Annotated in this window: 70 protein-coding genes and 2 pseudogenes (1 of these 72 running past the window's edge); 48 read left to right on the top strand and 24 right to left on the bottom strand. The window is 44.4% G+C overall.

The window, feature by feature from the left end; all coding sequences use genetic code 11:
- Window positions 1-938: the start of a DUF1592 domain-containing protein gene (locus tag B4E62_RS05535; protein ID WP_331351411.1), read on the bottom strand. The gene continues 2,305 nt to the left of window position 1, outside the view; the window shows 938 of its 3,243 coding nt (coding positions 1-938); it begins with the start codon at window positions 936-938; its stop codon lies off the left edge, out of view.
- A gap of 815 nt (window positions 939-1,753) precedes the next feature.
- Here B4E62_RS05535 and B4E62_RS05530 point away from each other — a divergent pair.
- From B4E62_RS05530 to B4E62_RS05485, 10 genes are all read left to right on the top strand, one after another.
- Window positions 1,754-2,281: an RNA polymerase sigma factor gene (locus B4E62_RS05530; RefSeq protein ID WP_331351410.1), complete on the top strand. Its 528-nt coding sequence runs from the start codon at window positions 1,754-1,756 to the stop codon at window positions 2,279-2,281.
- Between the two features lie 13 nt (window positions 2,282-2,294).
- The gene (locus B4E62_RS05525; protein ID WP_331351409.1) at window positions 2,295-3,395 is read left to right on the top strand and encodes a FecR family protein; all 1,101 of its coding nucleotides are present in this window, start codon (window positions 2,295-2,297) and stop codon (window positions 3,393-3,395) included.
- Between the two features lie 240 nt (window positions 3,396-3,635).
- Window positions 3,636-4,247, top strand: coding sequence for a DUF2214 domain-containing protein (locus B4E62_RS05520; protein WP_331351408.1), 612 nt, complete (start codon window positions 3,636-3,638; stop codon window positions 4,245-4,247).
- A 123-nt stretch (window positions 4,248-4,370) separates the two neighbouring features.
- Entirely contained in the window at window positions 4,371-5,516 is a 1,146-nt protein-coding gene (locus tag B4E62_RS05515) for a cellulose binding domain-containing protein (protein WP_331351407.1), read from the top strand.
- A 469-nt stretch (window positions 5,517-5,985) separates the two neighbouring features.
- The gene (locus B4E62_RS05510; RefSeq protein WP_331351406.1) at window positions 5,986-8,427 is read left to right on the top strand and encodes a family 49 glycosyl hydrolase; all 2,442 of its coding nucleotides are present in this window, start codon (window positions 5,986-5,988) and stop codon (window positions 8,425-8,427) included.
- Between the two features lie 212 nt (window positions 8,428-8,639).
- Window positions 8,640-11,732 carry a family 49 glycosyl hydrolase gene (locus B4E62_RS05505; RefSeq protein WP_331351405.1) on the top strand — a complete coding sequence of 1,031 codons (3,093 nt, stop codon included), beginning with the start codon at window positions 8,640-8,642 and terminating at the stop codon, window positions 11,730-11,732.
- Window positions 11,733-11,795: 63 nt separating this feature from the next.
- On the top strand, window positions 11,796-13,535 hold the full coding sequence (locus B4E62_RS05500; protein WP_331351404.1) for an alpha-glucosidase: 1,740 nt from the start codon (window positions 11,796-11,798) through the stop codon (window positions 13,533-13,535).
- A gap of 48 nt (window positions 13,536-13,583) precedes the next feature.
- The gene (locus tag B4E62_RS05495) at window positions 13,584-16,958 is read left to right on the top strand and encodes an amylo-alpha-1,6-glucosidase (RefSeq protein WP_331351403.1); all 3,375 of its coding nucleotides are present in this window, start codon (window positions 13,584-13,586) and stop codon (window positions 16,956-16,958) included.
- A 48-nt stretch (window positions 16,959-17,006) separates the two neighbouring features.
- Window positions 17,007-19,973, top strand: a complete 2,967-nt coding sequence (locus B4E62_RS05490) for a TonB-dependent receptor (protein WP_331351402.1) — start codon at window positions 17,007-17,009, stop codon at window positions 19,971-19,973.
- A gap of 20 nt (window positions 19,974-19,993) precedes the next feature.
- A complete protein-coding gene (locus B4E62_RS05485; protein WP_331351401.1) occupies window positions 19,994-20,863 on the top strand; it encodes a hypothetical protein in 870 nt (289 codons plus the stop codon).
- Between the two features lie 33 nt (window positions 20,864-20,896).
- Here B4E62_RS05485 and B4E62_RS05480 read toward each other — a convergent pair whose 3' ends face one another.
- The gene (locus tag B4E62_RS05480; RefSeq protein ID WP_331351400.1) at window positions 20,897-22,297 is read right to left on the bottom strand and encodes a hypothetical protein; all 1,401 of its coding nucleotides are present in this window, start codon (window positions 22,295-22,297) and stop codon (window positions 20,897-20,899) included.
- 278 nt (window positions 22,298-22,575) lie between these two features.
- On the opposite strand from B4E62_RS05480, the gene B4E62_RS05475 reads away from it, so the two are divergent.
- From B4E62_RS05475 to B4E62_RS05445, 7 genes are all read left to right on the top strand, one after another.
- Window positions 22,576-32,205, top strand: coding sequence for a putative Ig domain-containing protein (locus B4E62_RS05475; protein ID WP_331351399.1), 9,630 nt, complete (start codon window positions 22,576-22,578; stop codon window positions 32,203-32,205).
- Window positions 32,206-32,357: 152 nt separating this feature from the next.
- A complete protein-coding gene (locus B4E62_RS05470) occupies window positions 32,358-33,215 on the top strand; it encodes a hypothetical protein (protein ID WP_331351398.1) in 858 nt (285 codons plus the stop codon).
- A 147-nt stretch (window positions 33,216-33,362) separates the two neighbouring features.
- Window positions 33,363-34,037, top strand: a complete 675-nt coding sequence (locus B4E62_RS05465; RefSeq protein WP_331351397.1) for a hypothetical protein — start codon at window positions 33,363-33,365, stop codon at window positions 34,035-34,037.
- Between the two features lie 112 nt (window positions 34,038-34,149).
- Entirely contained in the window at window positions 34,150-34,818 is a 669-nt protein-coding gene (locus B4E62_RS05460; RefSeq protein ID WP_331351396.1) for a hypothetical protein, read from the top strand.
- A 256-nt stretch (window positions 34,819-35,074) separates the two neighbouring features.
- Complete coding sequence (locus B4E62_RS05455; protein WP_331351395.1) at window positions 35,075-37,882, top strand: TonB-dependent receptor; 2,808 nt, start codon at window positions 35,075-35,077, stop codon at window positions 37,880-37,882.
- A 52-nt stretch (window positions 37,883-37,934) separates the two neighbouring features.
- The gene (locus B4E62_RS05450; protein ID WP_331351394.1) at window positions 37,935-39,128 is read left to right on the top strand and encodes a SusF/SusE family outer membrane protein; all 1,194 of its coding nucleotides are present in this window, start codon (window positions 37,935-37,937) and stop codon (window positions 39,126-39,128) included.
- Window positions 39,129-39,220: 92 nt separating this feature from the next.
- The gene (locus tag B4E62_RS05445) at window positions 39,221-40,093 is read left to right on the top strand and encodes a diguanylate cyclase (RefSeq protein ID WP_331351393.1); all 873 of its coding nucleotides are present in this window, start codon (window positions 39,221-39,223) and stop codon (window positions 40,091-40,093) included.
- 113 nt (window positions 40,094-40,206) lie between these two features.
- On the opposite strand, the gene B4E62_RS05440 is transcribed toward B4E62_RS05445, so the two are convergent.
- Window positions 40,207-40,875, bottom strand: a complete 669-nt coding sequence (locus B4E62_RS05440; RefSeq protein ID WP_331351392.1) for a hypothetical protein — start codon at window positions 40,873-40,875, stop codon at window positions 40,207-40,209.
- 124 nt (window positions 40,876-40,999) lie between these two features.
- Window positions 41,000-41,665: a hypothetical protein gene (locus B4E62_RS05435; protein ID WP_331351391.1), complete on the bottom strand. Its 666-nt coding sequence runs from the start codon at window positions 41,663-41,665 to the stop codon at window positions 41,000-41,002.
- A gap of 663 nt (window positions 41,666-42,328) precedes the next feature.
- Here B4E62_RS05435 and B4E62_RS05430 point away from each other — a divergent pair.
- The 3 genes from B4E62_RS05430 (at window position 42,329) to B4E62_RS05420 (ending at window position 48,217) form a co-directional block, all read left to right on the top strand.
- Window positions 42,329-45,127, top strand: a complete 2,799-nt coding sequence (locus B4E62_RS05430; RefSeq protein ID WP_331351390.1) for a TonB-dependent receptor — start codon at window positions 42,329-42,331, stop codon at window positions 45,125-45,127.
- Window positions 45,128-45,197: 70 nt separating this feature from the next.
- Complete coding sequence (locus B4E62_RS05425) at window positions 45,198-46,694, top strand: tryptophan halogenase family protein (RefSeq protein WP_331351389.1); 1,497 nt, start codon at window positions 45,198-45,200, stop codon at window positions 46,692-46,694.
- Window positions 46,691-48,217 carry a tryptophan halogenase family protein gene (locus B4E62_RS05420; protein ID WP_331351388.1) on the top strand — a complete coding sequence of 509 codons (1,527 nt, stop codon included), beginning with the start codon at window positions 46,691-46,693 and terminating at the stop codon, window positions 48,215-48,217. The genes B4E62_RS05425 and B4E62_RS05420 overlap by 4 nt, the downstream gene beginning before the upstream one ends.
- A gap of 93 nt (window positions 48,218-48,310) precedes the next feature.
- Here the strand turns inward: B4E62_RS05420 and B4E62_RS05415 are convergent, their stop codons facing one another.
- The 7 genes and pseudogenes from B4E62_RS05415 to B4E62_RS05390 all read right to left on the bottom strand — a co-directional run bounded on the left by B4E62_RS05415 (window position 48,311) and on the right by B4E62_RS05390 (window position 57,065).
- Window positions 48,311-49,639 carry a lytic polysaccharide monooxygenase gene (locus B4E62_RS05415; RefSeq protein ID WP_331351387.1) on the bottom strand — a complete coding sequence of 443 codons (1,329 nt, stop codon included), beginning with the start codon at window positions 49,637-49,639 and terminating at the stop codon, window positions 48,311-48,313.
- A 1,137-nt stretch (window positions 49,640-50,776) separates the two neighbouring features.
- Entirely contained in the window at window positions 50,777-51,115 is a 339-nt protein-coding gene (locus tag B4E62_RS05410; RefSeq protein WP_331351386.1) for a hypothetical protein, read from the bottom strand.
- Between the two features lie 501 nt (window positions 51,116-51,616).
- On the bottom strand, window positions 51,617-53,017 hold the full coding sequence (locus tag B4E62_RS05405; protein WP_331351385.1) for a helix-turn-helix domain-containing protein: 1,401 nt from the start codon (window positions 53,015-53,017) through the stop codon (window positions 51,617-51,619).
- 177 nt (window positions 53,018-53,194) lie between these two features.
- Window positions 53,195-53,578 (bottom strand): annotated as a pseudogene (locus tag B4E62_RS21385) (TniQ family protein); the annotation flags it as partial.
- Window positions 53,575-54,531 (bottom strand): TniB family NTP-binding protein, encoded by a 957-nt coding sequence (locus B4E62_RS05400; RefSeq protein WP_331351384.1) that lies wholly within the window; start codon window positions 54,529-54,531, stop codon window positions 53,575-53,577. The gene B4E62_RS05400 and the pseudogene B4E62_RS21385, both read right to left, overlap by 4 nt.
- Before the next feature lies 1 nt (window position 54,532).
- Window positions 54,533-56,389 carry a Mu transposase C-terminal domain-containing protein gene (locus B4E62_RS05395; protein WP_331351383.1) on the bottom strand — a complete coding sequence of 619 codons (1,857 nt, stop codon included), beginning with the start codon at window positions 56,387-56,389 and terminating at the stop codon, window positions 54,533-54,535.
- Between the two features lies 1 nt (window position 56,390).
- On the bottom strand, window positions 56,391-57,065 hold the full coding sequence (locus B4E62_RS05390) for a hypothetical protein (RefSeq protein ID WP_331351382.1): 675 nt from the start codon (window positions 57,063-57,065) through the stop codon (window positions 56,391-56,393).
- A gap of 713 nt (window positions 57,066-57,778) precedes the next feature.
- Here B4E62_RS05390 and B4E62_RS05385 point away from each other — a divergent pair.
- Together B4E62_RS05385 and B4E62_RS05380 are read left to right on the top strand one after the other, a co-directional pair.
- A complete protein-coding gene (locus B4E62_RS05385) occupies window positions 57,779-58,588 on the top strand; it encodes a hypothetical protein (RefSeq protein ID WP_331351381.1) in 810 nt (269 codons plus the stop codon).
- A gap of 72 nt (window positions 58,589-58,660) precedes the next feature.
- Window positions 58,661-60,175, top strand: a complete 1,515-nt coding sequence (locus B4E62_RS05380) for a hypothetical protein (RefSeq protein WP_331351380.1) — start codon at window positions 58,661-58,663, stop codon at window positions 60,173-60,175.
- Window positions 60,176-60,247: 72 nt separating this feature from the next.
- Here the strand turns inward: B4E62_RS05380 and B4E62_RS05375 are convergent, their stop codons facing one another.
- Window positions 60,248-61,207 (bottom strand): tetratricopeptide repeat protein, encoded by a 960-nt coding sequence (locus B4E62_RS05375; RefSeq protein WP_331351379.1) that lies wholly within the window; start codon window positions 61,205-61,207, stop codon window positions 60,248-60,250.
- A gap of 85 nt (window positions 61,208-61,292) precedes the next feature.
- Between B4E62_RS05375 and B4E62_RS05370 the strand changes: the two genes are divergently transcribed.
- Window positions 61,293-61,526, top strand: a complete 234-nt coding sequence (locus B4E62_RS05370) for a helix-turn-helix transcriptional regulator (protein WP_331351378.1) — start codon at window positions 61,293-61,295, stop codon at window positions 61,524-61,526.
- A gap of 100 nt (window positions 61,527-61,626) precedes the next feature.
- On the opposite strand, the pseudogene alkB reads toward B4E62_RS05370, so the two are convergent.
- Window positions 61,627-62,093, bottom strand: a pseudogene (gene alkB, locus B4E62_RS05365) (DNA oxidative demethylase AlkB).
- A gap of 788 nt (window positions 62,094-62,881) precedes the next feature.
- Between alkB and B4E62_RS05360 the strand changes: the two are divergent.
- The 16 genes from B4E62_RS05360 to B4E62_RS05285 all read left to right on the top strand — a co-directional run bounded on the left by B4E62_RS05360 (window position 62,882) and on the right by B4E62_RS05285 (window position 87,007).
- On the top strand, window positions 62,882-66,355 hold the full coding sequence (locus B4E62_RS05360) for a TerB N-terminal domain-containing protein (protein ID WP_331351376.1): 3,474 nt from the start codon (window positions 62,882-62,884) through the stop codon (window positions 66,353-66,355).
- 42 nt (window positions 66,356-66,397) lie between these two features.
- Complete coding sequence (locus B4E62_RS05355; RefSeq protein ID WP_331351375.1) at window positions 66,398-67,708, top strand: ATP-binding protein; 1,311 nt, start codon at window positions 66,398-66,400, stop codon at window positions 67,706-67,708.
- A gap of 70 nt (window positions 67,709-67,778) precedes the next feature.
- Window positions 67,779-69,935, top strand: coding sequence for a DEAD/DEAH box helicase (locus B4E62_RS05350; RefSeq protein WP_331351374.1), 2,157 nt, complete (start codon window positions 67,779-67,781; stop codon window positions 69,933-69,935).
- A gap of 263 nt (window positions 69,936-70,198) precedes the next feature.
- A complete protein-coding gene (locus B4E62_RS05345; protein WP_331351373.1) occupies window positions 70,199-71,434 on the top strand; it encodes a DUF4297 family anti-phage-associated protein in 1,236 nt (411 codons plus the stop codon).
- On the top strand, window positions 71,431-73,200 hold the full coding sequence (herA, locus tag B4E62_RS05340; protein ID WP_331351372.1) for an anti-phage-associated helicase HerA: 1,770 nt from the start codon (window positions 71,431-71,433) through the stop codon (window positions 73,198-73,200). Before B4E62_RS05345 ends, herA begins: the two co-directional genes overlap by 4 nt.
- Window positions 73,201-73,371: 171 nt before the next feature.
- Window positions 73,372-74,781, top strand: coding sequence for a DUF2130 domain-containing protein (locus B4E62_RS05335; RefSeq protein WP_331351371.1), 1,410 nt, complete (start codon window positions 73,372-73,374; stop codon window positions 74,779-74,781).
- Window positions 74,782-75,025: 244 nt separating this feature from the next.
- Window positions 75,026-75,451 carry a hypothetical protein gene (locus tag B4E62_RS05330; protein ID WP_331351370.1) on the top strand — a complete coding sequence of 142 codons (426 nt, stop codon included), beginning with the start codon at window positions 75,026-75,028 and terminating at the stop codon, window positions 75,449-75,451.
- Window positions 75,452-75,564: 113 nt separating this feature from the next.
- Complete coding sequence (locus B4E62_RS05325) at window positions 75,565-77,307, top strand: ABC transporter ATP-binding protein (RefSeq protein ID WP_331351369.1); 1,743 nt, start codon at window positions 75,565-75,567, stop codon at window positions 77,305-77,307.
- Window positions 77,308-77,656: 349 nt separating this feature from the next.
- Window positions 77,657-78,952, top strand: coding sequence for a hypothetical protein (locus tag B4E62_RS05320; protein ID WP_331351368.1), 1,296 nt, complete (start codon window positions 77,657-77,659; stop codon window positions 78,950-78,952).
- A gap of 69 nt (window positions 78,953-79,021) precedes the next feature.
- Window positions 79,022-80,122 carry a hypothetical protein gene (locus tag B4E62_RS05315; RefSeq protein ID WP_331351367.1) on the top strand — a complete coding sequence of 367 codons (1,101 nt, stop codon included), beginning with the start codon at window positions 79,022-79,024 and terminating at the stop codon, window positions 80,120-80,122.
- A gap of 122 nt (window positions 80,123-80,244) precedes the next feature.
- A complete protein-coding gene (locus B4E62_RS05310) occupies window positions 80,245-80,829 on the top strand; it encodes a hypothetical protein (protein ID WP_331351366.1) in 585 nt (194 codons plus the stop codon).
- 147 nt (window positions 80,830-80,976) lie between these two features.
- Entirely contained in the window at window positions 80,977-81,222 is a 246-nt protein-coding gene (locus B4E62_RS05305) for a hypothetical protein (RefSeq protein WP_331351365.1), read from the top strand.
- 660 nt (window positions 81,223-81,882) lie between these two features.
- Window positions 81,883-84,276: a DNA polymerase II gene (locus B4E62_RS05300; RefSeq protein WP_331351364.1), complete on the top strand. Its 2,394-nt coding sequence runs from the start codon at window positions 81,883-81,885 to the stop codon at window positions 84,274-84,276.
- A gap of 84 nt (window positions 84,277-84,360) precedes the next feature.
- Window positions 84,361-84,762 carry an SMI1/KNR4 family protein gene (locus B4E62_RS05295; RefSeq protein WP_414633254.1) on the top strand — a complete coding sequence of 134 codons (402 nt, stop codon included), beginning with the start codon at window positions 84,361-84,363 and terminating at the stop codon, window positions 84,760-84,762.
- Window positions 84,763-84,946: 184 nt separating this feature from the next.
- Window positions 84,947-85,732, top strand: coding sequence for a lytic transglycosylase domain-containing protein (locus tag B4E62_RS05290; protein WP_310075964.1), 786 nt, complete (start codon window positions 84,947-84,949; stop codon window positions 85,730-85,732).
- A 210-nt stretch (window positions 85,733-85,942) separates the two neighbouring features.
- Window positions 85,943-87,007 carry a hypothetical protein gene (locus tag B4E62_RS05285; protein WP_331351362.1) on the top strand — a complete coding sequence of 355 codons (1,065 nt, stop codon included), beginning with the start codon at window positions 85,943-85,945 and terminating at the stop codon, window positions 87,005-87,007.
- A 92-nt stretch (window positions 87,008-87,099) separates the two neighbouring features.
- On the opposite strand, the gene B4E62_RS05280 is transcribed toward B4E62_RS05285, so the two are convergent.
- The 5 genes from B4E62_RS05280 to B4E62_RS05260 all read right to left on the bottom strand — a co-directional run bounded on the left by B4E62_RS05280 (window position 87,100) and on the right by B4E62_RS05260 (window position 95,101).
- Window positions 87,100-89,130, bottom strand: a complete 2,031-nt coding sequence (locus tag B4E62_RS05280) for a carbohydrate-binding module family 20 domain-containing protein (RefSeq protein ID WP_331351361.1) — start codon at window positions 89,128-89,130, stop codon at window positions 87,100-87,102.
- A 346-nt stretch (window positions 89,131-89,476) separates the two neighbouring features.
- Window positions 89,477-89,815, bottom strand: coding sequence for a hypothetical protein (locus tag B4E62_RS05275; protein WP_331351360.1), 339 nt, complete (start codon window positions 89,813-89,815; stop codon window positions 89,477-89,479).
- Window positions 89,816-90,223: 408 nt separating this feature from the next.
- On the bottom strand, window positions 90,224-91,141 hold the full coding sequence (argF, locus tag B4E62_RS05270; RefSeq protein WP_331351359.1) for an ornithine carbamoyltransferase: 918 nt from the start codon (window positions 91,139-91,141) through the stop codon (window positions 90,224-90,226).
- Window positions 91,142-91,209: 68 nt separating this feature from the next.
- Window positions 91,210-92,373, bottom strand: coding sequence for an aspartate aminotransferase family protein (locus B4E62_RS05265; RefSeq protein ID WP_331351358.1), 1,164 nt, complete (start codon window positions 92,371-92,373; stop codon window positions 91,210-91,212).
- A gap of 265 nt (window positions 92,374-92,638) precedes the next feature.
- Complete coding sequence (locus B4E62_RS05260) at window positions 92,639-95,101, bottom strand: response regulator (RefSeq protein ID WP_331351357.1); 2,463 nt, start codon at window positions 95,099-95,101, stop codon at window positions 92,639-92,641.
- A gap of 173 nt (window positions 95,102-95,274) precedes the next feature.
- Between B4E62_RS05260 and B4E62_RS05255 the strand changes: the two genes are divergently transcribed.
- From B4E62_RS05255 to B4E62_RS05240, 4 genes are all read left to right on the top strand, one after another.
- On the top strand, window positions 95,275-97,332 hold the full coding sequence (locus B4E62_RS05255) for a TonB-dependent receptor family protein (protein ID WP_331351356.1): 2,058 nt from the start codon (window positions 95,275-95,277) through the stop codon (window positions 97,330-97,332).
- A 29-nt stretch (window positions 97,333-97,361) separates the two neighbouring features.
- The gene (hrpB, locus tag B4E62_RS05250) at window positions 97,362-99,785 is read left to right on the top strand and encodes an ATP-dependent helicase HrpB (protein WP_331351355.1); all 2,424 of its coding nucleotides are present in this window, start codon (window positions 97,362-97,364) and stop codon (window positions 99,783-99,785) included.
- Between the two features lie 180 nt (window positions 99,786-99,965).
- Entirely contained in the window at window positions 99,966-101,081 is a 1,116-nt protein-coding gene (locus B4E62_RS05245) for a carbohydrate porin (RefSeq protein WP_331351354.1), read from the top strand.
- A gap of 41 nt (window positions 101,082-101,122) precedes the next feature.
- The gene (locus tag B4E62_RS05240; RefSeq protein WP_331351353.1) at window positions 101,123-102,721 is read left to right on the top strand and encodes a methyl-accepting chemotaxis protein; all 1,599 of its coding nucleotides are present in this window, start codon (window positions 101,123-101,125) and stop codon (window positions 102,719-102,721) included.
- Between the two features lie 18 nt (window positions 102,722-102,739).
- On the opposite strand, the gene B4E62_RS05235 is transcribed toward B4E62_RS05240, so the two are convergent.
- From B4E62_RS05235 to B4E62_RS05225, 3 genes are all read right to left on the bottom strand, one after another.
- On the bottom strand, window positions 102,740-103,582 hold the full coding sequence (locus B4E62_RS05235) for a protocatechuate dioxygenase (protein ID WP_331351352.1): 843 nt from the start codon (window positions 103,580-103,582) through the stop codon (window positions 102,740-102,742).
- A 219-nt stretch (window positions 103,583-103,801) separates the two neighbouring features.
- On the bottom strand, window positions 103,802-104,464 hold the full coding sequence (locus B4E62_RS05230; protein WP_310075930.1) for a response regulator: 663 nt from the start codon (window positions 104,462-104,464) through the stop codon (window positions 103,802-103,804).
- On the bottom strand, window positions 104,461-105,996 hold the full coding sequence (locus tag B4E62_RS05225) for an ATP-binding protein (RefSeq protein ID WP_331351351.1): 1,536 nt from the start codon (window positions 105,994-105,996) through the stop codon (window positions 104,461-104,463). The genes B4E62_RS05230 and B4E62_RS05225 overlap by 4 nt, the downstream gene beginning before the upstream one ends.
- A gap of 228 nt (window positions 105,997-106,224) precedes the next feature.
- On the opposite strand from B4E62_RS05225, the gene grxD reads away from it, so the two are divergent.
- Window positions 106,225-106,542 carry a Grx4 family monothiol glutaredoxin gene (gene grxD / locus B4E62_RS05220; RefSeq protein ID WP_310075925.1) on the top strand — a complete coding sequence of 106 codons (318 nt, stop codon included), beginning with the start codon at window positions 106,225-106,227 and terminating at the stop codon, window positions 106,540-106,542.
- Window positions 106,543-106,590: 48 nt separating this feature from the next.
- Here the strand turns inward: grxD and B4E62_RS05215 are convergent, their stop codons facing one another.
- Window positions 106,591-106,905 carry a hypothetical protein gene (locus tag B4E62_RS05215; protein WP_331351350.1) on the bottom strand — a complete coding sequence of 105 codons (315 nt, stop codon included), beginning with the start codon at window positions 106,903-106,905 and terminating at the stop codon, window positions 106,591-106,593.
- A 179-nt stretch (window positions 106,906-107,084) separates the two neighbouring features.
- Here B4E62_RS05215 and lpxL point away from each other — a divergent pair, with 179 nt between their 5' ends.
- Complete coding sequence (gene lpxL / locus B4E62_RS05210; protein ID WP_331351349.1) at window positions 107,085-108,017, top strand: LpxL/LpxP family Kdo(2)-lipid IV(A) lauroyl/palmitoleoyl acyltransferase; 933 nt, start codon at window positions 107,085-107,087, stop codon at window positions 108,015-108,017.
- Window positions 108,018-108,152: 135 nt separating this feature from the next.
- On the top strand, window positions 108,153-109,100 hold the full coding sequence (gene corA, locus B4E62_RS05205) for a magnesium/cobalt transporter CorA (protein ID WP_310075917.1): 948 nt from the start codon (window positions 108,153-108,155) through the stop codon (window positions 109,098-109,100).
- Window positions 109,101-109,180: 80 nt separating this feature from the next.
- On the opposite strand, the gene B4E62_RS05200 is transcribed toward corA, so the two are convergent.
- Window positions 109,181-109,498, bottom strand: a complete 318-nt coding sequence (locus B4E62_RS05200; RefSeq protein ID WP_310075914.1) for a hypothetical protein — start codon at window positions 109,496-109,498, stop codon at window positions 109,181-109,183.
- Window positions 109,499-109,683: 185 nt separating this feature from the next.
- Between B4E62_RS05200 and queE the strand changes: the two genes are divergently transcribed.
- Both queE and queC read left to right on the top strand, forming a co-directional pair.
- Window positions 109,684-110,379, top strand: coding sequence for a 7-carboxy-7-deazaguanine synthase QueE (queE, locus tag B4E62_RS05195; protein WP_310075912.1), 696 nt, complete (start codon window positions 109,684-109,686; stop codon window positions 110,377-110,379).
- Between the two features lie 56 nt (window positions 110,380-110,435).
- The gene (queC, locus tag B4E62_RS05190; protein ID WP_331351348.1) at window positions 110,436-111,113 is read left to right on the top strand and encodes a 7-cyano-7-deazaguanine synthase QueC; all 678 of its coding nucleotides are present in this window, start codon (window positions 110,436-110,438) and stop codon (window positions 111,111-111,113) included.
- Between the two features lie 19 nt (window positions 111,114-111,132).
- Here queC and B4E62_RS05185 read toward each other — a convergent pair whose 3' ends face one another.
- On the bottom strand, window positions 111,133-115,017 hold the full coding sequence (locus B4E62_RS05185) for a bifunctional diguanylate cyclase/phosphodiesterase (protein WP_310075907.1): 3,885 nt from the start codon (window positions 115,015-115,017) through the stop codon (window positions 111,133-111,135).
- Window positions 115,018-115,343: the final 326 nt, after the last annotated feature.

Raw genomic sequence — 115,343 nt, 5'->3', positions numbered from 1 at the left:
ATATATTCTATTCCCCACTTTAAATCGAACAGGGGCGCACTAATTAACACCGGCTTGAGAGAGGTTACTGAAATTTTTCCGTTGTTTAGCTTGGTAATTAATACTTGGGCAGGTGTTGTGGTGTTGACCCCATGTAATATAAGTGACCCATTTAAAGTTTGAATACTGGTGCTTCCTGCTTGCATTGCGTTGATTTCAGCAAGGTTAAGTTGGACCGAATAATAGAGATGGGGCAGAAGGCTGGTTTCGAACAAGAATTCACGAATACGTGAGTCACGAGTTGCATTGAGTGTATCGACACTATTCAGATCCACTTGTAGCGTTGCAAGCCCATTTTTGTCTACGGAGCCTTTTAGTTGCGAAAATCCGCCAATTTCCGCCACATGTTCTTTTTTAACAGTAACCATATTCAACATTGAGGTGCTGTCGTCAAGAATCCACGCTGCTGTATTCGTTGTACCAGCAGATGATGAAGAATTTGGAGTGGATGATTTTGAGGAAGACACAGAAGATTTAATAGATGAAGCTGTCTGCACACTGCTAGATGCGACCGATCCCGTGCCAACTGGTGTCTTACAACTCACTCCATTTAATAAGAAATCGCTTGGTGCTGCTCCAGGATTATTAATAATTATATTGAAATCAAAAGAACCTCCCGTAGAAACACTACCATTTTCTATTACTGTAAAGATTTTTCCACTTTGGGTTACCGATGAAGCATTCCAAAAGCTAACTAAACTTTCACTGCCGGAATAACTCCAGCTAAGTGTAGGGTTATTAATACTTGAGCCATTATTGACCACGGTGACCTGAAGTTGCGCACCGCTACCCCAGTTACTTTGCGCTTGATAGGTTACATTGCATAAGTCAGCCGCAGCTGTAGCACCCGTGAATGTAATGCCTAGCGATAACGCTGAAATCTTGAATATTTGTTTCATGATTTTTCTCATAGGTTTCGTTAGATGTAAAACGGATATTTCGTACCTGAAAGCCCCGCACCAACTGCCAATTTTTATGTTTATTAAAACTGTTGGCTCATTTGATATAGATCTCCCATAATTAATTGCTTACCGGTTAAAAATTCAGTGATGAGTGATGGGCATTTTGATTTTGTGAGCTCATGGATACAGAGGCGCTTTATGTTCAGCTATAAATAGCCTCTGATGTTTTTATAGTTTTTCTGCAATCATTCGATCATCGGTTTTGAGATTTTTCAGGACCTCTGATCAAATACTATTTCCATTTTTATATTTATCATGTGCCACAGTAATTGGTAGATAGTTTGGATTGTCCCAACAGCTAGCCGATGTGATTGCAAAATTCTTAATGTCAAATCGAAAAATATTGATCGACTTATTCGACGTGTAAACATTCGGCTTTCACATAAGCTGTCCATTAAGACGGTAATGGTGTTGAATTCAGCCCTCCCTCATATATATCTAATTGGTATTTAGATTTCCATTGCCATGCATGTTTTTGTTATAAGGCATGATTTAAGGAGAGTAGTTGGTTTCATAAATTTGATTTAAGGGGAGTGGATTGGCAGCGCTGCTACGTCTTAATGCCAATATGGAATTTTCTCATGTGTAGTTATGGGACGGTGTGGCGGAAGGTAAGCGATGTGATGACGCCGCGATAGCCGTCTATACTGGGTTTTGGGCAGTCTGCACTGAGGTATCGTTTAAAATATTTTCGATCATCTGGTCGAAAAATCAGACTGCTTCGTCCGACATTGTTTCGACAGGCAGGGGTTGTGAATACTCAAAATAACAACAAAGATGCTTTTGTAATGGAAGTTTATATTAAACATCGGCAGGAGCTTTGCGCTTACATCATTAGTAAATTTGGTGTAGATGCAAGCGACGCTGAAGATATCGTGCAGTCTGCATTTGCTAAATTTGCAGAATTAGATGGGGTTTTGTCTGTCGAAAACCCGCGCGCTTTCTTGTATAAATCGTGTAGTAATATTGCGATTGATATTAAGCGACACAATAAGGTCCGCCACGGATATTCCGCTGAGGTGTTTGAGTTAGAGGAAGAGGCAACGGATTCGATCGGGCCAGAGAGGGCAAATGAATCGCGCCAGCGCTTAGGCATTATTGCTCGAGTAATGTGGGCGATGCCAAGTCGGCGCAGGCAATTATTAATGATGAGCCGATTTGACGGTTTATCCTATGCTGAAATCGCGCGTCAAGTGGGTCTATCGGAAACGGTAGTAAGAAAGCACATAGCCAAAGCGTTAGAAGATTGCCGTAAGGCTCTAAAGGCATGCGGTGAGTAATGGGACTGAAGTAATGAGCAGCAAGGTCACAGAGTCAATCAATACGCAAGCCAGCGAATGGTTTGTTCTCATGCAATCAAATGCGGTCACAGAAAGTGAACGTAGCGCGTTTTTACATTGGTTTGATGAATGTAGAGAGCATCAAGAAGCCTATCGGGCTTACGAGGTGCTATGGCGTGATTTGGGTGAGCTGGCTACCACGCAAGAAGGAAGGCGTTTAAGGAACTCTATTGATTCATTCTCTGTGGAATATTTTTTCAAGCATGTTCAAGCGTGGATGTTTGAATTCTTCACGGTTTTCAAAAGAATCTTCTTATTGCGTGATGGCGCGACAAGGGATAGTGAACCTGCAATTGGATGGTCCCATACGGGCCGATTTGCAGTAGTAGGGTTTGTCCTTTTTGTGTCAGTTTTTCTGTTTAATGATTTCCTTGGTAATAAGGTAGATGTTCAATCATATCAAACGGGTATCGCCCAAATTCAGAAAATCCACTTACCTGATGGGACACTTGTTACTCTGTCTGGTAAGTCGCGTTTGGCCGCTTGGAATACAGCAAGTGAACGCCATGTTGAGTTATTGGAAGGGCAGGCGTTTTTCGAGGTGGCAAAGAATCGAGAGATGCCATTTTATGTTAAAACAGGGGATACGTTGATCCGAGTGGTTGGCACGCAGTTTGATGTCAATCGCACTAGTAGTCGGGTGAGTATTGCCGTAATTGAAGGTGTTGTTAAAGTATCAAGTATTCTGGACGATACTAAGGCGGTGGTTGACACACAGTCGGTCATGGTTACAGGTGGTCTGCAGGTCAGTCGCGATGATGGTGAAGACTTCTCGCCGGTGGAGAAGATTGCATCAACGAACGTTGCTAACTGGAGGAGTGGTCGCTTGGTATATAGCAATGCACGATTGTGTGATGTTATTGATGATGTAAACCGTTATACACGGAATCAAGTGCTTCTCGATGAAACTTTGCATAATATTAAGGTAACCATTGCTTTCGACATTGAGCAGGTTGATTCTTTGCCTGCGCTTCTAAGTAAAATGTTACCTGTAGCATATACACGTGATGCGTCTGGGCGGGTTTTTATTCGCTCCTCCCCCCCAAAGAAATAATTGTCCAACCACACCAATAAATTTTCATCGCCCTTAGGGGCGCATTTCTTCATCCTCCCCGTCTTAATGATGATTGATATTGAGCTTCAATAGGCCATTATCAAATCTAAAACAATAAAGCTTCAATGTGCCAAGTAATTTTTTAATTCTACACGCACTATTAGCCATAAAATTGTATTTTTTATGGCAGAACTATAACAATAAAAATTTGAAACATTTTTTTCATTGGTTATTAAAATTATGAAAACGCTAATCATCTATGCTCATTTATTGGCGGCGTGTGTCGCCATCGGTATTTTATTGATTCAAGATCTGGCAATTATTCGCTCACGAGGAGCCCCTTTGAGTAAAGGTGCCATTAATGAATTAATTAAATCTGCTCGAATTGTTTCCGTTGCGTTGGTTTTTTTATGGGTATCTGGAGCTCTATTAGTTGTACTTGGATATTTTGAAAATCCTCAGCAATATCTGCTAAATCAAAAGTTATGGGCGAAATTTACAGTGGTTTTGATTTTAACAATAAACGGTGTATTTCTGCATTATTATAGTTTTCCGAGAGTCACTGGAACCCACGGGCTACTTAATTTAAGTGTTGTCGAACAAGTATTGGTAACACTGTCTGGTGCCGTATCATCAGTGTCTTGGTTATTTGCATGTTACTTAGGTATTGCACGTCCATGGAATGATACGGTTGATTTTTCGTACATCATGTCTATTTATATGTCTATTTTAATAGTTGCAATTATTTTCTCTTGTGAATTGCTACGTTTTTTGCGGCGCGAAGAATTGCCGTTGCTAACCGATAGAATTCAGCTGGGGACAATTAGAAGTATTGAAAGAAAAACAAAATAGAAAATTAATCCTCGTAGAGAGGGTAACCTGTAACTAACGTAAAACCATTGTTTTTAGTTGTGCTTCTGTCTAAATGACTAATTTTCATTTGGTCAAAGTGATTCTTACTATTGAGGAAATAACATGATTAACAATAAATTATCAAAAAATAGCTTTCATAAATTCGCGAGATACGTCTATCCGTTAGGGGTTTTTCTGATAGCCTCGGCATCATCTACAAGTGCATTCTCCGCTTGTCTGTATTCAGTCAATAGCCAATGGAATGGCGGTTTTAATGCAACTATAAAAATCACTAACAATAGTGGCGTAGCTGTTAATGGGTGGAGTGTCAATTGGCAATATTCTGGGCAGGATCGCGTCGCTAATGCATATAACACTAATTTGAATGGTGGAAATCCCTACACCGCAACGAATCTAGGATGGAACGGCAGCATCCCGCCTGGCCAAGCGGTGGAGTTCGGTTTAAATGGTAGCAAAGGTTCTGCTGCGGCAGAAATTCCAATACTGGCCGGAGGTGTGTGCGGCGGGGCATCGAGCTCAAGCCAAGCTAAATCGTCAGCGGTTAGCCTAAGTAGTTCAAGTAAAGCAGTAAGTAGTACTCCTTCATCAGCAACCCCTTCGTCTGCGAGTAAGTCTTCAAGCAGCATTGCGACTTCAACAATTCCTTCGTCATCAAGCTCAGTAGCACTTTCCTCTGCACGCTCATCGGCCACAAGTAGTATTAATACTTCAGAAGTCAGCACTATCGGCAACTGGAATCTTGACCCAGCTGCATCGTATTTAAGTTTTGCAACGACAAAAAACGTCAACACAGTTGAATCGCATACATTCACTGGGGTTAGTGGAAGCATTAGCAGTAATGGACTCGCCACTCTAGTAATTGATCTTAATACTGTTAATACATCAAATGCTGTACGAGACGGTCGTATGCGCGGTTTGCTATTTGAGGTGGTTAGCTTTCCTAATGCCACCGTAACCGTGAATCTCAACGGTAATCAAATAAGTGATATTCCGGTTGGTGGTGCTGTAATACAGGCAATTGTCGCAAATTTAGATTTGCATGGCGTGAGTGGAGTCATTAACACGAGGGTATCAATACAAAGATTGTCAGCTACCCGTATTCAAGTTCAGAGCCTGTCACCTGTTATCATAAATGCGCCTGATTATGCATTGGCTAATGGTGTAGAGGAGTTGCGGAAGGCGGTCAATATTGAGTCTATCAGCACTGCAGTCCCCGTTAACTTCGTACTTTTCTATGATGTTCAATAGGCAATTTTTTAACACTAATGAAAAATACTGGTGTGCAGTTAGATTAATTTTTAGAATGAAATAATTTCTTGGTAAGAGATTGGAATTGAGGGCATTAATCGTCTTATTGTTGAAGTTTCATTATTTAATCTTCTGAGTTTTTGATTGGAAGATTACGGAAATGAGCTTTTGTTAGTGTTGGACTCTCTCCGTCGTAAAGCCCTGAATCGAGCGATTCGTTCAGGGTGTTCGCAAGTTCCAGTTTGCCCAAACCGGTCATCACACTTGCGAGCTCTCCTTGGCCTCGATTGCTTCAGTTGCAATCGAGGCTTTTTTATTTAGGGATAGAAAAATTTCTAGGGGCGGAAATTCGACTTGATACGTCTTATTTGATGCCAAATGATTATTCATTTGCATGCATTTTGTTAATAACTAAAAATCATAATTGGGCGAAAAAATTATGTGTATTGGTATAAGTCGAATATTTGTTGTGGCTGTTCTTGCGACGACTCTAGCCGCCTGCGGTGGTGGCAGCTCGGGGTCATCGACTAAAAGCTCTGCACAAAATCTTAGCTCTCAAAATCCACAATCAAGCACCGAGGCTGCATCAAGTTCTCAAGCGAATTCTATCCCTCCAGGCTTGCATACTTGGTGGCATGACAGTGCAGACCAAAATTCTTTAGGCGAAGTTGCTGCCGACAAGGTTCGCCGCTCAACAATTTATGGTATTCGCGTATCTACTGTAGGGCAAGCCGAGGTACTTAAGAATTCCTTCGTATATATGAGTATCCCTCGCAGTGGAAAGCTCAAAGTAGGTTACAGCCACGAAGATGGCGCTGAATTTGCTGAGACGGCGAAACTGTCTATGAGTTGGACATCATTTTTGTTTGACTCCGATGTTTGGATTGAGGTCGATTTACTAGACGGTACATCAATTTCAACTGTTGATGAAGTAGTGATTCGTCCAACAATTCTAAGTTTCGAAAAGCAATTTGTAGATTCAAATACAATTCGAATAAAAGTTCCATATTCAAAAAATGGGCATCGATTCTCAGTGGAGTTTGATTCACAACAGTTTGTTAGTTACAACGATAATAGTGGGAATACCGGTCGGCTAAGTCTGAATAATAACGGCTATGCAATTCATCGTGAACCCAAAAATTCACTTATGATATTTGCGCAACCTAATTATACGGAAAGCACACGCTCGGAATTGGTTCCTGCGGGAGACGACATTTTCTATCCTCCCGAAGGTAAAGTGAATCTATCAAATGTTAATAAAGGAATTGTTTATTTTAAACCGGGAATTTACCACATGGACGGCAATTATCACGCGTATTTGCCAGGCAATGTCTATTGGGTTTATTTAGCGCCGGGTGCGTACGTAAAAGGAGCTTTCCAATTTCGTGATGCAAAAACCAACTATAAAGTTACCGGTTATGGTGTTTTGTCTGGCGAGCAGTATGTGTATGAACCTGATAAAACAAATGGATACAAGCATCGTCTGGCGAGCAAAAGTGATTGTCATGGCGATTGTGTGAAGATGTTGCAATTCCAATCATCTAACGCACAACAAAATCTGCGTCTGCAGGGGATTACTATCAACGAGCCTCCTTATCACAGTTTTACGCTCTATGGTAATGAGGATGCATTCTCAATGGAGGTCAGTGAGTACCAGCAGGTGGGCAGTTGGTATTGGCAAACAGACGGCATCGAACTTTATTCGGGAAGTAGCCTGAGGAATGCTTTTTTTCATGCCAATGACGATGTATTAAAACTTTATCACAGTAATTTAACAGTTGATGGCGTAGTTGTTTGGAAAAACGAGAACGGACCAGTAATTCAGTTTGGCTGGTCGCCGCGCAATATGCAAAACATAAGCGCGAAAAATATTGATGTTATCCATAACCGTATGTATTGGAAGGATCAGAAGCACAATACTTGCCTTATTAATTTTGCAAACAGTTGGGAGGCGGGAGCGGCCAACTGGGAGAGCAAGGCAGATACTAATACATGGATAAAAAATATAACGCTTGAGAATATTCGGTCTGAAGGAATGAACCTTTGTGCAATGCGAATATATGCGCTTTCGAATATGGAAAATATTCGTATAAAAAACTTATTCGTAGAAAAATGGAGTGAGCTTCCGAATTCATCTCAATACAATCTAATGAAAGCAATGCGAAATGAAAGTGGTGCGCAAGTTAACATCAGTTCTGAAAACGGTATCGTTTTAGAAAACTATACCGTTGGTGGGCAACCAATAGTTAAACCTGGGCCTCTCTGGGATAAAGATCAATTGGGGCGGATTAGTTTTGATACGGCTCTAGATGCTACTTGGAGTGCTACTGCAAGCACAACCCCTAGTTGTATTCCTCAGGAATTGACTGTTTCGGTCAGTGAGAAAATCAAAGTACGTGAAAGCTTGGTTATAACGGCAAGTGCGTCCTCAGGTTTGCCATTAGTGCTTAGCGTTGGTGATGCTGCTGAGATAAGTGGAGCCACGTTGACCGCTAAAGAAGAGCCGGGTGTAGCAGTAATCCGCATCGATCAAACTGGTAATGATGTTTATTGCGCTGTGAGTCAATCTTATCCTATCCACATATATGATCCGGATGTCGCTCCTTCTTTGGGGCGTTGGATCGGTGCAAGCTGGAAAAGTTGGAGTCCAGGTGATTTGGAAATGATATGGAGTTCGATAGAGAAAAATTATCAAATTACAACATCGATTCAGGCAGGAAACCATGAGATAAAGTTTACTGACACCAATAATTGGGCGGGGGACGACTGGGGTGCGGCAACAGGACTCTCAGGTTTGGCTCTAAAAACGACCGGTGGGGGGGGTAACATTAAATTTTCTATAGATATTTCTGGAAATTATTTAATTAAATTTAACCCTTACACATTGAATTACTCAGTTGAAAAAATTTAGTGATTCTAAGTGTGAATAATTAATTTATATAAGTAAATTAAGGAAACAAAAATATAATAACGGATTTATTACTTGAGTGAGCACTGCGAAAAATAAGTATAAATTATAGGTGACAAGTAATTAATGTTATTGAACTAAGCCGGAATAGAATTCGATAAATAATATCGCTTGGCACCTTCTATCCAATAATCCTAATAATCAGGAGTTTTCAAATGTTAACCATCTACCAGTTCGTCAAATTATTCAAATGGCCAACGATAATCACTAATGCAAAATTGGTTGTGATTCTATATGGAATGCTGACTTGCATGTCCGCTTATTCGCAACAATCGGCTAGCAGTGGAAAACTGCAAACCTGGTGGCATAGTAATTATGAACTCAATGAATCCAGTCTTGTTGCCGATAATAAAGTGCGTCGCTCGACCCACTACGATGTTAAAGTCAGTACCACCACCGATGCTACCAAATACGATTCCTTTACTTATATGTCTATCCCCCGTAGTGGAAAAGCTAAGTGGGGATATTCTGACGAAGATGGTGCCGAATTTGCGGCTGAAGCGAAGCTTACAATGAGTTGGTCAAGCTTTCTCTACAGTGAGGAGGCATGGGTGTATGTTTCAGAAACGGATGGAAAAACTATTTCGTCAGTTAATGATGTAACTATTAGACCTTCATCATTAAATTTTGTAAAAGAATTGGTTGATTCAAAAACAGTAAGAATTAAAGTTCCATATTCACCAAACGGATATAGGTTTTCAGTGGAGTTCAATAACCAACTGTATACCGCCTATAACGACATGTCAGGTACCAGTGGAAGATTAAATACTAATTCCGGCAGCAAAGTGACCACCGAGCCTCGGAATGCCTTATTGATTTTTGCCGAGCCAATTTTAACGGGTGAGGAAGCAAACAGACTGATTCCAAAAAGTTCTGATGGGTCAATTTATTATCCAGCAGAAGGCGAGGTTAGTAATCTAAATAACATCAGTGAAAGTATCGTTTACTTTAGGCCTGGCACTTACTACATGCCATATAACTATCACGCAATGTTGCCCTCTAATGTCAAGTGGGTTTATTTGGCGCCTGGCGCATATATTAAGGGTGCGTTTCGTTTCCCTCATAAAAATCAGTCAGTCTATAAAGTTACAGGTTATGGCGCTCTATCTGGTGAAAAATATGTTTATGAAGCAGATACCCTGAATGGATACACGCATTCCACTACGGAGAAATGCCACACTAATTGTGTGAAGATGCTGCAATTTGAATCAGACAATCCGCAGCAATATCTCGATTTGCAAGGTGTAACAATAGTCGAGCCTCCTTACCATTCTTTTGTTGTTTACGGCAGCGAAGACACCTTCCAAATGCGTGTTGAAAATTACAAACAAGTCGGCAGCTGGTTTTGGCAGACTGATGGTATTGAGTTATATAAGAATAGTACTTTGAGCAACTCGTTCTTCCACGCGAACGATGACGTGTTAAAGATGTACCATAATAATACCTCGGCCACCAATACTGTGATTTGGAAAAACGAAAATGGTCCTGTCATCCAATGGGGTTGGATCCCTAGAAATCTTGAAAATGTAAAAGTAAAAGATACTTACGTTATTCATAGCCGCATGTGGTGGAAAGATAAGAAAACTAATACCTGCGTAATCAATGCGTCTTCTCATTGGGAGGATCCAAATTCGACAACTAGAGCTGATCCCAATACTTGGGTAAAAAACATAATGATTGAAAATACTTATGTTGAAGGTGAAGTTAATTGCGCCATTCGTATTTATTCTCTTTCAAGTATGGAGAATATCCACATTAAAAATTTGAAAATTGATGCTTGGACGGATATGGATTCACCCGGAGTTATCAGTGATTTCAAACGTTATTCAAATGGCGGTGGACAGAAGGTTTCTATTGGAAATGAATCAACCCAGGGTAAAGGGCTTAAGCTTGAAAATTACACTGTTGGTGGTGTTTATGTTACGCGCGCGGCTAATAATTGGGCTGCTAATCAGATAGGTCGTTTAGGATTCGATGCTGATGTTTTTGATAATTGGAATGCATGGAAATCTGATACCCAGAGTACAAGTTCGGCTTCAACAAGTTCGATGCCAGGTTCTAGTTCCAGTTCCAGCGCGGGCTGTATAAGTCAGGTTGTAAATTTCGCAGGCATCGCAGATCAACCGACAGGATCTACTGTTCGTGTCAATGCAACGGCTACTTCAGGACTCCCCATCGCTTTTAGCATTCTAAGTGGTGATGCTATTGTCAGTGGGGATATGGTTACCGTTGGAAATCAAATTGGCGAGGTTATGGTTAGAGCTCTTCAGGCTGGTGACAGTGCCTATTGCTCTGCAAGTGCGACACGCAGTTTCACCGTTATTGACGATGCCTTGCCGCCGATAACTTCACTTTGGGTGGCAGGTACCTTTTCCAATTGGTCACTAAAAGCGATGAATTTGAATGCGGGAGTATTTGAATTTACCCAGGCCTTTAGCGCTGGAAACCATGCGTTGAAATTTGCGAACACAGGTGATTGGAAAGGGAAGGATTGGGGCAACTCTACGGGTTTGGAAGGGAATGCTACGGAATCCACCGGTGGTTTGCCGAATGTTACTTTCACCATAACCCAGCCTGGCAATTATAAAATTACGTTAAGTCCTTCAACATTTGCTTACAAAATTGCTGTTATAGCAGTAGATCCACCCGTTAACCCAACCAGTCTTTGGGTTGCTGGTAGCTTCAATTCCTGGTCGCTCAAAGCTATGGCTGTTAATAACAACTCCGGAAATTTTGAATATCAAATAAGTCTGGGTGCGGGAAATCATCAACTTAAATTCGCCAACACTGCGGATTGGAAAGGAAAAGATTGGGGAAATTCCAATGGCTTGGAGGGTTTTGCTAAAGAATCCACTGGTGGTGCCCCAAATATCTCTTTCAGTTTAGCTCAGGCAGGCGACTATAAAATTTCGTTCAATCCAACAACCTTGAGTTACTCGATAGTAGCGCTCGCAGTACAACCTTTACCAATGTGGGTTGCAGGAACATTTAATGGTTGGTCATTGAAGTCGATGACATATTCCAGCGGCAAGTTTTCCTTTTCGCAAGCGTTATCTGCTGGTAATCACCAATTAAAGTTCGCTAATACAGGAAACTGGACTGGAAAAGACTGGGGCAATACTACAGGCCTGGCAGGAACAGTTACGGAATCGACTGGCGGCAAACCGAACCTGGCATTTACTGTTGCGCAGTCTAAAACATACACAATTACCATTGACCCTGTGACATTAGCTTATTCAATTCAATAGTTTTCATCCCTCCTGAGGTTGCCGACTGTTGTCGGCAACCTGTTTTTTATAATTGGAAAAAATATGATTAAAAAAATATTACTTCTACTTTTGTTTGCGGGTCTTTCTATTCAGCCTATTTGTGCGGAGGAGGTTAACACAACTTCAAATGTGAACAAAAAATGGTGGAAGGAAGGTGTGGTATATCAAATATATCCGCGTAGCTTCAAGGATTCAGATGGCAATGGTATAGGTGATATTAGAGGAATAATCGAAAAGCTTGATTATGTAAAAAGCCTTGGAGTTGACATTATATGGTTGAATCCAATTTTTGAGTCGCCAAACGATGACAATGGATATGACATTAGTAACTACGAAGGCATCATGAAGGAATTTGGGACTATGGCTGATTTCGATCAGCTGTTAATGGAGATGCATAAGAGAGGTTTAAAATTGGTGTTGGATTTGGTTGTAAACCATAGTAGTTCAGAGCATGAATGGTTTAAACAATCGCGCAGTTCTCGCGAGAATCCTTACCGTAATTACTATCATTGGTGGAATGCTGAAAAGGGTACTCCGCCAGCGCGATACAGTTTTTTCGACGTGGAAAGTAATGCATGGGAATTCGATAAAAAAACAAATGCATACTATCTACATTATTTTTCTGACAAACAACCTGATTTGAATTGGGAAAATCCGAAACTGCGAGCTGAAATTTATAAGATGATGCGTTTTTGGTTCGAGAAGGGGGTCGACGGCTTCCGTATGGATGTAATTCCATTTATTGCAAAAGATCAGGCATTTCCGGAGTTTCCAGCTGACGATATGTTGTCACACTACGCAACTGGACCGAAATTACATGATTACTTACAAGAGATGCATCGTGAGGTACTGCAACACTACAATATTATGACCGTTGCAGAAGGGATTGCGGTTAAACCTCAGGATGGACTTAAATTTGTTGATCCAGCGCGCAAGGAATTGGATATGTTGTACCACTTTGATGGGGTTCATTTGGGATATTTACCCAACAAATTTAAGGTCATGGATCCGAAAGGCTACGATCTTCGTGAGTTCAAGAAAATCTATTCCACATGGGACGCCGTTTTTGCACAGAAAGGATGGGGAACAATCTATTTGGGTAATCATGACCAGCCGCGCATGGTTACTCGATGGGGCAACGATTCGCCAGAATTCAGGGAGCTTTCGTCTAAAATGTTGACCACATTTTTGATGACGATGCGAGCTACCCCTTATTATTATTATGGCGATGAGTTGGCAATGAATAATATTAAATTTAATTCGATTGCTGACTATAGAGACATTGAATCCATAAATATGTATCAACAATTACAAAAGAATAATGGAAATCTAAAGGAGTTCATAGAAGCACAAAAAATTAGCGCAAGAGACAATTCGCGTACGCCATTCCAATGGGATTCATCTCCGAATGCGGGATTTACAACTGGTAAGCCTTGGCTTAGGGTTAATCAAAATTACAAAAGCGTAAATGTTGAAATTCAGGATAAAAATCAGAACTCACCACTTAATTATTTTCGTGATTTAGTTCATCTTAGGAAATCAAATCCAGTCCTTATCTACGGGGATTATACCGTCATCGATGAAAGTAACCCATCCGTATATGCTTACACTCGAAAACTTGATAAAAAAACCTTTTTGATTGCTCTGAACTTCACTAAAGATCCTGCCAAGTTGAACACAAATATTTCTTTTGTGAACTCCAAGGTTGTGTCTAGTAATTATAAAGAAAAGTCCTCCAGCGCTTTGCTTCGACCTTACGAAGCAACAATTTATGAATTGTAAGCCTGAATACTTGCAGTATTTTATAGAGTTACATGAAAAGAGGTGATTATGAGTTTTTCAAATAAGGGTTCCATCGGTATGAGAGTTATATTGACTATATTGGCATGTTGTATTGTCGGTGGGGCCAACGCGGATTCAATATTAGGGAAAGGAAAGCAGCTTCCGTACGACATCTATTTGTCGGGCACTTTTACCAGCTGGGTTCAGGACGAAAAAACCGAATTTAGGTTTGACAAAAATTTAGGATTATATGTTGCAAATAATTTGAAGGCGGGACCAACATCTGCTGACAATCCAAGACGATTTAAAATTACAGGTAAAGGATGGCAACATCAGTTCGGATTGACGGAAAACAAATCTGAAATTAGTGTAGATAAAACTAGCTTAATGTTTGTTAATTCGGTAGCGACTGCCCTATTGCAGTATTTTGCAGATATGAAAGATATCCATGTGTCGCTGCCGGGCGATAAAGTAGCTTCTTCTGATGAAGAGCTTTTAGATTTTTATTTGCAGATACAAGCAGCTGGACCCACACCGAAAGCAACACTGAAGGTAGTGAGAGATATTCCACCGTTAGCTAACTTTTATTTGAAGCGTTCATCGGGAGAGACGGTCTCTCTCTCTTATCAGGGCGATGGCGTTTATTCGGGCGGCGTTGTACTTCCGAAAGGAACTAGCAATTTCGTGTTAAATAATTCAGCTGGAAAATATTTTGATAGCCTGCCTTTATCGTCAGGAGAACAAGCATCACTAAATGTCTGCAAGGAGCGATGTGAGCTTAGCTTTGAGGTGAGCGAACAGTATGTCTACCAATTAGCGATTAAGATTCCCAATTATGCTCCTGGTATTTCTACCAGCCACAATGCACCCATAATATCACTCAATAAATTGGATTCATTAGCGGCTAAATCGGCTGCACCACACTTCGATGCAACGGGTTCTGTTACCAAAGTATCGTTTGATCCCTATCCTTTGGATAAGACTGGAAAAGTAGAAACGGTAGAAGTCTCAACCAAAGGTTCGGTCTTGGGTGAGAGAGAGTTTACCTTCACATCTACTCAACAGCAACGGGATGATAAACCGAAGTGGAGGACAATTACCGAGAAAAAAGACGCTCCGCAAGTTGTAACAGCTAGCCCTTTTTTTGATGGTTTATTTGCGTTGACCATTGACGACATGAGGTTGAATAGTGTCAGTCACATTCGTGACGCAAACTATAATCAAGGTCAGGCCATTCCCTGTAATTGTTTTGAGACAGGTGAGAAATGGAATTATGTTTGGACACGCGATCTTTCATATGCAGTAAATCTTTCGCTCGCTAATTTAGAGCCTCAACGCTCAATGGATTCAATGCTATTTAAAACCAGTAAATTCCGGGAAGGAGTCACTTCACCCACTTCATTACCAAAAGATACTATGCAGATTATCCAGGATACTGGATCTGGCGGTAGCTGGCCTGTGAGCACTGATCGTGTTAGTTGGAGTGTTGCTGCCGAATCAGTGTTAAATAACTTGAGCGGTTCAGATCGTCAAGGCTTCGCTAAAACGGCATACGCGTCGCTAGTTGGCACAATAGAGGCAGATCGCCAGGCGATTTATGATTATCGGGAAGGACTTTATGGTGGCGAACAATCATATCTTGATTGGCGCACCCAGACTTACGCACCTTGGATCACTAAAAATCTTGTGCGTATGTCAGAGAGTAAAGCTCTATCGACGAATGTACTTCACTATCAGGCAATTAGCCTAACGGCAAAGTTGGCAAAAGAATTTGGGGATGTTTCTGCAGCAAAGAAATATAGCGCTTGGGCAGATAGTCTACGCGATAAAATTAATTCCAAATTTTGGCTTAACGATAAAGGCCTATATTCCAGCTTAACCAGTGCGGCGGAAGATCAAGCGCCAGTTTATAAGTTCGATATGCTGGGAAATTCTCTTGCAATAAATTACGGCATAGCATCTGCCGATCAGGCCACGAAAATAATGGCTAATTATCCCCATGCTCCTTTTGGTGTGCCAGTTTACTTTCCGCAGCAACCTAATGTATATGTTTATCACAATCGTTCACTTTGGCCCTTTGTAACAGCTTATTCCTTGCGTGCAGCTAAAAAGACCAAAAACTATCAGGCAGCGAATAACGCTATTAATTCTTTGATGCGTGGGACCGCCTTACATCTATCCAATATGGAAAATCTTGAGTGGTTAACAGGAAAATCATGGTATGACGATGGCCCTGCAATCAACTCACGCCGCCAACTTTGGTCTACTGCCGGTTATTTGGGGATGGTTACTGAAACCTTATTCGGTTATGAGGTTAGTGATCAGGGAATTGAGATTTCGCCGTTCCTGACCTCAGAGCTGCGCAGTAAATTGGGTGCATCTGCGTCTGCCCAGCTCAATAACATCAATTATCACGGTAAAAAGATATCGATAAATTTACTACTTCCTCCTATTTCTAGCATTCCCGGATATTTTGAGCCAAGGAGCATCGTTTTAAATGGAAAAAATGTGAAAGGAACTATTAGTGAGTCTATGCTTACTGAAGCGACTAACGTAGTTGAAGTAACCTTTGGCAAGCTAATCTCCAATAAGCAAACGATAACTATGGTGCCATCAATAGATCCAATGAGTCACATTGCTGCCTCGGTGTTTTCGCCTGTAACTCCTGAAATAGAACGGCTGGATATAGAAGGCGGAAAATTAAGGCTCGTTTTTATGTTGGAACGGGAGGGACAGAGCAACGACCCTATTACTTATAACGTGTACCGGAATGGCGAAAAAGTTGCTACAGGTGTATCAGAAAATACATGGATTGATTCAAAAAAACTTAAATCGAATGTCCGCACGTGCTATGCGCTGGAGGCGGTTTTTGTAAGTTCCGCGAATCGGTCGCATCATTCCGAGCCGATGTGTTATGAAGAAAACGCTACTATGTTTATTTCAGTGGCAGACGAAAGAGTCGATTCTAATGTGAAGGTAACTCCAGCTTCGATCAATTTAAATAAAGCTGCGCTGATAGATTGGGGTAAGCCGACTGATCGGCTGATTGTTAATAATTTGATTATTAATGAGACCGGTAGTTATTCCATTCAAGCAATATACAATAACCGCCAACATACAATTGACTCTGGTGTAACAGCCGCTGTTAAAGGTATTCGTATCTTCAATACAGATGGTGATTTAGTAAATCAGGGCATTATTCAAATGCCAAATATTGCTGATAATGATGACGTTTTCCCGTTCCTACCTTCGAGTGAAATGGTGGTGAAACTGAAGAAAGGAGTCTATCAGATTAAGTTCGACGATTTTTTCAATATGAGCTATCTAGAGACAAACGCTACCTACGGTGGAAGTGGAGGAAAGTCGGGGCCTGTAAATACTGCAACCATTGCAGGGTTTAAGGTTACTCGATTAGAAAATTAACCCAATCCAGGATTTATATTCAGTCCTGAAAATTTTCCAAAGGTGATTATGAGCAGCTCGAATTTTTGGTGGGATTTGATCTATCAAAAAATAGCAAGGACGAGCGCGCTGTTCATATTATCCTTACTATCCATTTTTTTTAGCACGACTTCACAGGCCGTTGAGTTTAATATTCCTTCACAACCGCTTAGCGAGGCATTGATTACTTTCTCATCTCAATCTGGATATGCTGTTTTCAGTTCTTCAGAAATTTTGGCAGAGCAGCAGTCTCTTGTGCTTAATGGAAGTTACGAGCCAACGGTAGCTCTGAAAATTCTTCTAACTAATACAGATCTGGATTTTGAATTTATAGATTCCAAATCAATATTAATTACAAAAAAATCTTTCAATAAAGAAATTCCGCTTCCAGCTCAACTTCATTCTGATCTGCTACAAAAACCTTCTTCGGTAGTGGAAGAAATTGTTGTATCCGGAATGCGTTGGAGTTTAAAGAATTCGTTGTCTGAAAAGCGTATAGAGCGGTCAGTATCTGATGTAATTTCATCAGAAAATCTCGGCAAGTTTCCTGATGCTAATATCGTCGAGTCGTTGCAGCGTATGACTGGCGTAGCAATAACTCGCACCAGGGGCGGCGAAGGGCAATTTTTTACCGTTCGCGGCTTGGGGCAACAGTTTAATAAAGTTTCTTTGAACGGTCAGGAAGTCGCTACCGATAATATTGGCCGGGAGTTCAGTTTTGACATTCTTCCTGCCGAATTAATTTCGGAAGTAAAAGTAATCAAGTCTCCACAAGCTAGCCATGATGAAGGAGCCATCGGTGGCAGCGTATTGATTAAGACTCCCCGTCCTTTGGACGAGTCATTTATGCGCTCGGAGATTGCGTTTGGAAAAGGCTATGACACTTTGTCAGGGCATAGCGGCGATAAAATCTCTGGGGTTTTTAGTAATATGTATGCTGACGATAAATTAGGTGTGTTGATTTCAGCTTCCTATGCCCGTCGCAATTGGCGCTCTGATATGGCGCAGTCCCTAGGGTCGGGTTTTAGCAATGCAGGCGATGAAATCGATATAGATAATGATGGTGCCTATGATGTAGGTCTTCACCGTCCCTTTTTTACAGCTTATCCTGTTAAATGGGGCGAAAGAGAGCGGCTCGGTGTAGTTGGCACGATTGAGTATCAGTGGAATGAGTCGTTGCTATCGTCATTAGATGTTTTTTATGGCGAATATAGCACCCCGGAAGATGCAAGTTATCAGACAAATAATTTTTTTTATAAATTCAAACCCGGTTCTGTAACGGTTGATGAGCACAAAACAATCACACATTTTGTAATTGAAAACTATCAAACGGAAATTGGAGCTGATCCTAAAAATAGAATTGTTGATACTAACCAGGTGATATGGGCTACAGATTGGCAAGCCTCCGAACTATTATCTGTTCATACCGATATTGGTTATTCAGAAGCCAATCGCCCTGAGGGAGGAAAGACTAAATTTTGGGTTGCGAGAATTCCAGGAGCTACAGTTGAGTACACAGCGAAGGTTCCTGTTCCTGAAGTAAAAGTAACCATGCTTGATGGGCGTGATATCTCTGAAGTCAATAACAATGAAGTTTATCCTGGCTTTATGGAGACTAAAGGGGATGACATATCTGATAAAACCGTAACATTCCATATTGATTTTAATCTTGATCTGAATTGGCCGATGCTGGAATCGATTGAGGCTGGCATCTACGGGCAATGGCAGTCCAAAGATCGATATTCTTACTTAAATTCAGATCCCCAAGCCTACCAATACACCAAGTATTCGTTTGCACACTTGGGAGTTACGGGTAATCGCAATATTTTCTTTGAAAATTTTTTGAATGATATTGACGGGGAGTTTCAGCGTACTTGGCCTCATATTGATGTAGATGCTGTTTACGAGGCTTTACAGGCAGCGGATGGAGTTAATTATCCAGAGGGATATAGTAATGGGATTTTGCCTGCGTTGAACCCTCGAGGATCCAGCCTGATTGATGAGGATAAATATGCATTTTATGTCCAGACCAATTTTTCTGGTAACAAATGGGAGGGCAATGTTGGCGGGCGTCTGATTATTACTGATCTTGAGTCACAAGGATATCCTCAAGAACTTATTGGGATAGAGTTTATTGATGCTACCAGTAATTACCGCATTATAACTGGAGACCCAACCTCTTTGGTGGTTAATCGAGGTTATGTAAATTTTCTGCCTTCTGCAAATATTAATTTTGATATTTATAATGATGTTGTACTTCGTATGGCATTAGCCAAGACAATGGCCAGGCCGTCACTGGCGCAACTCGGTGTGGATGTGCAATACGAAGTAAACGAGGGGGAGCTTCGTTTAAGCAGGATAGGAAATCCTTATTTAAACCCAATTGTGTCCAATCAATTTGATGTTTCGACAGAATGGTATATTTCTGATACCAGCTTTGCATCTGCGGTTATTTTCTATAAAAAAATTTCCGGTTTTGTCAGTAATGGTGTTAGCCAGGAAACTATATTGGGAAAAGAATTTACTGTTACGCAACCAGTTAATAATAAAAAAGCCGATATAGTTGGGGCAGAACTCTCTTATCAATATTTATGGGATAACGGGTTTGGATTTCACATTAACAGTAGTTACACCGACAGTTATATCGATGCTGAGAATGTTTTGGTAGAGAGCGGCTTGGAAAACTTGTCAAAAATATCCTACAACCTCATTGGCATTTATGAGAAACATAAGTGGAGCGCTCGTTTAGCACTCAATTATCGTGATCAATATATTCAATCTTTAGTTGGTCAGGGATTTAGACCGGAAATTGTTGATGAATATAGCCAGTTAGATTTTAACGCAAGTTACGCCTTAACACCGAATCTGAGTATTTATGTTGAAGGAGTTAATATTTTGGATGAGCCTAGATTTGTTTATTCCGAGTACAAAAACAGGTTCATAGAATATGAACAAACTGGTGCTCGCTACTATCTGGGTTTTAGGTTGGCAATATAATTTATAAGTAGCTACTTCAGATGCAGCGAATTATTCTTTTCTTTTATCTTTTAACATTCACTTCCTTAATGTTAGCAAGTGAGTCTCTCTCTATTAATGCGATTGCGACGAAATCGGAACTATCTGGTAATTACTGCGTAACCTTACTTAATATGGCGTTGACGGCGAGTAAGCAGGATAATGAAATAATCGATGTCAAATTCACTGAGTTTAACTATTCACAAGCGCGACTGCTAAGAGAGTTAAATTTTGTTTCTAACAGTGTTGCTTGGTCTATGTCAGACGATAATCGCAATTCTTTATTAACTCCCATAAGAATTCCTCTTTTTAAGGGGTTGCTGGGAATGAGGGTTTTGCTTATCAGAAAAGAGGATCAGTTAATTTTTGATAAAATAAAGACCTTGGATGACCTTGGAGACTTCGTGGCTGGGCAAGGTGCGCACTGGCCTGATACGAAGATTCTACGGGATAATGGATTGCGTGTTGTTACTGCAATGGAATCAAAATCTTTACTGAAAATGTTAAAGGGTAAACGTTTTGACTATTTTCCACGAGGTGTTGTAGAAGCTTGGTATGAGGCCAGTCTCAAGAAAGATCCTTCGTTAGCTGTTGAGAAAAATATTCTATTGGCCTACTCCTCTGATTTATATTTTTATGTGTCTGCGGATAATCAAGAGCTTGCCAAGAGAATTGAAAAAGGACTTAAAATCCTTATCGATAACGGTGAGTTTGACCGGTATTTTTATAATCATCCAAGAGTCAAAGAGTCGTTAAGTCAATTGGAATCGAACCGACGCAGGATTTTTTATTTGGATGTTGATGTGGCTGAATCAATCCCTCATCTAAATAGTAGCTATTGGTATAGACCTTACACCGGGATTAGTAATTAGACTCTTTGGTCTATTTTAGTGGGTATTACTATGTTAAAAAAAGTACTCAAGTAGAAAATCATAGAGCACATCTTCTGAATTGTAGCCTTCAGGAAGATGTGAGGCTAATAGAGCTGCAATCTCATTGATAGAACGTGTTCCATCGATAAGCTCGGCAATATTGGTTAATGCTTCTGGAATTATTTTGGTGCTCATCAATCTTGGTATTGGAAGGTGCGGCATCACAAACCAAGGTGGAGGTTGCTGTGAATGGATTGGCTCAAAAGATTGGAATTGACCCTTCATGTGCGTTCTATCGGAAGGTGATTGGGCAACCATCCCCCATACTTGTTCTATCCGACCGCATTTATTCAATGGTGAGCAAGAATATGGGGTTTGAAATGTCGCTTCGCTGATAACTTGAAAATGTGAAAGCCTCAATAACTCCTTAATTTCTTCGCTCGTATATTTTTCTGATTCTGGTATTTTTTCATTGTAGAGAAATGGTCCATAATTAATCCAATAGCCGCTAGGTTTTAACATTTTATCAATCAGAAAAATGAGTTTTTTACAGTCGATGCTCATTACATCTATAAACCAGGGTGTAACGACATAGTCGAACGTGTGAGGTACAAATGGCATTGCGTAGGCATCAGCTAGTATCGGTATCCATGATTGGTGCAATTCGGCGTTGGTCTCCGGGCATTTCAATTGCCATTCATGAAAGGTTGGAAGTTGTTCGAATGGGAAGTCAATTTTCTCATGCCACTTTATAGTATTTTTATCTCTTATTAATGATTTTGATAAATAGCTTAGTAAGGGGTTAAAGTCCATGGCGATAGTCATGGACGGTTGCATGAGACAATGAATATCCCAGCTGAGCCTTCCTGCGCCGGCCCCAATAACAAGTGTTCTGCAGTTAACTTGCGCTTTGCTTTTTACAGTTTTTAGCAGCTTGATGATATGGTTTAACGCAAGTTGGTTTTCATCATGTAAAAGATCCCCATAAGAAAATCTAACCGCGGATTCAGAAAACCAAGCCCAATCGCGCAACGGTAACTGGTGATACTTCGAAAATACCTTGGTTGAGTAATCTTTATAATCAGAATTATTTTTCGGATGAAGTCCGACTTGTTGAAGAGTTTTAACAAGATAGTCATGACTAATATTATGAATGTTTAAAGTGGCGGCCAACCTTTTTTTTGTCACGCTTGATATGCCATGCTTATTTAGTTCTTCGGTCAGTGCATTAGTGATATTACTACCTTCTTCAATAAACTTCGCTAGAAGATGATTCCATAATTGCAGTTGCTTTATTCCTGACGGAAAAAGGCATGGTATTCCGTTCAATTCAAAAAAAAATGATTTGCACGTTTTGCATTGAAGTTTATCCAGTTGAATGCTTTTCTTTCCGCATATGGGGCATATCAATATTTCTTGAAGATTTGTCTGCATAAAATATTCACTAAAAATAATAATTCATACTCGAATTCTATCTGATAGAGAGGTGTGGACACCAATGGGTTTTCCTCCAGATCAACTAAACTTTTGTATGAGCTGAGGGGGCGGATCTTGCTACCAAAGACGTCTCATTGTCGCACCAATCTTCATTGGCTTCATTTTATGATAATTCGTAATAAATATATTCGGAAATTGAATTTCCGGTTCTAACGATATGTGCCAAGCGCGAAGCCTGAATATTGCGGTTTGGAGCTTTGCGGGTGAATCGAATCATGACTACTCAGCGTCGTCGTAGACCCCTTATAGAACCCCTGGAATCCAGATTACTATTTTCAGCAACTGGCGATATAGCCGTTTTGGATGATAGTGACTCGGACGTGACCTACCTTCTAAATGCGGCTGAAAATGTCGACCTGGTTGCAATCTACGGTAATCAACTTGCTCTCTCTGCAATCGACTTACCTGTCGCGGACGGCGGTAGTCAACATTTGCAGTTAAATGACCATTCGAACTTTCGCGAAGTAGTATTTATCGATCCCAGTGTGGAAAACTTTCAGCTATTACTGGACGATATTCTACTAAACACAGATTCAAATAAGGTTGATGTGGTTTTATTGGGGCCTGATGGCGATGGTCTCGCACAGATCAACTCGACTCTCCTTCATTATTCAAACTTGAGTGCGGTTCACCTAATCACGCATGGTAAAGATGGAAGTATAAATCTCGGTAGGACGATTATAGATTCAGATAATCTTCAAACTTACAAGGATGAGCTGCTTAGTTGGCGAAATGTGTTGCAGGATAATGCGGATATTCTGATTTATGGTTGTAGCGTTGCTGGATCGGAAAACGGTTTGAAATTTATAGAGCGCCTTTCTGAGCTAACACAAGCTGACGTGGCTGCAAGTAATGATTTAACTGGTCATAAAACATATGGTGGTGATTGGGAGTTAGAGGTACATCACGGTGATATAGAAAGTCAGGTTATTGTGCATGAAATAGTGCAAGAGCAGTGGATGGGCGTGTTGGCTAATGTGGATCATATATTTGTTGACACTGGGGCATACGAATTAGGAATCTCTACTTTTGTGCATATTGGGCAAAGCTTTACTTATGATAGTTCGGGAGCTACATATGGAGTTAATAGTGTAAGTCTCTCCTTGAAAAAGGACGTTGGAGCACCGGAGCAAACTATTACTGTAGAGCTGCGTTCTTCCTGGAATGGCGCCATTTTAGGATCCGCAACGCTCTCTTCAAGTCAATTAAGTTCGGCCCAATTCGAATTTAAAACCTTTAGCTTCAGCAATGTAGATCTTAATGATAACCAAACTTATGTCATTCGGGTCTCGTCTACTGACTCCGGAGGTACAGTAAAAGCTTCCTATCATCAGTCCAACCAATATGTTAATACCTCGGCGTATATCCAAAGTGGTACGCCAAATGCCTCGGGGTGGGATTTAGCTTTTAAAGTTTCTGGTGATAATGGTATTAACACGTCTCCGGTAATATCTAATCAAATTCCAAACCAGGGCGCTTCTGAAGATAACAACTTTAATTTTCAATTTGCCGCCAATACCTTTGCGGATGCGGATGTCGGCGATACTTTGACTTACACCGTGCAGCTTGCGGGTGGCGGGGCGCTTCCAGGCTGGTTAAGTTTTGACGCAGCGACGAGAACCTTCAGTGGTACACCGTTAAATGCACATGTCGGCACCGTCTCAATCGATGTGATCGCCGATGATGGTAATGGCGGAACCGTTACCGATACCTTCGATATTGTTGTCGCCAATACTAACGATGCACCTACAGTTGCGAACGTCATTCCGAATCAAAATGCGACTGAAGATGCGGCATTTAATTTTCAATTCGCAGCAAACACATTTGCGGATGTGGATCCAGCTGCAGCACTCACTTACTCTGCGCAATTGGCCGGCGGTGGTGCATTGCCAGCATGGTTGAGCTTTGATCCTGTAACGCGCACTTTTAGTGGCACACCCTCGAATGGCGATGTAGGAACCCTAACAGTCGATGTGATTGCCAACGATGGTAATGGTGGCACTGTTACTGATACGTTTGATATTGCAGTTAGTGCCGTTAATGATGCACCGGTGAATACTGTGCCCGGCGCGCAGATTACTGGCAAAAATGTCCCCATTACTTTTAGTGCAGGCAACTCCAATCAAATTCAAGTTGCTGATATTGATGCGGGAGCAGCCACAAATATAGAAGTAACTCTGAGTGTATCTAACGGTGTTTTGACTCTTGCGCAAACCACAAACCTGACTATGGTGACAGGCGACGGAACTGCCGATTCCACCTTGGTATTTACAGGAAGCATTACTGACATCAATTCCGCTTTATCCACTCTCACCTATACACCAGCGAATAACTACACGGGTGGTGATTCGCTGAGTATTACCACCAAAGATCAAGGTAATACGGGCACCGGTGGAAATCTGATGGATCAGGATTTAATCGGAATTACTATCAACAATAATCAAGCACCAACCGTTTCCAATGCAATTCCGAATCAAAACGCGACTGAAGATGCGGCCTTTAATTTTCAATTTGCAGCAAACACATTTGCGGACGCTGATGTCGGCGATACCTTAACCTACGCGGCGCAATTGGCTGGCGGTGGTGCATTACCCGCATGGCTCAGTTTCGATTCTGTCACCAGAACCTTTAGCGGCACACCCACCAATGCGTTTGTGGGCACGGTATCCATTGATGTGATCGCCGACGATGGTAGTGGTGGAACCGTTACCGATACGTTCGATATTGTGGTCGCAAATACGAATGACGCTCCCACAATCGCGAACGCTATTCCGAATCAGAATGCGACTGAAGATGCGGCATTTAATTTTCAATTCGCAGCAAACACATTTGCGGATGCGGATCCAGCTGCAGCACTCACTTACTCTGCGCAATTGGCTGGCGGTGGTGCACTCCCAGCTTGGTTGAGCTTTGATCCCGTAACGCGCACCTTTAGCGGTACACCTACCAATGCCTTTGTAGGTACTGTATCCATTGATGTGATCGCCGATGATGGCAATGGCGGTACTGTTACTGATACCTTCGACATTGTTGTCGCCAATTCAAACGATGCACCAACAATCGCCAATGCAATCGCTAACCAAAACGCGACCGAAGATGCAGCATTTAATTTTCAATTTGCGTTAAATACTTTTGCTGATGTTGATGTCAGCGATACCTTAACTTACACCGCACAATTGGCTGGTGGTGGTGCGATTCCCGCGTGGTTGAGTTTTGATCCTGTCACTCGCACTTTCAGTGGCACACCCCTGAATGCTAACGTCGGCACAGTATCAATCGATGTGATCGCCGACGATGGCAATGGCGGAACTGTTACCGATACTTTCGACATTGTGGTTGCCAATACGAATGACGCTCCCACAATTGCGAATGCCATTTCGAATCAAAACGCGACCGAAGATGCTGCATTTAGTTTTCAATTTGCAGCAAACACATTTGCGGATGTGGATCCAGCTGCAGCACTCACTTACTCTGCGCAATTGGCTGGCGGTGGTGCATTACCCGCATGGTTGAGCTTTGATCCTGTAACGCGCACTTTTAGTGGCACACCTACAAATGCGTTTGTCGGCACAGTATCGATCGATGTGATTGCCAATGATGGCAATGGCGGAACCGTTACCGATACGTTCGACATTGTGGTTGCCAATACGAATGACGCTCCCACAATCGCGAACGCCATTCCGAATCAAAATGCGACTGAAGATGCAGCATTTAATTTTCAATTTGCAGCAAACACATTTGCGGATGTGGATCCAGCTGCAACACTCACTTACTCCGCGCAATTGGCTGGCGGTGGTACATTACCCGCATGGTTAAGTTTCGATCCCGTCACCAGAACCTTTAGCGGCACTCCCGCAAATGGTGATGTGGGTAATGTTGCGATTGATGTGATCGCCGACGATGGCAATGGCGGAACCGTTACCGATACGTTCGACATTGTGGTTGCCAATACGAATGACGCTCCCACAATCGCGAACGCCATTCCGAATCAAAATGCAACTGAAGATTCCGCATTTAATTTCCAATTTGCAGCAAACACATTTGCGGATGCGGATCCAGCTGCAGCACTCACTTACTCTGCGCAATTGGCTGGCGGTGGTGCATTACCCGCATGGTTGGGTTTCGATCCCGTCACCAGAACCTTTAGCGGCACTCCCGCGAATGGTGATGTGGGTACTGTTGCGATTGATGTGATCGCCGATGATGGCAATGGCGGAACCGTTACCGATACGTTCGACATTGTGGTTGCCAATACGAATGACGCTCCCACAATCGCGAATGCCATTTCGAATCAAAACGCGACTGAAGATGCGGCCTTTAATTTCCAATTTGCAGCTAATGTATTTGCGGATTCCGATGTCGGCGATACCTTAACCTACACTTCGCAACTCGCGGGCGGTGGTGCACTCCCGGCTTGGCTGAGCTTTGATCCTGTAACGCGCACCTTTAGCGGTACACCCACCAATGTGTTTGTCGGCACAGTATCCATTGATGTGATTGCCGATGATGGTAATGGCGGAACCGTTACCGATACATTCGACATTGTTGTCGCCAATTCTAACGATGCACCTACAGTTGCGAATGTCATTCCCAATCAAAATGCGACTGAAGATGCAGCATTTAATTTTCAGTTTGCTGCCAATACATTTGCGGATACTGATGTCGGCGATACCTTTACCTACACTTCGCAACTCGCGGGCGGCGGTGCACTCCCAGCTTGGTTGAGCTTTGATGCAGTAACGCGCACCTTTAGCGGCACGCCCACCAATGCGTTTGTCGGCACAGTATCCATTGATGTGATCGCCGATGATGGTAATGGCGGAACCGTTACCGATACGTTCGACATTGTGGTTGCCAATACGAATGACGCTCCCACAATCGCGAACGCCATTCCGAATCAAAACACGACTGAAGATGCGGCATTTAATTTTCAATTTGCAGCAAACACATTTGCAGATGTGGATCCAGCTGCAGCACTCACTTACTCTGCGCAATTGGCTGGCGGTGGTGCATTACCCGCATGGTTGAGCTTTGATCCTGTAACGCGAACTTTTAGTGGCACACCGTTGAATGCCCATGTGGGCACCGTATCAATCGATGTAATCGCCGATGATGGCAATGGCGGCACTGTTACTGATACCTTCGACATTGTTGTCACCAATACTAACGATGCCCCCACGGTCGCCAACGCAATTCCCGATAGGAACGCGACAGAAAATTCGTCATTTAATTTTCAGTTTGCAGCTAACACATTTGCCGATGTTGATGTCGGCGCTACGCTAACCTACACCGCCCAATTAGCGGGCGGTGGTGCATTACCCGCATGGCTCAGTTTTGATGCGGTGACTCGCACGTTTAGCGGTACACCTTCGAATGCTGATATAGGTACTGTCTCAATTGATGTGATAGCGGACGATGGTAATGGCGGGACTGTTACAGACACTTTTGATTTGGTCGTGTCTGCCGGAATAAACAACCTGCCAACAGTTGCGAATGCTATTCCCAATCAAAATGCCACTGAAGATGTTGCATTTAACTTTCAGTTTGCGGCGAACACATTCAATGATGTTGATGTCGGAAATATTCTTACATATACCGCTCAACTAGCAGGCGGGGCCTCGTTGCCCACATGGTTGAGCTTTGATTCTGCAACGCGCACGTTTAGCGGGCTTCCCCTTAACGCAAATGTTGGAACTATTTCTGTAGAAGTGATTGCCGATGATGGCAACGGCGGTACAGTTACCGATACGTTCAACATTGTTGTTGGAAATGCTAACGATGCCCCAACCATTGCCAACGCGATTGCAAACCAAAATGCTACCGAAGATGTCGCATTTAATTTTCAGTTTGCGGCGAACGTATTTGCGGATTTTGATGTTGGCGATACACTCGTTTATACCGCCCAACTTGCTGGTGGCGGTGCATTGCCAGCCTGGTTAAGTTTCGATCCCGTCACTCGAACATTTAGCGGCACACCACTGAATGCCAATGTGGGCACAGTGTCGATCGATGTGATTGCCGATGATGGCAACGGCGGAACCGTTACCGATACCTTCGATATCGTTGTTGCCAATTCGAACGATGCACCAACCATCGCTAATGCAATTGCGAACCAAAATGCGACGGAAGATGCGGCATTTAATTTTCAATTTGCAGCGAATGTTTTCGCAGACTCCGATGTGGGTGACACCTTAACTTACGCTGCACAACTGGCCGGTGGTGGTGCATTGCCTGCGTGGCTGAGTTTTGATCCAGTTACTCGTACGTTTAGTGGCACACCACTGAATGCCAATGTGGGCACAGTGTCGATCGATGTGATCGCCAATGATGGCAATGGTGGAACAGTCACGGACACCTTCGATATCGTTGTTGCCAATTCGAACGATGCCCCTACGGTCGCGAATGCTATTGCTAATCAAAATGCCAGTGAAAACGTTGCATTTAATTTTCAGTTTGCAGCCAATGTGTTTGCTGATTCTGATGTTGGAGATACGTTAACTTACACCGTGCAACTTGCCGGTGGGGGAGCGATACCGGCGTGGTTGAGTTTTGATCCCGTCACCAGAACATTTAGCGGCACACCGCTGAATGTCAATGTGGGCACAGTGTCGATCGATGTGATTGCCGATGATGGCAACGGCGGGACAGTTACCGATACGTTCAATATTGTTGTTGGAAATGCTAATGATGCACCAACCATCGCTAATGCAATTGTGAACCAAAATGCGACGGAAGATGCGGCATTTAATTTTCAATTTGCAGCGAATGTTTTTGCAGACTCCGATGTGGGCGACACCTTAACTTACACTGCACAACTGGCCGGTGGTGGAGCAATACCGACGTGGTTAAGTTTTGATCCTGTCACGCGCACCTTTAGCGGCACACCACTAAATGCTAATGTGGGCACGGTATCCATCGATGTGATTGCCGATGATGGCAACGGCGGAACAGTCACGGACACCTTCGATATCGTTGTTGCCAATTCGAACGATGCCCCTACGGTCGCGAATGCTATTGCTAATCAAAATGCCAGTGAAAACGTTGCATTTAATTTTCAGTTTGCAGCAAATGTTTTTGCCGATATTGATGTTGGTGACACGCTTACCTATTCCGCACAATTAGCCGGTGGTGGCGCATTGCCTGCGTGGCTGAGTTTTGATCCCGTTACTCGTACGTTTAGTGGCACACCGGCAAATAGTGATCTTGGTACTGTGTCTATTGACGTGATTGCCGATGATGGTAACGGTGGTACGGTGACCGATACTTTTAACATTGTCGTGAATGTTGTAAATAATACCCCCACCATTGCCAATACGATTCCCGATCAGAATGCAACGGAAGATGCGGCGTTTAATTTTCAATTTGCAGCCAATACCTTTGCTGATGTGGATGCGGGCAATACGCTTACCTATTCTGCCCAACTTGCCGGTGGGGGCTCGCTGCCAGCCTGGTTAAGTTTTGATGCGGTGACACGTACCTTTAGTGGCACACCGCTGAATGCCAATGTAGGCACAGTATCGATTGATGTGATTGCCGATGACGGTAATGGTGGCACGGTCACCGATACTTTTTCGATTGTAATTGCCAATACCAACGATGCCCCCACGCTTGCCAATCCTATTGCTGATCAAAATGCGATTGAAAATTCGGCCTTTAATTTTCAATTCGCCGCCAATACGTTTAATGATCAGGATGTCGGTAATGTATTAACTTACAGTGCGCAATTGGCTGGTGGTGGTGCATTGCCTGTCTGGTTAAGTTTTGATTCCGCTACACGCACGTTTAGTGGAACTCCCTCCAGCGCTAATATTGATTCAGTGTTGATAGAAGTGATTGCCAATGATGGTAATGGTGGCACCATCTCCGACACCTTTGGAATTGTGGTAACTAATCAACCGGTTAATGCACCGCCGGTATTGCAAAATACGATTGCTGACCAAACTGCCAGCGAAGATTCCCCATTTGGTTTTACAGTTGCCGCTAATACGTTTGTAGATGCTGAAGGCGATACGCTGAATTATTCTGCCCAATTATCCGGTGGCGGTGCATTACCATCCTGGTTACGTTTTGATGCAGCAACCCGCACGTTTAGTGGTACACCTACTAACGATGACATCGGCAATATTTCGGTGTTGGTCAGCGTGAGTGATGGCAATGGTGGTACTGCGAGCGATACTTTTATTATCGCTGTTAATAATACCAATGATGCGCCAGTGTTGGTGAACCCTCCTGCTAATCAATCAGCACAGGAAGATATTCCTTTCTCGGTCAGTTTTGGCAGCAATATGTTTGCCGATGTGGATGCCGATACCACGCTGATTTACAGCGCCCAACTTGCTAATGGTGATGCTTTACCAGACTGGTTGGTTTTTGATGCGACGACGCTCAGTTTTAGCGGCACACCCACCAATAACGATACTGGAACTTTATCCATTCAGATTATTGCCAGTGATGGTCTTGTTAGTATCAACGCGCAATTTCAGTTAACGGTAATTCCGGTTAACGATGCACCTGTCATATCCGGATTGTCGCCCATCAATAATGTAGAAGATGCAGCGGGCGACACGGTGGATTTATTTGTCGCATTTAGCGATGCGGAAACTGCTGCGAATCAATTGCAATATTCAGTTGTCAGCAACTCCAATCCAACACTGGTCAGTGGCGCAACCATTGATGCAACTACTGGCAAGTTGCAACTCAGCTATGGTGCAAATCAATTCGGCAGTGCCGATTTGGTTATTCGCGCGCAGGATGCTCAGGGTGCGAGTGTAGAAACGTCGCTACGGATTAATATCGAATCCGTCAACGACACGCCTGTCTCAACAGGTATTGCTGATCTGCGTGTGGCGGCTGGCGCTGCTCCGCAACAAATGAATTTGCATAATGTGTTTAGCGATATCGAAGATGCTGCACAGCTGAAATATTCGCTGATGGCAAATTCCAATCCTGCCGTTGCTACCAACGTGCAAATTGATCCTGTCACTGAGATGATGACGCTGACCTTTTCATCCAGCACCGGCGGTGAATCTATTATCACGCTGCGCGCGCTGGATACAGACAACGCTTGGGTAGAGACGCAGTTTAAAGTTACCGTCACTGCGGCTATTGCTCCACCGATAGTAGTGCCGCCTGTAACACCGGAAGACCCGGGCACTCTTCCTCCAGCAATCCCCCCTACAGTACCCCCTATAACACCGCCTACTGAGCCGCCAACAGTGGAGATCCCTGTCACCAATCCACCCGTAGACGGTGGCGCTCAGGTGATTGATCCGCTCTCACCCCCTAACTCGGATGGCACTACCAATACCAATGTGCCGGGCACGGGTGGATCAGGGAATACAATTATAAATAATAGTGATGGATCGGATTTTACCTATGTAAACGATTCTTCAAGCCGTGATTACGCCCGTGCTCTGGAGCTAATGAACTACGGGAACGTATCCATAAATCTGCTTACCGCTTCTACATCACTTGTAAGTCTGATTTCTCCTGATTCGGGATTTGCACCTTGGGAAGCAGAGGATTTTGATAATGAAGTGCGTCGTTTGCGCGCGCAAATGGATGAAACATTGGAAGAGGAACAGCACCGTAAAGCAGTTATTGCGGGGATAACTTTTTCTGTAACCACAGGTTTGTTAGTTTGGTCCTTACGCGCCAGCAGTTTACTGTTGACACTTATGTCGATGTTGCCACTTTGGCGAGATTTTGATCCGTTACCTATCTTGGATAACATGGATAAACGTAAGAAGGAGTTGGAGCAGCAACGGAAAGATAGAATTGAAGAAGATCGACACATCCGCGAAGTTGGTTATCTATTTGATCAAGGTAAGAAAAAATCAGATTGATCAGGGTTCCTGTGAGCGGCTTAATAAATTTTTCATAAGTACCTCATATTGATATTTGTCAGAAGATTTTAACAAAAATAAATTTCAGGGCAATGAAATGGCGTTTCAGGGATTTGCCCCATAGACAGGATTTTTTTTTAAGGTGGATCACTGTGAAACTACTGTGTGCAATATATTTCTTATTTCTAAGTGTTGTAGCTCATGCTCAAGAGCTGCGCATACAGAAGGCGATGGCTGGCGATGTTATTCATGCTTACTATAAGCAACTTTTAATAATGGCGCTTGAGAAAAATGCAAATGGAAGGGTAGTCCCTATATTAAAAGAGAATTCAACTTACGAGCAAGGCCGGGCCACTTCTCAAGTTCTTGAAGGGCAGCAATTAGATATTTTCTGGGTAGGTACAGATATCCAGCGAGAAACTGAATTGCGAGCAATTCGAATCCCATTGGATCGTGGTTTACTCGGTTTTAGGCGATTTATTATTCATAAAAGTATGCGAGCGCAATTCGATCAAGTTGAATCCATTGATGACTTAAAGAGCATGGTTGGTTGCCAAGGTTTAAACTGGCCTGACACATTAATTCTTCGCAATTCAGGGTTGCGAATTAAGGAGGTTGCTGGTTTCGAATCTTTATTTCAGTTAGTAGTGGCGAAGCGCTGTGATTATTTTCCTCGTGGTATTGCGGAAGCCAATATCGAAATTAGCGAGCGAGCTGAAAAGTATCCTGAGCTTATGGTGTATGAGTCATTGATCGTACACTATCCTTTCACGATTTATTTTTTCGTTAATAAGAAAAATGAGGAGCTTGCTCAATGGATTGAGCAAGGGCTTGAAAAGCTAATTAATTCCGGTGAATTTTATACCTATATGCAATCTCACCCATTCACTGCCTCGACTATACCTTTACCTACTGAGCAGTCAGTACGGTATCTCCGTTTACCAAATCCCTATTTGTCTGCAGACACTCCGGTTGACGATAGCAAATATTGGTTTTCCATTCCCAATTGATCCTTCATCACCGGCTTAGCTATGGTCCTTTTTATAATCCATACTGAACTGTCAATTTTTTTGCCTACAATTATTTTTAGCGGTTTAAGGGGCGGTTTTTTCAAAACATACGTCATACAGGTATGTATAAGTTCTAAAGGCATAATCATGGAAAAGAAAATATGGATTTTCGTGCTATTACCCTCTCTAATCATTCTTTACTCAATTTTTCAAAAACGTGAATATCCACAAAAAATAGAAAATTTAGCAGAGATTAGTGTGAATAAATATAAATTGGATGATACCCCGATAAAAGTGGAGTCTCCTAAAATTAGTTATGTCAATTCCATTTCATCAGAAGCCAATATGGAGTTAGAAAAGGATATATCGTATACAAAAGATGAAGCGATTGCAGATAATTTACTTTCTCCCTTATTGTCAGCTATTCAAGTTAAGCAGAAAGAAAGCATGGAAAATCGATTTAACGCGATAAACGATCGCCTTACAAAAGAACCAAATAAATCAGTGATAGACGTTATGGGAGCGATTTTTGATGAGGAACCCACTGACCTATCATGGGCTAGAGAAAATGAAGAAAGAATTTACAATTTTTTTCGCAATGGAAATGATTTTTTAAATTTTTCTCCAGAATCGGTGGATTGTAAATCATCTAGTTGCCAAGTGATTATCGCTGCACCTGATGAAGGCATTGGTATCGATATCCAGAATAAAATTAGCCATCAGTTATCAAAAAATCCCACCATTATTCTTAATAATTATAGTGCTACTGTTGATCCGGAATCCGCGAGGTTAATCATCTATTTTCATAGAAATGAAATATAGATGGTCGAATAGGGAAAACAGAGCCATGAGGCAGTATTAGGTTCACCAACGTTAAAAGTTGGTACATATAGGGATATGTAGCTGCTAAACATTCATTTTTAGGAAGAAAAATATGAATCAGTTTATTAAGATGTCATTTGGTTTGGTTTTAGGGATTGCTACATTGTCCTCGAGTGCTCAAACGACAAGAACTTTATTTACCGGCGGCGCTACTGTTGGTACGGGTTACAATATTGGTTATAGCTTTAATGATCCTTCGTGCCGAAGCGTAACCAGCAGATTGTCTTACCTGGCGGGTCCTCTTGAATGGTTTGACTCAAAGGTTTATTGCGCTGGTATTACGGGGCCTGTTTTGACGTTTACTTACAGCCAATATGGCTACCCAAGCCCATCTCCGATAAAAAGCTGCAGCATTACTCGAGGTAGTAACCCCAATCTACTTTTTTATCATGCGGCGAATTGTTCTGCATATGTTGGTGTAACAGAAATTACTCCCCCTGTGCCCATTACTCGAGATCTATTTGCCTGGGTTCCAATGTCGCAGCCTATGCCCACTTATTCCTGGTCTGATACCAGTTGTCATGCGACATTTGCCACTGACCCTCAGGGCCAGGGGTACACGGGCGGTAGTTATTCATCAGTTTACTGCAATGGTATAGAGGGTGCCGTGGTTTCATTTGCATCCTATGATGGTGGGAGATGGTTTGTCAGGTCAAAGCATGCAAAAGCTATTGTAACTGAGACTTCAAACTCAGGGTTTGTCAAATTTCAAATTAATTAGAACGCCGCTATTACTAGTCTTTCCTCGCATCTGTAAAAGGTGACCCAGAATATGCGGGTCACCTTTTACAATCGTTTTTTCCACTTTTCTCTTGTCCCTCCGAATCGGGGGGGGTGGATTCTACCGTTATCCCCGTCACATATCGGGCTGCAAATTCTAGATTTATGCGCCAGTCCGGAGGTGTTCCGCTTCCAATAAAACAAGTGGTTCCACTACGAGCCTAAAATCAAATGGGTAACAAATAACGAGGTTACATGTGAATACTTATAACAATGCTGCAAAAGCTTCTCGAAAATTCCAATTAAAAATTCTGAGCTCGGCGATCCTTATGGCGTTGGGTACCAACATGGTTTACGCCCAGAGCTCAGACACTGATATCACCGAAGAGGTGGTTGTTTATGGTATTGCGAACAGCTTGAAATCAGCTGCAGATTTTAAACGTAATTCCGATGTGATTGTTGATTCCATTACTGCGGAAGATATAGGTAAGTTTCCGGACGCGAATATAGCTGACTCATTGCAGAGGGTCCCCGGCGTTCAAATTTCTCGTGATCGTGGAGGTGAAGGCCGTTTTGTATCTGTTCGTGGTTTGGGTAGTCAATTTAATCTGACCACAATGAACGGTCGTACATTAGCAACCGATAATGCGGGGCGTGACTTTAGTTTTGACGTAATGCCATCCGAACTTATATCGCAGGCTGATGTTTATAAAACGTCAAGCGCATCGCTCGAGGAAGGCAGTATTGGTGGCCTCATCAGCGTAAAAACTCGTCGGCCGCTGGATACTCCTGGCTTACATGTAGCCGGTTCTCTTGGCGGGCTCTATGACGAAGGTACAGAAAAATGGGGTGAGCAAGCAACCCTGGTTGTTTCTAATAGTTTTATGGATGATACGATCGGCGCCTCTCTCGGCGTCACCTATTCAAAACGTGAATGGCATGCGAATACGTATGAATTATTGAGTGCAAATAAAACTGTCACAGTTCCAGTCGATGTTAATAACAATCCCGTTGGTGCTGATGTTGCAGATCATGAAATTACCGCGTGGATGCCGGAAATCGCTTCTTACCAGTTGAAGTTTGGCGAAAGGGAACGTTTAGGTGTTGCCGGTGCATTTCAATTCCGTCCGAATGACCAATGGAATTCCACACTGGACTTCTTCTATTCAAATTACAAAACTCCTGAAGGGGCTTACTCATACAATATAAATTTCGGTTCATCAGTTGCAGGCAGCACAGTTTTTGAAGAATTAACGCCTTGGTCAAGTGCAACACGCGGTATAACCCATGTGGCGACTAAATTTTCAACCACTACAGAATTGGAAATGGGTACAGATACGCGTGAGCGTGAGACTGATACCTATATGGTGGGTTGGAATAATGAGTTTCAAGTAACGGATGCCCTAAAATTATCGGCTGACATCGCATATTCCGAAGCGGATCGTCCTAATGAAGGTGATGATCTTTATACGGTAGCCGGACTTAAAACGGCCCACTACACTTGGGATGCTAGTAATAATGCCGCGCCCAAAATTGGCTGCACTATTAATGATGGAAGAAACTGCTGGGATGTAACCAATGCCGATCTCGGATTGCATTACATGGATTTGAAGGGAGAGCAGGTCAACGACAAGGCCACATCATTCCATTTCGACGGTGATTATGATTTTGCCTTTTTTGATACCGAGTCGGTTTTGGAATTTGGTGTTGCCTATAGCCAGCGTGAAAAAGATAAAGATATTTTCAAGACTCCGAAAGATGGTTGTACCTATTGTTTCTATCACCGCAAAATAGGAGCAGTTGGTATTGATGCCGTTGACGGTTATGCAGAGTTTGATTCAGGTGTTGATAGCGGTCTGCCGTATTTCCCAGCGATGAATCCTTACGCATTATTCGCTGCTGCGCGTCGTTACGATGTTATTGAAAATCGTCTTGGTCGTTTCGATGACGAAATGGCCCCGGAGCATAAACTTGAACGTTCTACATTAATTGAAGAGGAAAACACTGCTGCCTATGTTCAGTTAAATATTAAAGAAGAAATCTGGAATGCAAATGTGGGGATTCGCTGGATTAATACGGATTTAACTACCAGCGGCTACGAGGTTAGCCCTACCATTTTAGTTCCTGTTGTCGACAAGACAACTGGCATGGAATCATCAACTAATTACAGCCTCACAACTACCGAAGCAGTCCCTGTTTCTTACGACTCATCATACGATGAGATTTTGCCATCGGCTAATTTGATCATAAACGTTTGGGACAATTCAAAACTGCGGTTTTCCGCATCCAAAACCATCACTCGTCCATCAATGACAGATTTGGGTACTGGTACTACTTGGGAAGTTGGTGCAGGGTTTCCGAAACTTCGGACTAATGGTAACCCCTACTTAAAGCCTATCAAATCAAATAACTTTGATGTGTCATACGAATGGTATGGCGATGACGGATTGACTGCTTCAGTTGCGGTATACCATAAAGATATCTCTGACTGGATCTTTGGTGGTAGTAGGGAAATTACTTATGTTATCCCTGAATTTAAACAAATTGGTGGGCAGCCCCAATCTAACGTTACCGGAACCTGGAATGCGGGCACTCCATTAAACGGCGATACTGCGGAACTCAATGGTGTTGAACTCTCTGCCCAGAAAATTTTTGACAATGGTTTTGGTTTACAAGCCAATTACACTTTCGCCGATACTTCCTCCTCAACGACTGTCAATGGTGTAGAAACTGAGGGCGAACTTGATGGTGTTTCAGAAAATACCTACAACCTGGTTGGTTTTTACGAAACAGAGCTTTACAGCGCACGTTTAAGTTATAGCTATCGCGATGACTACATAGCTGGAGCCCGTGAAGGCAATTGGGGCAATCCAAAGTTAAATGTTGATTACCAGGGGCTGGACTTAAGCTTGGCCTACAACGTGAATGAAAACCTCTCCATTTATGCAGAAGCTCAAAATCTGCTGGAAGAAAATGGCCAGACCTTTTGGGGAGACAAGACAGCAACACATTATTACGAGCAATACTATCGCCGCTTTGAAATAGGTGCTCGTTTTAAATTTTAATGTTGCAATTAATAGTCATTCAAATCCATAGGTCATTATTGGAAAAATAATCATGAAAAAAGTATTAAATAAAAAAGTAGATATGAAAAAAATGGGAATTATTTTCCTTGCCGGTGTGTTGGCATCTGTCGTTACAGGTTGTGGAGGAGGTAATTCCTCGGGAGGCTATAAAGCGACAGATCCCGTTGATCGTGCTCCTTACTTCGGTATTGGAAATGGCGCAGCAAAAACAGCTTTGGAAAATGGTACTCGAGCAGATGTCAACATCCGTAAAGCTGTAGAAATTTACATTGGCGATGATAAGGGACTCAAATCCTATTATGTTGAAATCAATGATGTTGTTGTAGCAAAACTGGATAACTTATCCGGCCTTGAATCAATTGTTAGTCTTGATTTAACTGAGTTACAAGATCAAAACAGTGATGCGACTTTCGCCTTGCAAGGTGGACGAATTTACGATGCGCGTATTGTGGCAGTAGATTCAGCCAATCAGTCAACTATTGCTAATTTTGATCTTAATACTAAGGAGTTTTATGAATATGTAGCGATGATTGGAGACGCCACTGCTGCGGGTTGGACCAACACAGCGGCTATCCCATTGGAGCAACACCCAACTATTGAGGGTAGGTTTACGTGGCAGGGTCATCTTGAGCCTGGCGCGATTAAATTCCCTTTGGCGCCGATCCCAGGTGATTGGTGCTGCATCGAATGGATTATGCCGGAGGCGGACCAACAATCCGTAACTAATCCTGCAATGAAAGTAATTCCAAGTGGCGGCCCAGACAACAAATGGCAAGTGCCAGTAGCTGGTGAATACACTATTGTTATCGATCAGAAAACTCAAAAAGTATATTTCGGTGCACCTGCCTATGAATTGGGTATGGTGGGTGATGGTACTGTTGCAGGTTGGAATTTAAATGGCGCTGTACGCTTCGAGCGAGATGCTATCGATCCAATGGTTTTCACCACTGTAACTGATTTGGCTGCTACGGGTGGTGAACAAGCTTTGAAATTATTTGGTCAGGCCAATGGTGAGAATTATGAGTGGTCAAATGGGATATGGATATTCGCGCCATCCACTGCAGCTGACCTTCCAACAGAAGCTCCTGGCCCCATTGTAGTAAAAGTTGGTGCAAATAGTTCTGCGGACGATTTGAAATGGAAAGTCTCCCCGGAAAAAGCGGGCACTTACCTGATTCGTGTAAACTTGAAAGATAATACGATTCTTTTCACCAAGCAAAATTAGCTCTTGCTCAACCCCTTTCCGCTACCGCACCTGCGGTAGCGGGCTTTTTTATCCCGCCTTTTTATCGTTTATACCGCTGCTGAAACACATCTATGAAAATTTTTTATTCAATCATACACATTGTTTTTTTTTCTTATGTTTACAGCTTGCCCACGGTTGCCAAAGAAAATATTCGTGTAAATACCGCAAGTGATGGCAATGGCCGCTACGCGATGCAAATGCTCAATCTTGCCTTAAGTAAAATTGACACTCAATACGAATTAATAACTGACGAAAACGTAATTAGTCAGTCGAGAAATATTGAACTAGTTTCATCCGGGCATTCAGATTTGCTTTGGGCTGCTACAAGCCAACAAATGGAGGATACATTGCTGCCAATCCGTATTCCTTTATTTAAAGGCCTTCTCGGGCACAGAATATTCATTATCCGCAAAGGTGATCAACCCAGGTTTGACCAAATTAATACAATTGAGGATCTTCGGCGTTTAACCTTTGGTCAGGGTAAGACTTGGGCGGATACAGAAATACTTCGCAACAATAACCTTACTGTAATTACAGCCAATAAATATCAAGGATTATTTTATATGTTGGACGGTTCCCGTTTTGACGCTTTTCCGCGAGGGGTTCAGGAGCCTTGGCAAGAGTTGCTAGATAATTCGAATCTTCCACTTGTGGTGGAGGAAAAAACAATGTTGATCTATCGCATGCCATTCTATTTTTTTACCACAAAAAGCAACAAAAAATTAGCAGCTGATATTGAGTTAGGGCTTAATCGCGCTATCGCAGATAAGAGTTTCGATCAGGTGTTTTTTAATGACCCTATGATTAAGTCAGTTATCGAAAAAGCAAACTTGAAACAGAGAAAAATATTTAAAATTAGCAATCCCGGCTTACCAAAGGAAACTCCTTTGGAAAGGGAGGAGTTGTGGCTTGATATCGAGTCATTGGACAATAGTGTTCGGTAAGTTACAGCCCAAAATGAAAGCTGCTGAAAATGGAAATTTCAGCAGCTTTCGTCAAGGTTTTTAATTGTAACCGGAAAAATAATCAAGTGCGATTTTTTGTGTCATAATAATAGTTAAGGAACCAACTTAACATAGTCAGCTGTTGCTGCTGTATTTGTTATTACTTTTGAACTTGGATTTTTCGTTACAGTTCGCGGGCCGCTTCCCACATAGTAATCAATACTAATTACGGGTCCGGTGACTGAAGGGCAGGAAACATTAATTCTGTAGCGGGACGTTGAATAACTACCGCTAATGAGAGTTTTTGCTTTTGAACAGGTAGGATCTTTTAACGAAATATAGGGTTCTGAAAGGTAACTTCCTATATCCCAAAATACTAAATCTCGAGGTTGCGTTGGAGCGCTTACCATCGCGCCAACAGATGCGAAACAATTTTCAGTAGAGTAAAAAATTACATTTGGATTATTACCTCGATCGATGCTGCAACTTTGTATTGAAGTAGGACCTAGGCCGTAATCGTAAAGACCATAGGTGAAGGTAAGAATGGGTTCGCTAAAGCCGCTGCAATATACTTTTGAATCGAACCAGGTAAGCGGTCCCGCGAGATAAAACAATCTACTCGTTATCTCTCTACAGGAGCTGTCAGCAAAACTGTAACGAATATGGGAATCTCTATCAATTATGGCACCACCTGAAAATAACGCTCGTGTTGTTTGAGCGTTTGTTGAAAGTGTTGTAATCCCTAAAGTCAAACCAAGCAATATCTTAATAAAAGTATTCATTTTCTTTCCCTATTAATTAATGATTAGTGTTCAGCAGCCACATAATCCTTATGTATACCAACGATATAGAGTGTTGGTGAAACCTAAGGCTGCCACATGGTTCCTATCTTCCTTATCCATGAAATTACTGAAAATAAATGGTTAGTTTTGCTGTTTGTTGATCTGTAATAGTGCTATAGCTGCGAGGGATTGCAGGGTGGTTAATAGTCAACTGATGACTAATTTTGTTCTGGATTTCAATGCTTGCTATCTCATCTGCTGCAGATATCACCACTCTGCAACTAGATGACCTGCAGTCCACAGACTCGGGAGAAAAATTTTTAAAGTTATTGCTGTCGCGAAAGAAGTTATAAATATTCTCTTCGTTCTTCCTTGCCCATTCGATTTCAACTGGTTCTTCTTCAAAGAGTTTCCCCAAGACGTCTGACACTGACATGGTTGGGTCTTGGGCCAGGCGACCGTTGATCGATTTAAATCGATTGTCAATATTTTCTTTGTTTTTAGCGTAGGCCGCCAATATTATTGGCTTAAGATAAGAGTCGTGAAGGGGCTGAGGCTCTCTTTGGATTTTTAGTTCGGTTATATTTTCGATTGTGTTTTCGGTAGTAATCGAATTAACTATGTTCCCTTTTTCCTGGCCTGATTTTCTTGGTGCGGCATAAAAATGACTTTTACTGATTTGTGGTTCTGGTAGCGGAAATGACATCGTCGCACTGAGTGATTCTTTTTTTTCATACATAAAATATAGAGCACCGAAAGTAGCCAATACGGTGAATAGTAGTAATGTCATTTTTTTGCATGGGAAATCCTTTTAAAAAACCTATTTAGTATATGACGTACGATAAATGAAATCCGCCCCATTACTTGTTGAATTTTTCATTGAGATAATTTAAGAAGCTTGAATATAAATCTGAATAGCTTGGCTGTACGTGGCCATTATGTTTGATCCGGCTACAAGCTGTAGGTGCGGATTATTGGATGCTTACGTTTGAGATCGGGTCGATCATGCATTGGGATTTTTGGTGGTGAGCTTATACGTCGATTGTAGATTAATAATTAGGCGCCGCCTGTTCCCGTCATCTAAATTTTTCCTCGTTGATTAAGTTATCCGTATGGCCCTGATTGCTCACTTGCAATTAGGGCTTTTTTGTTGGTTTGGAAATCACTGTAGGGGCGGAATTATCATTTGATCCGTCTTATCAGGCGCCATATCTATCATGAATATCATTCTTACCGATTAAATAAACATCCACACTCCTGGTTTCTGGGATACAGGAGGTAAATGCTTGATATCCAGGAGAGAGATGAGCTTGTTGTAGAAAAATGTCGTTCCACTCAAGACGTATTCTTTTGCGCAATACCAGGTAACGTTTGAACGGGTTGTGATTTAAATGTCACATTTTTTTGGTCGATATGCATCGTAAAAACAAATAATCTTACATTAGGGGATATTATGATAAAGCGGAAGTTTAACCACTTACTAGCAGTAGTTTCCACAATGACGTTGGCAGCAGGTTCGCATGCTGTATACGCACAAAATGTTTCAGGAGAAGTAGAGGAAGTGCTCGTTACCGGCTTTAAGGCGAGCCTGGAAAAAGCACAAGTCTTGAAGAGGGAAAATACTTCTATTGTGGAAGCAGTGGTTGCTGAAGACATCGGCAAACTACCTGACTCCAGTATTGCAGAAACATTGGCACGATTGCCTGGCTTGGCGGGCGAACGTCGCAATGGACGTACAAGTGGCTTATCAGTGCGCGGCTTTAAGGAGGATTATGTAGGCACCACCATGAATGGCCGTGAGTTACTTGGGATTGGAGATAACCGCGGTGTAGAGTACGACTTATATCCTTCCGAAATTATCAGCGGCGCAGTCGTTTATAAATCACCTGATGCTTCACTATCCACTACCGGTATTGGTGGTACTGTCGATTTGCGCACTATTCGGCCGTTGGATTCCGCACCTGGTACAGCAATTTCTGCTACTTATGAATCTAACGATTTAAAATCAAATAATCCTGATTTTGATGATACCGGTCATCGCTATGCGTTGAGTTATTCAGATAAATTTGCAGACGACACAATTGGTGTTGCCGTAGCCGCTGCGAGTACATCATCACCCAGTCAAATTGAACAATCGAACGTTTGGGGTTATACACAAAACCCGGCCGCTGGTGGATCTTATACACCGGACGGCAATGATGTATTTGCAATTTCAAATGTATTAGAGCGCGATGCACTCACTGGTGTGCTCCAATTCAATTCGAATGATCAATGGGAGATTATCGTTGATGCGCTTTATATCGACTTCAAAGATGAGGGCGTGAAACGCGGATTTATTGAATCCATGCCATTTGCTTCGGCGGTAACAACTGTAGATGGTGTAGTAACTGCCGGTACAACAGGTGGCTATTCCCCGACGATGCGTACAGATCCTTCGAGTATTGAGGGTAAGCTCGACGCTTACGGTTTAAATGCGGCCTTTCACGTAAGTGATGAATTAACTCTTAAGTTGGATGTATCTCATAGTAAAACCACCAAAAATGACCTGCGTGCGGAAAGTTACGCGGGCATTGGGCGCGCCGGTACTATTGCTGACAGTGAATTAAATACACGATCCTGGACTTTAGGTGATGACGGCTTGACCTTTAGCAATAATGCGACTGATTTTTCTGACTACAATCTCGTTAAATTGGCTGGTCCACAAGCTTGGGGTGGCAGCTTGGCACCAATATCTCAATTCGCTCCAGAGACTGTTAATACAAAAGGCGCCCACGGCGAAGACCTTGACTATAACCATGCTCAAGATGGCTTTATTAATGAAGCTGTTTTTGAGGAAGAGCTGGATGCAGTCAGATTGGAAGCTACACAAACACTCGAAGATAATTTTATCACCGCTGTGAATTTTGGCGTCCAGTATAGTGAGCGGTCAGCAACAAAAGATAATACGGGCGCCTTCGCTACGGCACCGTCATTTCCTTCTGACGGCCCTATCCCTGAAGAATATCGCCGCGGTGTTGCCGATTTGAATTGGGCGGGTATGGGTAACATTGTTGCGTATGACGGTTTGGGTTTATATAAAGATGGCTATTATTCGCTGATCGACGCTGCCGGCTTGGAACCCGACCGTATGGGTGATACCTATGCGATTGATGAAGAAATTTTGATGGGGTTTGTTAAGCTGGATTTCGAGTCTAGCATTGTAGGCAAACGACTTTATGGTAACGCTGGTGTTCAGGCTGTTGATACCGATCAATCTTCTGATGGGTATGCAGCACAAACAGGTTCTGATTTATTTGTGCAGGCCGTACCTGTGTCTGATGGAGCAAGTTACACCAAATATTTGCCGAGTTTAAACTTGAACTACGAGGTGGCAGAAAATCAAATATTAAGGTTTGCCGCTGCTAAAAGTATCAGTCGCGCACGATTTGATTCCTTGAAAGCCGGCTCGTCTATCAAGTTCCGCCAAAACGTTTCTCAAGTAACTAATCCTGATCCCGAAAAAGGTCCATGGGTTTCTACTTCAGGTAACCCTACATTGGAACCTCTCGAAGCCAATCAGTTTGACTTAGCTTACGACTGGTATTTTGCCGATGACGGTTACATCTCCGTTGGCTATTTTTATAAAGACTTGGTTAATTGGCATAGTAGCGCTGGCGAGACCGTTGATTTCTCCGAATACTACATTCCCGGATACCATCAGGCAGTTGAGGCAGGTGAAGTTTACACGCCCGCGACATTCCTTGGTGTTAACACCTCTACGCGGGATGGCTTGAGGGGAACTGTTGATGGTATCGAAGGCCAGATGAATTTACCACTTCGGATTGTTCACGACGCATTGGACGGATTTGGCGTAATCGTCAGTAGCTCTTACACCGATGGAAAAATGGATGACAACTCCAAAGTACCTGGTTTGTCAGATCATGTTTCCCAGCTCACTGCTTACTATCAAAATGCGGGTTTTGAAATTCGTATTGCCGGTACAAAACGCAGCGAATTCCAATCCGAAGAGCGTGGTGGTAGTAATACCTTGTCGACGGTCAATCGATTGGCAACCGAGTTGTGGGATGCCCAAATTAGTTACGACTTTTCCGAATCCGGCATTAATAGTCTTGAAGGTTTGCGTGTTTCTTTGCAAGCTCAGAATCTGACAGATGAAGACGATGTTAATGCCTTGGAAACTGACTCACGTCTTGTGACCAGAGTCCAACACTACGGTACAAATTATATGCTCAACCTTAACTACAAGTTCTAAATTTGCAGTTAGTGAAAAACATAACCCTGTCAGCGAATGCTAACAGGGTTTTTTTATGGGTAAATGATGTATGGATAAGCTAATCAAAAAAGTTGTGATAGTGGGGGGCGGAACTGCGGGCTGGATTTCTGCAGCACTAATCAAAAAATTGTTGGGCGGCGTGATAGATATAGAGCTGGTTGAATCTGAAGAAATTGGTCGCATCGGTGTTGGCGAAGCCACAATCCCGCCTATTCGCTACTTAAATTCGGCTCTCGGAATAGAGGAGGCCGAGTTTATACGCGAAACCAAAGCCACAATTAAATTAGCCATTAAATTTGATAATTGGCGCGTGCAAGGCGAGCATTATTTTCATACTTTCGGTGCAGCAGGTAAAAGTCTGGCTTTTTGTTCTTTTCACCATTACTGGTTACGCTCCAGACAGCAAGGTAATAAGGCAAGTCTTTGGGATTACGATTTAAATTATCTTTGCGCACAATCCAATAAATTCGCACCGCTTACCAGCAGAAGTGGCGAGTCTGAAATGCTCTATGCATATCATTTCGATGCTTCTCTTTATGCCGCATTTTTACGTAAATTCAGTGAAAAAATTGGTGTATTACGCACTGAGGGGTTAATTAATAAAATTAATTTGAATCCCGATTCTGGGTTCGTTGAGAGCCTTGAATTAGCCTCGGGAATAATTGTTCACGGGGATTTATTTATTGACTGCTCCGGGTTAAGAGCCCTGCTAATACAGAAGGTACTTAACACTGGTTACGATGACTGGAGCCATTGGCTCCCATGTGATCGTGCAGTTGCAGTACCCTCAGAACGCTTTGCGGAAACGCTTCCTTACACTCGTGCCATAGCGCACAAAACAGGTTGGCAATGGCGGATTCCGTTACAACACCGCAATGGCAATGGGTTGGTCTACAGTAGTAATCACTGTTCAGACGATGAAGCCACTAATCTGCTTTTGAATAATTTGGGTTCTGCAGCATTAGGTGAACCCAACTTTATAAAATTTTTGACAGGCCGTCGGCGCAAGCAATGGAATCGTAACGTGATAGCAATAGGTTTATCGAGTGGATTTCTTGAGCCTCTGGAATCTACGAGTATCCATTTAATCCAGTCTGCCGTTGTTCGATTGATCAAGTTTTTTCCTCATCAAGGGGTAGATTCTGCCGCTGTCTCGGAATACAACCGGCAATCGAAAATTGAATACGAACAAATACGTAATTTTATTATATTGCACTACTATGTTAACGAGCGTAATGACAGTCAGTTTTGGCATGATATGCGCAATATGGAGATTCCTGAAAGCCTACGGAAAAAAATAGAAATTTATCGCCGCACAGGGAGCTTATTTCAGGAACCGGATGATCTATTTGTTGATTCGTCCTGGCTACAAGTAATGCTTGGACAGGGCATCGAGGCACAAGACTATCATCCTATAGCTAATCAGCTTACGAATAAACAATTGCACGATATGCTTGAAAATATTCAAAAATCCAAACGCAGTTTAGTGGGGAATTTTCCGAGCCACGACGAATTCCTCACAACTATTCGCGGAGGTTTAAAGTGAATTGCCTGCTCAATATTATTATTTTAGGTGGCGGCACAGCGGGTTGGATGGCTGCAAATTTATTGGTGAAAAAATGGTCCAAAGCACCAATAAAAGTGACTTTGGTTGAATCACCGGATATTGGTATAATTGGTGTGGGTGAAGGATCAACGCCATCATTAAAAAACTTTTTCCAGGTAATTGATGTGGCGGAACACGAATGGATGCCACGTTGCAATGCAACTTATAAAACCAATATCAGATTTTCCGGTTGGAGCCCCGCATCCGGTGTTCGTGAATATTCTCATCCGTTTGTTTCACAGCTCGATATTTTTACCAAAAGTGCCTTTTTTGCCAATTGTCTCACCAGACGTTTTAATGTGGAGGCTAATACCGCTCCGCAGGATTTCTTTTTGAACAGTGTGCTTGCCCAGCTGGGTAAGAGTCCGGTAACACCACCCAATTTCCCGTTTCATATGCAATATGGCTATCACTTCGATTCCTATTTGTTGGGTCAATATCTGGCTGATTTAGCCGTTAAACGTGGCGTTATTCATAAACAAGAAAAAATAATACAAGTAAGAATAGATAAAGAGGGCAGCATCGCGGCCCTTATCACAGAAAAAAAAGAAGAGTTGGCAGCCGACTATTTTATCGATTGCTCCGGTTTTGCTTCGATTCTCATGCAAAAAACTCTCGGCGTTCGTTTCAAACCTTTTAAAGAAAATTTATTTAATGATAGTGCTGTAGTTATGCCCACTGACATTGCCGCAGTTATTCCGGTTGAAACACGTGCTCAAGCGTTGAGCGCAGGCTGGTGTTGGAAGATTCCTTTGCGCAACAGGTTTGGCAATGGCTATGTCTATAGCTCGGACTTTATCGCGCATGATCGGGCAGAAGCGGAATTTCGACAATACATTGGAACGGAAAATAGTCCTCAGGAATGTCGACACTTAAAAATGCATGTGGGTCAACTTGAGCATCACTGGGTTAATAACTGCCTGGGGCTCGGGTTATCTCAAGGCTTCATTGAGCCATTAGAAGCTACCGCATTACACTTGGTCCAAACTTGCATAGAACTATTTATTTTAAAATTTGAGGCAGGTAATTTTACGAGTAAATACAGGGCGGAATTCAATAGTGAAATGGATCAGCGCTTTGAGCGTGTACGCGATTACATAGTGGCGCATTATAAATTAAATACGCGCGATGACAGCGAATACTGGCGAGCGAATCGTAACAATATGAATCTGTCGGAATCTCTTCTGCAAATACTCGATGTTTGGTATCGCAAGAAAGACCTGACTGCTGAAATTGGAAGGCAAAATATTGCTTCACACTTTGGATCCGAATCGTGGCATTGTTTATTGGCTGGTTACGGTGCGTTTCCACCAATAACCGCAGTTAATACAGCAATTCCCGATGCTTACCAGAACCAGAAAATTTATAGTTTTTTTGAGGGTTGTGCATTAAATTTTAATTCCCATCGTGAGACCTTGGAGCGTCAATTACGTGGCAATCTATCTAAAAAAAATGGGCATTAAAATTTTTCTACTGAACCAGATTAAGTTGCATTAGTGGCCGGCATAAAGTCCCCCTGGAAGGGGGACTTTTGTTAGCACTGACAATCATCCACTTTACTGACAACTTCCTTCGTTCTCCCAAACACCATATTCACCTGTGGTGCCAGGTTCCTGGCCTTGCGTATACCACTTGGCCGACCATTGGTTTCCGTGAAGGGAAACTGTATCGCCGTATTGATAAGTGGCCGAAGCGCTCCATGCAACTGAGTTGCATTGTGCATTACTGCTTGAACTTCCCGCGCTACTGGAACTGCTGGAACTACTGGAGCTAGTGGAGCTACCCGAGTTGTCCGGATCCAGTAGGACAATAGACACGTTATCAACTTGCAAGTTGGTATTGCCCGCTGCCTGCTGGAAAAAAGCGATATTGATACTGCCGTTGCTGACAGTAATCGTCCCGTTGATTTCCGTATAATTATCACTGTGGGGAATGTCGATATATTGCACATCTCCCGCAGAGGTTAATTCCAAACGACTGGCATCGGGAACTCCGGTGTTCTGTTTTACCTGCGCGCTTACGCTATAAACTCCGTTAGTTAATCCTGAAACGGTTTGATCGATCCGTTGCTCGTAAGCATCAGTGCTCCAAAAATAGGCCTTGTGTCCGGAATACGCATCGTTGTTATCTACACCTGCATTATCACCGGTTAAAGTCCATCCGTTAAAGTTACCTGCATCAAAATTTCCATTAACCACTAGTCCCGTCGTCGGGGAGCTGCTACTGGAACTACTACTGGAACTACTAACGCTACTGGAACTGCCATCGCCTGGCTGAGAACTTCCATCAAAATTAGCATCCAGCAAAGAATAAAATTCTGCTCCAGTGTAAGAGACCTGCCAAATTGCGAGAATGATGTGATATCCGCTGCGCTGCGGAACATTACAATTATGAGTTGGATTACCAGGTGCCCGGCCATTGTCCTCAAACTCGCAAAAAGGTGTTTGTTCAAATGCCGAACGTGCTAACGGAACATTGGGATTCCAGCCCGGTTTAGTAATGTAGTAACGATAATTATCGGAAACATGTTGTGCCGGAATAATCCAATGAAAATCATTGCTCCCGGACGACATGCCATGTTTGTACCAGCGGTTGGCAGATTGTTCATCCAGTTGAGGATAAGGACGTGTAGCACTTCCTATTTGACCATCCGGTGGCCCGCCAACGGGAAATGTTCCAGGATGCTCGGTGTCGGCGGGGTCAACATTACTGCAATTAGTATTAATATTTTGTCGGCAAAGATCTCCCCGTTCACCTTCCAAATAACCATGCCCAAATGAAGGGGCCGCAATCATTATGCTCGCTATCGCACTAACGGTGGCAAGGATGGGTAAGCGCGTTGAAAAGAACTTTTTGCGTGAAATTGAATTTTTTATGGTCTTCATAAAAATCTCCTACTATCAAAGTTTAAAGAAATCCTGTGAAAAATTATCATTAAAATCTATCACTAGGATTTAGGAGACGAGCGGTGCAACGAAATAAGACCCTATTTTTTTACGTGTCTGCAAATAACACGTCACAATGACGTTGAAGTCATTATTTGAGGAAACTTGTTTCCGCCGAACTAATTCTTGAGGCGTAATCTAGGTTCATCCATACGAAGAAATAAAAAAAATAGGGTAGGGCTATTGGAGTGACTTTGCGTGGTTTAAGGATCGACGGGGGATAATGTATGCGACTACAACAAGACTACCCCTTCACAAGACCTTTTTAATTGATGTTCCGCGCCTTTTTAATGGCCCCTCGTCTGGCCAGACCATTTTTGATATCTGTTAAAACGATTTCCGCGGAACGATCCATCGCACTCGAAGTGACCATTACCGCCAGAATTATGTGTTTTCTAGGGTAAGTTTATTGTCTGTTTGTCACAGAATTAACTAAGTAATTGATAAATATAGAGTGGCTAGGACACTCATGTCGCCCGACGTCGACGTTCAGGTTTCAACCCATTTTTCTATCCGCTATAAATGAAAAAACCACCGTGCGGTGGTTTTTTCTTCCCAGACAAGAGCCAACTTAATGACACCTGCTAGAGATTAGTTGTTAGACGTTTTCATACACGTCATCGCTGCTTGTATCCAGTTTGGTTGCTTAACGCGCGTTTCATTGATCCCGACGCTGAATATACACCTGAAACCAGAGCAAGCGGATCTTAAGAAAATGCACCTTCAAGCGGAGTTAAGCGCCTTGTACGGAGTGGGCGAACAATTAAGATATCCCGCTCATAACCCCCCCAGACATTCACCGAGTTGATGTTTATATGCCAATAAGTTGCCCCCGTGTCACGAAGTCTGCTAAGTCATTGAAAAATATAGGCTCGCTTGAGCAACTCATGTGTCGTTTTAAGACAACACATCAGATGTCTTATGCTCATATTCTTCAATTTGCAGCTTAGATTTAGTGCGCGCCGTTATGCTTTGAAAAAGGACTTGGTGCCTTCTCTATATTGACCTATAAATTGCATCTTTTTTAGGTGTAGCCAATTTGAATGGACTTCATTTTTCGCCAAGGTGAAAAGGATCTTAGTGATTATCGGTATCGGGGGGTACTGCAGCTTCACTTTGTTTCACCTCTTCAACTAGTTCGGTATATATGGCTTTAAGACCCGAAAGTTCTTCATAGGAGTCGTTGTCAATTATCACTGCGGAAAGCTTGTTTCTAAGCTTTAATCCAAGTGGGCGACGACTTTCTTTAATGTGTTGAATACTGCTTTGTATATTGCGAGCAAAAAATTTGCTGCTTACAGTATCCAGCTTTTCAAGTGGTAGCAGCCATTCCACAATGCGAATGGCTTTAGCATCCTCGAGGGGCACTAGTTCCGCTTGTTGGGTGGGAGTGTTGATGGGTGATTTTTTAATCATGGCAATACCTGATGATTCATTGATGAATAATATTCCAAGTACCAATATCGCTCAGCGAGGCTTTGAAGAGCCAAGTGGCTATAGCAAAGCTCTTAACTATAGGACTGATTCGTAAATGCCTTTATTTAAGATTGCTTAAAGATGTTGGGCTGCGCACCATCAATTGATGGGCTGGATCCTAGTATACATTTACCATGTTGAGTTTATGGTCAATCGTTTGAGCTTTTACACAAAATCGTTTTGCAATATCTCCCGTAATGATAAAGCTTTTTGAAAATTTCAATTGATTCAGTATCGATTGAATGTTGTATAAAAAACCACGAAAATGTTTTGGTTTCTGCTTTAGAGTATTTCTGTTTCACCAAACAACTGCCTATTGATCGGCTAGTGTTTAATAGTCCGCACCTTTTCAGAGATGGTTGTCTGCTTCAAAGGCGCTAAAAATCCCGACCATTTGGACGGGATTTTTCTCGGTTCGCTATGCTTATCAATGGAGACTTTTTAGCTTATGTACGGCTGCGGCTGATTTATATTAAATTTTATCAAATTCTCTATATCTTTTTTTAAATAAAAATATATGTCATAGCGGATCCCTTGAAAATGTTTGAATTTCACCACACTTTTTTCACGAAGACAGGTCAATACACCTCCTTTTATCCCCAACTTAGTTATTGCTTCCTTGGGTGTCATGTATTCTGAGGTGATCTCCATCAATCTATCAACACATTTTTTATGGACTAGCTTATGATAAAAAATTTCAACAACAGACACTATTCCTGTGTTGACAAAGTAGGTCCAAAAGTATCCAGGGTTTACTCCAATCGCCTTTCGAACTTGATGAAGCTCCATGTATTCAGAATTTTTTAGTGTCTTTTGCAGATCTTTTACACTTTGCTTTTCAATTAAGGTGTTTTGATTAATAACTGTGCATTTTAAAATTCCTTCATCCATTAATCTTTTTATCATTTTCAATCCGACACCCAACGTGACAGCGGCAGCTTTCTCTGTGACATATGTCGCCCATGTGAGGTTAGGCGTATGGTCTCTATTGTTGTTTTTCGGCATAATTTTTCCATCAATGATTTTAGCTTTGGTGTACTCATGTAAGTCAGTGGTTTTAAAAATGTTCGTGATTGCCCCATCAATTGAAGGGCCTGATACAGGAAATATACCAATAGCTTTCAAACGTAGGTTTACTGTTTGAATTGATAGGTCGAAATTTTTCGCAATAGCACCTGATATAATGTATTTCTGTTTGAATTGTTTGATTGAATCAATGTCAACCATATTTTTCTGCTGTCCATGTATCATTCTAATCGAGGTTACAAGATGATTTGTTCTCCTGAGTCCACACACTATTGCGCTGGTAGTATTTAATAGTGCAGCTGCTTCTGACACACTAACTTCACGTGATGTATCCATCTCGTTACCCGTTGCCTTATCTAACATTCTTTTTAAATCTTGCGGCGTTTTATCCAACAATAATGTTATCGCGTCAGACGAAACCCGATTTTTAGTTTTTATTCCCTTGAATGGTAGGATGTTCCAACTTATAAGATCCTTAATCATCTTACGTGATACATTTAACGCTTTTGCTGCTTCTGGTATCGAAAGGTAATATATCGCGCAATTCGAAGGCGAATCGAATTTGATATTTCCTAGTTGCTGTAAGACCGCTTCAGCTGTTGAGGCAGTGACGCGATTTAGAAGCAATGGTAATAGCTGGATGCGTGGATGGTAGATATATATATTTTCGGCAATGACTCTGTGTAGTTGTTGAGTAGCATCGTCCTGCTTTTCGATTAGCGCGTTTACAATGTTCATTTTTTCTTTATCGGTTACCTGCTTTTTAAATGTTTTATCTAAAGAGGTAAATACGTTAAGCACAATTTTTAATTCCAAAGGACTTATCTCAGTTGTAAAAAGTTTATGTGCACTTAGCCGTCTTCGTTCAGTCGTATATACTGGTTTTGTATCGCGTAGATCGAAGTTGCATTCTCTGCATCTAAAAATGCATGATCTTTTGTCTGTTAAAGACAGATTACAACGCGTGCAGAGTTCAACCATATCGCATCCATGTATTGCACAAACCGTGTATACCCTGAGAGACCATTGCCGTCGCCAATAAGGTGAAGAACGGAGACACTCTGGACAGAAGGACTCTAAGTCGCCACGAAAGTTGTCGAGGTTAATTTTGATCCCATCGAAAATATAACTTCTACAGTATTCTCCTGTTTTTTCTTTGATAGGTTTGGGTAGTTCCTTTTCTATCCCTAATGATCGCATCAATTCCTGATACTTTTGAGGCTTTAAAAAAGACGCCAATAAGTCTCTATGATTTCGTATTCCGCTACGCCCTCTAATGACATCTACCATACTTGCGTGACCAACTTCAAAGGCGAGTCGTGTAAGAAAACTTACTGGGCTTTCATCTGGGTATCTATTGGGTAGAAAAGGGATCATCTACGAGCTCCCAGTTTCGCCTGCACCTGATGTTTCGTAAGCCTGAATGGATTTTCTGAAATTAATTGACACTGCGCGGTAATACCAGTGTCAACCACTGCCGCGAAATCCTCTACAGTGATGTTTGTGTCGTCACGTAATAAAACCATAAGAACGGCCTCTTTTATGATGGCCATAATGAATGACGGATTTCCTCGCGAGGCAGCGTACATTTGGATGATTCCGACATCACTTGTAAGGTAGGTGAGACCATTTACATGGGTCAGACTTTTTACGCGTTTGCTGGCTTCGATAAGGAAATTTTTTAGTGTTCCAGATTTTTTGTCTGAGCACATGGTTAGGTAGTTGAGAGTCAAGGTGTATTTAAATCGTCGGGCCAGTTCTTTATCTTCCAATAACAAAGGTTCAAATACCGGTGTTCCCACTAGGCAGTAGGAAGCTCTCGATTCGTTAATTAAATTTTTCAGCCATCCGATAACTTTATGATTTAATTTTTTTGATTGTCGTGTAAGATCAAAAAAATTATGAAGCTCGTCAAACATTACTATTTTGGTTTCACATGTTTGTATAAGTGAGATGAGTCTTTTTGTCATCGCGACTGCATTTCCAGCGTTGGGGTTCGGATCGGCAAGTTTCTGAAGCATAGCTGATGCCAATGATTTAATAGTCGTAGGGCAAGGGATCTCACAATAGAAAGCAGGGACTATACGCCTAATTCCATCTGCATCCTCTCGATAAAAGGGGCGCATTTCCGACGAAATTATATTGCAGATAGTAGTTTTCCCCGCACCAGTATCAGCAAGTACCATGCTGTTGACCGATTCACGATAATATGGGGTTTTGGCAATACATTCATGAATGCGGGTTAACGCGTTAGTCCAATCCGGATAACAGACGATTATCTCGTCAATTTTTCCTACTAATTTATATAACTCACAAATATCTCGTTTCATATTAGTTATCCATCGACAGTGTTATTGAGGTGAATTCGTCTTGGTTGTTCGTTGTGGTCGCTTGAATTAACCGTGAGTCCGTTGAATCATCAGGATTGTGCGCGGGATACTTTTGCTGTACGGCTTGCTCAACATTAGGGGGCTGAATCGCTTTGTTCATAACGGACCTAAGCCATTTTCTTGCGATTTTGGTACCCTCATTGATTCGCTCTAACAGTAGATAACGAGCATATTGCAACGTATATTTGCCAATCGCATTGATGTCCTTTTTCGATAATTCGCTCTTTATCTTTAATGACTCACGATGTTCATAAATTGTTAGCCCTCTCGTGTACTCAGGATCGACTGAGTCTGCTTTTATATTAGCGTCGGCTTTCTCGGGGTGATTGACGTACACAAAGGACAGGTCGAGTTCATCGACCATTATGGTTACGACTTCGCCTTCAAACACCGATAACGCGTGTGATGTGTAAATTAAATGCTCGAAAACAACTGTGCCGTTGTGAATTGTTCGTTTATGGGGTTGCCGTAAAAGAACTTGAACTTCTGCCTCAGAAAGCTTGTTGGGAACGATGATTTTTATTTCATCCTTCCATGCAATTTCAGGGGCGCGGCCAGTAGTGCGGTGAATACTTTTATGATAAATATTGTGGATCCATTCATGAATTAGCAATCTGATCTCTTCCAAAGTAAAACATGCGTTATCTTTCGAATCGTATGAGCCTCGTTGTGCCGGATTTGAAAAAGTAGTTCCGGGAATTTTTTGAGTCAGTGCGTACGTTAACGTCCGAAAAAAACTTTCAATGTGCGCCTTCCCATTTGGGTCTTGAACTTGCGCTCTTACAATAGAAATATACAGACTGCTACAGACTCTCGAAAATGACGTGTTTTTTAATTCAACTCCGTTGTCCGGTACAATCTGAGCCGGAATTCCGTAATGTATTAGCATGTATGCAAGCGCTGCGAGAGTAGTCGTGGCGCTTGGCGGAAACAGACTCACGTAATACCCGACCACCATGCGTGTAGCAATATCAATAATACAGACTAGGTATGGGCGGCCTACCGGTTCGCCTGTTAATTCATCGATGACAATTATGTCCAGGACATGTGTATCAATCTGAACTAATGTTAATGCAGTGTAACTACGGAGGGTGCGGCCAGCTGATCTAACGTAACGCTGGGCAGCATACTTTCCTTGGCGTGCTTGCATTACAACGTAGGGATCTAGCTCTGAAATGCGACGTTGTATAGTCCGGATGGTTGGGATCGTAATAGATTCTTGGTCGGTAATCATGAGTCCAGTTTCAATGAGTCGGCCAATTAGATAGGCTTCAACATCTTTTGCAGAGCGACGCTCTTTTTTTAAATAAATTTTATTAATCGCCTCTAAAATCAGTTGCTCGATTAGTGGGTCGTATCGCAATGTCATATTTCCTGACGGCCGCTTATCCTCTAATCCGCGGCTATCCTGTTGAAATCTCCTTACCCAGCGGCCAACTGTTTTCGCCGACGGCGGATTATTGTCATTTAGTTCTGACGCAATAATTGGTATTAGTTTTTTTAAGTGCCGCTCATTGCGTGGATTAAGCATTTCCTTTATCGCTGCTGACACGTATGATTGCCGTCGGCATCGATTTTTAACTGCTTCGATATTTAACCTCGCAGGAAGATTGGTACTGTCCCATGAGAATTTTTCATGTGCGCTTATCTGATCAAATTGTGATATAGAGACGCGGAATACTTTTCCCCCTTTGATCGCTGAATAGCGGATTGATCCATATGATATGTCCGCTATCTGATAGCTACTCCCATAAAAATCAAAGACGTGGCCGACTTGATAATTGTACTTGTTCGTCATTTCATGATCTCCAGTTAAATATGGTTGCATTGTTGATTTTTATTTTATTGTGAAAAATAAGAAAATCGCCGATCAAATCGTCGATCCCTTCGTTGGCCAATGCTGAATGAATTTCGGAAAGCGTGTTGAACGCTTTAGATTCAAGAAATTTAATTGCTGTAAAAATTTGTAGTGAACTCCAATCGTAACGGTGCCCTCTGGAGTAGATATGTAATAATCGATCTGTCTGCTCTCTGTTAGTTAGCTGTGTTTGGTCAAAAATTCTAAAAATTACATTGTTTGATGCCAGGATCTTCTCTGTGCGATCGTATCGATTTTTATCTCGCTCACTTAAATTTATGATTGACGATTTCACTTCGTGCACTTCATAAGAGTCGTCCGAATTTTTTATAACGAAATCAGGAACTACAAAGCTTTTTTTATCGAGCTGTATTTTTATCGCGTTAGTGCGGTAGTGAACAACGTCTGGATTCCGCTCTAATGCGAGCGCATGGGCTAACTCTAGTCTGCTCTCCAGCGTGGCGGTTCCACCGACTTTTCGTGATGGGAAAACAGTCGTGCTTTTACCTCGCTGCCCCTCTCGGACCCGTCGTGCTCCGTGAATCGCACCAGCGAGGTTGGGGGCGAGTTTAAATGCTCCCCGGATTTGATCTAACAGTGGTGGGAAATTGCTCATTGATATGTTCCTCCAGCCGCGCGTCACTAATTTCCGCGGCAGATATTTTCTGGGTTGAGACCACCCGTTATTCAGTACTTGATGACCAAATTTAGGGTGAGTGGTCGCGTCGAAAATCTAAATTCGATGCGTGGGGGACTTGACAGCTGGAAGGTAGGGGCAGATACTGACGGTCTCAAGTCGCAATACCGCTTTACCGAAAAGCCGAACAAGCCTGTTCGGTTTTTTTTACATGTTATTTCTCCTAAAAAGTGCTGGTTAACGGACTACAAAGTCCCCCCTCCTTAGTTATTTTTTATTCGCCCTTTTTCAATTTTGTTCCGTCACCAATAATTGTTTTTCAGAATTAAATAATCCCTCTTAAAACGTTTACCCATTCTCCGATTTTTGGCCACGTATTCGATTAGCAAATCCCTGAATTTTAGAGCGTGGGACATTAAATCCCGCGGTCGCGAGCATACACAGCGATATGCGCACCTACTAGTGTCCAAAATGTGCGATGAAAGCGGTAAATGGGGGGATTTTTCATATATATTTCATCGGGTTACAATGTAACTGAGAAGGATTCCTGTTAATGGGTTTGCTCCGGAGATTCGAAAATTAAATCGATACGTTTAATCTCGTCCGTCTATTGGCTAGGTGCATTAAGGTATGCGTCGAAGTTAACTCTTTATAAACTTTCAAAACTCGCTCTCCCACATACCGGCAATCGAGTGCTCAGCCACGACTTAGCGCGCATTCTTCGTGGTGAGCGGCCTGCTCCTCGTGCAATGATTATGCTATTTGACCGGCTGATTCCAGGATCTGGGGCAGTTGCCAATTCGTTTTTTTGGTGTGTATTGGGAGTACGCCGATTAACCGGCCCTATTGTCATGGACTTGATCGCTCGACTCCCTCTAGAACTCCGTGAGCAGATTGCCTGCCTGAATAAGGCTGGGAGACCAATCAGAAGAAAAAAAATTTCTAAAACATCTCAGATAGAGGCCATTGCTCGCGTCAGCAGTTTGGATGCGCTCGGTGTCCTGTTACTACTGGCGATGGAATTGAAACCTGTCATGAACACCGCCTCGAACGCCGCATTTTTGAGACACTACGAGCTCTACAAAGACATTGTGTGGGCGTCCGATTTTCTCATCGCCCGGCTTGCAATTTTTTCTCCATTTCAGCATTTTGCCAGCGAATTCCGTACATTTATTTTTGGTGTTGTATTTCGTTGTTCTTTCATGCTCGAAATCGAAAAGCACATTGGGGATGATTCAGTCCTTCCAAATGAACTTTCAGGTTCGGAACAAAATTTCCTGTCAGTCACTCGTATCGGATATTTGCTGTTGGACAAGCAGGCATTTGCCGGTATTACGTATGCATCCGATCAACAGGCGTTGCAATACGTGTATGACCAGCTTTCATCGTTAAGCAGACTTCCTATTGCTGAATTTGAGCATCAAACTGATTTTCTTCGAAATAGTGATTTTACTTGCTGTTTATATGATGCAATTTTTTGCGGCAGGATTGGAACCACTTAGTAGTCGTTGTACCATTTATTTGGAAGAAATAACTTCCAGTTTATTAATATACGAATGAGGTAAGTAAATCATATGAAAATTCATACTCCTAGTTCAAACGCAGCTGTAGGTATTGACGATAATCATTTAAAGCTTCGAGAAGAACTGAGGAGGGAATTTGAATTTCATGTAACCCGATTGGAGGACAAAATTACTGCGAAAAATTCAAATATCAGTGAGTTGGCAATGTCAAAAGTTTTGCGTGTCGTCGGCTTGCTCGGGACTGCTCTGATTGGTGTTTTTGGTGTATTAGCGTATTTTGGATTTGATGAGTTGCGAACTACGTTGGTCGATTATTCTAGTAAAAAAGTTGATCGATGGATGTCCTATGAAGAAGTTGAAACACCGATAATGAAAAGCCTTACAGATATCAAAGATCAATACCTCATCGATTCGCTTTACATCAGGTTGCAAAGAGCCAAAGCTGAGGGACATCGTTCGAGTGATTATTCCCTAACTAACAAAGAGCGTGCAGATCTAATTAGAATTGCAAACTCCCCAGACACCTCATCATCCGATTATTCCACTGTTTTGACGTTACTGTACGCTCCCTATCAATTGGGTCTAGGGAAGTTTTCGTTCGACAAAGGCGGTAGTGCACTAGCTAAGATTTTTACTGAAGACGGTTTTATAGATCAACTTGAAAAGCAGCGAGAGTTGCTGAGAACTTTCTCCCATGACACTTCGTTAGCACATATCGCCGGAGGAATTTTGGCATCGGAAAATCATCCGCTAAAGGATGAAGCATTCCAGCTATTGGCAAATATAGGCGCTCCGATTGCGGTAATGTACGCCAATGAAAATATCACGCCGGAACACATCGATGAGATTGACCATCAAATGGCGCTGGTTCTCGCAGCGCGTGATATAGATTCGGAGATGTTAAAGCGCTACATAACTTTCCTTAGAGGTAACCCCGGTTCCCATGACCATTGGCTTTACCATATGTTCGATTTATTTGAGCACTTACACTCATCGACAAACATAATGTTTGAAACCTATGAGTCGAAAAAGCTCGCTGAAAAGCAGCATCCGATGGCAATCGACATTCTCGCTTACCTGATTGAAGCTGGGCATGGTTTTGATGTGTCAGATGCGTTTGACCTGCAACTACGTTTTGGGAAGGGGCAGAGTTCGCTCCTCGCTCCGGAAAGATATGAATTTGAGTCGTTGTTGAAAGACAACGAATTTCTTAACAAGCTTATTGTAAAGAAAGACGATGTGGATTGGCTTTCAAGAGTGGTGAAAGCGTTTGACATCCGGCATAACGAGAAAGTTTTCGTGTCGGTAAATGTTGAACTGCTGAACAACGCAACCCTTATGTTGGACGGTGGAACAATTGTTGGAAAGGATGATGTGTTGGGGGATGTCTGGCTGACGCCTTCAACCGAAAGCCCAGGATTATCAGCAGTTTTTCGTGACAAAGCTGGAACTATCCAGCGCCGCCATCTGAAGAAAGTCGATCACATTAATAATGCGAAGTTTTCATTCAAATACTTACAAAAAGATTTGTATCTTATCGTTCAGAACCGCGACGATTTCTTTTAGAAAGATTTGCGCCGGTTACGTTGTGAGTGGTATTACACCATCCCACCGGCGCACTAACTTCATAAGAGTTATCTATTGCAAATCATTCGGCATTTCAGTGAACAATTTGATGGTGACTAGTTCACTAAATTTTCCAGGTTGTACCAATTCAATTGACAGGTTCTGGGCTTGACGCAATTCGTTCTCAGTTAATTTTGCGGCGATCAGATCACGACGATATGCGGCTTCTTTTTGAAAGCGGGTACTTTTAGAAGCGGCAACATTAAATAAGGCATAGGAAAGCTTTGGATTACTAACGTTGTTTATGCCCTGTGAATGGAGCATGCCTAATTTATAGTATGAGGATCCGTCACCGCGAGATGCTGATTCTAGGTAAAGGTTTTCGGCTTTGGCGAGATTTTTTTCTATTCCAATCCCTTGCTCGTACATCTCTGCCAGATAGTACATGCCGGACGGATGTTTCACTCTGGCCGCTTGTGTAAACCATTTGATGGCTTGAGAAAAATCCTGCGGCACGCCAATACCCGCCACATAAGCTTTACCGAGACTGACTTGGGCAAATGCGTTTCCATTGGTTGCCGACAGGGTAAACCACTTTATTGCAGCATCGAGGTTTTTGGTCGTGCCTTCACCGTTCCAATACATAGTTGCCAGATTGGCTTGTGCCGCAGGGTGATGTTGACCAGCTGCTCGTTCATACCATTTGAAAGCAGCGTTTGCATTCTTTTGAACGCCCTCACCATATTCATACGCGATTCCCACCCGGAACTGCGCTTCAGGCAATTCTTGCTCGGCTGCTGCCAGATTCCAGGCAAATGCCTTTTCCAAATTTTGAGGCACACCATTACCCCGTAGGTAGAGGCTGGCAAGTGACATCTGTGCGACGGGATTTCCTGCTTTTGCTTCCGGTTCAAATTCTTTAAACGCATTTACATACTCTCCCCGGATTAATGCCTCAACGCCCTCGTTTACGCCTGCCAGCGCAGGCGTCGAACCCATCAAAATAATAATTATTGTGAATATGCGCGTCATCTTATTCCTTTATAACCGGGGCTTGTGTCTAGATGGGCCGTACCGAATTTGGGTACATGGCGGCAGTGTACCAATAATAGGTACAATGAAAAAGACCATCTCAACCCCTGAATATGCAGACCTCGTCGCATGGCTCAAAGATGCCAGGCTTGCATTGGGTTTGAGTATGAGAGATCTGGCAGAACGCCTGGAGGAGCCGCATTCCTTCGTTCAGAAGGTTGAGATCATGGAAAAGAGACTGGATGTTTATGAGTACGCGGTCTATTGCAAAGCCTTACAGATTGATCCCCGAGATGGTTTCGTCTTCTTCCACCTGTAGATTCGCGCACGATTAAATTATTAGAGGATTAATAAGTGCTAAGTAATGCGAGCAAATTCGATATCTCTGAGGTGTAACAGTCGGTCAGTTTTTGAAAATATCAGCGGTTTACCTTCCGAAAAGTCAGATTGATTCGCTGCTCTCCCAATATTGAGTGAGTATTATTTTTGATGGGTAATACGCCGTGATACCTCAATCGATCAACCCCTCCCCAAACTACTACGTCACCGTGAAATAAAGGGACGCTCTATTTCTTTCGAACCCGCCAAATTGAAAAACTGCCGGGATTCCCAGCGATACAGAGACAATGGGTGCATCAAGGTCTTGCTCATCTTTATCTTGATGTAGAGATAACTTTGTTCCGGTTGCGTATCGATTAATTAAGCATGCGTCTGGAATGAAAGACCGGAAACCCGCCTCATTGGCAGCGGACCGGGCGAGCTTTAAAAATTCGTTGGGCATTTGTGGCCAGGGATTGTCTGTGAGCGGATCAACCGCTGTGTATTTATATCCCGTGCGATCTGAAGTCCATCCCAACCGACCGCAGTTAGTCATACCGACAGACATGGTAAATCCACCAGGGGTTACCAAATACCGGATTGGTGAAATCTTTTCGATCAACGCTACGTTCGCTAACAACTCATTCGCAACAGGAAGCGCAAAGCCTCGCAAAACAAAAGCTTGCGCACCGAGAATTTCTCGACCACCAGAACTCTCATTTTCGAATAGATCGAGCATCAAATCCCCCTAAACCGAATTTCTGTACTACGGACAGTAACGTTTTTTGTCGACTGTTATATGCGGTAATTGACGTCAATATACCCACGTGGTATCAGTCTGATTGTGCCCAAGGCGGACCTTAGAGTGTAATTAAAAGCGTTGTTACGCGGTCACTTCAAGTTTTCCTCGTTATGCGAACCCAGGTGATCTATTTATGCCTATACGTTTTTGAGGCTCATACACGTGTCCAGCAGGCTTAGGAATTCAATTCAAGCCGAGGAGGATCCGGCTAAAGCGTTTAAGTCGCGAACGCTCGTTCTTATAGCTAATGACTTTGGGGAGGGGTTGAGGAGATATTTATCTAACATGAGCTGTACTTAAGTAGATAGAAAGCTAGAATTTCAATACACTGGAAATGTGACAGAGTTGGCATTGAGTGTGGTAAAACGACTAAAAGGGAAATGATTTAAGCCGTTTCCTCTATTTATTTGCCACTGGGGATTGCGCGCGATCTACGGTTGTTAACTGAAAACTCAATAATAAATACTGCTGATATGGCGGACCAAACCTTAGGCATCTTCTGTGTTTAGGTGAGGGGGTTCTAAGCCTATACATGTACTGGATGATTGCAAAATATGAATGGACCCCTTTCAAAGGTAATTCACAAAAAACCTTTTACCGCCAGTGAAATAGAAACTGTACTTTCGCAAAAGTTACCTCCATCTCTACGCAAATTTGTTCGTGGGCATGTTTTTCTTGCGTCACTTATAACGGGAAAAAAGACAACATATACAAATGTTGACACTGATGAGCCATTGCTTGATTCAGTGGGCCTGTATAAGTATGCGAGCAAAACGAGAAAATATAAAAAATCATGGTACTGGTTATTAGCCATAACCTTTTTTATTAGCCTTTTCTTTTCACCGGTCTTTCTATTGCCAGGAATACTCTTGTCGATAGGTGTGTGGTTAGCGGAAAAAAATGCTTCGAAGATAAAAATTCTCTTCACCTTTGATTCCGAAATTGAGAAGCGGTTTAGTAAATTTTGCGACCAATTTCCCTCCATCGATAAATCCAATGCTATATGGCTTAATATTGGTGATTACAGCGGTGACTCTGATCGAAACGCTGCTAAATTGGGATTTGGTTTTCCTTTTGGAATGTCTGGTAACTTAAATTTCCCTTGCTTACAAACTAATTCATTTTCGGTATTTTTTTCTCCTGATGCAGTAATTCTGCAAGTTGGAAATGATTGTTCCGTTCACTCGAATGTCGTTCTTTCTTATCAAGTTGATGACATAACGATTCAGGAATCTGGGTCATCCCCCTCTGATGCTATTACTATTGGGCATCGTTATAAATATCCCACTATGTCTGGTGCGCCTGACAAACGCTACAAGAACAATCCAAGATACTGCTTGAATAAATACCCAATAATGAGGATTAAAGGTGGTGGATTTTGCATAAATATTTTGACTTCTAGTCCTAAGGGATTTTCAGAAATAGATCCTGCCCAATTGTTTCAACCGCGACATTCTTTACAGATTCCGCTCTCTAAGACAAATGCTCACATGGCCATCTTGGATGCAGTGACTTCGACCAGTACAGCGAAACCAGCTGAGACTATTAAAGCGGAAGTTTCCCAACCCTTAGAATCGACTAACGTGCATGAATTTAAAAGGGATAAGCTAACGGCTGCGCAAAAAGAACAACAATTACCGATTAGTAAGGTGGAAGCACCTCCACGTAGTTTGCCAAAAGATAAAACGTTTTCGATGGTAGAAGCTCACAAATTTTTGCTCAGTGCAATGACTTCGCCAAAAGTGGAAGAGAAGGTCGCAAATAGACCGCAGAATGTTGATGCCCAAGATGATTTAGTTCGTGTTGAGCTTGATTCAATATCTCCTTCACAGCAGGTTACTCAGAATGGCGTGCCTCGCAATAGTAACGAATATGCTATTCCTCAAAACGAAACTAAAAAAACAAATAGTTATTGGATTCCGAAAAATCAAACTGTTCGTGTTAAGGGAATTACCATCTCCGGTGGAATGATCTATTACAACGCCACTCACTCTCAGGTTTATCACCCGTCAATGGTTGAAGAAAGCCAGATGATCGGTACGGGGTCCGGGGATTTTCGCCGTGATTTATCTGGGTATTATCCTGCTTATCGAAATATCAGTCCCGATGATCGCCGAGCGTATCTGAACTGGTTGGCAAGTGATCGTTCTGATCCTTCAGCGGGTATTGGGTTTGTATTTATTTACTTCTATGGATTGGAACGACGTTTGGTGATTGATAGCAAGTTTGATGCGTCGATCGAGGATGAAAAACCCGTTATTCTTGAAGAGATTCGCAGACTATTAGCCGTATACTCAGCGAATAGATCATTTAAACGTTATGCAACTTCCCTGATTGATTTTGTTGAGGTTTCGACTGAGTATTCGCCAGACTTTCATGAAAGTATCATGGCCGAGACACTCAAAATTGAGACTGGCGCAGTCAATTCCAAAGTGTCTAAACACTCGATTTCTATAGCTATCTCGCAGCTCGTTGACCAACAGAAAACGATCACCGCCGATTGGGCTTACCTGTGGGCGCAGCAGTTTTCATCCATGCTCGACAAAACGGTGGTTAGCTACAAACCCCTTTTCTATAAAGCGTTTCAACAGGTGTTTGAATCGCGCTATCCGAATGGATTTTATGCAACACCGTCAAAAGTACCGCTAACAGTTAATTATCAAGCTGCTGCGTCAGGCGCAGGTCTCATTGAAAAGCCGATTGGTAAATTAACAGATGTAGTGAACGCTGAAGCCAATGCTGCAAAAATTAGAGAGTTACTGAATGATGTTTCTGAGTTAACAGAACCCTACTGGCGTATCAAGCGTAGAGCATCAACATCCGGGTTTGTATTCGATCCATTTTTGCATTTACCAACGTCGTTGTGGCCGCAAAAAATATTGGATATGGCGGCGAAGTTGTTGAAGAAAGTTGATTCAAAAGAGATGCCATTGGGCGATATTGTCAACGTATTCAGCATGGTCTCCGTTAATCGCGCAAACCTTCAAAAGCTGTTCACACGATTAGCTGAGTTGGGTATCTACGCCGAACCAAGCATTATTCAAGGGGCGTCCACGCCCAAAGTGGGTGATACGTTATTGCTTTACCGGCATGAATTAAATGCCCATATACAGGCTCCTTCTGTAGGCTTTCATGGCGCTACTGTGTTTGCGGAACTCGCATGCGCCGTCTCAGCTGCAGATGGCCACGTTTCGGCAGAAGAGATCGAGCATATCCATCATCGAATTGCGCACTGGCCAGGATTAACGTCTTTTGAGCAGAAGTGTATTGCCTCAAAAGTCACAATGTTCTTAAAACAAACAGTGACTTTTGCCAAACTCAAAGCGAAACTTAAATTAATTCCCCCAGAGGAAATAGATAGCGTAGCAAGAATGTTGGCAGGCGTATCTGGTGCGGATAATAATTTGAATCCACTAGAAATCGCTCTGCTCGAGAAAATTTTTGCGGCGTTGGAAATTCCCGATAAGCTTTACTCCTACTTGCATTCATCACCGGCAGCCTCGACAAATAACCAAGAAGCACAAGGCGGTCTATCTTCAATAGACAATGTAGTGGTGACGGCAAGTTCTCAAATTAGTAGTCCCAGTTCAGGAGCCGAATTAGCTGCACCAAAAGTAGCTGCCATTAATCTTGATTTCAAAAAAATTGCCGCATTGCAAGCCGAAACAAAACATGTTTCTTCAATACTCTCTGCAGTATTTGACCAGGATTCTGACAACGCTCAGCCTCATGAGGTGATATCGGCTGTCGAGCCAACTGCATCGGGCACCGTTAGTTTTGAAGTATTCCCATCCTTAAATAGCAAGCAGGCAATTTTTCTCAATAGGTTTTTGACAAACCCTGCTTGGGCGAAGGATGAGCTGAATACCATTGCCAGCGATCTGGGTCTGATGGTGGACGGCACACTGGATGTAATTAATGAATTAGCTTGGGATGTATTCGATGATCCATTGTTTGAAGGAGATCATTATCTTGAAATTAATCCAGATTTAGCAGAACAAATTATTGCGTCGGCTTCTGCGCAGTGATGATGCACAAACTTACATTTAATTCGACATGGACAATCACCTATGAATGAATCAATCAAAATCCGCCCGAGAGACCGTGATGCGATATTGCAATCACTGCGTGCAGGTGTCGTTCCGCGTGCAGGTCAACATCTAGTACAAGTAGGGCGTGCTGCAGAGCTGACAGCACTAATTGCCGATATAGAGCGCATCGCAGATGGCGGTAGTGGATTTCGCTTGGTGATAGGTGAGTACGGCTCCGGTAAAACGTTTTTCTTGAACCTTACGCGCTCAATTGCGATGGAGAAAAAGCTTGTCACCATGCATGCCGATCTCAACCCCGATCGCCGGTTGCATGCTAGTGGTGGACAGGCACGATCACTTTATGCGGAATTAACCCGCAACGTTGCAACGCGATCCAAGCCAGAAGGCGGCGCATTTACCGGTGTAGTCGAACGTTTTGTTGCTACGGCGACTGAAAACGCTAGCGCACGCGGAGTAGATCCTGATCTGGTGATAAAAGAAATGCTCGCCGATTTAACCGAAATGGTTAACGGTTTTGATTTTGCCCTAGTGGTGTCCAAATATTACGAAGGATACAAAACGGATAATGCCGATTTACAAACTAGCGCAATTCGCTGGTTGCGTGGTGAGTTCTCGACCAAGACAGAAGCTCGTCAATTACTTGGTGTGCGTACCATTGTGGATGACTCCAATTTCTATGACCAGTTGAAACTGCTTGGCCGGTTTGTGCGACTGGCTGGCTTTGGAGGTATTCTGGTTTGCCTCGATGAGTTGGTGAATCTTTACAAGCTACCCAATACTCAGGCGCGCACATCCAACTATGAACAAATACTGAGAATTCTGAACGACTCCCTGCAGGGCTCTGCAGAAGGGATTGGTTTTGTTCTCGGCGGTACTCCTGATTTCCTTTACGATTCCCGCCGTGGTCTTTATTCATATCAGGCACTGCAATCACGTCTTGCAGAAAACACGTTTGCTGGTGGAAATATCGTTGATCTTACCGGGCCGGTCATTAAGTTGGTAAGCCTGACCCCTGAAGATTTTTATGTACTCCTTCAAAAAATTCGTTTGGTTTATTCGCACGGTGATCACACCAAATATCTTCTGCCTGACGATGGTATCGTTGCGTTCCTAAATCATTGCGCTCAACGGTTGGGAGAGAGTTATTACAGAACACCGCGCACGACGATTACTGCTTTTATAAATTTGTTGGCTGTTCTTGATCAGAACCCCGACACTTCTTGGCAGGAGCTTGTTGGATCAGTTGAAGTAGTCAAGGATACCGGTGCACAAAATGAAGTGGCCGCTCAGGATGAAGAGGACGATGAACTTGCAGAATTCAAGCTCTAATGTCAGTTCTGCGTTTGAGCGCCTGCACCCTGAGTTAAAACGATGGATTTGGGAGTCCGGGTGGACTTCCTTGCATGATGCACAAGAGCGCGCGATCCCTGCCATTCTTCCCGCCGACAAAGATGTACTGATCGGTGCTAGCACTGCTGCAGGTAAAACTGAAGCTGCTTTCTTGCCCATTCTGAGTCGGATTATCGAATTACCGGCCGATGAACAGCTTGTGCTCCAGATAAGCCCACTTAAAGCACTTATTAATGATCAGTATGATCGATTGCAATCGATTTGTGACCGTTTTGAGCTGCCAGTTTATCCATGGCATGGCGACATTACCTCCAGCCGCAAGCAACAATTCCAGAAAACTCCCAGAGGCATTTTGCTGATTACTCCAGAATCTCTGGAAGCGATGTTCGTGAATCGCGGATCCCAAATTCCCCGGATATTTGCCAACCTGCAGTATGTGGTGGTTGATGAGTTGCATTCTTTTATTGGTGAGGAGCGCGGGCGACAACTTCAATCCCTTCTCCATAGATTGGAGCTGGCAATAGGGCGCTTCGTGCCGCGCGTAGGGCTTTCGGCAACGTTGGGTGATATGAATCTTGCTGCAGAGTTTTTACGCGCAGATCGTCAAGTCTGCATCATCGATAGCCCCTCGGCAGGAGGATCGCTCTTGCTCTCACTTAAGGCCTATTACGAGCCCACAGCAGAAAAACCAAAAGAGAATTTATCCGAACAGAATCATCCGGATGATGACGACGAAGTTGGTGCAATTGATGATATCGCACGCCATATTTACAAAACGACGAAGGACAGTAAAAACCTGATATTTCCTAACTCTCGACAAAATGTCGAGTATTACGCGGATGTGCTTCGCTCGCTATGTGAAGGTGAAGGGCGACCAAATGCCTATTGGCCACATCATGGCAATTTATCCAAAGAGCTACGGCAAGAAGTTGAAGCAAACTTAAAAGATCCCTCGCGTCCAGCTAACGCAGTGTGCACCTCAACTTTGGAGATGGGCGTAGATATTGGCTCAGTAAAAAGTATCGCTCAGGTAGGTAGGCCCTCCAAAGTTTCGTCACTGCGGCAGCGGCTTGGTCGTTCCGGTCGAAGAAAAGGCGAGTCATCAATATTGCGTGCGTATTCGATGTGCAAACAAATAAAACCGGAAAGCTCTCTGGTTGAACAGTTGCATACCGATTTGATTCAGATGATCGCCTGCATACAGCTTTTACTCCGGGGATGGTATGAGCCGCCCTCCTCGACACAACCACATTTGTCTACGCTGGTTCACCAAGTCCTAAGCAGTATCTCCCAGCACTCTAGCCGTACTGTAAAAGCGCTGTGGAATGACTTAATTGCTACGGGCCCCCATAAAGGATTGGATAAGGGGGAATTTGGCGCGCTCATCAGGGAGCTTGGCAAGCACGACCTAATCATGCAGGACTCAGACGGTTCTTTGATCCTTGGGATAACGGGCGAAAAGTTTACAAACTCCTATGAGTTTTACACTGTGTTCCCCTTATCAGAAGAATATCGCATTGAATGTAATGGCAGAGCAATTGGAACAATTACCAAAGAGCTTTTAGTTAATCCAGGGCAAAAAATTGTGTTTGCTGGTCGCCGTTGGACGGTAATTGAAGTGCATCAAAAAGAAGGAATTATTTCTGTTGAGCGTGCACGCGGAGGACAGGTCGTTAGGTTTGGTGGCAGCTTGGTATCGGTGCACGATAAAGTTCGTGCCGAAATGCGAGCCGTTCTGGAGAGCAATGAACAATATCAGTACGCCGATTCAACAGCGCTTGAAGTGCTTGCCAATGCGAGAAATGCCTACAGAAAGGCAGGTCTGGCCGAAGCATTCCTTTACCAAACAGGCAAGGACCTATTGGTATTTACCTGGACAGGTGATGTCATTACTCAAACATTGGGCTATTTGCTTTCAGAGATGGGTTTACAAGTTTCAATCGGCGGTTTTTTTATTGAAGTACTTTCAATTACCGCAGATGAATTCCTCAAAGTTCTTGAAGAAATTGAATCAATTGTTAACCCAGAGTCTCTGTTGGATAAATTCGATCCGCCCGAGACAAATAGGTGGGACTGGGCTTTACCCAAAGATCTTTTAAAAAAGGATTTTATGGCTCGTTCTTGCGATATGGAATCAGCTTTAGAACTAACTAAAAAGTTGATTTCCAGCATCGCACAGAGGTCAGAACAAAGTGAGGATTTTTGATCTAGGCCATATAAGCGACACTAGAATTTAGCAGCTTCTGTTTTCACCGAGCTGTAACTGAATTGTTTTCCGTGTAGACAATTTTAGTGAGTCGATCAGGCTGTATCGTTATTAACTTCGTATGCAGAGTTTTTCTTTGTTACAAGTTTAGGACGCTGGGGCGTATTTATCATGAAGTGCATAGATTATCAAACAGGGTAAGTAGTGCTAACGAATTGTAATTTCCTTCGCTGGCTAAGTTAAATAATAAGAGGGTAGTAATAGTGACGGACCGGAGTGCTACAGCAACCATCAAAGGTTATTTTTATCAGTTCGATCAGACAATCGTTCGACTACTCGAGGCTTCTTCCGGTGCGAGCATAATCGTGGAAGGTGTTGAAGATATAGATCTGGACGACGGCGATGAGAGCGCATTTGTTCAGTGTAAATATTATGAGGGAACCGAGTATAACCATTCTGTGATTAAAGACGCTATTATTTTGATGCTCAGACACTTTCACGCCGCAGGATGCCCAAGAAATCAGACTTTCAAGTATCGGCTCTACGGGCACTATAAAGGCGGACAGAATAAGCTCGTACTTCCTCTCTCAGACGCTTTTTTGAAAGCTAACTTCTTAACCTATACACAAAAAAAAGTGGAACACAGGGTTTACGAAGAATTAGGATTAACCGCTCACGATATTTCAACATTTGCATCCCTACTCGAAATTGACATAAATGCGTTATCTTACGAGGATCAGCAGCAGAAACTGAACAAACTCTTGATCGCTGCAATTCCCGATAGTAACGTCATTGATGTGGAGTCATTTTTTTATCCAGCTGCAATTAATGTAATTCAGAAACTAGCAGTTGAGTTGGACGAAAAAAGACGAAAGATTATCAAAGAAGATTTCTTAAAAAGCATCAATCGTAAAGAAATTATTTTTAGTGTCTGGTTGCAACAGAAGTTTGGGGCGGATTATTACGCGAAGATGATTCGAAGGAAATTTTTCAATTCCAAAACAACAAAGATGCCGATCGCTTCAAGAATCTTTATTATCGACATGAATGGAGTATGCGAAGCTCAAAAGGCAGCCGGGATGCTTGCTAAACTTGGTGACTTCTTTTCTCACAAAGAGCATGCGCGAACACCTCCGCAAGATCGTTTCTGTCCCTACGTGTTACTCCGAGGTATTACCTCTACGGAATTGATAAAGATTAAAGCAGAGCTGTGGGATCAAGGGGTCAGGTTCAGCGAAGGCTACCCTTACCAAGGGGCCGATTTCTCTGAAAAATTGCTTGTTGACCATCCAACCAAGGAAAATCTCTGGCGACTTAAATTCATTCCATCAGAAGCTAAGTTGATATCAACAGTCTCGGCAATTTCGGGCTCAATTATTGAGATCTATGATTTTTACCAAACAATGCCTTTAGATCCAGCGCTTGTTCCAAAAGAAAAGATATATCACCCAATCAGAAGTAGCAGTTCATATTTCGTTCAAGAGGTTATGCAGGCATGAGTGACACAAATGAAATCAAAGCAGAAGTGATTGCAGTTTTTCCAGATAAGGTAAAGATCTCGGTAAGTAACATTGCAGCTTTTTCCGATGGAAAAAGTCTTCGAGTCGGATCCTATTTGCGGATTACTGATAGCGAAGACTGCGCGCTGATAGCAATCATTGAAAATTTTTGTATAGAAGTTACAGAGAAAGCAGAGCGTCGCCACATAATTGAAGCATTACCTTTAGGTATCATTACTGAGGGAAAATTTATTCGTGGAGGAGACACGCTGACGATTCCGCCTACAGGTGTAGCACCAGCTACTGAAGGCGACATAAAAAAAATCTTCGAAGACTCTGTCGATCCTGCGAAAAAATTTGTATTTAGTTCGTTGGTTTCAAATTCCGCAATTCAAGTACCGGTTGATGGTGATCGATTTTTCAATAAACACATTGCTGTTGTAGGTTCGACAGGTGCGGGGAAATCGCACACCATCGCAAAAATTATTCAGTCTGCAGTTGGCGCGAAGAACGGTGAGTATAAGCTCAATAACTCTCACGTGGTTATATTTGATATTCATTCCGAATACAGATCAGCCTTCCCGGACGCCAATTTTCTAGATGCAGGCACCCTGACGCTTCCGTATTGGCTACTCAATAGTGAAGAACTCGAAGAAGTATTACTGGATACTGGCGAGCGAGATAACTATAACCAATCGGCTGTTTTTCGGCAGTTAGTCACCGAGAATAAAAAGAGGCATAACAAAGGTGCTAAATATGTTTATTACGATAGCCCATTGAAGTTTGATATCCATCAAGTTTTGAATGCGCTGTACAACATCAAGAACGAAACTGTGAACTCAAAAAATGAAGCGCGATACATGGTGGTGGACGCTTCCTATTCCCTTCCGACGGATGGCAAGACTGAACCCAGTCACGGCCTCCTCTGGGACTCAAAGGAACGATTAGATAGATATTTTGCAGGCAGGCTCGAATTTCATCCTACGAAGCCGCAAAGCATTACGGCCGGCAGCTACGCAGATAAGTCGCTTGATAAATTTTTCACTCGCTTTGAATCGAAAGTGGCGCAAGATCGACTTCAGTTCCTCTTCGGTGTGGCGGCAGATACAGCCACTCTCGAAGGTACCCTCATGAGTTTGATTGGTTACGGAGATAAGCAATCTAACGTGACTGTGGTTGACCTTAGTGGCGTGCCCTTCGAAGTACTTAGCATTACCGTTTCGCTGATATCCCGAATCCTGTTTGAATATGGCTATCACTATAAAGTGATGAGAAGTGCGAAAAGCGAAACCGTTAACAACGATGCGCCTATCTTGTTGGTGTACGAAGAAGCGCATAAATATGTTCCTAACAGTGAGCTTTCCAAGTTCAGAGCCTCGAAGTTCTCTATTGAGAGGATTGCTAAAGAGGGGCGAAAGTATGGGGTAACCTTATTACTTTCAAGTCAACGCCCTTCGGAAATTTCCGAGACAATTTTCTCGCAGTGCAGTAACTTTTTGGCCATGCGATTGACGAACCCAAGCGATCAAGGGTATGTATCTCGCCTGCTCCCAGACACGCTTGGCAATCTGTGTGAGAAACTACCGACTTTAGGTGCTGGTGAGGCTCTGCTGATTGGGGAGTCCGTAGTCATGCCATCTTTAGTTAAGATTTCTCCTTGCAGTCCCGCCCCATCTTCAACTGACATTCCGTATTTCCAACTTTGGAAAGAGGAATGGAAGAATGTTGATTTCACAGGAATCAAAAAAACTTGGCTCAAGGAATGATTTCGTGATCGCTTGCGATTTAATTTGAGTATCCCTATAGACGGCGACTGTTTTTTTAAGGTTAATTAAATTGCAGTGTAATGCTCTGAGTTATTTAAACGAGAAAATCGACGGTTAGTTTTTCTACAATTTAGTTAACGTCACCCAGTAAATTGAGACGGAGAAATAGTTATGCATGAAATTATCTGCCCACACTGCAAGAAAGCATTCAAAATTGACGAAGCAGGGTATGCAGATATTCTTAAGCAAGTTCGAGACAAGGATTTCGAGCACCAGTTGCACGAGCGACTCGAATTGGCGCAACAGGATAAGCAAAATGCGGTTGAACTCGCAACAGCTAGAGTCACTAGTGAGTTAGAAAAAGCCGCCTCAGTCAAGGATTCAGAAATTCAAATGCTAAAAGCTAAACTTGACGCAAGTGAGGTGGCTCGGCAACTTGCGGTAACTCAAGCGTTAAGTGCCGTGGAGAAAGATCGTGATGCAATTGCCAACGAGCTTGCGAAGGTAAAGCAAGAGATGCTGGTGGCCTCACAGCTGGCCGAAGCTAAACTTGTGAATGAATTGCAGAAAACCACTGCGATAAAAGAGGCAGAAATTCAGGATTTGAAGGCAAAACTTAATGCTGGCGGCATTACCCAGAAACTTGCAATAACAGAAGCAGTAAGTGTCGTCGAAAAAGAACGTGATGAGCTAAAGAATGGTTTTCAGCGATTAGAGCTAGAGAAAAATCTAGCCGAAAAATCTCTAAAAGAAAAGTATGATGTACAGCTCAAAGATCGTGATGATCATATTGAGCGATTGAAAGATTTGAAGACAAAGCTATCTACAAAAATGGTCGGTGAAACACTGGAGCAGCACTGTGAAATCGAATTTAACCGTATTCGATCCACTGCATTTCCAACAGCTTACTTTGAGAAAGATAACGATGCACGTAGTGGTAGCAAGGGAGATTTTATTTTCCGCGATTTAGATGAGGCCGGCACCGAGATTGTTTCGATTATGTTTGAAATGAAAAATGAAAGTGATGAGACCGCGACCAAGAAGAAAAACGAAGATTTTTACAAACAACTAGACAAAGATCGAACCGAAAAAGGTTGCGAATACGCGGTGTTGGTTTCCCTGCTTGAACCCGAAAGTGAGCTTTACAATATCGGAATTGTTGACGTGTTTCACCGCTACCCGAAAATGTATGTTGTCCGACCACAGTTCTTTATTCCTATTATTACCCTATTACGAAATGCGGCAATGAAATCGCTCCAGTATAAATCGGAGCTTGCGCTGGTTAGGGCTCAAAATATTGATATCTCTAACTTTGAGATTCAGCTAGATGATTTCAAAACAACCTTTGGTAGAAACTGGCGGCTTGCCTCGGAAGGTTTCGAGGAAGCTGTTAAGCGAATTGATGAAGCAATTAAAGACTTGGAAAAAACCAAGGAGGCACTTTATAAATCGGCTAACAACCTACGTTTAGCAAATGATAAAGCCGAGGATCTTACTATCAAAAAGCTTACGCGGGGAAACCCAACCATGGCAGCGAAGTTCGCGGAGCTCAAGAGTCCTGATTCGTCCGATAAATCATGAAACACCTTTTTGGCAATGCAAGGACAAAAGGATTATTTCTTGAGGTGATTTTTCATGCCAGCTACGTCTCATGATAAAGATTTACTATGTGAGTTTGCACATATATATGTCTGTGCCTGGGAGTTATGCGAAGTAAAGGGAATTGGTTTTCATTCTCGCTAGAGTGAAGGGCTCATTTGCGCCCAAAGCGCACATATTCTGCGTTTAATGCACAACACATTTTAAACTGTTACATCGGGAAAATATGAAACTGACTTCGCACAAAATATTAAAGTTCGTTGTAAAAAAACGAGAGGTCTCATTGGCAGAAATTGAGCCATTGATTGATAAAGCGTTTAATGATTACAGAGACTATTATCCTTTAGCTATGTTATGTACTGGCGAGTATACCAAGTGTGACTGGAGCGTTAAGGGTGCGGCGATAAAAGATGAGAAGGTTTTGGCCTCTATGTTTTATTCCACTATTTCAAAGGAGCGTAGTGTTAATTTGTATACGGCTCCTATAAATCCGGTTGCGCCTGAGAATAATAAATTTCATACAACTCCAAAAGCTGAACTTTATTTTTCATCTGAAAGAGAAAAACGTTCTGATCGAATATTTTCCATGGCAATAGGAATAATTGTTGGGATCTGTACTGCCATTTTAACTGTTAAACTCAATCTAAAGTAAATTAGGGAAATATTGCAAGGTATCTTTATCGCTTTGCTGTGAAAAAGCAATACACTTGGTCTAGCTTAAAAACTGCTACTGCGCTCAGTGTTATTTTTGAAAGGATAATGTAAATGATCAAAAAGATTACAATTACCAATATCAAAGGAATTGGTGAAAACACTGTCAATGGAATATATGAATTTGATGTTCCGAAAAATAAGCCTAGCATTTTTGTCGCCCCAAATGGTTTTGGGAAAAGCTCCTTGGCTACCGCATTTAAATCACTTAAAAGTTCAAAGATCGAACTTCATAAAGATGACTTTCATCAAGGAAAAGACGATATAGTTCCTAGGATAGAGGTTACCTATTTGGATGATAATGGCGACATCAGCGTTTTGCGCGCTAATGACACTACCAATGAGATAAATAATGTCTTTGATTATTTTGTAATTAACAATCAAGTCTTCGCTAAAGCGAAGAAAAGCAGAATTGGCGGTCACGTTATTGCCTCTGCCTCTCTAGAAACACCGCCTATAGTATTGTCTAGTAGCATCCCGGAAAAGTCAGAATTCAATTATTCAATTGCCAACCATAGAAATAAAATCGGAAGAAATGGAAAGGTTTTACCAAATATCTCTAGTATTTATAAAAATGGAAAGTTCATTGCTGAGTTGAATAACCATCTTGTCTATCTTGAGAGGGTGTCTGGCCAGCGTATTCAAGAAAAAATAAATTCATTTATACAAAGGTTAAACGAACAAAATGGATCTAGATCTAAGCTATTAGACTGGATTGACGAAAATGAACTTGAATTTCTGGAAGGAACAAATAATCTCTCAAATATAGCTGCTCTCTGTGTTTCATTCGATTTGGGTTTTACAAATTCTGCTGAGAATCATCTGGCCGCCATCCAATTGGCATTAGATTTTAATGAAAATCCCCTCGATTTTAAAAAGGCTGTAAGAAGATCAATATATGATCTTGGCAAATCTTCCTATGACAGACTATTTAATGATTTTAATTCCAGTTGGAAGGAGTTTAAGCCAAAAGAAAAGGATGGAAAGCTAGTTGTCGAGATGCCAAAAGTTCACCAAATATCAAATGGGCAAAGGGACGTTATGTGCTTTATAGCACTTCTCAAAAAAGCTGAGCTGAATCTAACAAAAAAAAGAAGCATTCTAATAATAGATGAAGTTTTTGATTATCTTGATGATGCCAACTTAATAGCTGTTCAATATTATGTCACACAGCTAATAGCAAAATTTAAAGACGAGGGTAAGATGTTTTATCCTATTATTCTTACCCATCTAGATCCATCGTACTTCAGAAATTATACGTTTAGCGATCAGAAAGTGTTTTATCTAGAGAAACGAGAGGCCAAGATTAACTCGCACCTTAAAAAATTACTTGTGAATAGAGAAAAACCTGAAATTGAGAGTGCTGTATCTAAATACTATTTACATTACGAACCACAACCGATAAATGTTCGACAGGAATTTGAGACTTTAGATCTTAAGCCAACGTGGGGTGATTCTTCTGTTTTTGATCAGTATGTATTTTCTGAGTTTGAAAAATACATGGCTAACGAGTCTGTTTACGACCCATTTGCGGTGTGTTGTGCATTACGCAAGAAAATCGAAAAGTATGCCTATGAAAGATTGGATAGTGAATATTTAAAGGCAGAATTTCTTGATAAGCATAAAACACCAAATAAGCTGAAGTTTTCTGAAAGTAAGGGCATTGTTATACCAGAATCGTTCTATTTGTTGGGTATTATCTATAACGACGGAATGCACTGGAAAAATAATGAGGCAGCGATATCTGGAAAATTGGAAAATATGATCATTAAAAAAATGATCAAGGACGTTAAATAACTACTTCCCATGCCGGATATTGAAAAAACTCGCTGCTTCCATACAGATTCATCGCTGCATTCGATATTTTCCGTATTACGGCGCGTTAAATTTCTGAATTGCTCTGATTAAATTCTATCTGGAAAATGGTCGCGACTAATACAATAAATTTCTCGGGTTATATCCGTTTTTAGCCGAAGATGTACGTGAATTAATTCGCGTATGAAATTATGTGAAATTATTCGAGTGGATTTTAACCGACACCTAATATCTGAGAGAGTGCTGTGGGTAGGTGTTTTTTGCAGGAATGTTTTTGTGGCGCAATCGTTAGCATACAATGTAATGCAGGTTTCAATTTTGAGAGTGACACTTGAGTAATATGAACGGTGGCAAACAATCGCAGCTTACCGGCGAACGGGCTGAAACTAAAGTTCGTGATGTTCTACTTGATGCTCAAATCTTCTGTTCAAAGTATGAGCATGACAGGGGAGAAGATTTGCTAGTGGAGCTTGAAGGCTACACTGAGCTGGCTAATGCTGGGAGTGAGCCGAGAATTGGATTACTTCAAATTAAGGGTCATGACGCCGAAACGGCTTCTACTACTGGTGCAGGTATCGCCAAAAGGCAACTTGATCTTAACCACTTGCGTAGATGGGCAGCCATTCCATTCCCTGTCTTTGTCGTAGCTGTCGAGCTTCTCGGAAACGAGCCGCTATTTTTTGCCCGCTCAGTTGACAGGATAATAGGCGATGTCGCGCCGGAGGGACTGGAAGTGCTTGAGCAGCGGAAAATAACGATATCGCTTCCTCGGGCAGATGACTTGCCTTCATTTTTGAAGAATGAAATAGCTGGATTCTATTCACTTCATGCCTTTCAGCTTGCAGGTCTTTCCGAAAATTTGATTGCCAGAAATCACTACGAGGTTATTTCTTCAACTACTTCTATTGTCCCTCCTCAGGCTAAGGTATGGCTAAAGAATATACGAGTTTTGTGGAAGGGCCCTTGGCGCCCGACTCATTTCTGGGCGACGCTTAATCATATTGCTGATCAGCTTCAAGAGAAAGATGGTGGACGGTGCACTCCATTGCTGGCAACAATTCATGTATATCGAAGCTTAAAAGATAATCGAGATAATAACGCTATCGCACACGTTTCTTGGCTTGAAGACGATCATGCAATTACGGCATCACTAAAAGAACTCATGAATTGGCCAAAAGCGGCACATTGGACACGCTTTCGGTTTCATGGAGCATCTGCACTCGAAGAATTGCCCGAGTCATTTGTCATGGAAGAATCTGATGACTCATTCATTTTCAAAGCGGAGAAAATCTGGGTAGAGCTTGATTCCATTTTTTTAGAAGTAATGAACTCTTTGACGAAAGACCTGAGGTTGCCTGTTGAAAAACTAACTCGGCTGGAGATGTCGCTTCACGAAATTGATAATGGTGCTATTCAGCAGCTTGGCCGACCGTCGCCACAGCTAATCATGGTTGATAGAATGATTAATCAATATACCTTTGTCTTAACGGGAGTTTTTACTTGGATCAAGGGAAAACCTGACACTCCTGAAGTAAGCCGAAAGCGATGGTTGACGCAAGACTTAGAAATGGCACAGGGCCTTTATCGTGCCTACTACCCAATAGTAAAATTACTTTTGGATCGGTAGGCGAGTTAGCTCATTGCACTAGCCCTCTGCATACATACACTGTTTGTCTTTAAGAAAAATGGAGGAATAATGGCTCAAGGTGTAGTTGCGGATAATTGGTCGTTGCAGGATATAACGAGTCTGTTCACAGACGGGTTTGAGAGGGATGACGCTCATGAAATTGTTGTTAATGGCGAACAACATTGCTATCGAGCCGTGTCAAGCGCTGTTATTCAGACAGAGGCTCTTTTTGACTTTCTCTCTGACCTTATTCTTCGAGATGAAGTATTAGTCGATCAGCAATTCACTTATGCATGGGATGAAGTTCAAAGCCCAATCCTGGAAGCAAAAAATCTTGGTGTTGTAAGGGCATATCCCTTTTTAGCTGAAGCTGAAAAAATTGCAGGTCCACGTGATCGGATTATAAGTCATATCTGCTCTACTGAATCTTTGAGACTTGAACACCGAGAAAATGTTGAGGGTTGGAATTCCAACGGGACAACGCCACATGCTCTTTTGTCTGCGACCTTATGGGGCGGAGCAGGCATGTGTGCCAGAAGCTTCGTGTACGAAAAGAGTTATACTCCACATCCTTTACGAAAAAAATTGTTTATAAATTCAGGATTTATGCTGCCTGCTGCTGATGCTCTTCATCAATTGACTACATTTTTAGATGACCAAAAAGTCAAAGTCACAAAGAAGATATACGGTAATGACTCTCTTTTTTCTGCGTATATTAATCTTCCAGCATTACCTATTAGGATCATTCAAGAGGCTAACTCTGCCGATAAACTAATTACAATCGCCCTGCAAATGAGGAGTGATTTTCAATCACTTCGTGACTGGCTAAAAATGTTTCAGAACGCGATGAGTGCAGACGATACAAAGAGTCTTTTGGATTACAGAAAACAGCTTGACTCAGTAAGTCAATATATAGATAAAAAAATAGGGTATGGAGCGGAATCTAAACCGGTGACAATGGAAGCTGGAATGGGAATCTTCAAAATCGCTACTCAAGGTAACCCACTGGAAAATATAAAAAATCAATTTGGTGTAAGAGCTATGCTTAATAAATTAGTTTTGGGCGGTGCTGGGCGCGCAGAGTTAAAAAAATACGTCAGCATGTTCGGTGAGAAAGGTTCAGAAATTGGCTATGAAATTGAAAGATCATTTACACAAAATCCTTCTTAAGTAACCGTTATTCTGTTTCCCCATGAAAGAAATTTCTTTCATGGTATACAAAGTATTATTTTTTGGTATTAATGAGCGCTTTTGGCCGAAATTTACTATATGGGAAGACAGGTATTTTGATAATGAGTGATTCTGTCGGTCGCGTTAACAATATGATGACTGTTCGATTTAGTAAGTCTCATTTTGATGTTGGCATTGTTGATGTGGGTCTTAAAGGAGCGATTACTAAAAGATTTCACTTGGATGAAGGATTGTATCTTTCATCTATGGGTCGAATTTGCTCATGGAAATCAGCCGCTTCATTTGATACAAAAGAAGAAGCTGTTTTGTTTTTCCATGAATGGGTAAATAGAAATAGACCTAAGCGCGCACAATACAAATTAGAGGTAATCGAATATACGACCCCTGAAGATGCGTATATTTTACTTTTCGATGAGACACACCCGCTATGGGCAATTGAAGTGAGCGAAAAGCGCAATATCGCACAGGCAGCTAGAGCATATTTCTATGACTATCTGCATGAGCTTCAGTACAGTACAGGCACCCTTAAAAAATACCGTCAAGAAATATTAAAATATGGTGTTGATATTAATAATAGAGTTGACCCAGAATTAAACTTAATTTTCCGATCCGCAAAAATCCGAGAGCAATATCATCAAGATAGCTGTTTAATCCAGGCGGATAAGGCTCATTTACATATAGTTTGATGCGCATTGGTTGATAAATTCAAATCAGTTCAATTGGGCAAGATGAAGGTCAGCTTTAAAAATGCCGATGAGCTCGTTAGGCGTTGGGAATCGGGCGCTCGGTGCCTAAGCGGAAACTTTTGATTTTTTCCAACGGAGGATGCAGCTATGACTTACATGAGTACACAGGATTGTGACGCCCGAATTAAAGAACTTGAGGGCTTTCGGGACGATTGGCAGAAGATGATCGCTGAGAATGAGAGCCAGCTTAGGCGGCTGATGAATCTGAAAATCGCAGGCATCGACGAGTACGATCAAGCGATTGTTCAGGCGGAGGAGGCTGGAAAGCAATTGGTCGCAGCCAAGTCAAACATCGAAGCGACAATTGAGAGAGTACGTAGCGGCGGCCAGTAGGGCATGAGCTAGCTAATAAACCAGCTTACAAGGACTGCAGGCAAAACCAATTCAAAATTGTGCATCCATATATTGATGATCATGCATTACATTACTCGTGGGCAACCGGACAAAACAGTATTCCAATTCAAGGAATATCTGCCGTCCGCTATAAATGAAAAAACCACCGTGCGGTGGTTTTTTCTTCCCAGACAAGAGTCAACTTAATGACACCTGCTAGGGATTAGTTGTTAGTCGTTATCATACACATCATCACTGCTTATATCCAGATTGGTTGCTTAACACGGGGTTCAGTGATCCCGACGCTGAATATGCACCTGAAACCAGAGCAAAGCGGATCTTCAGAAAATGCACTTTCAAGCGGAATTATGAGCCTTGTACAGAGTGTGCGAACAATTAAGATATCCCGCTCGCACCCCCAGACATTCACCGAGTTAATGTTTTATATCCCAATAAATTGTCCCCGTGTCGCGAAGTTTACTAAGCCATTGAAAAATATAGACTCGCTTGGACAACTCATGTGTCGTTTTAAGACATCTCATCTGTCGTTTTGGACAACTCATGTGTCGTCCGCCGCCGCCGTATAGATTAGATTGGCTGATTGCATCCCTATCACCCATACGGGATAATACTGGTTAACCAACCAGTTCCTGTATCCCTATGACCAATGCCTTTTTATTAACCCGCCAATGGCGCGACACACGTGACGGTGTCGCGCTCGATTTGTGGTGGGCGACGGAGCAGGGGAGTTGTTGGACGCAGATTACCGGGCAGGAAGTGGTGTTTTTTGTGTTGCGCGAACAAGCTGCACAGATCCAACCGTTAATCAGCCGCTTGCGCCAGTGGCGTATGGCGGAGGTGGAATTAAAGACCTTCCTCAATAAATCCGTTAACGCGCTCTATTTTAAAAGCCACCGCAGCGCGCGCGATGCGCAAGATATTTTCAAGCAGAACGATATTCCCTTTTGGGAGAGCGATATTCGCCCGCCTGAACGTTATTTGATGGAGCGATTTGTGACGGCGGGCGCGCAATTGGATGTGCCCATGCAAGCGTTTTCCGCGCAACAACCAATAACGAATCCGCGTATTGCACCGCTTGCCGATGAGCAATCACTCTGGCGGCCTGAGTTGCGCATGCTTTCGCTCGATATTGAAACCTCCATGGATGCCAAACAGCTTTATTCCATCGGTGTTTGGTGTGAAGAAGGCAAGCGCGTATTTATGGTGGGCGAGGGGACAGACACAGGGTTGGTGATTTTTTGCGTGGACGAAAAAGCCTGCCTGCAACAATTTTTTGTGTTTTTACAGCAGGTCGATCCCGATATTTTGATCGGTTGGAATTTGGTGCAATTTGATTTGCTGGTGCTGGAAAATATTTGCCAGCGGTTGAAAATAGAATTGCAACTGGGGCGCGCCAACCAATCCATTAATTGGCGCCATGAAGAGGGCGACGGCGGGCGCAGTTTTGTGGTGATTCCTGGGCGCGTGGCGCTCGATGGTATCGAGTTACTGAAAGCGGCGAATCACCAATTCCAAAGTTATTCACTGCAAAATATTTCGCAGGAGCTATTGGGTGAAAGCAAATTAATTACCGGCAGTGATCGCGGTGATGATATCACCCAGTTGTTTAAAACCGATAAGCTGGCGCTAGCGGATTACAACTTGCACGATTGTGAATTGGTATGGAAAATTTTTGTGCAGCAGGAGCTGCTGGCGTTTGCTCTGGAACGCAGCCAATTAACTGGCTTGTTGTTGGATCGTATCGGCGGCTCGGTTGCCGCGTTTGAATATTTGTATTTGCCGCGCTTGCACAGGCGCGGTTATATCGCACCGAATTTAGGTGAATTTGAATCTGATGTGATTAGCCCCGGTGGGTATGTGATGAATTCGCGGCCGGGGATTTATGACAATGTGTTGGTGCTGGATTTTAAAAGCCTGTATCCGAGCATCATTCGCACCTTTTTAATTGACCCTTGTGCTTTCTGGTTGGCGCAACATAATCAACTCGATGAAGCGGAAACTGTTCCCGGTTTTAACGAGGCTTATTTTGCGCGCGAAGGGCATATCTTACCCAATGTGATCGAGCAGCTCTCAGCCGCGCGCGACCGTGCCAAACAACATAAAAATGCGCCGCTTTCCCACGCTATCAAAATTATTATGAATTCGTTTTACGGTGTGCTGGGCTCAACCGGCTGTCGCTTTTTTGATCCCCGTGTTTGCAGTTCTATTACCTTGCGTGGCCATGAAATTATCCAGCGCAGCCGCGATTGGATTGAACAACAGGGTTACGCCGTAATTTATGGCGATACGGACTCGCTGTTTGTCTGGCTGGAAAATAATTGTGTTGGTAAAACACCGAAAACACCTGAGCAGTGCAACAGCATTGGTAAACGCTTGGCAAAAGAATTGAATATTTGGTGGCAACAAACACTGCGCGATGAATTCAATATTAACAGTGCATTGGAAATTCAATACGAAACCCATTACCTGCGTTTTTTAATGCCGACTATTCGCGGCTCTGAGCTGGGCACTAAAAAACGTTATGCCGGATTGGTAGAGGTTAATGGCCAGCGCGATATGGTGTTTAAAGGGCTGGAAAATGTGCGCACCGATTGGACGCAACTGGCCAAAGAATTTCAGATGACGCTTTATCGGAAAATTTTTGATGGCGAAGATTATTTTGATTTTGTGCGCAACACTACCGCGCAGGTGTTGGCGGGTGAGCGCGACCTGGAATTAATTTATCACAAGCGCTTGCGCCGCCATCTGCACGAATACCAAAAAAATGTACCGCCCCATGTGCAGGCTGCGCGCAAATATGAACAGTTAACCGGCGCACGTTTGCGTCGCGGCCATTGGATTAGTTATCTGATTACGGTCAATGGCCCCGAACCAGTGGGATCAGATGATATCAATATGGCTCTGCACCAGGGTCCGATTGATTACCAACACTATGTCGATAAACAGCTCACTCCCGTTGCCGATAGCATTTTGCATTTTATGGATGAGTCGCTCGGGCAGTTGGTTGAGAGCCAGATGTCACTGTTTGGTTGACTTGTTATCGCCCCCGCCTCGGGCTATATTCCGCCTCCCATTTTGTAATCTTCAGGTAGTGCTATGTCTGAGAAAGATTCTGATATCGATGAAGTCCTTGAGATGCTGCGCGATCACAACGAGCCAGTCCCTGTACCCTTGGAATTGCCTGATGAAGATAGGTTAGTCGAGATTGAAGAAGAGTTGCTGCTGCCTATCCCCCGCGAGATGCGTAGTTTCCTGCTGGAAGCGAGCGATGTGGTTTATGGTTCTATCGAGCCAGTGACGGCTGCTGATCCTTACTCGCATACCTATTTGCCCGAGGTGACCGCAGTCGCCTGGGAGCAGGGCGTGCCGCGCTATTTAATGCCGTTGTGTGAAGTGAACGGCGCCTACTACTGCGTAGAACAAGATGGTGAGGTGGTGTTTTGGCGCGATGGTGAATTGACTGACGAGACCTGGCCATCGGTATGGCACTGGGTGCGGGATGTGTGGCTGGAATCCTGAACCAGTCGTGTTGCGATAGCTGCATCAAGTCACGAAAATAGATTTTGGTGACAGAGCTTTGCTCTGGCCTGAGCTACACTAAATCTCCCGGCCAGCGTTTTGTCACATGCTGGCGTTATGGACAAGCCAGTCGCCGTTAAAGATCCTAATTAGTCACTATCCTAATCAGTAAAGAGCAGTCTCAGTGCGCAAATCCCTTTTGTCATTTGTCATTCCTCTTCTGGTGTTCACCAGTGCGGAGTTATTGGCGGAAGTGGATGCACAACCCTCAACGAAAACCTCGGCGCAGGATTCCAGCCTTGAGGATTTTGAAGCCCATGTGCGTCGCGTAGCCGAAAAGACCGCAGCGGAAGAAAAAGCGCGCAAAGAGCAGGAGCGATTAGAAGCAGCGGCGAGCAAAAAGCCCGCGCAACCCTTCACGTTTTTTAAGTATCAGAAAGGCGGTTCTGTCGCTTATTCAGATCGCCAACCTAAAAAAGCTGCCTACGAAGTCATCGTCTATACCTCTTGCTACGCTTGTAACCCCTTATCGCGCGTCGATTGGCGCGGTACCAAACTCTACATGACCGAATTTACCTATTTGATTACCCAGGCCGCCAGCAGGTACGGTGTTGATCCCGCGTTGGTGCGTGCGATTATTCATGCCGAATCCAATTTCAATCCGCTCGCGCGCTCGCGCAAAGGCGCCATGGGGTTGATGCAATTGATGCCCGGTACCGCCAAAGATATGGGCGTCAGCAATGCCTCCGATGCTGCACAGAATATCGATGGTGGAGTGAAATATTTGGCGCGTATGCTGGAGCGCTTTGACGGCAGTATTACTATGGCGACCGCTGCCTACAACGCAGGACCGGGCGCGGTGGAAAAGTACCGGGGGGTGCCACCCTACGAAGAAACCAAGACCTATGTTTTCCGCGTCAATATCCTTCATCAGCGCTACAAAAATCAGTTGGCCTTGGCGCGCAATTGATCTGCCGGCTTTCCTACCGATTTCCCCCTTATATCCCCGCACCTTGCTACTGGTCTTTTGACGGTTGTGCTCATAACCAATAATTCTAATTTTCACGCCAAATAACGCTCAAAAAATCAGCATTTTTGCCGCTATAGAGATTAACCCGCGCTTTCCCAAATGAATTTCCGGTGGGATTTTCTCTATTTCTCCAAAAAATGGACGGCAGATATGATTATTTCCAATGCCCTTATTGGCATGGCAGCACAGCGTGATTACCGCGAAGAGCACAGCGTTACAGAGCGGCTGGAATTTTGGCTGGATCAGCCGGCAGCCGCCGTGCAAGCGGCTAATACCGAACCACAACCTCAGGGTGTGGCAGTGGATCTCTCCCGCGCAGGTTCGCTACTGGCGATGCATCGCCAAACACAGTCGCTCGATTTAAGCACACCGGTGGATTCCCGTGATCGCTTGAATATGATGATCATCGCGGCGATGTATAAAGCCATCACCGGCAAAGACTTGGATGTGGCATCGCCCGCTGAGGTGCAAGCTGCTACGGGTGCCAACACGCAAACTTTGAGTGTGGACACAGCGCCGCCCGCGCAAGCGGTCACTACCCGCAGCACTGGCCCGGGTTTGATTTATCAGCGGCACGAGCGCTATCAGGAACAAGAATCGATGAAGTTCCAGGCGGTGGGTGCGGTGCGCACGGCTGATGGCCGCGAAATCAATTTTTCTGTGGCGATGAATATGAGCCGCGAGTTTGTGCAGGAATCCAATCTGCACATTGAGGCGGGCAGTAAAAAAATTGATCCGTTAGTGATTAATTTTGATGGCTTGGGTGCATCACTTAGTCAAACACGTTTTGAGTTTGATTTGGATAGCGATGGCACAGCTGAACAAATTGCGAGCTTGCGACCTGGTAGTGGTTATTTGGCGTTGGATCGCAACGGCGACGGCAGCATCAATAATGGCAGCGAATTATTTGGCCCTAGCAGTGGGCGCGGTTTTACTGAACTTGCTGTTTACGATGAGGACGGCAATCATTTTATCGATGAAGGCGATAGCATTTATCAACAGCTGCGCATCTGGATGACTAATGAAGATGGCTCGACTCAATTAGCGGCGCTGGGTGATAAAAATATTGGCGCCATTTTTCTGGGGCATGTGTCCTCGCCATTCCAATTAAAAGATGCGGATAACCAATCGCTCGGTGAAGTTGTTAATTCAGGTATTTATCTCAAAGAAGATGGTGGTGTTGGTGTGGTGCAGGAGATAAATTTAACGGTGTGATTTAAATTTAAAAAATAAAAAAGGCGGCTGCTTGTTAGCAGTCGCCCCAAAACGCATTACCAATCCATGTGAATAGCTGTAGAGATAAAGAGTTAGAAAGCGCCCAGTGTGCTGTTGGCGCTGCCAGTATTAAATGTATTATTGCTGCCACTTTCCCACACAACACCTGCTGCCGCATTATTTTCTTCGCGCTTCAAGCATTTCCATTCCACTGCTGTGTTAGCCGGTATTTGAATTGTGCCGGTCCAAGTTGGATAGCTAGTAGGATTTAATTTGATAGCTGAGGCTGCAGTCCAATTCCCTAACGCGGCACTGTTGCCCACCACATACACGCTTTGTCCTGAATAAGTGGTTCCGTTTTGGCAAGTAAAGCTCACACTAACCGACGCACCAGTTGAGCTCGCTGCGCTGCTCGAACTTGCAGGTGTACTTGAGCTACTCGCTGCAATAGAACTTGCTACTGCGCTGCTGGTGTTATTGGCAGGGGTGATGCTGTACTGCAAATTTGCATCGTTAAAGGTGATGGTGTAAGTGCCCGGCGTAGTGACGAGAATATCGTTGCCACTGGCGTCAGCAATTAAATCGCTGTTGTTGTTGCCCCAGTTGTTAACCCAGTTGCCGTAGGCATCAAATTTAAAGCGACCGGTGTTGCCGGTGAAGCTGGTGGTGCCGACCCAAGTGCCTGCGGCGCAAGTCATATCGGTGCTGGCCCAGTTATTAAATGTGCCGCGCAATTTCATTGAGGAGTAGACGCAGTTGTTGCCAACAACGCTGCCATTTTTTGCTTGCACATGAATTGCCGCTGCGCTTTTTGCTGCAACATTAAATGTCGCTGTGCCATTGGCGGCAACGGTAATACTTGCACCCGTGCAGGTACCGTTTACAAAATCGCCCGCGATAACATTGCAATAATTTCCTGCCGCCAAACCGGTTTGCAAGGTGACATTGATTGCACTGCTTTCACCATTAACGACCACAAATCCTAAACTGCCGCGACCAAACGCAATAGCGTTTGCACCGTTATCCCACCAGTTAGATAAATAAAATGCCTCTTTTGTGGCATTGCGGAAGCCGACCATATTGGCGATTTCGCGATTGCGGTGCTCGCACAGCCAACCGTTATTACAATTGCTTGCAGGCGTTGATGTTGGTGGGCCTTGGTCGTGATCGGTCCAATCGTAACTGGACATGACTTCTGGGTACCCATAGGGATAGGCGAGCATAAACACGTGCGCAATATTATTTATATTCATGCCATCTTTGTGCGTCACAATATTGCTGGTGTTTTGACGTTGGTTATCGTGGTTGGCAACAAAAGTCACCGCATCACTACTATTTAACCAACCGCTCCATACGCCGATATTGCGCAAATCTTTTAGCGGTGCGCGCCCTTTAAAATAAGTGCCCAAGGTGCTGCTGAAATTAAATTCAGTCACATCGCTAATATAAGTGTATTGCGCGGGCGTAATAGGTTCGTTAGCTGCGCCAATCACTTCCTGAAAGATATAGGGGCTGCCATTTAAACGGCTGACAATATTAGCGATATCGCCACTGGGCATATGTTTTGCCGCATCGATACGGAAACCGGCTACACCCATGCTCAACAAATCATTCATGTAAGCAGCGATTTTCCCGCGTACATAATCGGATTCGGTTTTTAAATCATTTAATCCCACCAGATCGCAATTCTGCACTTGCCATGCGTTGGTGTAATTAATAGGACCTGTACAGGTGTGAAAATCATTTACACCGTAGGGCACTTCCGGAAAATTGCGATTGCCCGCCGACATATGGTTGATAACAGCATCGACATAAATCCCGACACCAACAGCCTTACAGCGCGCGACCATGCTGGCAAATTCAGCGCGTGTTCCCGAGCGGCCTTCAATCGCGTAACTCACAGGTTGATAACGTGTCCACCAAAAACTTCCGGCAACGGATTTTTGTGGTGGCGATACTTGCACTGCCGCATAACCTTTCGGGCCTAAAAAATTTTCGCATTCAGATGCAATGTCATTCCACTTCCATTCAAATAAATGGACAAAGGTAGTTTGTGCAAAAGCAGGGGACGAGATTAACGGGCATAGCAAAAAAGCAAACAGGAGTTTGGGGAGTGTTTTCATAATGGTTTACCGAAGTTTTGATGATTATCTTTATTAGGTTTGTCTACATGCAGGGCATGCAACAGCAACTTCCAGCAGCAGAATACGGCAAATGATTTGGATAAATAGTTTGAATACGTATGCAGTAACAATAATTATTTTCGAATACAAATTTGCGCGACACGCGGAATTTTATCCAAGCGATGGCAAGCTTTTCTTATAGGGCAATTTTTTAGTGGAGGAATGAATTGTGTGTCGGCACTAAGGATTTGAATCGGTAGGAGATTTTATAAAGCAGAACAATAAGCCCCATTCGGGGCTCATTGCAGTGGTCAAAGCTTTTTATGTATTTAGTGTCAGCACTGTTTTATTTATTGGCTGACAATACTTGTTCTTTGGTTTCACTGGCAATTGGAGTGGAAACACGGTTTTTCAATACCACTGTGTCGCCTTTTGCCAGGGTGTCCAATGACATAGTACGGCCTTTCTCAGTTGCTACTTTTGCGCCCTTGATGACGTTAAAGGTTTTGGTAGCACCGTCTTCAGTCTTGATGGTGATAGTGCTCTCAGCAGCATTTACTTTGGTTACCACACCAGGAACTTCTTTATAAGCGGCAAAGGCTTCAGCGTTCGCCATAACAGACAACGTTGACAGGCTGGCAAATGAAGCGACGGCAATAGCTTTAGCGACGAATGATTTTGACATGATAAAAGCCTCAGGAAGTAAGATTAATCAGAATGTTTAACTGCACCCACGGGATGATTATAGGCATGTCAGATTTTAGTTTGTTACTTTTTGTTACGAATTTTAAGATTGTTTTCGCACAAAAACCGAAATATTGATTATTTTTATTCATATATAGAATATTAAAATTAATTTAAATCTCAATATGTTATTAAAAGCGTTATTTTGGGTCATTTTTCAGAAAAGGTGTTACCGAGTGTAATCTTTTGGTGTTTTTACTTGTTCCATATTGGTGCCAAGATAGACAACGTTGTCTATTGATGTGTCATTTTGGTGAGCAATAAAAAACCCGCCAACTCAGGAGAATTAGCGGGTTTTAATTTTTGCGTCGATTTGCACTGACTTGTGTAAATCGCGGCGTACGGGCAATTACTGGTTAAACAGGAATTCCATCAGCGCATTTTGCGCATGCATGCGGTTTTCGGCTTCTTCCCAGACAACTGCATCAGGCGCATCGAGGATTTCTGCTGATACTTCTTTGCCGCGATAGGCGGGCAGGCAGTGCATAAAGAGCGCATCGGCTTTAGCCAGGTTCATCAGCTCTTTATTGACCTGGTATCCGCTGAAGATTTTCTCGCGCTGCTTTTTTTCATCTTCCTGACCCATTGAGGCCCATGTGTCGGTGACAACCAAGTCGGCACCGGCGACTGCCGCGCGCGGATCGTTGGTCAGTGTGACACGATGCTGGTAGGGCGTGACGAATTCATCTTCCGGCTCAAACCCTTTTGGGGTGGCGATACGCAATTCAAAGTCGCAGAGTTCAGCCGCTTGGATATAGGTATTGCACATGTTGTTGCCGTCGCCCACCCAGGCTACGGTTTTGCCCGCGAGTGATCCGCGTTTTTCAACGTAAGTCTGGATATCGGCCAGTAATTGGCAAGGGTGATATTCATCGGTTAGGCCGTTGATCACTGGCACGCGTGAATACTCGGCAAAGCGCTCGACGGTGTCGTGTCCAAAGGTGCGGATCATCACCATATCGACCATGCTGGCAATACAGCGTGCGGCGTCTTCAATCGGTTCACCGCGACCGAGTTGCGAATCCTTGGTGGACAGGAAAATCGCATGGCCGCCCAATTTGGCAACGCCAGACTCAAAAGAGACGCGGGTGCGGGTGGAGTTTTTCTCAAAAATCATCGCCAAGACTTTGTTGTTAAACGGCTCAGGAGCGGTGCCCTGGCGCAGCATAGCTTTGAGTTCGATGGCGCGCGCAATTATCTGTTGCAGTTCGGCGCGGTTAATATCGGCGAGGGTTAGAAAATGTCTCGGTGCCTTTGAGGGAACCATAATCATTGCTCTTTTATTGCAGCGCGCGCCTTATGCGCGCGCCTATTTAAAACTCATTCACTAATTGGTTAAAACTCGTTTACCAGTTGTACCACTTTGCTGACCAGCTCATCGGCTTCAGCGTCAGTGAGGATAAACGTGGGTAACAAGCGGATAGTGTTGACGGCGGTCACGTTGATCAAAATACCCAAATCACGCCCCTTTTGAACCAGTTCAGGGCAGGCAGCATTCAGCTCAATACCAATCATTAATCCTTTACCGCGGATATCAACCACTTTGGGGTTGCCTGCCAAGGCGGTTTTGAAATCGGCCAGCAGCTTATCGCCCAGCACTTTTACACGGGCGATCAGGTTGGATGATAGGAGTGTTTCGATTACCGCAATGCCTGCGCTACAGGCGAGTGGGTTGCCGCCAAACGTAGTGCCATGGTTGCCCGGTTGCAGCACTTCGGCCGCTTTACCGCGCGCGAGGCAGGCGCCCATGGGCATACCGTTGCCCAAGCCTTTGGCAGTGGTGACCACATCGGGCAGCAGGCCGTTGTGTTGATAGGCGAAGTAGGTGCCGGTACGGCCGTTGCCGGTTTGGATTTCATCCAGCATTAACAACAGCTCGTGTTGATCGGCGATGGCGCGCAATTGGTTCAGGTAATCCGCTGCAGGCACCCGCACACCGCCTTCGCCTTGCACGGGTTCAACCAGAATCGCGACAATGTTTTTGTGTTCAGTGATGGCGGATTTTACTGCCGCAACATCGTCGTAAGGCACACGGATGAAACCTTCTACCAGTGGCTCAAAACCGATTTGCACTTTGGCGTTGCCGGTGGCGCTCAGGGTCGCAAGCGTCCGACCGTGGAAGCTGTTGGCCATAACGATAACGGAAGGATTCTTCACGCCTCTGTCGTTGCCGTATTTACGCGCGATCTTGATCGCCGCTTCATTGGCTTCAGCGCCGGAGTTGGAAAAGAACACCTTTTCCATGCCGGAAACCTGGATCAACAGATCAGCCAAGCGCTGCTGTTGGGGAATATTGTATAAATTGGAGACGTGCAACAGGGTTGCCGCTTGCTCGGACAGGGCTTTGGTCAGCGCAGGGTGCGCATGGCCAAGGCCGCAAACGGCGATACCGCTGATTGCATCCAGATAGGATTTGCCACTGTCATCCCATACTCGGCTGCCCTCGCCCTTGGTGAGGGTCAGGGTTCTGGTGCCGTAAGTATTCATGAGCGTGGACATGGTCTTCTCCAAAAAAACAACGCCGTGGCGTTAGTAATAAATGTGTGTTGCGTGAAAAAACAATTCGCCAAAGCCAGTCAGTGACGGGCCAGCGAATGATTGATCAGGGGGACGCTTTATCAGAGCTTTTTTCGCTACACCGGCACTTGCTACCGATGGGACACAGTTGTAATCAACTTGTACGCGGCAAAAACAGGCGGCAAATATATAAGTTATTGCGATTATTGGCAAATTTGGGCAGGTTTTGCGCCTATCAAGCGACTCTTCAGGATCCACCGAAGCCGTTGCCCTGCACAAATTCCTTGGCAAAGATAATGTCGTTTTGCAGATGGAAACCCGTATCGGGTGGCTGGATAAAAAAACCTTCAAACAAACGCACGCCCTGCATCCATAAACTGGAGAGATTGTGCGAGTTTTCAATTTGGGTGGCGATCACTTTAATGCCGCGTCCGGTCGCAGAGGCAATAAGTCGCTCCAACAACTTCGGATTTGCTCCCTCGCTGGTGAGCTTGGGCGAGAGGCGCAGGTAGTTGACTGCCAGGTCGTCCAGCATCGGCAGTATTTGTTCACTCTCACCAGCGCGAGTGACACAGATACCGCAGCGGATATCGCGCAATGCCTTGGCGATTTCTCGCGCTTGATGGAAGTGATTGAGTATCCAGTTCCCCTCCAGCATAAACACCAGTCGCTCCTCTCCGCGCAGGCGTGACGAGCGCAACACATTGGCGGCGAAGGAAAAGAAGCTGCTTTGTTGCAAGGTCTCTTCGGCCAGGTGGATAAACAGTGTCGCTTGTTCGCGCGTTTGACTGTTGGCGGCAATTGCGCTGACCGCCTGCTGCAACACCCAGCGGTCCAGTTCCAATCGCTTGCCTGGTTGGGTAATGCGGCTGAGGAATTGCCCGGCAGCAATAGGTTCTCCATCTTCACCGCGCAGCCGCGTAAGCACGGAAAAATGTTCGATTTGTGCATCTTCCAAACTGATAATTGGCTGGAACGCGAGAGTCAGGTCGCGGCTGAATACGACGGTGGAAAAATCGGGCAGGTTTTTATCGGTTGTTTTTGTATTGGCCTCCGCCGCTGCACTGGTGAGCGGTATTGCGCCGCTGACACTTGCTTCGAACGCCTGCTCTGCGCGTAATAGCGCATTGTTGGCGGTGCCAAGCGCTGAGCTTAATGGCGCTATACCCAATTTAATTTGCAGGCTGAGGGCTTTGCCTTTAATGATGTAAGGTTGGCTGCTCAAATGTTTGGTGAATTGTTCTCCGCGCTGGCGATGGAACTCCGAGCTGCGTTTGCCTGCCAGCACGCAGGCGACCATGTGGGATAAGTCTATCCATTGCTCGTCGCTGCCGACGGTTTCGCTTAGGCGACGACAAAACTGGTCGTGTAAGTCTATGAGCTCTACCTGTCCCAACTGCAGGGTTAAGTCGGCTAGTTTATCGATGCTGAAATAGTAGAGGGCGCTATTCTGGTTGCCCAAACTGTTGTTATGCAGTTCATCTTCCAGTGCAGTGAAGAAGTAGCTGCGGTTGATCTGCTGCGGCTGTTGGGTGTGGCGGGTCACACGTGCGACACGATTTTTGAGCGCCGAGGTATCGGCCAGTGCCTGTTCACATACGCTAATGAGTTCGGTGACCTCAAAGGGTTTAGTAAGTAGCGCATTTACACCCAGCGCCTTGATGCTTTTATGCAGGTTGGTATCGGTATCGGCGGTGACAAAAATAATTGGCAGCAATAAAAATTCCGGGTCTTGTCGCAACAGCACTGCCAGCTCCATGCCATTGATATCGGGCATGTGCATATCCAGAATCACCAGGTCGGGTTTGAATTTGGCGGCGCGCTGCAAACTGTGCAATGGCTGGTTGACGCAGAGCACTTCCATCCCCGCATAGCGCAAAATTTCTGCTTGCAGGCTGGTCATTGCAGGGTCGTCGTCAACAATCATCACCCGCTGGGTTTTGGTGTGTTGGGTGATGATATGTACCAGCTTCTCGACCAGAAAATGAAAGTCGAGCGGTTTGATCAGATAGTCGCTGCTACCTGCGCGCAGGGCGCGCAATTTGGCATTTACGTCGGTGCGGCCGGACATCAGGATGATGGGGGTATCATGGGTGAGCAACGCCTTTATTTGATGCAAATTGCCCAGCGCCTGCAAGCCCGAGCGCTCAAAATCCGGGTCCATCAGGATTGCGGCGGGAGAATCCAGATAGAGCCTCTGCATACAGGATTGTGGATTGTCAAAATACTCCACTACAAATCCGGCTTTGCGCAGATAGGCGTTGCAGAGCGCAGCCAGCACCCGGTCAGGGTCAACTAAAAAAATCGTTTTACCCAGCGCTTCCGGGTACCTGTTGGGATCAATAGCAGAGGGGAGTGGATCCTGGCGCGCTGTACCATTGGCGGTGGCAGCCATTATCTGGCTCAACTGGCGGATATGGTCTTCCAGTTGCGCGTACTCCAAGCCGCCAAAACTACGCCCCAATTCATTCAGGTCGGTGATGAAGTTTTCCAATTGCTGCGCGGCGTGGCGCAACTCGGGAAAACCAAAGCTGGTGCCGGCCTCGATAAGTTTGTGCGCAAACTGTTGCAGCGTAGTAATACCTTGCTCGCTCCAATTAAGATGGCGCAAATGGCTCCAGATTTCTTCCAGGCGACGCGCCCGCTCGGGCAAGCTTGCTGCAAACTGTTGGCGCAGCCGTTCAAGCTGGTTGCGAAATTCTTGTGGCATAGAATCATCCTGATGTTCACTTCTTGAGTATAGAAGCTGTTCACCAAAGCGCAGCTTATGTCGCGATTGATGTAAATATTCGTTTTATCTAATGAGACTTTGTTACGTTTTTTGCAGAATAGCTCTTCTTTTGGCGCTGCAGTCTGCGCGCATTTTTATCATCCTGGACAATTATGAATTATTCGTACGCACCCATGTGTTCGCTAATGGCAGGGACATTATTCCTGCTGCAGCCAAATATACTATTCGCGCAAGCAGCGCCGGAATTGTTGGAAACCTTGATTGTATCGGGCGAGCGCAGTGAAACTTCTGTAGTAAGCCAACGTATTTTGATAAAAACGGCGGCTGATTTTTCTGCTGGCGCGCGGCTCGATCCCGCTGAATTACTGCAAATCATTCCCGGTGTGCAAGTGGATTCGCGTACTAACTACGCGCAGGATACACGTATTAGCCTGCGCGGTTTCGGCGCGCGCTCCGCTTTTGGCGTGCGCGGTATTGATCTGCAAGTCGATGGTATTCCCATGTCCACACCCGATGGACAGGGGCAATTAGCCAGCGTGATGCTTGACAATGTCGCCAGCGCGCAAGTATTGCGCGGGCCAGTTGCCGCGCTCTATGGCAATGGTGCAGGTGGTGTGATTGGCCTGCAAACTGAAGTGCCGGAAGCGAGTCGCATCAGCGCAGGATTAATCGCAGGTGATCTAGGCCTCACACGACAAACATTGAGTGGAGAGTGGCGCAGTGAAAATCTGGCGCTACGCGCGCAATTTGCCAATACTGATATCGATGGCGAGCGACCTCATTCCAGCGCTGAGCGACATCAAGCTGGTGTGCAATTGTTTTACACCACAGAAAATAATCTTGATGTGATTGTTAAGCACGATTACAGCAATGATCCACTATTGCAAGATCCACTCGGTTTAACGCCTGAACAGTGGCGCAATGATCCATGGCAATTAAATCCTGCCGCAGAAATGTATGACACGCGCAAAACTATTGAACATCAACAAACCTCTATCAGTCTGCGCGATAATAACGGAGCAACACGCTGGCAAACCGGGCTTTGGCAAGGCGAGCGCGCGATTACCCAATATCTGGGTTTTGCGGGTGATGCTATTTCTGGCAGTGGTGGTGTCGTCGATTTGCAGCGGGATTTTTCCGGTATTAATGGGAGTATTACGCACAGTTTGAATCTATTGAGTTGGCCTACAGAAATCAGTCTTGGTGCGGAATTAGCACAGATGCAAGACGAGCGCCGAGGTTATGTGAATGAATTCGGCGCTATCGGAGATTTGCGCCGCGATGAGACTGGTGAAGTTGAAAGCCGCGATATTTACTCGTTAATTCACATTAACCCCACGGAAAACTTAATGCTTTACACAGGTGTGCGCCATACCGATTTGGATTTTATTGTAGAAGACAGTTTTATTGTTGTCGGTAATCCCGACGACTCAGGCGCGCGCAATTATCGTGAAGATTCTTTTGCAATCGGTGGGAATTATGCAGTCACATCTGCGTGGCAATTATTTGCCAGTAGCGGACGCGGCTATGAAACTCCCACGCTGACCGAAATGGCTTACAGGACTGGTGCAACCGGTTTGAATACCGGGCTTGAGACGGCCACTAATCGCCAGCATGAGTTGGGCATTAACTATAATCCGGAGGAGATGTTCGAGCTGACATTGACGCAATTTTTTATCGATACGGAAAACGAAATTGTCGTGGATCAGTCAGTCGGAGGTCGCACTACCTTTCGCAACGCCGCTGAAACTAAACGCGAAGGGATCGAATTATTGGGCCGCTTTACCATTAATCCCAATGTGAAGCTGCAGGCGGGGATTCAATCGCTTGATGCCATCTATTCTGCCAGTCAATGGGACGGCAGCCAACTGCCCGGCGCGGCGCGCGAGCAATATCAGCTAGGTATACAATGGCAACCCTTTGCAAATGATACATTGCGATTTGATCTGGGCGCGCAGCAGCGCTCGCGTATTTATACTGCCGATAATAATCAGGTTTACGCTCCGAATTACACCACTTTTGATGCGAGTGTTCGCGGCGCATATGTTGTGCAATCATTGCAATTCGATTGGTGGTTAAAATTGGCCAATATTACCGATGAGAATTACGTGGGTTCGGTCATCGTCAATCAAGCGAACGGCCGCGCATTTGAACCCGCTTTGGGGCGAAATGTTTCGGCAGGCATTAAGTTAATCCATCAATTCGATTAATCATTTTTTATCTTTTATCTGGATTTTTTATGCTCTTGCCCGATTTACCGCTGAGTGCATTGCACGATGATTTTATTGCTGCACTGGCACATACGCCGCTGTTACTGGAAGCAGAACCTGGCGCTGGTAAATCAACACTCGCACCGCTCTGGGTATTGGCGCAAGCACCTGCGGGGCAGCAAGTTTGGTTGGTGCAGCCGCGTGTTTTGGCGGCGCAAGCGCTCGCGCAACGGCTCGCAGCATTATTGGGCGAAACGCCGGGGCAGCAGGTGGGTTATCAAGTACCTTACGATTCGCGCATGAGTGCTGATACCCGCCTGGTGTTAATGACACCAGGTATTTTGCTACAACATCTTTTGCAAAATCCCACACTGGATGGTGTCGCCTGCGTGATGCTTGACGAAATTCACGAGCGCAGTGTAAACCAGGATATGGCATGGGCATTTTTGCAGGAGGTGCAAATCCTGCGCGAGGATTTGCAGCTTGTGCTAATGAGCGCAACACCGGATCCCGCTTTGCAGCAGCAAATTACTAACCGCTTATTTGCACCGGGGCGCTGCTTTTCGGTCAGCACCCAATATCAACCTGCCAAACAAAATCCCAACGGCTATGGTGAAAAAATTGAAGATCAGTTATTGCGTGCGCTGCTTGCGTATCCGCAGTGGCAATCCACAACGGTGCTGGTATTTTTACCGGGCTGGCGCGAGATAGAAAACTGCGCTAGTTTAATTGCTCAAAAATTTCCTATTCAACTATTTCCTTCACTGAAAGTATTTCGTTTGCATAGCCGTGTTCCATCAAACGAACAAAGCGCTGCATTAGATTCAATGCAAGGCCCGCGTTTAATTCTGGCGACGAACATTGCCGAAACATCATTAACTATTGCCGACGTTACTGTCGTTATTGATTCTGGTTTGGCGCGCCGGGCGGACTATGAGCAGCGCACCGGTGTTACCCGTCTGCGCACAACGCGTATCAGCATGGCCAGCGCCGAGCAACGTCGTGGTCGTGCTGGGCGCGTTCAGGCCGGGCATTGCATTCGCCTTTGGTCGCAAGACCAGCCGCTTGCGGCGGCTGATTTACCGGAAATTCGCGCGACCGATTATTTGCCACTCGCGTTGCGTATCGCCCACTGGGGTAGCCCTTCTGATTCACTGCCTTGGTTAGAAGCGCCAAATAAACTCGCGTTGGATTTTGCAGTTCAGCAATTACAAAAAATGAATTTGCTCGATACCAAAGCACAAATTACTGCGGCGGGAAAATCGGTCAGTGCACTCGGAACCCATCCGCGCATCGCCGCGTTTTTATTGCTGCATGAAAAAACCATTAGCGAAGCCGCGCTCTTGCTATCACTCTCCTTGCATTTTGAATTGGCAGCAGAGCAGGATTTTTCTGCTTTGTTAGATGCTGCTACGCGTGAACTGGCGTGCAATCGGCAATGGCAGCAACAACAAAAACGCTGGTTAGGGGTTTTATCGCTGCAAAAAAATACCGCTGCGGTAGATTCCTTATTTCTTGCCCGCGCATTTAATGATCGTATTGGGTTTAAACAAGACTCGGGCCGTTACCGGTTGAACTCCGGTATGAGTGTTGAACCACAAGGCAAGTTGGACGCGCAGTGGGCGGTGTTCCCGCTAATTAATACCAAGCCTAAAAGCCATTCTGGTGTGGGCATTGCGCTGCAATTAACAGCCGAGCAGCAGCGACAACTCAGCCAAGCGAAAACCACATTGGTATTTAAACAACAGCGTTGGCAAGAGCACACGCGTTGGGCCATGGGTGGTGTGGCGATTGATGAAAGCTGGCAAATAATTCCTGCCAGTGAAATTGCACAAAAATTGTTGGAACATATTCGCGCATTCATTGTTGAAAAAGGTTTTGACCATCTTGCATGGAGCGATAAAGCACGCGCATTGCTTGAGCGCGCACGTTTGGTGGTGGCTTATCAGTTATGTAAATTGCCCGCGCTTGACGATGCCAGCCTGATTGTTAATTTACACCAATGGTTGCTGCCATTTTTAAATGAATCAACGCGTTTGGATCAGCTGCCGTTGCACGATGCTCTGGAATTTTATTTGGGTTTCGATAATTGCCAAAAAATTGCACAACTATTGCCAAGTAAAATTGATTTACCTAGTGGCCGCAGTGTGGTTGTTGATTTTGCTAACGATGGCACCGCACAAATCTCGGCCAAGTTGCAGGAATTTTTTGGTTGTGAACAATTGCAACTTGCTAATGGTAAAATCCCGCTAAAAATTCACCTGTTATCGCCTAATGGTAGCCCGCTAGCTATCACAAATAACCTGCAAACTTTTTGGCAGCAAGCCTACCCCGAAGTGCGCAAAGAAATGCGCGGTCGCTATCCGCGCCATCCGTGGCCAGACAACCCACTCGAGCATGAAGCGACGGCGCTGACTAAAAGGAAGCTGGCACTGCAGCAACCACCGAGCTAATTAGATAACTTTATTTTTAAACCGTTCGTTTTAATTTCATTCGACGATAAGCCTGTAGGTTTTTTCGCGATAATCCTTGGCGCGCTTAATCCCTGTCTATACTGCTACTCAGCATTGCCCTGTTGCGCCCATTATTTATGGATGCAGCCGTACCAATTAGAGGCAGAGGGATTGTTGGCTATGAAGAAAATTCTCACGCTTTTGTTGCTCATGACGGCGAGTGTTAGTTTTTGCGCTCGCGCTGAGTCCCCGTATCAATTGGCGACTGCCTTGACGTTGGAGTCCGTCACTAACCTGGATGGTGGTATACGAGAGGGTTCCAGTGAATTGGCGAATGTTGATCTCACCTTGGCAATAGATACCGGTGCTGCAGGTTGGTGGGGTAATGGTGCATGGTTTGTGTATGTGTTGGGCGATACCGGCGATAACCCTTCCGACGATGTCGGTGATGTGCAAGGCATATCCAATATCGCCACCGATGAAGCTTTAAAGGTCTATGAGTTTTGGTATCAACACAGTTTTGCGGATGACAGCGTAAAAGTTTTGTTTGGTTTGCACGATTACAACTCCACATTTTATTCACTCGAATCAGCGGGTTTATTTACCCATCCCTCTTTTGGTATCGGCCCGGATACCTCACAAGTCGGCCCTTCCATTTTTTCTACTACATCGACAGCCCTGCATTTTACCTTTGCGGGCGAAAATAATTATTTACTAGCCGCGATTTACGATGGCATTCCAGGTGACCCGAATGATCCGCGTGGTACCCATGTGCAATTTAATAGCGGCGATGGTTTGTTCAGTGCGGTTGAATGGGGGTGGGCAACTGACAGCAAGGATAAGCTTGCTCTGGGTGTTTGGCAGCACACGGCTGAAGTTGAAAATCCGGTTGATGGTGAAATGATGGATGACAACACCGGGGTTTATTTTATTGCCGAAAAAAATATCAATGATGTCGCTGCGGTGTTTGTGCAGTTAGGGCAAGCCGATGATGAATTTAACCAGCTTGAATATTACGGCGGTACAGGTATTACCTTTACCGGGTTTTGGTTGGACGGCGATGGTTTGGGGTTGGCGGTGGCGCATGCGCGCAATGGCGATCCCTATCTCGACGCTAACAGTGCTACCGATAGTGGAGTGGATCGCGCGGAAACGGCGTGGGAGCTAACCTATTTTGCGCCGGTGGTGGACCACCTTAATTTACAGGGGAGTTTTTATTACATCCAAAATCCCGCTATGGATAAAACCCTGGACGATGCACTTGCTGTTGGTGCGCGTGCTTATATTGAATTTTAATCTGTGTTGGTCAGGTCAGCTAACAAAATTGCGAGGACGCAATGAACATCAAACAATCCATCATGCTAGTGGTTGCCGGGTTTATTGCCTTGATTGGCATAAATACGTTTGTCGGTTTTAGTGCGAGCCAAAAATTGGGTGGCTTGCTGGAATATATTTCCGGCCCGGCGTGGAATGCGGCAGATGGTGCTATGGAAGGGCAGATTGGCCTTGAGGGGCAAATTATTGTATTGCAAAAATTGTATTACAACGAAAAATCACTGGCTGAAATGCAATCTGTGTTGGACGCTGCCATTGCTATGGAAAATGATGCCTTGGGACGCATGAAAGCATCGGGATTAATGGGGCAGGCTACCGTCAGTAAATTGGATCAGCAATTAAATAATTATCACGCAACACGCGCGGCACTGATCAGTAAATTGCAGGCGGGCACTGTTGCTACCGAGGAATATAACCAGCTCAATAGTCAGCTTGATGGACTGCTTGCGTTTATCGGTGAAATGGAAGAAGAGGCAGACAGTAAAGTTGAAAGTGAAACCGGCAATGTCGAACAATTGCAGAGCGCCGCATCAGTAAAACTATTTGCTGCTTTGTTGGTAAGCATTGCAATGGCCGTGGTTATTTTTATTTTTGCCAACAAAATGATTGTTCAACCGGTTGCACAGGTTACTGAAAATCTGCAGGAGTTGGCCTCAGGCTCGGGCGATTTAACCGCGCGTCTACCTAATGAAAATACCACTACAGAATTGGGGCGCCTTGCATTTGCGTTTAACCGGTTTGTTGAAAAACTGCAGGTGCTTATTAGCCAGGCCCAGGCCAGCAATCACACGCTCACCGCAGCGAGTGTGCAAATTACCCAATCAATTACTCAGGCAGCCAGAGGCTGCGATGCGCAGCTGCGCGAAATTTCCCATGTTGCCAATGCGGTGGATAGAATTTCCAACACCCTGGATAAGGTGGCAGAGGCTGCAGTAGGTGCGAATCAGGCATCCACCGATGCCACGAGCATTACCGGCGCAGGTAACAAAATAGTCGCCTCGGCCCAGCAAGGTGTTGATGAAGTCGTGCAAGAGGTTGATAACGCATCGCAAGTGATTTCCGCGCTGGTGGCTGATAGCCGCAATATAGGTGCAATGCTGGAGGTGATTCGCAGCATTGCCGAGCAAACCAATTTATTGGCTTTAAATGCGGCGATTGAAGCCGCGCGTGCCGGTGAAACCGGGCGCGGTTTTGCGGTCGTGGCCGATGAAGTGCGCAGTCTTGCATCGCGCACTCAGGAATCCACTAAAGCAATTGAAACTATTATTACCAATCTCACTACCGGTTCAAGTAAAGCGGTAGAAGTTATGAGCGGAGCACAACAAAAAGCGTTGGTGATTAAAGAACGTATCGCCAATACATCACAGGCATTTTCTAATATAGTGGATGCGGTTGATCAAATCCGGCAAATGAATTCGCAAATTGAGCGCGCGTCGGAAGAAGAAAAACAGTCAATGCAACAAATCACCGGCAGCATGGATACGATTCTGCAACAGGCAAAACAAAACCATGAAGCCGGTGAGCAAACTAGCCAATCGCGCGATCACCTCGAACGTGAGATTCGCAAATTAGACGGTTTGCTAAGTGTGTTTCGCACTTAAACCGAATCGATTTTAATCTCAGACTTTGATTCCAACCTGTAACTCGGCGATATACCCATCTGTTACGTTGCCGGTGACACTCGTCATTTGATACTCAACACCGTCGCTAAAGACGTTGTCCGCCGAAAAAGTTTTTACCGAGGTGTTTTGCCCTTTAGCACTGTAAAGCGTTGAGTTGTAAACCGCAGTTGTTATATCAGCCGGAAACGCCATTTGTGAAATAGCGCTAGACTGGGCATTGCTTCCGTAAGCGGTTAAAAAAATCTGGAAATGAATATGGGTGATACGCCCGGCATACCAACCAGGATAAATGGTGGTGAAGTGGGCCACACCATTGGTGTCGGTGTACTGCACACCGCGACAATAGGTTTTTCCCGCTTCGCCGTTATAACCCGAATAATTGCCATCTTTATCGCAATGCCAGATGTATACGTAGGCAGGTACTGGTGTGCAACTGTTATTCACATTCACCAATTTCAGTTTGACTTGAAGTGGCACACCAGTTTTATCTTCAGCAATATTTTCGCGCAAAATAAGTGAGCTGTTTAATAAGGTAGAGAGAGGGTAGGGGCCAATAGTTTCTGTTGGAATCACCGTGCAACTCCCCGAGCTCGTAGCCAGGCTACTGGTAGTGGAGCTGGTGGCTGCACTCGATGACGATGCGGTGCTGGTCGTGGTCGAGCTATTTGCGCTGCTGCCGGATGATGAGCCTCCGCCGCAACCGATAAGCCCGGTTGCGCCCATCAGGCTAAATATACCCAATGTACCTAATGTCCGGCGGCGGTCACTGTCAATAGTGGTTCTATTGGTAGCAGAAGCAGCATTAGTAGAAGATGAGTTTTTATTGGATGGTTTAAGCATAAGATTCTCTCAGCGTGGTTGTGGTCTAGCCTGTGACACCAGCACAGAAAATGAATGCGCGCAGGATTGTGAAAGGATTCAGGAAGAACTATGAAAGAATTATGCAAGTCAGTTTTTTTGGTTAAAAAATGGTTAATAGAGGCTAATAAATAGCGGTAGTTGTGAGGTTTGGAGAGAGTGATTAGCTGTGCCTTCCATGGCATCTGCGGGATGAATGCATCAGGAAATTTGCAGCCGATAACCCACCCCGTAAACCGAATGGATAATATCTTCATTGCAAATAGGCTGTAATTTTTTACGCAGTTTGGTGATGTGGGAATCCATAGTTCTATCGCTTACGACACGGTGATCGGTGTAAGCGTTTTTCAATAATAAATCGCGCGAGATAACACGCTGTTTGTTGAGCAGCAATGTTTCCAGAATGCGAAATTCGATGCTGGTCAATTCGACGCATTGATCGCCGACGCAGGCGTACTGGCGCTCTTTGTCCAGGCGCAGTCCCTCCTCATGTGGTTCTTCACTTTTATTGCTGCGGCGTAACACAGCTTTCACACGTGCGACGACTTCGCGTGGGCTAAATGGCTTGCAAATATAATCATCGGCGCCCAGCTCCAAACCAATCAAGCGATCAATTTCCTCCACCTTGGCGGTGGTCATAATAATTGGCACTTGTGAGGTTTTGCGCACTTCCTGGCAAATACTTAAACCGTCGCGTTTGGGCAGCATTAAATCGAGCAATACCAAATCCCATTTTTCGGTCAGGATTTTTTGCAGCCCCAGTTCACCATCGCTCACCAGTGTTGCTGTAAAACCTTCGCTGGTTAGGTAGTCTTGCAAAATTTCGCCTAAATCAATTTCATCTTCAACAATTAAAATGTTCATGCAGATTCCTGTAGTGGTAAATAAACGGATACTTTTAATCCGCCCAGTTCGCTGGTTTCAATACAGACGCGTCCGGCGTGAGCTTCGACGATGTTGCGGCAAATACTCAGACCCAAACCGGCGCCGCCAGTTTCACGGCTGCGTGAGGATTCGGCGCGATACAAGCGTTCGAACAGTTTTTCATGCAGCGCCGGATCAACGCCGGGGGCTGAGTCTTCAATCACAAACCTTGCCTGGCTTGCATCAGCGGATAAAGCGATACGGATTTTTCCGGGTGCTTCAGTGTAGTTAATACTGTTGTTAAATAGATTCAAAAAGAGTTGATGCAAACGTTCGGGGTCGGCAAATGCTATCACTGGATTTTTCGGTAGTGTGCGCTCCAGCTCAAGCCCGTTCTGGCTCAGTTTGTCTTGCAAGGAAACACTTAATTCCTCGATGATTTCTGCAATATCACACTCCTGCTTGCGATAGCTCATTGCGCCTATGTCAGTCAGCGAGAGTTGGTATAAATCATTTACCAGGCTGGTGAGGCGGGCTGCATGTTTTTGCAAGCGGGTAATGGCTTTTATATCAAATTTTCTAACGCCGTCTTCCAATGCTTCAAGGTCCGCTTTGAGTACCGCCAAGGGTGTGCGCAATTCATGGGAGATATCGGCGACCCAACGTTTGCGCGCTTGTTCGGTTTGGTTGAGCGTATGTGCCAAATGGTTGAGGTTTTCGGCGAGGGTGGAAATTTCGTCCTGCCCTTTGGTGGACAGTCGCTGTTTATATTCCCCTTTACTTAATTGCTGGACATGCGTCGCCAATTTTTTTACACGCTGCGTGAGTAAATAGGAGAGCGGAATTGCACAGGCCAACGCGATAGCGAGTGCAACCATCGCCATTAACAAAAAATGATTTTGTTGGCGTTTGGCAAATTCGTTGTCGCGCAGGTCGCGCAACGCTGGATTCATAGGTGTGCCGAGATAACCCACTAACTTTTTGTCGCCATCGATATTGATATACAGATCGCTGAAAAAGTAGGTTTCGTTGCGCCATTTTTTTCCGCTGATGATTTTTTCTTTATGATCCAGAAGAATAAAACGCTTGTAGGGTTGATGGCGTAAAAAATCATCCGGTTGAGGCGGTGCGCGTCTATCGTCCCGGCGTGCATCTTGGGTGTTTTTACGAATTAGAAAGGCGCTGCGGTCATTGCGGTCTTCATCGCCGCCATCGATACGTGTATCCAATTCGGGCGGAAAGGGAAAGGGAATAGGACGCTCACCGCGCTGGCGCATGTTGGCGCTGTATTGCCACACAAATAATTCCCAATAATGCGGGTTTACTTTAAATGCATCCCAATTGCCGTTGTAGGTAAAGTGCTGCTCCAGCGCCATGATTAGCCGGGCATTGCGCGAGGCTTCTTTTTGCTCCATGTAATGATTAAATCCGCGCTCAAAACTCAAGCGTGAATATATAAATAATCCGCCCGTTAGCAGCACGGCAAAACAGGCAAAAACTAAAAATACTTGGATGCGCAGATTAAACTTCACAGCGGTGGATAACCCTTTTTCAATGTATAGAATGCGGAACTATTACTGACAGAATATGCAAAAACAGCGATTTGGCAATCGCATGAGATTGGCCTGCCGGTGCTGGCTGGGGTAAAATGGCAATACTTGAGCAAAATACTCGGATATATCCGGTTGTGTTTATTCCGATTGCCCCCAATTAACCAGCTCCCTATTGAATAGCCCATACTGAATATCGAGGTAGATAAGATGGACGTGTTAGATACGATCAAACAACAAATCAGCGAAAACGATGTGATTCTGTATATGAAAGGCTCGCCCAGCGCGCCTCAATGTGGATTCTCGCAACGCGCGTCCCAGGCGTTAATGGCCTGCGGCCAACGCTTTGCGTATGTGGATATTTTGAGCAATCCGGAGATCCGCGCTGAATTGCCTAAATTTGCCAACTGGCCAACTTTTCCCCAATTGTGGGTAAAAGGCGAGTTGATCGGCGGCTGCGATATCATTACCGAGATGAATGAAAAAGGTGAGTTGAAGCCTTTGATTGACGCTGCTGTTGCCGGCTAATCCCCTCGGGTCGGTTGCTGATCTAGCGGTGACCGACCAAGTGGCCTGCTATTGCTGTAATGCCAGATACACCAACAGGCCTGCACCAATCACACTGAATACACAGAGCGATAAGCCAATAACACGCTGGCGGGCGCGGCTGTGTTCGTCGTTTTGATGTTGCAGTTGATGGGCGCGCCAGGCAAGGTCTTTGGATTTGACCAGTTTTGCGCGAATTTGCTGGAGCGCGAGAATATCTTGTTCTAATTGTGGATTCGGTTGGCTGCTATTTTGCTGTGCACGCTGTTGTTCAAGTTTCTTGAGTTGTTGATCCAGTTGCGCGAGCTTGTGATCCAGCGCAGCGGATACCTGACGAATTTGCATAATAAGGGCTCAATATTGGGGCTGGCTAACCTTAGCAGAAACAGGACACCTTTGTCGTTTGAAGTGCATTTCACCCTGGTTACACCTTTCTGCTACTCGTCGTTGTAAAGCGATTGCTATAATTCGCGCGCATCAAGCATCGCGCTACGCGACGTCCTTTTTCTGTGTGAGTAGATACCTTGGATAAACATAGTTCACCCGAGTTTCATTCGTCATTTTATGGTCCGCGCTACTGGCCAACCTGGTTGCTGTTGGCGTTCTTCCGCCTATGTGCACTCTTGCCGGTATCGTTCAATTTTGCGATTGGCCGGTTTATCGGTGTGTTATTTAACCTTTTGGCGCCGTCGCGCCGCCGGATTGCGGAGACCAATATCGCGCTCTGTTTTCCCGAGTTGGATGCGCAGGCGCAAAAGAAAATTGTCGATGGTGTAATCCGCAATTGTGGCATCAGTATCATGGAATCGGCCATGGCGCTCTGGGGGCAAGAGAACAAGCTACGCGATCGCCACACCGTTGAAGGGTTGGAGCATCTCGCGGCGGCAAAGGCAAATGGACAGGGCGCGCTCTTGGTGGGATGCCACTTCACGACTATGGATCCGGCGGGGCGGGTGTTTGCCTATCACGCTGAGGCGCACATGTTGTATCGCAAAGATCCTAATCCGCTCTTGGCGTATGAGTTGATCAAGGCGCGCGAAAAATACCTGACCTCCGCCATTGTGTTTAGCGACACGCGCCAGCTGATAAAAAAACTGCGTCAGGGGGAAGCTGTCTGGTACGCGCCTGATCAGGATTACGGCAAGGACCAAAGTGTATTCGCCCCGTTTTTTGGTATCCCGGCAGCGACGGTGTTGGGTACTGCGCGTATTGCGCAATTAGGGCGCGCGGTGGTTTTGCCCTATGCCCACTACCGTGAAGACAATGGCCACTACAAATTGATCTTTGGCCCACCACTCGACGACTTTCCGTCGGGTGATGATGTGGTCGATGCAACGCGCATCAACAAAATTATCGAAGACATGGTGCGTGTGAAGCCAGACCAGTACCTCTGGGTACATCGCCGCTTTAAAACCCGCCCTCCAGGTGAGCCAGGCCTCTATAAGAAAAAGAAGTGATGCTTTTCCAGAAAGCATTTACCGTGAAAACTTAATAAAATAGGTTAAGTTTAATTGGCCTATGCTATAAAGCCGCCAAATCGCGCGACCCACTGCAAACCTTGAAGCTTTAGGAGATAAACAACGATGTTAAGAATGTTTAAAGTTCAAGGTAATACCCTGCGTGAAGACAAACAGTCCGAAGATGATACCAAGCTGGCATTGAATACTGCGCTCTGGATTGATGCGCGCGAGCCCAGCGATGAAGAGCGTGAGGAGTTAAATACTTTCCTGCGCGCCGAGCTGCCTGAGTCCGATGATGTGGAGGAAATTGAGTTCTCTGCGCGCTATTTTCAGGATGGTGTTGGCATCCATGTTCACTCCCTGTTCCTTGCCCCCGGTGAGTCAGGCCGTCATAGCACTGCAACCGTTGCGTTCATCCTGCAAGAAAAGCGGTTGATTTCTGTGCGAGACGGTGATCTTGCCGATTTCCGTTTGCTGCGCATGCGTGCCCGCGCAGGCCAAGTGCATGTGACATCACCGCAAGATCTGCTGGTGACCATGTTTGAGCAGAAAGTGGAAAACCTCGCTGACGCCCTCGAAGACATTCATCGCAAACTGGAAGAAGTTAGTCATATGGTGTTGGAAGATGCCGATGCAGAGTTGGAAGATGCGATCGACCAACTCGCCAAGCTGGAGGACAGCAACGGGAAAATCCGCCTGTGCCTCATGGATACCCAACGTTCGATTTCCTTTTTGCAGCGCCACCTGCGCGAATCCTTTGAGCTGCAGGAGACTGCGCGCGAGATTAAGCGCGATGTGGATACACTCATGTCGCACACCGCCTTTTTGTTCGACAAGATCAACTTCCTGATGGACTCGACCCAGGGTTTTATCAATATCGAACAAAACCAGATCATCAAGATTTTCTCCATTGCCGCAATGGTCTTCCTGCCACCCACCGTAGTTGCCAGCGCCTACGGCATGAACTTTGAGTTTATCCCCCACAGTCACTGGAAATACGGTTTTGCTGTTGCGGTTCTCTTGATGTTGCTATCGGCAGTGCTGCCTTATTGGTATTTCAAGCGCAAAGATTGGCTTTAGTTATGCAGGGCATGGACTAAAGAAAACCGCTGCGGATACTCGCGGCGGTTTTTTTGGTGTGAACTGTCCCACAGGGCTTGCTATTCCTCTACCCATTCCCAGCGCAGGGGTTGGCCAAAGTCATCCAGAATCACTTTCTTGCGCGGGCGCGGTTTTTTGAGTTTTTGCGCCAGATTCGGTTTTTTGCGCGCTTCTATCGCGGCGACTACCTCGGGCAGAGGGGTACGATCCTCTTGGCTGGTGCCATCGAAGATACTGATCAAGGGGCCGTTGGCGTCGAGGCGACCACTTAGACCGCGTGGCACTTCGTTGACATGCCCTCCCTTGTGCAGGAACTCCTGGACTTGTTGTTCCAGTTCCTGATGCAGTTGGCGGCGTGTTTTGGTCGGTTTGATCATTGGCTCTAGGGTTAATAGGGTAAAAGTGGCGCTGACAAAAAGCGGCGATCTGCCAGCATAACAGCGCCAGCTGCGGCAGGGCAAATCCTCGCGTGGCATTGGCCTCGCATAGCCGGCTACCTTTAGGTAAACTGCGCGTCTTTCTTATCGCGCCTTAGTTGCGGCCTCATGCAGGGTTGATGCAGATGGTCGCTGCCCGATTCCCGCTCGCAACACAACGTCCAATCCACATGACACAAGCCAGTTTAAAAATTACCGAGATCTTTTATTCGCTGCAGGGCGAGTCTACAACCGTCGGTTTGCCGACCGTATTTGTGCGTCTTACCGGCTGCCCGTTGCGCTGCGGTTATTGCGATTCAGAATACGCATTTTATGGTGGTGAGCGATTACTGCTCGATGAAATTCTCGCCAAAGTCGCCAGTTTTAATCCCCGCTACATTTGCGTTACGGGTGGCGAGCCGCTGGCGCAGCGCGAGTGTCTGACGTTGCTTACTGCCTTGTGTGATGCTGGCTATAGTGTATCGCTCGAAACCAGCGGTGCTTTGCCGGTGGATGATGTAGATCCGCGCGTAGTCAAAGTTATGGATTTAAAAACACCAGGGTCGGGAGAAGTGGGGCGCAACCGCTGGGAGAATATCCCGCTGCTCAGTGCGCAGGACCAGATTAAATTTGTGATTTGCGATCGTGCCGACTACGAATGGGCACGCTTCAAGTTAGATGAGCATCAGCTTGCAGGCAAAGTAGCAGAAGTCTTGTTTTCGCCGAGTTTTGGTCAGGTTACGCCATTGGCGTTGGCGGAGTGGATTCTCGCAGATAACCTTCCCGTGCGTTTTCAATTGCAGCTGCACAAGCTGTTGTGGAATGACGCTCCTGGTCATTAATTTTCGATAACTGATGTTTCGTTTTTTTCTCACATTTTATTTTTTCGGTAGTTGTTATGGCGCAAAAAAAAGCGGTAGTGCTGGTTTCCGGTGGTCTTGATTCCACTACTGTATTAGCGATAGCGCGAAGTGAAGGCTACGTGTGCTACTCCATGAGTTTTGATTATGGTCAGCGCCACAGCTCAGAATTGCTTGCTGCCGAGCGCACCGCCAAAGCCCTGGGTGCAGTTGAGCACAAAGTGATTAAATTGGATTTGCGCTCCATCGGCGGTTCAGCATTGACCGACGATGCGATTGATGTACCTGAAGAAGAGACCGGCGGTATTCCCGTCACCTATGTGCCAGCGCGCAATACGGTGTTTTTATCAATTGCTTTGGGTTGGGCAGAAGTGTTGGGTTGCGATGATATTTTTATTGGTGTGAACGCCGTGGATTTTTCCGGCTATCCCGATTGCCGCCCCGAATATATTGCCGCTTATGAAGTTATGGCCAATCTCGCAACACGCGCGGGTGCAGAGGGGAATAAACTGCATATCCGCACGCCGCTGATCCATTTAAGCAAAGCGGAAATAGTCCAGTTGGGGATTAAACTCGGAGTGGATTACAGTCTGACCGTATCTTGTTATCAAGCAAATAACCAGGGTGAAGCCTGTGGCAAATGCGATAGTTGCCGTTTGCGCAAGCAGGGGTTTGTGCAGGCAGGTATCGCGGACCCTACGCGTTATCAGCGTTGATAAGTTAACAGTTGCTCTGTTAACAATAGTCGCGCGCGATTAATTGCCGCTCGAATTCCTCTATCGCTACTGGTTTGCCAAAAAAATAACCCTGGAACATGGAGCAGCCATTTTGTTCCAGGAAATTTTTCTGCGCTTCTGTTTCTACCCCTTCAGCAATCACTTGCAAATTCATGTTCTGTGCCATGGCGATAATCGTGCGCGCAATGATTGCGTCATTGGGGTCAATCGCAATATCGCGTACAAAAGTTTGGTCGATTTTTAGTTGGTCGAGAGGCAGGCGTTTGAGATAAGAGAGCGATGAGTAGCCAATGCCAAAATCGTCCATCGAAAAACCAATGCCATTGTTTTGTAGCTGTTGCATTTTTTCGATGCTTTGATCGACATTTTTCAGCAGCGAACTTTCAGTTAATTCAAGTTTTAACAGGCGCGTATTGATATTGCTGTCTTTGACAATATTCAGGACATCATCGACAAAATGCGCTTGGTTAAACTGGATGGGGCTGACATTGACGGCGATGGAGAGCGCTGCAAATTTCGGTTGCTGGCTCCACTGCCGCAATTGTTCACAGGCTTGGCGAATCACATGTCGGCCGATGGCGACAATCAATCCGGTTTGTTCTGCAACCGGAATAAAATCGGCAGGTGAGATCATACCGTTGAAAGGATGTTGCCAGCGCAATAACAGCTCTGCACCAATTGCTTTGCCGTGATTATCGATTTGCACCTGGTAGTAAGGAATAAGCTGGTGTTTGGACTCGTAAGCCGTGCGCAGATCCGCTTCAATTGCGGCGCGTTTTTCCAGATGTGATTGCATGTTAGGGTCAAAAAAGCGGATGGCATTGCGCCCGCTGTCTTTGGCTTGGTACATGGCGACATCGGCGTGACGCAATAAGTCGTCGATGCTGCGTGTCTGGCCTTTAAATAAATTTACGCCAATACTGATGGTGCAATGGAATACTGATTGTTGCAGTGGGTAGGGCAGGTTGATTAAATCGTGTAATTCTTCGGCACGTTTTTTTGCTTCCTGCGCTGCCATTTCAGCGTTATCGCCCAAGTTATCAAATACCACTACAAATTCATCGCCGCCCAGGCGCGCGGCTAAATCAGTTGCGCGAATAATGCTGCTGATGCGCTCGGCAACCTGCACCAGTAGCTGATCGCCGATATGATGGCCGCGTGTGTCGTTGAGTAATTTGAAATGGTCTATATCAATGAACAAGAGCGCGCCGTGTTGATCGGTGCGCGCACTTTGCGCGGTAAGCAATTTAAGCCGGTCTTGCAACATACGGCGATTGGGCAGGCGCGTAAGTGGATCAAAAAAGGCGAGGTTAAATATTTTTTCCTGATCCTGGGCGCGGCGTAATTCCCCGCCGATACGATCGGCAAAAATTAATAATAGCGAACTAATTTGTGGCGAAATGGGCAGCGGATGTTCAGCGAGTAATACTAAAATACCTGTTGGTTTTCCTTGGGCATTTTTAATACCTACACCCAGGTAGCTGTCGATATTGTATTGGACTAGCAACATGTCGCGCGGGTAGCGCTGCTGAGCTCCGGTAGTCATAAAGCAAAAATTTTCTTCCATCACATCATGGCAAGGTGTGTTTTCCAGCGCGTAACTAATATTGGGTTGTACTTGGCCATTAATTAAATAGGTGTGAGTGGTGGCTTGAGTAGGATCGTCATTGTCGATCAAACTAATGACGGCCTGCTGCGCACCAATTGCATCGGCGAGTGCGGTGAGAATCGTAACAAAAAAATCCGGCGCAGAGGCGGCATCAGCCGCAGCGGCAGTGAGAGCTAAGTCTAATCCTTTGCGCTCGGTAATATCCTGTACTGTACCTTGCAAGCTGGTTCCTTGTGTGTCTTCGATTGTATCGCCTTGCAGCTGCAGCCAAAATTTTTTTCCGGCAATCTCAATGCGTGTTTCCAATGCTAAAGGCTTATGGTATCGCAGGCTTTCTGCGAGCGCGTTGGCAACAGTGTCGCGGTCATCGCTATGAATAAAGTAGTTAATAAAATCGGTCATTTTTGCGTGCAAAAATTCACTTGGTAAAGCAAATAATTCACTCATGGAGTGGCTGAAACTGTAATCATCTGTGTGCGGGTTCCAGCTCCAGTGGGCAACGCGTGCCATGAGTTGCGCGCTCTCCAGTCGCTGCTCGCTCTGGCGCAATGCTTCTTCAACTTGTTTGCGCTCAACCAATTCTTGTTCGACTTGCAACAGTGCTTTGCGCTGTGGACCCAGATCTATGTCCAGGCAATACATTTCTTTATGATCAGGTGTATCAATCAGCACGTGATTGGAGTAAACCCAGACCTCGTTGCCGTGTGCATCTTGCAATGCAAGCTCTCCTGATGGGATTGCAGCATCCTTCTCATGCCAGTCTTCGATCGCTTGATGCACACCTTCGCGCATAAAACCGGGAATAATTAAATCTTCCAGTTTTTTCCCCATGGCGTCAGCAGCGCTAAATCCATAGAGGTCTTCACTCGCTTTATTCCAGAAAATAACCTCGTGAAAGCGGTTGTACCCCTGTACCGCAATATTGCGGGTCGTTTCAAAAATATTGCGAAAGCGCTGTTCATTTTCGAGATCGGTCTGATGGGTATTTACGCGTTTGGTTATGTCGCGTGCAAGGCAAATAAAGCGGTCATTTTCCCGGCGGGTGCCCGCGAGTTTGGCAATAGAAAGTTCGTACCAAAAAGTATTCTCACCTTGCGTGATGCGAATGCTTTTGCCTTGTGATATGCCCCAGTTATCAGCTTCACTCAGCGCACTCATCCAGACTGAAACGGATGTAGAGGCGAGTGTTTCAGAAAGATTTCTGCCTAGTACATCAGGCGCGGAGAGGGTGTGATGTTCATTGGTGCCATTGAACGAAAGTACATGTCCCTGGCGATCAATTTCAAATAGCAAATCAGGAATTGCATGCAAAATGGCTTCAAGATGTTTTTTTTGTTTTTCCTGTTCCTGGCTGGATTCACCAAGTTGGTGGGTGGTGTTGGCAATTTCAGTATGGGCAGCTGTAATCATTAATCCTAAGATGGCCATGCTGACAGCATAAATCCAAATGACCCAATAGCTTAGCTGTTGCGAATCCAGGGCGAAGGGGCCAAGTTGGTTTACGCTAGACCAAATTGCCAAAAAGCTGAAACCGATGGTGGTTAGCGCGCAGCCTAATAAACCAAATGAAAGGGCCGCCCAGGCAACACAAACAAAACTGGTGAATACAATGGGTAAATGAAGGCCATTTTGAAAATTATTGAGCGGAAAGCAGAGCAAACCTACCAGCAGGCTTACGGCAAACACGATAAAAAAATCCAGTTTGCGTCCAAGCACTTTGTCGATATTGATTTGGTTGATATTGATAAGTAGTGGAGCAGCGAGAAATACTCCGAGACTGTCACCCATCCACCATACCAGTGTAGTGTACAAACCGGATTCGAGCGAACCCTGGTTGTAATGGTTGAGTGAAAAGCCGCCAATAGTGGCGGACACCAGCATGCCCAGCGATCCCAGCACCAGAAAGCAAATAGTGTTGGCGCGGTGCAATTGATTGAGGTTACAACCTGCACGACGCAACAGCCAAAGTGCAGTAAGCGGGGCTAGGGTGCTGCCTACTGCAAGCAGTAGATTAGTGGTGAGGTCGGCGCCGCTGGCAGTCTGCAGCGTCAGTGCGGACACAAAAACTGCAGGCCATAGATGCGGCGACCAGCGATAAAATGCGGCCAGGGCGATACCACTGGGCAACCAAAAGAGCGTGACTCTATCGTCCGCAAAAGGTACACAAAGGCCTAGCCAGCCAGTGAGACTGTAGGCTAAAAATACCATCAGTATTTGAGCGAGCCTGGGTGGATTGGGCTGCGAAATTCCTTCCCCGGGTGAGGCAAAAAGCATGCGTCGTTCTCATTATCGGCTAGGGCAACTAATCCGGTAATCCTCCTGAGCCTATTATATTTCTGTAGGTTCCGGCAGATTGCCTTAAGAATAGGTTAGATTCGATGCCGCCGTCGTGAAAGTTTTATCCTTCCGCAAAATCACTAAGTGCTCATCCCTGTGCTTTGATAAATGTGCCGATAAAGTTAACAAAAAGCCTCTTTAATAACCAATCAATCTTTGGCTCGCACCCATTGTGCACAAATTCTCAAAAAAGGCTTGTCTTTTCAGCCTGAAACATTATTATACGCGCCTCGCATTTGGGGTCGTTAGCTCAGTCGGTAGAG

Origin of the sequence: Cellvibrio sp. UBA7671 (assembly GCA_002483145.1) — a bacterium.
Lineage (GTDB): Bacteria > Pseudomonadota > Gammaproteobacteria > Pseudomonadales > Cellvibrionaceae > Cellvibrio > Cellvibrio fibrivorans.
Note: the sequence above shows the minus strand (reverse complement) of the source record. Positions and strands in the feature narration are given on the sequence as shown.

What these genes read in the sequence shown, in the direction of transcription:
- B4E62_RS05485 (WP_331351401.1), top strand. Translation starts at nt 19,994, where the DNA reads ATGCAGCGAATTATTCTTTTCTTTTATCTTTTAACATTCACTTCCTTA.
- B4E62_RS05395 (WP_331351383.1), bottom strand. Translation starts at nt 56,389, where the DNA reads ATGACGAACAAGTACAATTATCAAGTCGGCCACGTCTTTGATTTTTAT.
- B4E62_RS05305 (WP_331351365.1), top strand. Translation starts at nt 80,977, where the DNA reads ATGACTTACATGAGTACACAGGATTGTGACGCCCGAATTAAAGAACTT.
- herA (WP_331351372.1), top strand. Translation starts at nt 71,431, where the DNA reads ATGAGTGACACAAATGAAATCAAAGCAGAAGTGATTGCAGTTTTTCCA.
- B4E62_RS05450 (WP_331351394.1), top strand. Translation starts at nt 37,935, where the DNA reads ATGAAAAAAGTATTAAATAAAAAAGTAGATATGAAAAAAATGGGAATT.
- B4E62_RS05415 (WP_331351387.1), bottom strand. Translation starts at nt 49,639, where the DNA reads ATGAAGACCATAAAAAATTCAATTTCACGCAAAAAGTTCTTTTCAACG.
- B4E62_RS05360 (WP_331351376.1), top strand. Translation starts at nt 62,882, where the DNA reads ATGAATGGACCCCTTTCAAAGGTAATTCACAAAAAACCTTTTACCGCC.
- B4E62_RS05445 (WP_331351393.1), top strand. Translation starts at nt 39,221, where the DNA reads ATGAAAATTTTTTATTCAATCATACACATTGTTTTTTTTTCTTATGTT.
- B4E62_RS05400 (WP_331351384.1), bottom strand. Translation starts at nt 54,531, where the DNA reads ATGAAACGAGATATTTGTGAGTTATATAAATTAGTAGGAAAAATTGAC.
- queC (WP_331351348.1), top strand. Translation starts at nt 110,436, where the DNA reads ATGGCGCAAAAAAAAGCGGTAGTGCTGGTTTCCGGTGGTCTTGATTCC.
- B4E62_RS05245 (WP_331351354.1), top strand. Translation starts at nt 99,966, where the DNA reads ATGAAGAAAATTCTCACGCTTTTGTTGCTCATGACGGCGAGTGTTAGT.
- B4E62_RS05235 (WP_331351352.1), bottom strand. Translation starts at nt 103,582, where the DNA reads ATGCTTAAACCATCCAATAAAAACTCATCTTCTACTAATGCTGCTTCT.
- B4E62_RS05505 (WP_331351405.1), top strand. Translation starts at nt 8,640, where the DNA reads ATGTTAACCATCTACCAGTTCGTCAAATTATTCAAATGGCCAACGATA.
- B4E62_RS05440 (WP_331351392.1), bottom strand. Translation starts at nt 40,875, where the DNA reads ATGAATACTTTTATTAAGATATTGCTTGGTTTGACTTTAGGGATTACA.
- B4E62_RS05230 (WP_310075930.1), bottom strand. Translation starts at nt 104,464, where the DNA reads ATGAACATTTTAATTGTTGAAGATGAAATTGATTTAGGCGAAATTTTG.
- B4E62_RS05185 (WP_310075907.1), bottom strand. Translation starts at nt 115,017, where the DNA reads ATGCTTTTTGCCTCACCCGGGGAAGGAATTTCGCAGCCCAATCCACCC.
- B4E62_RS05480 (WP_331351400.1), bottom strand. Translation starts at nt 22,297, where the DNA reads ATGCAGACAAATCTTCAAGAAATATTGATATGCCCCATATGCGGAAAG.
- B4E62_RS05490 (WP_331351402.1), top strand. Translation starts at nt 17,007, where the DNA reads ATGAGCAGCTCGAATTTTTGGTGGGATTTGATCTATCAAAAAATAGCA.
- B4E62_RS05315 (WP_331351367.1), top strand. Translation starts at nt 79,022, where the DNA reads ATGGCTCAAGGTGTAGTTGCGGATAATTGGTCGTTGCAGGATATAACG.
- B4E62_RS05465 (WP_331351397.1), top strand. Translation starts at nt 33,363, where the DNA reads ATGGAAAAGAAAATATGGATTTTCGTGCTATTACCCTCTCTAATCATT.
- B4E62_RS05495 (WP_331351403.1), top strand. Translation starts at nt 13,584, where the DNA reads ATGAGTTTTTCAAATAAGGGTTCCATCGGTATGAGAGTTATATTGACT.
- argF (WP_331351359.1), bottom strand. Translation starts at nt 91,141, where the DNA reads ATGGTTCCCTCAAAGGCACCGAGACATTTTCTAACCCTCGCCGATATT.
- B4E62_RS05460 (WP_331351396.1), top strand. Translation starts at nt 34,150, where the DNA reads ATGAATCAGTTTATTAAGATGTCATTTGGTTTGGTTTTAGGGATTGCT.
- B4E62_RS05380 (WP_331351380.1), top strand. Translation starts at nt 58,661, where the DNA reads ATGAAAATTCATACTCCTAGTTCAAACGCAGCTGTAGGTATTGACGAT.
- B4E62_RS05410 (WP_331351386.1), bottom strand. Translation starts at nt 51,115, where the DNA reads ATGATTAAAAAATCACCCATCAACACTCCCACCCAACAAGCGGAACTA.
- B4E62_RS05240 (WP_331351353.1), top strand. Translation starts at nt 101,123, where the DNA reads ATGAACATCAAACAATCCATCATGCTAGTGGTTGCCGGGTTTATTGCC.
- B4E62_RS05425 (WP_331351389.1), top strand. Translation starts at nt 45,198, where the DNA reads ATGGATAAGCTAATCAAAAAAGTTGTGATAGTGGGGGGCGGAACTGCG.
- B4E62_RS05200 (WP_310075914.1), bottom strand. Translation starts at nt 109,498, where the DNA reads ATGATCAAACCGACCAAAACACGCCGCCAACTGCATCAGGAACTGGAA.
- B4E62_RS05515 (WP_331351407.1), top strand. Translation starts at nt 4,371, where the DNA reads ATGATTAACAATAAATTATCAAAAAATAGCTTTCATAAATTCGCGAGA.
- B4E62_RS05255 (WP_331351356.1), top strand. Translation starts at nt 95,275, where the DNA reads ATGAATTATTCGTACGCACCCATGTGTTCGCTAATGGCAGGGACATTA.
- B4E62_RS05285 (WP_331351362.1), top strand. Translation starts at nt 85,943, where the DNA reads ATGATTATTTCCAATGCCCTTATTGGCATGGCAGCACAGCGTGATTAC.
- B4E62_RS05275 (WP_331351360.1), bottom strand. Translation starts at nt 89,815, where the DNA reads ATGTCAAAATCATTCGTCGCTAAAGCTATTGCCGTCGCTTCATTTGCC.
- B4E62_RS05430 (WP_331351390.1), top strand. Translation starts at nt 42,329, where the DNA reads ATGATAAAGCGGAAGTTTAACCACTTACTAGCAGTAGTTTCCACAATG.
- B4E62_RS05355 (WP_331351375.1), top strand. Translation starts at nt 66,398, where the DNA reads ATGAATGAATCAATCAAAATCCGCCCGAGAGACCGTGATGCGATATTG.
- B4E62_RS05310 (WP_331351366.1), top strand. Translation starts at nt 80,245, where the DNA reads ATGAGTGATTCTGTCGGTCGCGTTAACAATATGATGACTGTTCGATTT.
- B4E62_RS05370 (WP_331351378.1), top strand. Translation starts at nt 61,293, where the DNA reads ATGAAAAAGACCATCTCAACCCCTGAATATGCAGACCTCGTCGCATGG.
- queE (WP_310075912.1), top strand. Translation starts at nt 109,684, where the DNA reads ATGGTCGCTGCCCGATTCCCGCTCGCAACACAACGTCCAATCCACATG.
- B4E62_RS05260 (WP_331351357.1), bottom strand. Translation starts at nt 95,101, where the DNA reads ATGCCACAAGAATTTCGCAACCAGCTTGAACGGCTGCGCCAACAGTTT.
- B4E62_RS05280 (WP_331351361.1), bottom strand. Translation starts at nt 89,130, where the DNA reads ATGAAAACACTCCCCAAACTCCTGTTTGCTTTTTTGCTATGCCCGTTA.
- B4E62_RS05265 (WP_331351358.1), bottom strand. Translation starts at nt 92,373, where the DNA reads ATGTCCACGCTCATGAATACTTACGGCACCAGAACCCTGACCCTCACC.
- B4E62_RS05330 (WP_331351370.1), top strand. Translation starts at nt 75,026, where the DNA reads ATGAAACTGACTTCGCACAAAATATTAAAGTTCGTTGTAAAAAAACGA.
- grxD (WP_310075925.1), top strand. Translation starts at nt 106,225, where the DNA reads ATGGACGTGTTAGATACGATCAAACAACAAATCAGCGAAAACGATGTG.
- B4E62_RS05335 (WP_331351371.1), top strand. Translation starts at nt 73,372, where the DNA reads ATGCATGAAATTATCTGCCCACACTGCAAGAAAGCATTCAAAATTGAC.
- B4E62_RS05390 (WP_331351382.1), bottom strand. Translation starts at nt 57,065, where the DNA reads ATGAGCAATTTCCCACCACTGTTAGATCAAATCCGGGGAGCATTTAAA.
- B4E62_RS05435 (WP_331351391.1), bottom strand. Translation starts at nt 41,665, where the DNA reads ATGACATTACTACTATTCACCGTATTGGCTACTTTCGGTGCTCTATAT.
- B4E62_RS05375 (WP_331351379.1), bottom strand. Translation starts at nt 61,207, where the DNA reads ATGACGCGCATATTCACAATAATTATTATTTTGATGGGTTCGACGCCT.
- B4E62_RS05300 (WP_331351364.1), top strand. Translation starts at nt 81,883, where the DNA reads ATGACCAATGCCTTTTTATTAACCCGCCAATGGCGCGACACACGTGAC.
- B4E62_RS05325 (WP_331351369.1), top strand. Translation starts at nt 75,565, where the DNA reads ATGATCAAAAAGATTACAATTACCAATATCAAAGGAATTGGTGAAAAC.
- B4E62_RS05525 (WP_331351409.1), top strand. Translation starts at nt 2,295, where the DNA reads ATGAGCAGCAAGGTCACAGAGTCAATCAATACGCAAGCCAGCGAATGG.
- corA (WP_310075917.1), top strand. Translation starts at nt 108,153, where the DNA reads ATGTTTAAAGTTCAAGGTAATACCCTGCGTGAAGACAAACAGTCCGAA.
- B4E62_RS05500 (WP_331351404.1), top strand. Translation starts at nt 11,796, where the DNA reads ATGATTAAAAAAATATTACTTCTACTTTTGTTTGCGGGTCTTTCTATT.
- B4E62_RS05215 (WP_331351350.1), bottom strand. Translation starts at nt 106,905, where the DNA reads ATGCAAATTCGTCAGGTATCCGCTGCGCTGGATCACAAGCTCGCGCAA.
- B4E62_RS05475 (WP_331351399.1), top strand. Translation starts at nt 22,576, where the DNA reads ATGACTACTCAGCGTCGTCGTAGACCCCTTATAGAACCCCTGGAATCC.
- B4E62_RS05520 (WP_331351408.1), top strand. Translation starts at nt 3,636, where the DNA reads ATGAAAACGCTAATCATCTATGCTCATTTATTGGCGGCGTGTGTCGCC.
- hrpB (WP_331351355.1), top strand. Translation starts at nt 97,362, where the DNA reads ATGCTCTTGCCCGATTTACCGCTGAGTGCATTGCACGATGATTTTATT.